General features: G+C 60.3%; 104 protein-coding genes, 2 tRNA genes, 2 rRNA genes, 1 other RNA gene, 3 pseudogenes and 1 riboswitch (2 of these 113 only partly in view). Of the genes and pseudogenes, 50 read left to right on the top strand and 62 right to left on the bottom strand.

The window, feature by feature from the left end:
- From murC to rsmI, 13 genes are all read right to left on the bottom strand, one after another.
- Positions 1–137, bottom strand: the beginning of a protein-coding gene (gene murC, locus JWU58_RS05680; RefSeq protein WP_024014243.1) for a UDP-N-acetylmuramate--L-alanine ligase. It extends 1324 nt beyond the left edge of the window; 137 of the gene's 1461 nt are visible here — the first part of the coding sequence; the start codon lies at positions 135–137; its stop codon lies off the left edge, out of view.
- Positions 130–1200, bottom strand: a complete 1071-nt coding sequence (gene murG, locus JWU58_RS05675; protein WP_016773277.1) for an undecaprenyldiphospho-muramoylpentapeptide beta-N-acetylglucosaminyltransferase — start codon at positions 1198–1200, stop codon at positions 130–132. The genes murC and murG overlap by 8 nt, the downstream gene beginning before the upstream one ends.
- A complete protein-coding gene (gene ftsW, locus JWU58_RS05670) occupies positions 1190–2407 on the bottom strand; it encodes a putative lipid II flippase FtsW (RefSeq protein WP_016773276.1) in 1218 nt (405 codons plus the stop codon). The genes murG and ftsW overlap by 11 nt, the downstream gene beginning before the upstream one ends.
- Entirely contained in the window at positions 2404–3750 is a 1347-nt protein-coding gene (gene murD / locus JWU58_RS05665; RefSeq protein ID WP_206421588.1) for a UDP-N-acetylmuramoyl-L-alanine--D-glutamate ligase, read from the bottom strand. Before murD ends, ftsW begins: the two co-directional genes overlap by 4 nt.
- Before the next feature lie 5 nt (positions 3751–3755).
- Positions 3756–4838 (bottom strand): phospho-N-acetylmuramoyl-pentapeptide-transferase, encoded by a 1083-nt coding sequence (gene mraY, locus JWU58_RS05660; protein ID WP_016773275.1) that lies wholly within the window; start codon positions 4836–4838, stop codon positions 3756–3758.
- A complete protein-coding gene (locus tag JWU58_RS05655; RefSeq protein ID WP_110603062.1) occupies positions 4838–6205 on the bottom strand; it encodes a UDP-N-acetylmuramoyl-tripeptide--D-alanyl-D-alanine ligase in 1368 nt (455 codons plus the stop codon). The genes mraY and JWU58_RS05655 overlap by 1 nt, the downstream gene beginning before the upstream one ends.
- A complete protein-coding gene (locus tag JWU58_RS05650; protein ID WP_206421587.1) occupies positions 6198–7661 on the bottom strand; it encodes a UDP-N-acetylmuramoyl-L-alanyl-D-glutamate--2,6-diaminopimelate ligase in 1464 nt (487 codons plus the stop codon). Before JWU58_RS05650 ends, JWU58_RS05655 begins: the two co-directional genes overlap by 8 nt.
- A complete protein-coding gene (locus tag JWU58_RS05645) occupies positions 7661–9400 on the bottom strand; it encodes a peptidoglycan D,D-transpeptidase FtsI family protein (protein WP_174823877.1) in 1740 nt (579 codons plus the stop codon). The genes JWU58_RS05650 and JWU58_RS05645 overlap by 1 nt, the downstream gene beginning before the upstream one ends.
- A complete protein-coding gene (gene ftsL, locus JWU58_RS05640; RefSeq protein ID WP_016773269.1) occupies positions 9400–9693 on the bottom strand; it encodes a cell division protein FtsL in 294 nt (97 codons plus the stop codon). The genes JWU58_RS05645 and ftsL overlap by 1 nt, the downstream gene beginning before the upstream one ends.
- Complete coding sequence (gene rsmH, locus JWU58_RS05635; protein WP_024014247.1) at positions 9690–10637, bottom strand: 16S rRNA (cytosine(1402)-N(4))-methyltransferase RsmH; 948 nt, start codon at positions 10635–10637, stop codon at positions 9690–9692. Before rsmH ends, ftsL begins: the two co-directional genes overlap by 4 nt.
- The gene (gene mraZ / locus JWU58_RS05630) at positions 10634–11089 is read right to left on the bottom strand and encodes a division/cell wall cluster transcriptional repressor MraZ (RefSeq protein ID WP_007917012.1); all 456 of its coding nucleotides are present in this window, start codon (positions 11087–11089) and stop codon (positions 10634–10636) included. Before mraZ ends, rsmH begins: the two co-directional genes overlap by 4 nt.
- 401 nt (positions 11090–11490) lie before the next feature.
- Positions 11491–11844: RNase P RNA component class A (gene rnpB, locus JWU58_RS05625), an RNA gene on the bottom strand.
- Positions 11845–11917: 73 nt separating this feature from the next.
- The gene (rsmI, locus tag JWU58_RS05620) at positions 11918–12823 is read right to left on the bottom strand and encodes a 16S rRNA (cytidine(1402)-2'-O)-methyltransferase (protein ID WP_016773267.1); all 906 of its coding nucleotides are present in this window, start codon (positions 12821–12823) and stop codon (positions 11918–11920) included.
- A 177-nt stretch (positions 12824–13000) separates the two neighbouring features.
- Between rsmI and JWU58_RS05615 the strand changes: the two genes are divergently transcribed.
- From JWU58_RS05615 to JWU58_RS05600, 4 genes are all read left to right on the top strand, one after another.
- Complete coding sequence (locus JWU58_RS05615; protein ID WP_206421586.1) at positions 13001–14812, top strand: penicillin-binding protein activator; 1812 nt, start codon at positions 13001–13003, stop codon at positions 14810–14812.
- Positions 14812–15174, top strand: coding sequence for a YraN family protein (locus JWU58_RS05610; RefSeq protein ID WP_206421585.1), 363 nt, complete (start codon positions 14812–14814; stop codon positions 15172–15174). The genes JWU58_RS05615 and JWU58_RS05610 overlap by 1 nt, the downstream gene beginning before the upstream one ends.
- A 101-nt stretch (positions 15175–15275) precedes the next feature.
- A complete protein-coding gene (locus JWU58_RS05605; protein ID WP_008082788.1) occupies positions 15276–15869 on the top strand; it encodes a phosphoheptose isomerase in 594 nt (197 codons plus the stop codon).
- Positions 15866–16444 (top strand): BON domain-containing protein, encoded by a 579-nt coding sequence (locus tag JWU58_RS05600; protein ID WP_024014250.1) that lies wholly within the window; start codon positions 15866–15868, stop codon positions 16442–16444. The genes JWU58_RS05605 and JWU58_RS05600 overlap by 4 nt, the downstream gene beginning before the upstream one ends.
- Before the next feature lie 155 nt (positions 16445–16599).
- Here JWU58_RS05600 and JWU58_RS05595 read toward each other — a convergent pair whose 3' ends face one another.
- From JWU58_RS05595 to rplM, 7 genes are all read right to left on the bottom strand, one after another.
- The gene (locus JWU58_RS05595; RefSeq protein ID WP_016773263.1) at positions 16600–17013 is read right to left on the bottom strand and encodes a ClpXP protease specificity-enhancing factor; all 414 of its coding nucleotides are present in this window, start codon (positions 17011–17013) and stop codon (positions 16600–16602) included.
- Between the two features lie 16 nt (positions 17014–17029).
- Positions 17030–17647 carry a glutathione S-transferase N-terminal domain-containing protein gene (locus tag JWU58_RS05590; protein ID WP_007961620.1) on the bottom strand — a complete coding sequence of 206 codons (618 nt, stop codon included), beginning with the start codon at positions 17645–17647 and terminating at the stop codon, positions 17030–17032.
- A gap of 146 nt (positions 17648–17793) precedes the next feature.
- Entirely contained in the window at positions 17794–18576 is a 783-nt protein-coding gene (locus tag JWU58_RS05585; RefSeq protein ID WP_024014251.1) for a cytochrome c1, read from the bottom strand.
- Positions 18576–19787 (bottom strand): cytochrome b, encoded by a 1212-nt coding sequence (locus tag JWU58_RS05580; protein ID WP_024014252.1) that lies wholly within the window; start codon positions 19785–19787, stop codon positions 18576–18578. Before JWU58_RS05580 ends, JWU58_RS05585 begins: the two co-directional genes overlap by 1 nt.
- Complete coding sequence (petA, locus tag JWU58_RS05575; RefSeq protein ID WP_007917031.1) at positions 19787–20380, bottom strand: ubiquinol-cytochrome c reductase iron-sulfur subunit; 594 nt, start codon at positions 20378–20380, stop codon at positions 19787–19789. Before petA ends, JWU58_RS05580 begins: the two co-directional genes overlap by 1 nt.
- Positions 20381–20653: 273 nt before the next feature.
- Positions 20654–21046: a 30S ribosomal protein S9 gene (rpsI, locus tag JWU58_RS05570; protein ID WP_003228056.1), complete on the bottom strand. Its 393-nt coding sequence runs from the start codon at positions 21044–21046 to the stop codon at positions 20654–20656.
- A gap of 14 nt (positions 21047–21060) precedes the next feature.
- Positions 21061–21489, bottom strand: a complete 429-nt coding sequence (gene rplM, locus JWU58_RS05565) for a 50S ribosomal protein L13 (RefSeq protein ID WP_003228062.1) — start codon at positions 21487–21489, stop codon at positions 21061–21063.
- Positions 21490–21733: 244 nt separating this feature from the next.
- On the opposite strand from rplM, the gene JWU58_RS05560 reads away from it, so the two are divergent.
- Complete coding sequence (locus JWU58_RS05560) at positions 21734–22774, top strand: NADP(H)-dependent aldo-keto reductase (RefSeq protein WP_024014253.1); 1041 nt, start codon at positions 21734–21736, stop codon at positions 22772–22774.
- Positions 22775–22930: 156 nt separating this feature from the next.
- Here JWU58_RS05560 and JWU58_RS05555 read toward each other — a convergent pair whose 3' ends face one another.
- Complete coding sequence (locus tag JWU58_RS05555; RefSeq protein ID WP_056790227.1) at positions 22931–24067, bottom strand: acyl-CoA dehydrogenase family protein; 1137 nt, start codon at positions 24065–24067, stop codon at positions 22931–22933.
- A gap of 250 nt (positions 24068–24317) precedes the next feature.
- On the opposite strand from JWU58_RS05555, the gene JWU58_RS05550 reads away from it, so the two are divergent.
- Entirely contained in the window at positions 24318–25214 is an 897-nt protein-coding gene (locus JWU58_RS05550; RefSeq protein ID WP_162999820.1) for a GlxA family transcriptional regulator, read from the top strand.
- 224 nt (positions 25215–25438) lie between these two features.
- Here the strand turns inward: JWU58_RS05550 and zapE are convergent, their stop codons facing one another.
- The 3 genes from zapE to JWU58_RS05535 form a co-directional block, all read right to left on the bottom strand.
- The gene (zapE, locus tag JWU58_RS05545) at positions 25439–26533 is read right to left on the bottom strand and encodes a cell division protein ZapE (protein WP_016773254.1); all 1095 of its coding nucleotides are present in this window, start codon (positions 26531–26533) and stop codon (positions 25439–25441) included.
- A gap of 90 nt (positions 26534–26623) precedes the next feature.
- Complete coding sequence (locus JWU58_RS05540) at positions 26624–27979, bottom strand: tryptophan--tRNA ligase (RefSeq protein WP_206421584.1); 1356 nt, start codon at positions 27977–27979, stop codon at positions 26624–26626.
- Between the two features lie 24 nt (positions 27980–28003).
- Positions 28004–28633, bottom strand: a complete 630-nt coding sequence (locus JWU58_RS05535) for an alpha/beta hydrolase (protein ID WP_206422162.1) — start codon at positions 28631–28633, stop codon at positions 28004–28006.
- 144 nt (positions 28634–28777) lie between these two features.
- On the opposite strand from JWU58_RS05535, the gene JWU58_RS05530 reads away from it, so the two are divergent.
- Positions 28778–29212 carry a Z-ring associated ZapG family protein gene (locus tag JWU58_RS05530; protein ID WP_016773251.1) on the top strand — a complete coding sequence of 145 codons (435 nt, stop codon included), beginning with the start codon at positions 28778–28780 and terminating at the stop codon, positions 29210–29212.
- 226 nt (positions 29213–29438) lie between these two features.
- On the opposite strand, the gene JWU58_RS05525 is transcribed toward JWU58_RS05530, so the two are convergent.
- Positions 29439–30173 (bottom strand): YiaD family glycine zipper/OmpA-like lipoprotein, encoded by a 735-nt coding sequence (locus JWU58_RS05525; protein ID WP_041479972.1) that lies wholly within the window; start codon positions 30171–30173, stop codon positions 29439–29441.
- Positions 30174–30293: 120 nt separating this feature from the next.
- The gene (locus JWU58_RS05520) at positions 30294–30938 is read right to left on the bottom strand and encodes an MBL fold metallo-hydrolase (RefSeq protein WP_123444180.1); all 645 of its coding nucleotides are present in this window, start codon (positions 30936–30938) and stop codon (positions 30294–30296) included.
- 199 nt (positions 30939–31137) lie between these two features.
- Between JWU58_RS05520 and JWU58_RS05515 the strand changes: the two genes are divergently transcribed.
- Positions 31138–35670, top strand: a complete 4533-nt coding sequence (locus JWU58_RS05515) for a M10 family metallopeptidase (RefSeq protein WP_206421583.1) — start codon at positions 31138–31140, stop codon at positions 35668–35670.
- 97 nt (positions 35671–35767) lie between these two features.
- Here the strand turns inward: JWU58_RS05515 and JWU58_RS05510 are convergent, their stop codons facing one another.
- The 5 genes from JWU58_RS05510 to JWU58_RS05490 all read right to left on the bottom strand — a co-directional run bounded on the left by JWU58_RS05510 (position 35768) and on the right by JWU58_RS05490 (position 44876).
- Positions 35768–38503, bottom strand: coding sequence for a winged helix-turn-helix domain-containing protein (locus JWU58_RS05510; RefSeq protein ID WP_206421582.1), 2736 nt, complete (start codon positions 38501–38503; stop codon positions 35768–35770).
- A 175-nt stretch (positions 38504–38678) separates the two neighbouring features.
- The gene (locus JWU58_RS05505; protein ID WP_024014265.1) at positions 38679–40043 is read right to left on the bottom strand and encodes a DUF1329 domain-containing protein; all 1365 of its coding nucleotides are present in this window, start codon (positions 40041–40043) and stop codon (positions 38679–38681) included.
- Positions 40044–40070: 27 nt separating this feature from the next.
- On the bottom strand, positions 40071–41960 hold the full coding sequence (locus tag JWU58_RS05500; RefSeq protein WP_206421581.1) for a DUF1302 domain-containing protein: 1890 nt from the start codon (positions 41958–41960) through the stop codon (positions 40071–40073).
- A gap of 337 nt (positions 41961–42297) precedes the next feature.
- A complete protein-coding gene (locus JWU58_RS05495) occupies positions 42298–43980 on the bottom strand; it encodes a fatty acid--CoA ligase (RefSeq protein WP_076564087.1) in 1683 nt (560 codons plus the stop codon).
- Positions 43981–44246: 266 nt separating this feature from the next.
- Positions 44247–44876: a LysE family translocator gene (locus JWU58_RS05490; protein ID WP_206421580.1), complete on the bottom strand. Its 630-nt coding sequence runs from the start codon at positions 44874–44876 to the stop codon at positions 44247–44249.
- Between the two features lie 285 nt (positions 44877–45161).
- Between JWU58_RS05490 and JWU58_RS05485 the strand changes: the two genes are divergently transcribed.
- From JWU58_RS05485 to JWU58_RS05475, 3 genes are all read left to right on the top strand, one after another.
- A complete protein-coding gene (locus JWU58_RS05485; RefSeq protein WP_206421579.1) occupies positions 45162–46127 on the top strand; it encodes a 2-hydroxyacid dehydrogenase in 966 nt (321 codons plus the stop codon).
- Between the two features lie 32 nt (positions 46128–46159).
- Positions 46160–47158, top strand: coding sequence for a class I SAM-dependent methyltransferase (locus JWU58_RS05480; RefSeq protein WP_123444174.1), 999 nt, complete (start codon positions 46160–46162; stop codon positions 47156–47158).
- 39 nt (positions 47159–47197) lie between these two features.
- A riboswitch (yybP-ykoY riboswitch) is annotated at positions 47198–47322 on the top strand.
- An 88-nt stretch (positions 47323–47410) separates the two neighbouring features.
- Positions 47411–47995, top strand: coding sequence for a TMEM165/GDT1 family protein (locus JWU58_RS05475; protein WP_041479980.1), 585 nt, complete (start codon positions 47411–47413; stop codon positions 47993–47995).
- A gap of 133 nt (positions 47996–48128) precedes the next feature.
- Here the strand turns inward: JWU58_RS05475 and JWU58_RS05470 are convergent, their stop codons facing one another.
- Complete coding sequence (locus JWU58_RS05470) at positions 48129–48947, bottom strand: M48 family metallopeptidase (protein WP_016773242.1); 819 nt, start codon at positions 48945–48947, stop codon at positions 48129–48131.
- Between the two features lie 251 nt (positions 48948–49198).
- On the opposite strand from JWU58_RS05470, the pseudogene JWU58_RS27485 reads away from it, so the two are divergent.
- Positions 49199–50485: pseudogene (locus JWU58_RS27485) on the top strand (methyl-accepting chemotaxis protein); the annotation flags it as partial.
- A gap of 12 nt (positions 50486–50497) precedes the next feature.
- Complete coding sequence (locus JWU58_RS27480) at positions 50498–51340, top strand: methyl-accepting chemotaxis protein (protein WP_370593580.1); 843 nt, start codon at positions 50498–50500, stop codon at positions 51338–51340.
- A 207-nt stretch (positions 51341–51547) separates the two neighbouring features.
- Here JWU58_RS27480 and JWU58_RS05460 read toward each other — a convergent pair whose 3' ends face one another.
- From JWU58_RS05460 to JWU58_RS05450, 3 genes are read right to left on the bottom strand one after another with little or no spacing between them, the layout of a single operon-like run.
- Complete coding sequence (locus JWU58_RS05460; RefSeq protein ID WP_024014271.1) at positions 51548–52171, bottom strand: SOS response-associated peptidase; 624 nt, start codon at positions 52169–52171, stop codon at positions 51548–51550.
- Between the two features lie 35 nt (positions 52172–52206).
- On the bottom strand, positions 52207–52467 hold the full coding sequence (locus tag JWU58_RS05455; RefSeq protein ID WP_024014272.1) for a putative signal transducing protein: 261 nt from the start codon (positions 52465–52467) through the stop codon (positions 52207–52209).
- Positions 52468–52476: 9 nt separating this feature from the next.
- Positions 52477–52659 (bottom strand): CPXCG motif-containing cysteine-rich protein, encoded by a 183-nt coding sequence (locus JWU58_RS05450; protein WP_206421577.1) that lies wholly within the window; start codon positions 52657–52659, stop codon positions 52477–52479.
- Between the two features lie 138 nt (positions 52660–52797).
- Between JWU58_RS05450 and JWU58_RS05445 the strand changes: the two genes are divergently transcribed.
- A complete protein-coding gene (locus tag JWU58_RS05445) occupies positions 52798–53964 on the top strand; it encodes a 1-acyl-sn-glycerol-3-phosphate acyltransferase (RefSeq protein ID WP_041479984.1) in 1167 nt (388 codons plus the stop codon).
- 52 nt (positions 53965–54016) lie between these two features.
- Here JWU58_RS05445 and JWU58_RS05440 read toward each other — a convergent pair whose 3' ends face one another.
- Positions 54017–54295: a hypothetical protein gene (locus JWU58_RS05440; RefSeq protein WP_016770663.1), complete on the bottom strand. Its 279-nt coding sequence runs from the start codon at positions 54293–54295 to the stop codon at positions 54017–54019.
- 193 nt (positions 54296–54488) lie between these two features.
- On the opposite strand from JWU58_RS05440, the gene JWU58_RS05435 reads away from it, so the two are divergent.
- Positions 54489–54695: a hypothetical protein gene (locus JWU58_RS05435; RefSeq protein WP_016770662.1), complete on the top strand. Its 207-nt coding sequence runs from the start codon at positions 54489–54491 to the stop codon at positions 54693–54695.
- A gap of 190 nt (positions 54696–54885) precedes the next feature.
- Here JWU58_RS05435 and JWU58_RS05430 read toward each other — a convergent pair whose 3' ends face one another.
- Entirely contained in the window at positions 54886–55470 is a 585-nt protein-coding gene (locus JWU58_RS05430; RefSeq protein ID WP_024014276.1) for a YajG family lipoprotein, read from the bottom strand.
- Between the two features lie 205 nt (positions 55471–55675).
- Between JWU58_RS05430 and JWU58_RS05425 the strand changes: the two genes are divergently transcribed.
- Both JWU58_RS05425 and mqo read left to right on the top strand, forming a co-directional pair.
- The gene (locus tag JWU58_RS05425; protein ID WP_071173565.1) at positions 55676–55909 is read left to right on the top strand and encodes a hypothetical protein; all 234 of its coding nucleotides are present in this window, start codon (positions 55676–55678) and stop codon (positions 55907–55909) included.
- 703 nt (positions 55910–56612) lie between these two features.
- Positions 56613–58121, top strand: coding sequence for a malate dehydrogenase (quinone) (gene mqo / locus JWU58_RS05420; RefSeq protein ID WP_206421576.1), 1509 nt, complete (start codon positions 56613–56615; stop codon positions 58119–58121).
- 105 nt (positions 58122–58226) lie between these two features.
- Here the strand turns inward: mqo and JWU58_RS05415 are convergent, their stop codons facing one another.
- The 3 genes from JWU58_RS05415 to JWU58_RS05405 all read right to left on the bottom strand — a co-directional run bounded on the left by JWU58_RS05415 (position 58227) and on the right by JWU58_RS05405 (position 59794).
- Positions 58227–58514, bottom strand: coding sequence for a PA4642 family protein (locus JWU58_RS05415; protein WP_123444169.1), 288 nt, complete (start codon positions 58512–58514; stop codon positions 58227–58229).
- 63 nt (positions 58515–58577) lie between these two features.
- The gene (locus tag JWU58_RS05410) at positions 58578–59057 is read right to left on the bottom strand and encodes a hypothetical protein (RefSeq protein ID WP_016773232.1); all 480 of its coding nucleotides are present in this window, start codon (positions 59055–59057) and stop codon (positions 58578–58580) included.
- 179 nt (positions 59058–59236) lie between these two features.
- A complete protein-coding gene (locus tag JWU58_RS05405; RefSeq protein WP_016773231.1) occupies positions 59237–59794 on the bottom strand; it encodes a hypoxanthine-guanine phosphoribosyltransferase in 558 nt (185 codons plus the stop codon).
- Between the two features lie 164 nt (positions 59795–59958).
- On the opposite strand from JWU58_RS05405, the gene upp reads away from it, so the two are divergent.
- The gene (gene upp / locus JWU58_RS05400) at positions 59959–60597 is read left to right on the top strand and encodes a uracil phosphoribosyltransferase (protein ID WP_024014279.1); all 639 of its coding nucleotides are present in this window, start codon (positions 59959–59961) and stop codon (positions 60595–60597) included.
- Positions 60598–60599: 2 nt separating this feature from the next.
- Entirely contained in the window at positions 60600–61874 is a 1275-nt protein-coding gene (locus tag JWU58_RS05395; protein WP_016773229.1) for a uracil-xanthine permease family protein, read from the top strand.
- 134 nt (positions 61875–62008) lie between these two features.
- Here the strand turns inward: JWU58_RS05395 and hemH are convergent, their stop codons facing one another.
- Both hemH and JWU58_RS05385 read right to left on the bottom strand, forming a co-directional pair.
- Complete coding sequence (gene hemH / locus JWU58_RS05390) at positions 62009–63034, bottom strand: ferrochelatase (RefSeq protein ID WP_123444168.1); 1026 nt, start codon at positions 63032–63034, stop codon at positions 62009–62011.
- 13 nt (positions 63035–63047) lie between these two features.
- Positions 63048–63950 (bottom strand): TIGR01777 family oxidoreductase, encoded by a 903-nt coding sequence (locus tag JWU58_RS05385; protein ID WP_016773227.1) that lies wholly within the window; start codon positions 63948–63950, stop codon positions 63048–63050.
- 197 nt (positions 63951–64147) lie between these two features.
- On the opposite strand from JWU58_RS05385, the gene JWU58_RS05380 reads away from it, so the two are divergent.
- From JWU58_RS05380 to JWU58_RS05325, 12 genes are all read left to right on the top strand, one after another.
- The gene (locus tag JWU58_RS05380) at positions 64148–65134 is read left to right on the top strand and encodes an NAD(P)/FAD-dependent oxidoreductase (RefSeq protein ID WP_024014282.1); all 987 of its coding nucleotides are present in this window, start codon (positions 64148–64150) and stop codon (positions 65132–65134) included.
- Entirely contained in the window at positions 65131–65346 is a 216-nt protein-coding gene (locus JWU58_RS05375; protein ID WP_016773224.1) for a TIGR02450 family Trp-rich protein, read from the top strand. Before JWU58_RS05380 ends, JWU58_RS05375 begins: the two co-directional genes overlap by 4 nt.
- 213 nt (positions 65347–65559) lie before the next feature.
- Positions 65560–66522 carry a YbgA family protein gene (locus JWU58_RS05370; RefSeq protein WP_041479992.1) on the top strand — a complete coding sequence of 321 codons (963 nt, stop codon included), beginning with the start codon at positions 65560–65562 and terminating at the stop codon, positions 66520–66522.
- Positions 66522–67463: a MerR family transcriptional regulator gene (locus JWU58_RS05365; protein ID WP_123444167.1), complete on the top strand. Its 942-nt coding sequence runs from the start codon at positions 66522–66524 to the stop codon at positions 67461–67463. The genes JWU58_RS05370 and JWU58_RS05365 overlap by 1 nt, the downstream gene beginning before the upstream one ends.
- Positions 67464–67479: 16 nt before the next feature.
- Positions 67480–68925 (top strand): deoxyribodipyrimidine photo-lyase, encoded by a 1446-nt coding sequence (phrB, locus tag JWU58_RS05360; protein ID WP_123444166.1) that lies wholly within the window; start codon positions 67480–67482, stop codon positions 68923–68925.
- A complete protein-coding gene (locus JWU58_RS05355) occupies positions 68918–69340 on the top strand; it encodes a nuclear transport factor 2 family protein (protein ID WP_123444165.1) in 423 nt (140 codons plus the stop codon). Before phrB ends, JWU58_RS05355 begins: the two co-directional genes overlap by 8 nt.
- The gene (locus tag JWU58_RS05350) at positions 69337–70119 is read left to right on the top strand and encodes an SDR family NAD(P)-dependent oxidoreductase (protein ID WP_016773219.1); all 783 of its coding nucleotides are present in this window, start codon (positions 69337–69339) and stop codon (positions 70117–70119) included. The genes JWU58_RS05355 and JWU58_RS05350 overlap by 4 nt, the downstream gene beginning before the upstream one ends.
- A complete protein-coding gene (locus JWU58_RS05345) occupies positions 70116–71363 on the top strand; it encodes an NAD(P)/FAD-dependent oxidoreductase (protein ID WP_206421575.1) in 1248 nt (415 codons plus the stop codon). Before JWU58_RS05350 ends, JWU58_RS05345 begins: the two co-directional genes overlap by 4 nt.
- Positions 71360–72175, top strand: coding sequence for a DUF1365 domain-containing protein (locus JWU58_RS05340; RefSeq protein ID WP_016773217.1), 816 nt, complete (start codon positions 71360–71362; stop codon positions 72173–72175). The genes JWU58_RS05345 and JWU58_RS05340 overlap by 4 nt, the downstream gene beginning before the upstream one ends.
- Positions 72162–73427 (top strand): SAM-dependent methyltransferase, encoded by a 1266-nt coding sequence (locus JWU58_RS05335; protein ID WP_016773216.1) that lies wholly within the window; start codon positions 72162–72164, stop codon positions 73425–73427. Before JWU58_RS05340 ends, JWU58_RS05335 begins: the two co-directional genes overlap by 14 nt.
- Entirely contained in the window at positions 73420–73911 is a 492-nt protein-coding gene (locus JWU58_RS05330) for a DUF2878 domain-containing protein (protein WP_206421574.1), read from the top strand. Before JWU58_RS05335 ends, JWU58_RS05330 begins: the two co-directional genes overlap by 8 nt.
- Positions 73912–73963: 52 nt before the next feature.
- Positions 73964–74269, top strand: a complete 306-nt coding sequence (locus JWU58_RS05325; RefSeq protein ID WP_024014290.1) for a YkgJ family cysteine cluster protein — start codon at positions 73964–73966, stop codon at positions 74267–74269.
- A gap of 135 nt (positions 74270–74404) precedes the next feature.
- On the opposite strand, the gene JWU58_RS05320 is transcribed toward JWU58_RS05325, so the two are convergent.
- From JWU58_RS05320 to hemA, 6 genes are all read right to left on the bottom strand, one after another.
- On the bottom strand, positions 74405–74923 hold the full coding sequence (locus JWU58_RS05320; protein WP_122507863.1) for an acyloxyacyl hydrolase: 519 nt from the start codon (positions 74921–74923) through the stop codon (positions 74405–74407).
- 111 nt (positions 74924–75034) lie between these two features.
- The gene (murI, locus tag JWU58_RS05315; protein ID WP_024014292.1) at positions 75035–75826 is read right to left on the bottom strand and encodes a glutamate racemase; all 792 of its coding nucleotides are present in this window, start codon (positions 75824–75826) and stop codon (positions 75035–75037) included.
- Positions 75819–76574, bottom strand: coding sequence for a molybdopterin-synthase adenylyltransferase MoeB (locus JWU58_RS05310; protein WP_206421573.1), 756 nt, complete (start codon positions 76572–76574; stop codon positions 75819–75821). Before JWU58_RS05310 ends, murI begins: the two co-directional genes overlap by 8 nt.
- Positions 76568–77398 (bottom strand): peptide chain release factor N(5)-glutamine methyltransferase, encoded by an 831-nt coding sequence (gene prmC / locus JWU58_RS05305; protein ID WP_206421572.1) that lies wholly within the window; start codon positions 77396–77398, stop codon positions 76568–76570. The genes JWU58_RS05310 and prmC overlap by 7 nt, the downstream gene beginning before the upstream one ends.
- On the bottom strand, positions 77399–78481 hold the full coding sequence (prfA, locus tag JWU58_RS05300; RefSeq protein ID WP_016773210.1) for a peptide chain release factor 1: 1083 nt from the start codon (positions 78479–78481) through the stop codon (positions 77399–77401).
- Entirely contained in the window at positions 78478–79764 is a 1287-nt protein-coding gene (hemA, locus tag JWU58_RS05295) for a glutamyl-tRNA reductase (protein WP_016773209.1), read from the bottom strand. Before hemA ends, prfA begins: the two co-directional genes overlap by 4 nt.
- A 182-nt stretch (positions 79765–79946) precedes the next feature.
- Here hemA and JWU58_RS05290 point away from each other — a divergent pair, with 182 nt between their 5' ends.
- From JWU58_RS05290 to ychF, 8 genes are all read left to right on the top strand, one after another.
- Entirely contained in the window at positions 79947–81671 is a 1725-nt protein-coding gene (locus JWU58_RS05290; protein ID WP_206421571.1) for a tetratricopeptide repeat protein, read from the top strand.
- A 3-nt stretch (positions 81672–81674) separates the two neighbouring features.
- On the top strand, positions 81675–82292 hold the full coding sequence (gene lolB, locus JWU58_RS05285) for a lipoprotein insertase outer membrane protein LolB (protein ID WP_016773207.1): 618 nt from the start codon (positions 81675–81677) through the stop codon (positions 82290–82292).
- A 3-nt stretch (positions 82293–82295) separates the two neighbouring features.
- A complete protein-coding gene (gene ispE, locus JWU58_RS05280) occupies positions 82296–83147 on the top strand; it encodes a 4-(cytidine 5'-diphospho)-2-C-methyl-D-erythritol kinase (RefSeq protein ID WP_206421570.1) in 852 nt (283 codons plus the stop codon).
- A gap of 37 nt (positions 83148–83184) precedes the next feature.
- Positions 83185–83259: transfer RNA gene (locus tag JWU58_RS05275), tRNA-Gln, on the top strand.
- Between the two features lie 45 nt (positions 83260–83304).
- A complete protein-coding gene (locus tag JWU58_RS05270; RefSeq protein WP_003171603.1) occupies positions 83305–84246 on the top strand; it encodes a ribose-phosphate pyrophosphokinase in 942 nt (313 codons plus the stop codon).
- A gap of 141 nt (positions 84247–84387) precedes the next feature.
- Positions 84388–84990: a 50S ribosomal protein L25/general stress protein Ctc gene (locus JWU58_RS05265; protein ID WP_016773204.1), complete on the top strand. Its 603-nt coding sequence runs from the start codon at positions 84388–84390 to the stop codon at positions 84988–84990.
- Positions 84991–85161: 171 nt separating this feature from the next.
- Entirely contained in the window at positions 85162–85746 is a 585-nt protein-coding gene (gene pth, locus JWU58_RS05260; protein ID WP_016773203.1) for an aminoacyl-tRNA hydrolase, read from the top strand.
- A 22-nt stretch (positions 85747–85768) separates the two neighbouring features.
- Positions 85769–86869, top strand: a complete 1101-nt coding sequence (ychF, locus tag JWU58_RS05255) for a redox-regulated ATPase YchF (RefSeq protein WP_016773202.1) — start codon at positions 85769–85771, stop codon at positions 86867–86869.
- Positions 86870–87049: 180 nt separating this feature from the next.
- Here the strand turns inward: ychF and JWU58_RS05250 are convergent, their stop codons facing one another.
- Complete coding sequence (locus tag JWU58_RS05250) at positions 87050–88267, bottom strand: MFS transporter (RefSeq protein ID WP_206421569.1); 1218 nt, start codon at positions 88265–88267, stop codon at positions 87050–87052.
- A gap of 332 nt (positions 88268–88599) precedes the next feature.
- Between JWU58_RS05250 and JWU58_RS05245 the strand changes: the two genes are divergently transcribed.
- The gene (locus tag JWU58_RS05245; RefSeq protein WP_206421568.1) at positions 88600–90657 is read left to right on the top strand and encodes a methyl-accepting chemotaxis protein; all 2058 of its coding nucleotides are present in this window, start codon (positions 88600–88602) and stop codon (positions 90655–90657) included.
- Positions 90658–90772: 115 nt separating this feature from the next.
- A tRNA-Met gene (locus tag JWU58_RS05240) sits at positions 90773–90849 on the top strand.
- A gap of 187 nt (positions 90850–91036) precedes the next feature.
- Here JWU58_RS05240 and JWU58_RS05235 read toward each other — a convergent pair.
- A complete protein-coding gene (locus JWU58_RS05235; RefSeq protein ID WP_206421567.1) occupies positions 91037–91375 on the bottom strand; it encodes a helix-turn-helix domain-containing transcriptional regulator in 339 nt (112 codons plus the stop codon).
- 398 nt (positions 91376–91773) lie between these two features.
- On the opposite strand from JWU58_RS05235, the gene JWU58_RS05230 reads away from it, so the two are divergent.
- Both JWU58_RS05230 and ggt read left to right on the top strand, forming a co-directional pair.
- Positions 91774–92229, top strand: coding sequence for a hypothetical protein (locus tag JWU58_RS05230; RefSeq protein ID WP_206421566.1), 456 nt, complete (start codon positions 91774–91776; stop codon positions 92227–92229).
- Positions 92230–92412: 183 nt separating this feature from the next.
- Positions 92413–94245, top strand: coding sequence for a gamma-glutamyltransferase (gene ggt / locus JWU58_RS05225; RefSeq protein ID WP_206421565.1), 1833 nt, complete (start codon positions 92413–92415; stop codon positions 94243–94245).
- 53 nt (positions 94246–94298) lie between these two features.
- Here ggt and JWU58_RS05220 read toward each other — a convergent pair whose 3' ends face one another.
- The 4 genes and pseudogenes from JWU58_RS05220 to JWU58_RS05210 all read right to left on the bottom strand — a co-directional run bounded on the left by JWU58_RS05220 (position 94299) and on the right by JWU58_RS05210 (position 97859).
- Positions 94299–94898 (bottom strand): flavin reductase family protein, encoded by a 600-nt coding sequence (locus tag JWU58_RS05220; protein ID WP_024014305.1) that lies wholly within the window; start codon positions 94896–94898, stop codon positions 94299–94301.
- 216 nt (positions 94899–95114) lie between these two features.
- Positions 95115–95552: pseudogene (locus tag JWU58_RS27475) on the bottom strand (methyl-accepting chemotaxis protein); the annotation flags it as partial.
- Positions 95553–95654: 102 nt separating this feature from the next.
- Positions 95655–96341: pseudogene (locus JWU58_RS27470) on the bottom strand (PAS domain-containing protein); the annotation flags it as partial.
- Between the two features lie 204 nt (positions 96342–96545).
- On the bottom strand, positions 96546–97859 hold the full coding sequence (locus JWU58_RS05210) for an MFS transporter (protein WP_206421563.1): 1314 nt from the start codon (positions 97857–97859) through the stop codon (positions 96546–96548).
- Positions 97860–98201: 342 nt separating this feature from the next.
- Here JWU58_RS05210 and JWU58_RS05205 point away from each other — a divergent pair, with 342 nt between their 5' ends.
- From JWU58_RS05205 to JWU58_RS05195, 3 genes are all read left to right on the top strand, one after another.
- Entirely contained in the window at positions 98202–99620 is a 1419-nt protein-coding gene (locus tag JWU58_RS05205) for a short-chain fatty acid transporter (RefSeq protein ID WP_016773194.1), read from the top strand.
- A gap of 157 nt (positions 99621–99777) precedes the next feature.
- Positions 99778–100950 (top strand): hypothetical protein, encoded by a 1173-nt coding sequence (locus JWU58_RS05200; RefSeq protein ID WP_123444151.1) that lies wholly within the window; start codon positions 99778–99780, stop codon positions 100948–100950.
- Positions 100951–101123: 173 nt separating this feature from the next.
- Entirely contained in the window at positions 101124–101648 is a 525-nt protein-coding gene (locus JWU58_RS05195; protein ID WP_110602981.1) for an SET domain-containing protein-lysine N-methyltransferase, read from the top strand.
- Between the two features lie 9 nt (positions 101649–101657).
- Here JWU58_RS05195 and can read toward each other — a convergent pair whose 3' ends face one another.
- On the bottom strand, positions 101658–102302 hold the full coding sequence (gene can / locus JWU58_RS05190) for a carbonate dehydratase (RefSeq protein WP_039761245.1): 645 nt from the start codon (positions 102300–102302) through the stop codon (positions 101658–101660).
- A 140-nt stretch (positions 102303–102442) separates the two neighbouring features.
- Here can and JWU58_RS05185 point away from each other — a divergent pair, with 140 nt between their 5' ends.
- Entirely contained in the window at positions 102443–102850 is a 408-nt protein-coding gene (locus JWU58_RS05185; protein ID WP_024014311.1) for a hypothetical protein, read from the top strand.
- Between the two features lie 113 nt (positions 102851–102963).
- Here the strand turns inward: JWU58_RS05185 and rimI are convergent, their stop codons facing one another.
- A complete protein-coding gene (rimI, locus tag JWU58_RS05180) occupies positions 102964–103416 on the bottom strand; it encodes a ribosomal protein S18-alanine N-acetyltransferase (RefSeq protein WP_024014312.1) in 453 nt (150 codons plus the stop codon).
- Positions 103409–104155, bottom strand: coding sequence for an energy transducer TonB (locus tag JWU58_RS05175; RefSeq protein ID WP_130926433.1), 747 nt, complete (start codon positions 104153–104155; stop codon positions 103409–103411). Before JWU58_RS05175 ends, rimI begins: the two co-directional genes overlap by 8 nt.
- Positions 104156–104397: 242 nt before the next feature.
- Here JWU58_RS05175 and mksB point away from each other — a divergent pair, with 242 nt between their 5' ends.
- The 3 genes from mksB to mksF are packed head-to-tail and all read left to right on the top strand — an operon-like array spanning position 104398 to position 109206.
- A complete protein-coding gene (gene mksB, locus JWU58_RS05170; RefSeq protein ID WP_160768349.1) occupies positions 104398–105678 on the top strand; it encodes an Mks condensin complex protein MksB in 1281 nt (426 codons plus the stop codon).
- A complete protein-coding gene (gene mksE, locus JWU58_RS05165) occupies positions 105668–106369 on the top strand; it encodes an Mks condensin complex protein MksE (protein WP_016773189.1) in 702 nt (233 codons plus the stop codon). The genes mksB and mksE overlap by 11 nt, the downstream gene beginning before the upstream one ends.
- On the top strand, positions 106366–109206 hold the full coding sequence (gene mksF, locus JWU58_RS05160) for an Mks condensin complex protein MksF (RefSeq protein WP_206421562.1): 2841 nt from the start codon (positions 106366–106368) through the stop codon (positions 109204–109206). The genes mksE and mksF overlap by 4 nt, the downstream gene beginning before the upstream one ends.
- Before the next feature lie 190 nt (positions 109207–109396).
- Here mksF and JWU58_RS05155 read toward each other — a convergent pair whose 3' ends face one another.
- From JWU58_RS05155 to JWU58_RS05135, 5 genes are all read right to left on the bottom strand, one after another.
- Positions 109397–111700, bottom strand: coding sequence for a PqiB family protein (locus tag JWU58_RS05155; protein WP_016773187.1), 2304 nt, complete (start codon positions 111698–111700; stop codon positions 109397–109399).
- Positions 111693–112316, bottom strand: a complete 624-nt coding sequence (locus JWU58_RS05150; protein ID WP_071173597.1) for a paraquat-inducible protein A — start codon at positions 112314–112316, stop codon at positions 111693–111695. Before JWU58_RS05150 ends, JWU58_RS05155 begins: the two co-directional genes overlap by 8 nt.
- Entirely contained in the window at positions 112303–112962 is a 660-nt protein-coding gene (locus JWU58_RS05145; RefSeq protein ID WP_024014315.1) for a paraquat-inducible protein A, read from the bottom strand. Before JWU58_RS05145 ends, JWU58_RS05150 begins: the two co-directional genes overlap by 14 nt.
- A gap of 147 nt (positions 112963–113109) precedes the next feature.
- Positions 113110–113225, bottom strand: a 5S ribosomal RNA gene (gene rrf, locus JWU58_RS05140).
- A gap of 156 nt (positions 113226–113381) precedes the next feature.
- Positions 113382–115343 (bottom strand): 23S ribosomal RNA (locus JWU58_RS05135) (it continues 932 nt past the right edge of the window).

The following is a 115343-nucleotide window of genomic DNA, read 5'->3' as shown; positions in this document are numbered from 1 at the left end:
GAACCGGAGACTTGATAGCCCAGGTTCAACAACACTTCAGCGATACCGCACATGCCCACGCCGCCGATGCCGACGAAGTGGATGCGACGGATGCGGCGCATTTCCGGTTGTGGCATGGCTTTCTGATTCTCAACCATGGGCCACCTCCAGACAGGTATCGACCACGCTACGGGTGGCATCGGGTTTGGCCAGTCGGCGGGCCGCTTGGGCCATTGCTTCGAGTCGTTGCGGTTGCATCAAGACCTCTGTCAGGCGCGCGGCAAGATCCGCGGCACCAGTCGTTCTTTGCGGCATCAGGAAGGCAGCGCCTTCGCGGGCCAAATAATCGGCGTTGCGGGTCTGGTGATCGTCGATCGCGTGGGGCAAAGGCACCAGCATCGAGGGCAGACCGGCGGCCGCCAGCTCACTGATGGTCAACGCGCCAGCGCGGCACACCACCAGGTCAGCCCAGCCATAGGCCTGGGCCATGTCTTTGATGAACGGCTGCACCTGCGCTTCCACACCCACGGCGCGGTAACGCTCGGCAGTCACTTCATCGTGATTTTTGCCGGCCTGATGAAACACTTCCGGGCGCAGGTCGGCAGCGACTTGGGCCAGGGCTTCAGGCAGCAATTTGTTCAACGGTTCTGCGCCCAGGCTGCCGCCAAGGATCAGCAAACGCGCTTTGCGCCCGGCCAGTGCCGGCCGCGATGTATCGAGGAACAGCTCGCTGCGCACCGGATTTCCGGTGGTACGGCGGCTGTCCGACAGAGTAAAGGTGTCGGGGAACGCTTCACACACTCGGGCGGCGAACGGCACCAGCAACCGATTGGCGGTGCCGGCGACAGCGTTCTGCTCGTGAACGATCACCGGCACGCCAGCCAGTTTCGCGGCAAGACCACCAGGGCCGGTCACATATCCGCCAAAGCCAACCACGCACACCGGCTTCAGGCGGCGCATGATCGCCCGCGCCTGCCACACCGATTTCAGCAACATCAGCGGCGCCTTGAGCAGCGACAGCTTGCCCTTGCCGCGCAGACCGCTGGCGTTGATCCGGTGCAGTTCAAGCCCTGCCGCCGGAACCAGTTCGTTTTCGATCCCGCGTGGCGTGCCGAGCCAGTGCACGGTGTAGCCGCGCGCCTGAAACTCGCGGGCACAGGCCAGCGCCGGGAACACGTGGCCGCCGGTACCGCCGGCCATGATCAATACGTTAGCGCCCATGAGTCGGCTCCTCGGCGAAGTCGCTCTCCTGGAATTCCATCTCTTCGCTGCCCAGGTGGGTTCGACTCTCCCACTCGATGCGCAGCAACAGACCCAGACAGGCGCAGCAGATCACCAGCGAGCTGCCGCCGTAACTGAGGAACGGCAAGGTCAGCCCCTTGGTTGGCAGCAGGCCGACGTTCACACCGATGTTGATCAGGAACTGACCAATCCACAGGAACGACAAGCCGTAAGCCACGTAAGCGGCAAAGAACTGCTTGGCCTTCTCCGCCCACAGGCCGATGTACATGCCGCGAATACACACGAACACGAACAGCGCGACGGTGCACAGCGAACCGACCGCACCGAGCTCTTCGGCGAGTACCGAGAACACGAAGTCGGTATGCGCTTCCGGCAGGTAGAACTGCTTCTGCACGCTGTTGCCCAGGCCGACGCCCAGCCACTCGCCGCGACCGAAAGCGATCAAGGCCTGCGACAACTGATAACCGGCGCCGAACTGGTCGGCCCACGGGTCGGCGAAGTTGGTCAGACGCGCCATTCGATAGGGCTGCATCTGGATCAGCAGAACCACCGCGCCAACCGCCAGCACCACCATCAGCGAGAAACGGAACAGCCCGACCCCGCCAAGAAACAGCATCGCTGCCGCCGCGCCCATCATGACTACGGTGGCACCGAAGTCCGGTTCCATCAGCAACAGACCGGCCATCGGCAGCAGGACGATGAACGGCTTGAAGAAGCCCATCCAGCTCTCGCGTACTTCTTTCTGCCGGCGCACCAGATAACCGGCGAGGTAGATCACCACGAACACCTTGGCGATTTCCGACGGCTGCACGTTGAAGAAGCTGAAACCGATCCAGCGCATCGAACCGTTCACTTCGCGACCGATGCCGGGAATGATCACCATCACCAGCAGGCCGAACGCACCGATCAGCATCATCCAGCCGAGGCGCTGCCAGGTGGCGATCGGGATCATCATGGTGACGATGCACGCGCCCAGGCCCAGCACCACATAGATAAGGTGGCGAATCATGTAATACAGCGGACTGCCCGACTGCGCCGCCGCCACTTCGGTGGACGCCGAGGCGATCATGATCAGCCCCAGACCCAGCAGCGCCAGGCAACCGGCGAGCATCGGGAAATCGAGGTCGATGCCACGCCCGGTGATCAGCGGCGACGGGTACGGCTTGATGATGTTTCTCAGGTTCATGCCAGTTCCTCCACAGCCCGGACGAACTGGTGACCACGGTCTTCGTAATTCTTGAACATGTCGAAACTGGCGCAGGCCGGCGACAGCAGCACCACGTCACCCGGTTGGGCAGCGGCGCGGCATTGCGCGACGGCGTCGACCAGCGAGCTCGCGCGAATCAGCGGTACGGCATCGCCAATGGCTGCGCCGATCTTGTCGGAGTCGCGGCCCATCAGCACCACAGCGCGGCAGTTGGCCGCCACCGGATCACGCAGATCGTTGAATTCGGCGCCTTTGCCGTCACCGCCGGCGATCAGAATGACCTTGCCGTCAATGTCTGCGCCCAAACCTTCGATGGCGGCCAGAGCGGCGCCAACGTTGGTGGCTTTGGAATCGTTGTAATAGGCCACGCCGTCGAGATCGCGCACCCATTGGCAGCGATGCTCGAGGCCGGCAAACGTACGCAGTGCAGAGAGCATGGCGTCGAACGGCAGGCCCACCGCGTGACCCAGTGCCAATGCGGCGAGAGCGTTGGACTGGTTGTGCGCGCCGCGAATCTTCAGTTCACGCACCGGCATCAGGTTCTGGAATTCGAAGGCGAGGTACTTCTCGCCGTCTTCTTCGCGAATGCCGAACGCCTTGAAATCCGGTTTGCTCAGGCCAAAGGTCCAGCATGGCTGGCCTTCGCCGATCAATGGACGGCTCAGGGCGTCCTGACGGTTGATCACAAACTGCTTCGCGCCCCGGAAGATCCGGTGCTTGGCCAGGTGATAGGCCGGCAGACCGCTGTAGCGATCCATGTGGTCTTCGCTGATGTTCAGTACGGTGGCGACTTCGGCGTTGAGCTGGTCGGTGGTTTCCAGCTGGAAACTCGACAACTCCATTACGTACAACTCGACATCATCGCTGAGCAGATCCAGCGCCGGCGTGCCGAGGTTGCCGCCAACGGCGACGCGCTTGCCGGCCGCAGCCGCCATCTCGCCGACCAGAGTAGTGACGGTGCTTTTCGCGTTGGAGCCGGTAATGGCCACGATCGGCGCCCGCGCATTACGCGCGAACAGTTCGATGTCGCCGGACATTTTCACGCCACGGGCAGCGGCGGCTTGCAGGGCCGGGGTCGCCAGCGCCAGGCCGGGGCTCACGTAGAGCTCGTCGGCACGGCAGAGGAATTCGACGTCCAGCTCGCCACAACGCACTTCCACGTGCGGATAGTCACGCTTGAGCGTGGCCAGTTCCGGTGGATTTTCCCGCGTGTCGGCCACAGCAAACGACGTGCCCCGGTTCGCCAGGAAGCGAACCAGGGACATGCCGCTCTTGCCGAGGCCGACAACGATGCGGAAGTGGTCAGAAGCGATCAGAGACACTCGTTCTACCTCAGCTTCAGGGTGGCAAGGCCGACCAGTACGAGAATCACGGTGATGATCCAGAAACGGACGATCACGCGCGGCTCGGGCCAGCCCTTGAGTTCAAAGTGGTGGTGTATCGGCGCCATGCGGAACACGCGGCGACCGGTCAGCTTAAAGGAGGCAACCTGAATGACCACTGACAGGGTTTCCATCACGAACACGCCGCCCATGATGAACAGGACGATTTCCTGACGGACGATCACCGCGATGGTGCCCAGTGCCGCGCCGAGTGCCAGGGCACCGACGTCGCCCATGAACACTTGCGCCGGATAAGTGTTGAACCAGAGGAAACCGAGACCGGCACCGATCAGCGCACCGCAGAACACGATCAATTCGCCTGCGCCGGGCACGTAAGGGATCAGCAGGTACTCGGCGAATTTCACGTTACCCGACAGGTAACAGAAAATCCCCAGGCCGCCGCCGACCATCACGGTTGGCATGATCGCCAGGCCGTCGAGGCCGTCAGTCAGGTTGACCGCGTTGCTCGAACCGACAATCACGAAGTAGGTCAGCACGATGAAACCGGCGCCCAGCGGAATGCTGTAGTCCTTGAGCATCGGCAGGATCAGCGTGGTTTCCACCGGCGTCGCGGCAGTCATATAAAGGAAGATCGCTGCGCCGAGGCCGAACACCGACTGCCAGAAATACTTCCAGCGGCTCGGCAAGCCACGGGAGTTCTTCTCGATGACTTTGCGGTAATCGTCGACCCAGCCGATGGCGCCGAACAGCAGGGTCACCAGCAGCACTACCCAGACGTAGCGGTTGCTCAGGTCAGCCCAGAGCAGAGTGCTGACGCCGATCGAAGACAGAATCAGCGCGCCACCCATGGTCGGCGTGCCGGATTTGGACAGGTGCGATTGCGGGCCGTCGTTACGTACCGATTGGCCAATCTGACGGTTCTGCAGAGTACGGATCATCCACGGGCCATAGCACAGCGACAAGACCAGCGCGGTCAGCACACCGAGAATCCCGCGCAGGGTCAGGTACTGGAAGACCGCGAAGCCTTTGTAGAACTGTTGCAGATACTCCGCTAGCAGCAGCAGCATTAATGTTTCTCCAGACTGGACCCGCACAGAGCCGCAACGATGTTTTCCATCGCTGCGCTGCGCGAACCCTTGATCAAAATGGTGGTGTTTGTGTCCTGCTCGGCGGCGAGGGCCTGGATCAGCTCGGCCTGGGTGCCGAAGTGCTGCGCCTGCTCACCGAAAGCGTTTACGGCGTGGACCATGTTCGGCCCGACCGCGTAAAGCGCGGAAACCTTGCCTCGGGCGTACTCGCCCACGTCGCGGTGCCCCTGCTCCGCCCAGTCGCCCAACTCGCCGATATCGCCGAGCACCAGGACGGTGCGGCCGGAAAAGCCGGCGAGTATATCAACGGCCGCGCACATCGAGGTGGGGTTTGCGTTGTAGGTGTCATCGATCACGCGCATGCCGTTTTTCGCCAGTTGCGCGACGGTGCGCCCCTTGACCGGTTGCACCGCGCCGAGGCCGGTGGCGATGCCGAACAGCGAAACACCCAAGGCGTGGGCAGCAGCGGCGGCAGCCAGGGCATTGGCGACGTTATGAGTACCGAGCAGGTTCAGTTGCACGCGCTCGCTACCTTCTGGCGTGTGCAGGTTGAACGCCGGGCAACCACGGGCATCAGTGGCCAGATCGCTGGCGTGGAAATTCGCCTCGCTGTTGCTGAGAGCGAAGGTCAGCACCTGACGACCGGCAGCGCGGGTCTTCCAGATAGCGAAAGCCTTGTCATCGAGGTTGAGCACGGCGATGCCATCGGCGGCCAGGCCTTCGATGATTTCACCTTTGGCTTCGACGATTTTTTCCGGACCGCCGAACTCACCGACGTGAGCGGTGCCGGCGTTGTTCAGGATCGCCACATGCGGCTTGGTCAGGCCGACGGTGTAGGCGATTTCACCGAGACGCGAAGCGCCCAGTTCGATCACGGCGGAGGTGTGTTCCGGCGCCAGTTCGATCAGGGTCAGCGGGACGCCGAGGTCGTTGTTCAGGTTGCCACGGGTCGCCAGCACCGGACCGCGGGTGCGCAGGATGCTCGCGAGCATTTCCTTGACCGTGGTCTTGCCACTGGAACCGGTCACCGCCGCTACTGGCTGGGTGAACGCAGCACGGTTCAACGCGCCGAGTTGGCCGAGGGCCTGACGGGTGTCCTTGACCAGCAATTGCGGCAACGCGCTGTCGGCGACTTCGCGCTCGACCAGTGCCGCCACGGCGCCTTTGCCGGCAACGTCGTTTAGATAATCATGACCGTCGAAACGCGGACCGGTCAGGGCGATGAACAGCTGGCCGGGCTGGATCGCACGGCTGTCGATGCTCACGCCGTCGAAACTCGCGTCGGCGCCGATCAAACGGGCCTCGAGCGCGTTGGTCAATTCGCTGAGTGTCAGGGCCTTAAGCATGGGCCACCTCCCACGCGGTCAGGGCGTGATCAGCCTCGACCAGATCGGAAAACGCATGGCGCACGCCGTTGATTTCCTGATAGTCCTCGTGACCTTTGCCGGCGAGCACAATCACGTCATCAGCGGTTGCGCCAGCAATCAATTGCGCAATGGCCTGGCCGCGACCGGCGACGAAGGTGACTTTATCCACAGCGGTAAAACCGGCACGGATGTCGTCGAAAATCACCGCAGGATCTTCGGTGCGCGGGTTGTCATCGGTGACCAGCACCTGGTCGGCCAGACGTTCGACCACTTCGGCCATCAACGGACGTTTGCCACGATCGCGATCCCCGCCGCAGCCGAACAGGCACAGCAGTTGGCCTTTGACGTGCGGTCGCAGCGCAGTGAGAACCTTTTCCAGCGCATCGGGCGTGTGGGCGTAATCGACCACCACCAACGGCTGCGTGCCACCACCCAGACGCTGCATGCGACCGGCCGGGCCTTCGAGCTTCGGCAGCACTTTGAGAATTTCGTCGAGGGCGTAATCAAGACCGAGCAAGGCACCGACTGCCGCCAGAACGTTGCTCAGGTTGAAACGGCCGAGCAGCATACTGCGCAGATGGTGTTCGCCCTGCGGCGTGACCAGTGTGGCGCGCACGCCGTGGTCGTCGAATTGCGCTTCGCGGCAGAACAGGTACGCGCTGCTGTCGAGCAGGCTGTAGGTGATCAAACGCGACTCACGTTTTTCCGCCGCCAGTTGCCGGCCGAAATCGTCGTCGAGGTTGACCACGCGGCACTTCAGGTCATTCCAGGCGAACAGCTTGGCCTTGGCCTCGGCGTACGCCTGCATGGTGCCGTGATAATCCAGATGGTCACGTGACAGATTGGTCATCACCGCCACGTCGAACGCCAGCGCGGTGACCCGACCCTGATCCAGACCGTGGGACGATACTTCCATGGCCACGGCTTTGGCACCGGCCTTTTTCAGGTCACCCAGTGTCGCTTGCACCGCAATCGGATTCGGCGTGGTGTGCAGGCCGCTTTCCAGCGCGCCATAGAAACCGGAACCGAGGGTGCCGACGATGCCGCAATGCTGGCCGAGCAGATCCAGCGCCTGCGCGACCAGTTGGGTCACGCTGGTCTTGCCATTGGTGCCAGTGACACCGATCAGGTTCAGGTGATGACTCGGCTCACCGTAAAAACGCCCGGCGATGTCCGACAGCTGCGCCGCCAGCCCCTTGACCGGGATCAGCGGTACGTCAGTGATCGGCAGCACAGTGGCGCCTTCGACTTCATAAGCCACGGCAGCGGCGCCGCGCTGCAAGGCATCGGCGATGTGCGCACGGCCATCGAAGCGGCCGCCGGGCACAGCGAGAAACAGATCGCCGGCGCGCACGTTGCGGCTGTCCAGCGCCAGTTCACGGATCAACAGATCGTGGCCGGCGTGGGGAAATATCTTGTTCAGACTTAATGACATCAGCCGCGCCCTCCATTGGCTTTCAGCGGAACGACCGGGGTGGCATTGGCCTGTTGGGTGGTCGGCAGGTTGTCCGGGGTCACGTTCATCAGGCGCAGCGTGCCGGACATCACACGGCTGAACACCGGCGCCGACACCAGACCACCGAAGTAACCGGCCTTGGTCGGTTCATCGATCACCACCACGATGGCGTAACGCGGATCACTCATCGGACCGAAGCCGGCGAACAGCGAGCGGTAGGAATTTTCTGCGTAGCCCTTGGTGCCGACCGAGGTCTTGCGCGCGGTACCCGACTTGCCGCCGACGTGATAAGCCGGCACCTGCGCACGGAACACGCCGCGCGGCGCTTCGATCACTTGCTGCAACATGCCCTGCATGGTTTTCGCCACGGCTTCCGGCAGCACTTGGGTGGTCTGCGGCATCTTGTCGGTTTTGATCAGGGTCAGTGGCGCGAGGCGGCCGTTGTTGGCCAGTGCCGAGAACGCATGCACCAACTGGATCGCGGTCACGGAAATGCCGTAGCCGTAAGACAAGGTTGCAGTTTCAGCCTTGCGCCATTCGCGGTAGTTGGGCAGATTGCCGACACGTTCGCCGGGGAAGCCCAGGCCGGTGTCCTGACCGAGGCCGACTTTCTGTGCGAGACGGAAAATCGTTTCGCCGCCGATATCGAAGGCGACTTTACTCATGCCGACGTTACTCGAATTGATCAGGATGCCGGTCAGATCGAGCACCGGCCCTTCGGTCTTCGACACGTCTTTGATGGTGTATTTGCCGATTTGCAACGAGCCCGGATACACCTCGACGGTGTCGCTCGGTTTCCAGCGGCCGGTTTCAATCGCCGCGCTCATGGAAATGGCTTTCATGGTCGAACCCGGTTCGAACACGTCGATCATGGCGCGGTTGCGCATCATCGCCGGTTGCAGGTTGCGACGGTTGTTCGGGTTGTAGGTCGGCTGGTTGACCATGGCCAGGATCTCGCCGGTCTTCACGTCCATGATCACCAGACTGCCGGCCTTGGCGCCGTTCTCGATGATCGCGTTGCGCAGTTCGCGGTTGGCCAGGTATTGCAGACGCAGATCAATCGACAACGCCAAGGGCTTGCCGGCCTTGGCGTTTTTGGTGACCTGAACATCCTTGATCAGCCGGCCACGGCGATCCTTGATGACTTGTCGTTTGCCCGGCACCCCGGCCAGCCATTCGTCATAGGCCAGCTCGACGCCTTCGCGACCGTGATCGTCGATGTCGGTAAAGCCGACCATGTGCGCGGTGACTTCACCGGCCGGGTAGAAGCGGCGGAATTCTTCGATGCCATAGACGCCCGGCACTTTCAGATCGAGCACAGCCTGGCCCTGCTCGGGGGTCAGCCCGCGCACCAGATAAATGAATTCTTTGTTGGCCTGGGCTTCGAGGCGTTCGCTCAGGGCTTTCGGGTTCTGGCCCAACGCTGCGGCGAGTGCCGGCCACTTCTCTTTGGCCGACTGCATTTCCTTGGCGTTGGCCCACAGCGTGGTCACCGGCGTACTGACCGCCAGAGGCTCGCCGTTACGGTCGGTGATCAGGCCACGGTGCGCCGGAATCGGAATGTGCCGCAGGCTGCGCGCGTCGCCCTGGCCTTTGAGGAAGTCACGGTCGACCACTTGCAGGTCGATGATCCGCCAGCAGATCGCCGCGACCATCAGACCGAGCAGCGCCACCATCAGGCGGAAGCGCCATGGGAACAGTGCGCCTTCGAGTTTCATCATGGCGCCACCATCTTCACGTCAGCCGCGCCAGGGATGTGCATTTTCAGTTGTTCAGTGGCCAGCACTTCGATGCGACTGTGCGCGGTCCAGGTGCTCTGCTCGAGAATCAGCCGCCCCCACTCGGCCTGCGCCTTGTCGCGCACGCTGAGTTCGTTATAAAGGGTGTTGAGCAACTGCCGGTTCCAGTGCGCGCTGTACGACACGGCAATGGCCGAAAACAGCACGCCGATAAACAGCAGCAGCATCAGAAAGCTGCCGCCGGGCAGTGGTTTGGCGAAAAGCTTGCTCACCGCAACTTCTCCGCGACACGCATGACGGCGCTACGGGAACGTGGGTTGGCTTTGAGTTCGGCGTCGGAGGCCGTCTGCGCTTTGCCGTGGATTTTGATTTTCGGTTCGAAGGCGACGTGGCGAACCGGCAGGTTGCGCGGCAGGTTGTCGGCCTCGCCTTTCACCAGCTTGCGCATGAACAGTTTGACGATGCGGTCTTCCAGCGAGTGGAAGCTGATGACCACCAGACGGCCGCCAACTTCCAGCGCTTCCAGCGCGGCGTCGAGGCCGGCTTCCAGATCGCCGAGTTCGTTATTGACGTGAATGCGCAAACCCTGGAATGCGCGGGTGGCCGGGTTCTTGCCCTTTTCCCACGCCGGGTTGGCGACTTTCAGCACTTCGGCCAGATCGGCGGTGCGCTCGAACGGCTTGATGTCACGGCGCTCGGCAACGGCACGGGCCATACGCCCGGAGAAACGTTCTTCGCCGTATTCCTTGAACACCCGGGCGATTTCTTCCACCGGCGCGGTGTTGACGAATTCGGCAGCGCTGATGCCACGGGACGGGTCCATGCGCATGTCCAGCGGCCCGTCATTGAGGAAACTGAAGCCGCGCTCGGCGTCATCGAGCTGCGGCGACGACACGCCGAGGTCGAGCAGAATGCCGCTGACCTTGCCGGTCAGGCCTTGCTCGGCAACCACCGAACCGAGCTCGGCAAAGCTACGCTGCACAACGACAAAGCGGCCGTCTTCGGCCGCTAGCGTTTGCCCGGTGGCAATCGCTTGAGGATCCTTGTCGAATCCGATGAGTCGACCGTCCGGCCCGAGCTGGCTGAGGATCAACCGACTGTGCCCGCCGCGCCCGAACGTGCCATCCAGATAGCAGCCATCAGGACGTACGGCGAGAGCCTCGACGGCTTCGTCAAGCAGTACGGTGATGTGGTTAAAGCCGCTATCAATAGTCACAGGATCAAATCACGCAGTTCATCAGGCATCGCGCCCGGTTGTTGAATAGCAGCAAGGTCAGCGGCAGATACCGCGTTCCATGCATCCTCGTCCCACAATTGGAACTTGTTCAGTTGGCCGACCAGCATCGCGCGCTTATCGAGCTTGGCGTATTCGCGCAAACGCGGCGGAACCAGGAAACGACCACTGCCATCGAGTTCGAGGTCGACGGCATTACCAATCAATAAACGTTGCAGGCGACGGTTCTCTTCGCGAAGCGAAGGGAGTGCGCGCAACTTGGTTTCAATAATTTCCCACTCATCGAGCGGATAGACACACAGGCATGGATCAACGGCATCAATGGTCACGATCAATTGGCCGGAACTGCGCGAATCGAGCTCGTCACGGTACCGGCTCGGCATGGCGAGACGGCCCTTTGCATCGAGACTGATAGCGTTAGCTCCGCGAAACACGTCAGCGTTTCTCCAATTTTTATCGTTTTGAGCTCAAAAAACCCACTTCATGCCACTTTCCGCCACTTGCGCACACTATAGGAATGCGCCCACCACACCGTCAAGGCGCGGATTAAAGGAAAAGCCTTACAGAACGGAGATTTAGCGACGTAAAAGGAGGCGCAACGAGAATCTGACGTGAAGTTTCGACCAATAACTTGATGCAGCACTGAAAGCTGCGCTCGAAAGTTAAAGTAGTTTGTTAAGAGTAAGATTTTTTCGGTATTACAAAGGCGCTTCGGCTGTTGATTGAAGCAGGGTGGGAAAGGCTATTACCGCGTTTGCCGCTGCCGGAGTTTCAGACCAGGCCGGCTGATATTACACAGCCGCGTCTTCTTTGTTTCAAGCAGGGAAAGAAAAAGGTGGAGAGTCGATCTGTAAGCCGGGTTCTGTCTTGAACAGTCATTCGTCTACGATGGCCATCACTGGACATCTTTAGCAACCTACCCGGTCCCAGCGCGGGCCACGCCTTGGGACCCTATTTGGTCTTGCTCCAAGTGGGGTTTACCTAGCCACGAACTGTTGCCAGACGTGCGGTGCGCTCTTACCGCACCTTTTCACCCTTACCGGCGCTTGCGCGCTTAGGCGGTTATTTTCTGTGGCACTTTCCGTAGGCTCACGCCTCCCAGGCATTACCTGGCACTTCGCCCTATGGAGCCCGGACTTTCCTCCCCCCTCTAATTTTCATAGAGGGCAGCGACTGTCCGATCGACTCTCCGCCGCGAAGGTTAACGGCAGAGCGCCGGAAGAACAAGCGCTAAAACCCTCAAGAACGCCATGGGCGACGGCTTACACGCCTTTCTGTTTATCCAGCGCCACCTGATACAGCACGTTTTTGCGCTCGCCAGTGATTTGCGCTGCCAGTGCGGCAGCGCGCTTGAGCGGCATTTCCTCCAGAAGCAGATCGAGGATGCGCATGGCTTCGCTGCTGACCGCGTCCTCCGACTCCGGCGCCGTCCAGCCGGCCACCAGCACTACGCATTCGCCGCGCTGCTGATTGCTGTCGGACTCGACGAACGCACGCAGTTCGCTGAGCGGCAGGCCTTTGAGGGTTTCGAAGGTTTTGGTGATTTCCCGCGCCAGCAGAGCCTGACGCTCGCCGCCAAACACTGCTTCCATATCCTGCAGGCATTCGAGAATGCGATGCGGCGCTTCATAGAAAATCAATGTGCGCGGCTCTTCTTTAACCGCTTCCAGACGCGCCTTGCGTCCGACCGACTTGGCCGGCAGAAAGCCTTCGAAGATAAAACGGTCGGACGGCAATCCCGCCGCCGACAGCGCCGCGATCAACGCGCAGGCACCCGGCACCGGCACCACGTTGATGCCGGCCGCACGGGCCTGACGCACCAGGTGATAACCCGGATCGGAAATCAGCGGCGTGCCGGCATCGGAGATCAGCGCGACGTTGTCGCCCGCCAGCAACCGGGTAATAAAGCGGCTACCCTCATCCCGTTCGTTGTGTTCATGACAGGCGGCCAGCGGCGTGCCGATGCCGAAGTGCTGCATCAGGCGCGCCGAATGCCGGGTATCTTCCGCTGCAATCAGGGCCACTTCACGAAGGATCTTCAAGGCCCGGGCGCTGATGTCGTCCAGGTTGCCGATGGGCGTCGCCACCACATAAAGCGAGCCAGCAGCGGAATTCAAAGGACCTGGAGCAGTCAAAGCGCACACCTCGTGATCGGTAAAAGCGGCCATTGTAGCGCGTCATGAGGCTTGCGATGCGCTCCGGCCGAGTGCGGTTTTTCGCGCGGTTGTGCGCTGCCGCAACATTTACTCCAGCTAAATTTACCGATTCACGCCAGTAACATCGCGCCCCGGCCAGTGCTTGGGTACAATTCCACGCTAATTTGATCGAGTATCAGGAACACTTACATGATCGCTTGCCTGCGGCTGTTCACTGCCCTCTGCCTCGCTGCCTTGTTGGCCGCGTGTGCCAGCTCCCCTTCCTCCAGCCTTGGCGAACTTCCACGGACTCCGGACGCCAGCATCGAGCAACTGCTCGAACAGGCTGCCCAGGCTAAAACCCCGGAACAAGCCGCCCTGCTGCGCCTGAGCGCGGCGGACCAGGCTTACCGCCAAGGCAATGCCGGCCAGTCCGCGCAAATCCTGCAACAAGTGCCGGTGGAGCAACTCAAGCCAGGCCAGCAGATTTTCGCCAATACGCTGTCCGCCGAACTGGCCATGACGCGCAATCAGCCGAAAGCTGCGCTGACCGCCCTGAGCCATCCAAGCTTCCAGAAGCTCGGGGAAATGCCGGAAGAGCAGCAAGTTCGTACCGGCACTGTTCACGCCCGCGCCCTTGAAGCCGATGGCCAGACGCTGGCCGCTGCCCGTGAGCGTGTGTTCATCGCGCCGATGCTGGAAGGCGAAGCGGCGAGCAAGAATCACGAAGCGATCTGGACCCTGATCGCTTCGCTGCCAACCGATCAATTGCAACCGAACAACACCGACGATCTCGGCGGTTGGATGGCACTGGCGCAAGCGGTGAAAACCGCAGGCACGCTGGAACAGCAACAAGCCGCGATCGACAACTGGCGTGCGCAGAATCCAAAACACCCGGCGGCGATCAACCTGCCGCTGCCGCTGACCAAACTCAAGGAACTGGCCAGCCAGCCACTGAGCAAAATCGCCCTGCTGCTGCCACAGGACGGTCAGTTGGCGTCGGTCGGCAAAGCGCTGCGTGAAGGCTTCATGGCCGCGCATTATCAGGCGCAACAGGCCGGCCAGACCCCACCTGCCATCGAGTTCTACGACAGCTCGAAGCTGACCTCGATGGACGAGTTCTATCGCAAGGCCCAGGCTGACGGCGTGCAACTGGTAGTCGGCCCGCTGGAAAAACCACTGGTCAAGCAACTGAGCACTCGCCCGCAACTGCCAATCACCACCCTGGCGCTGAACTACAGCGAAGGCGAACAAGGTCCGGCGCAGTTGTTCCAGTTCGGTCTGGCAGCTGAAGACGAAGCTCGCGAAGTTTCCCGTCGCGCTCGTGCCGACGGCCTGCATCGCGCCGCGATCATGGTGCCGAAGGGCGAATGGGGCGATCGCGTCCTGCGTGCCTTCAGCCAGGACTGGCAAGCCAATGGCGGCAGTATCGTTGCCACCGAGCGTGTCGATCAGCCGGTGCAACTGGCCCAGCAGATCGCCGACATGTTCCAGCTGCGCCAGAGCGAAGCCCGCGCCAAGAGCCTGCAGAATGTTGCCGGCACCAATGTCGCCGCCCAGCCTTCGCGTCGCCAGGACATCGAATTCATCTTCTTGGCCGCCACGCCGCAACAGGCCCAGCAGATCAAGCCGACCCTGAATTTCCAGTACGCCGGTGACGTGCCGGTCTACGCGACCTCCCACGTCTACAGCGCCAGCGGCGACGTCAACCAGTACAACGACATGAACGGCATTCGCTTCTGCGAAACCCCATGGCTGCTGGAAACCAGCGATCCGCTGCGCCAGCAAGTAGCTGCGCAATGGCCGCAAGCCAATGGCAGCCTCGGTCGCCTGTACGCCATGGGCGCCGACGCCTATCGCCTGGCACCGCGCCTTGGCCAACTCAAGGCCCTGCCGGACAGCCGCATCGAAGGTCAGTCGGGCAGCCTCGGCATGACCCAGACCCAGCGCGTAGTGCGCCAGCTGCCGTGGGCACAGTTCGTCAGCGGTCAGGTGCAGCGCCTGCCGGACACACCGCGCTGATGCCCGACAGGTCACGCTCGCAAAGCGGCAAGGATGCCGAGCGCCAGGCGCTCGAACATCTGCAACAACAAGGTCTGCGCCTGCTGGCGCAGAACTGGTTATGCAAACGCGGCGAGCTTGATCTGGTCATGCTTGATGGCGATACAGTAGTATTCGTTGAAGTTCGCTACAGAAAAAACACTCAATGGGGTGGCGCGCTCGCCAGTATCGACGAGCGCAAGCAGCAGAAACTGATCTTTGCAGCACAGTATTTTCTTCAGCGCGAGTCGCGTTGGGCCAATTCCCCCTGCCGCTTCGATGTGGTGGCGATCGACAGCCGCCCGAATCAGCTGAACTGGTTGCAGAATGCTTTCGACAGTTGATCGCCTGCACCCTGCCCTGTTTTCGTCCGACACATTTTGCTCTTTGCTTTGCCGGCTGCACATTCACGTGCCGAACAGCCGCGCCACTTAAGGTCACACAGATGGACATGCAATCCCGAATTCGCCAGCTTTTCCAGGCCAGTATCGACACCAAGCAACAGGCGATGGACGTACTTGCACCGCACATCGAGCAAGCCAGCCAGATCATGGTCAACGCCCTGCTCAACGAAGGCAAAATGCTCTCGTGCGGCAACGGTGGCTCGGCCGGCGATGCCCAGCATTTTTCTTCGGAGCTGCTCAACCGCTTCGAGCGCGAGCGTCCGAGCCTGCCGGCGATTGCGCTGACCACCGACACTTCGACGATCACCTCGATCGCCAACGATTACAGCTACAACGAAGTGTTCTCCAAGCAGATCCGCGCGCTCGGCCAGCCGGGCGATGTGTTGCTGGCGATTTCGACCAGCGGCAACTCGGCGAACATTATTCAAGCGATCCAGGCCGCACATGATCGCGAAATGATTGTCGTAGCTTTGACCGGACGCGATGGCGGCGGCATGGCGTCGCTGCTGTTGCCCGAGGACGTCGAGATTCGCGTACCGGCCAACGTCACTGCACGTATTCAGGAAGTCCACTTGCTGGCGATCCATTGCCTTTGCGATCTGATCGACAGCCAACTGTTCGGGAGTGAAGAATGACCCCTAATCGCCTTGGCCTTCTGGCCTTGACCCTGTGCCTCGGCATCAGCGGCTGCACCTCGGTGGTGAACGCCAGCCGTGAAGCGCCGATCGAAGACGACCGTGGCACGCGTACCTTCGGCAGCAAGATCGACGACTCGCTGATCGAAACCAAAGCAGGCGTGAACATCGCCAAGGCCGATCCGGCACTGGACAACGACTCGCACATCGTCATCACCAGCTTCAACGGCGTCGTCCTGCTCGCCGGCCAGACTCCGCGCGAAGACCTCAAGGCCAAAGCCGAACAGGCCGCAGCCAACGTCCAGCGCGTGAAGAAGGTGCACAACGAACTGCAAGTGCTGCAACCGTCCTCCCTGCTCGCCCGCCAGAACGACGCGTGGCTGACCACCAAGATCAAGACCCAGATGCTCACCGATGCCAGCATTCCTGGCTCGCGCATCAAAGTCGTGACCGAGAACGGCATCGTCTACCTGCTGGGCCTGCTGACCAAACAGGAAGCCACTCAGGCAACCAATCTGGTTCAGGGTGTGTCTGGTGTGCAGAAGATTGTGAAGCTGTTCGAATACATCGACTGACCTGATTTCGCAGGAGCTGTGTAGGAACTGACGAGTGCAACGAGGCTGCGATCTTTTGATCTTGCTTTTAAAAATCAAAAGATCGCAGCCTCCGGCAGCTCCTACACGACCAATGCAGGCACAAAAAAGGCGATCCATCCGGATCGCCTTTTTTTTTATTTCACAACCTTCAAACTTGGCCGGCCACTCGGGCGTGGCGGCTCGCTGCCCGGTGGCGGCGAGTCGTCATCCGGATCGATGTCTTCCTCGTCGTCCATCGGCAACTCGAGGTCAAACACCATGCCCTGGCCGTTCTCCCGGGCGTAAATACCCAGGATCGCGCTGATCGGCACGTAGAGACTATGCGGAACACCGCCGAAGCGGCCTTCGAACGTCACCACGTCGTTATCCATGTGCAGATGACGCACGGCACTCGGCGAGATGTTCAGGACGATCTGGCCGTCACTGGCAAAACCCTGCGGCACCTGCACCGCCGGATACTCGGAGTTGACCAGCATGTGCGGGGTGCAATCGTTATCCACAATCCACTCGTAGAGCGCGCGGACCAGATAAGGTCGACTGGAGTTCATAGCGGCTCCTTAAGCCTTAGCGCATATCGCGTTCGACACCAGACAGACTCGCCTGGAAAGCCTCACGCGCAAACTGGCGCTCCATATAATCAAGCAGCGGCTTGGCCGGCCGCGGCAGTTCAATACCCAGAATCGGCAAACGCCAGAGTATGGGTAATAGGCAGCAATCCACCAGACTTTGTTCCTCACTGAGGAAGAACGGCTTGTCGGCGAACAGCGGCGAAACGCCGGTCAGGCTTTCGCGCAGTTCCTTGCGCGCCACGACCCGTGCAGCCTCTTTGCTCTTGGGATCCAGAATCAGATCCACCAGCCCGCACCAGTCACGCTGAATCCTGTGGATCAGCAGACGGCTGTTGGCCCGCGCCACCGGATAAACCGGCATCAGCGGCGGGTGCGGGTAACGCTCATCCAGATACTCCATCACCACGGTCGACTCCCACAACGCCAGGTCACGATCGACCAGCGTCGGCAGACTGCCGTAAGGGTTCACCTCAATCAGTTTAGGCGGCTGGCGGCCCGCTTCCACGTAAATGATTTCGGCGCTGACACCCTTCTCTGCAAGCACGATGCGCACTCGGTGGGAATAGTGGTCGGCGGGGTCGGAGTAACAGGCCAACCGATTGGTCACGCCCATGGCGATCCTCCTCGCTTGTTGAATTTGTCGGAACCGGAAAAACGCGCGCGCCCAGAGGGCACCTCCCGCAGGGTCTGACTGAGCAGATCCTGCTTTAGCGGAGGCGCCCTTGGGCGCGCGCGATTAACAGCAATGCTTGAAGCGTATCAGTGCACGTCTTTCCAGTATTCACGCTTGAGCAGGTAGGCGAACACAAAGAAGAACGCCAGGTACAGCAAGACATAAGTACCGATGCGCTGATGTTGCAGCTTAACCGGGTTAGCCGAGTAAGCCAGGAAGGTTACCAGATTCTTGACCTTCTCATCGAACTGCTCTTCGTTCAGAGCACCGGACTTCGGCACGATGGTCAACTGATCGCACGCTTCATGGGTCAGCGGCGTGCCGGTCAGCGGATCGTATTGCTTCTTGCCGTCCTCGACGATCTGCACCTGTTTGCAGCCGACAACCTGACGACCTTGCAGGCCGACCAGCACGTTAGGCATGCCGACGTTCGGGAAGACCTTGTTGTTCACGCCCCATGGACGCGCCGGATCTTCGTAAAACGACTTCAGGTAACCGTAGAGCCAGTCGGTGCCGCGTACTCGCGCTACCAGAGTCAGGTCCGGCGGCGCTGCGCCGAACCAGGTCTTGGCGTCGGCCGGCTGCATGCCGATGTTCATATGGTCGCCAATCTTGGCACCGGTGAACACCAGCTTCTCCAGCATCAACTCGTGCGGGATGCCGAGGTCATCGGCGACGCGCTCGTAACGCTGGAACTTGGCACTGTGGCAACCCATGCAATAGTTGGCAAAGGTCCGCGCACCATCCTGCAGGGCGGCTTTGTCGGAGACGTCGATATCGACACTTTCCAGTTCCGGACCATGACCCTCGGCAGCAAAAACCAGGGAAGGCAGCGCAGCAAAAATCAGAGCAAGAAATAACTTTTTCATCAGCCAGTCACCCTTTCCGGAACCGGTTTGGTCTTCTCGAGCCGGGTGTAGAACGGCATCAGAATGAAGTAGGCGAAATACAGGAAGGTGCAGACCTGCGACAGCAACGTGCGCCCCGGCGTCGGCGCCAGAACGCCAAGGATGCCAAGAATCACGAAGGAGATGCAGAACACCACCAGCCAGATTTTGCTCAGCCAGCCCTTGTAGCGCATCGATCTCACCGGACTGCGATCCAGCCAAGGCAGCACGAACAGCACCGCAATCGCCGCACCCATGGCGATAACGCCCAGGAGTTTGTCCGGCACCGCACGCAGGATTGCGTAGAACGGAGTGAAGTACCAGACCGGGGCAATATGCTCAGGCGTCTTGAACGGGTTAGCCGGCTCGAAGTTTGGTTTTTCGAGGAAGTAGCCGCCCATTTCCGGGAAGAAGAACACAATGAAGCAGAAGATGAACAGGAACACCACAACGCCGACAATGTCCTTCACCGTGTAGTACGGGTGGAACGCAATGCCGTCCAGCGGGATGCCGTTTTCGTCCTTGTGCTTCTTGATATCAACGCCGTCAGGGTTGTTCGAACCGACTTCGTGCAGCGCCAGAATGTGCAAGACCACCAGACCGAGAATCACGATCGGCAGCGCGACCACGTGCAAGGCGAAGAAGCGGTTCAGGGTAATTCCGGAGATCAGGTAGTCACCACGAATCCACTGGGTCAGGTCATCGCCGATCAGCGGAATCGCACCGAACAGCGAGATGATCACCTGGGCGCCCCAGTACGACATCTGGCCCCACGGCAGCAGATAGCCCATGAACGCTTCGGCCATCAGCGCCAGGTAGATCAGCATGCCGAACACCCAGACCAGTTCGCGCGGTTTCTGGTACGAGCCGTAGAGCAGACCGCGGAACATGTGCAGATAGACGACGATGAAAAACGCCGAGGCGCCGGTCGAGTGCAGCAGACGCAGGATCGAGCCGTACTCGACGTCGCGCATGATGTATTCAACGGAAGCAAAGGCCTCTTCTGCCGACGGCGTGTAACTCATCGTCAGCCAGACGCCGGTGACGATCTGGTTGACCAGCACCAGCAGCGCCAGCGAGCCGAAGAAATAGAAGAAGTTGAAGTTTTTTGGTGCGTAATATTTGCTGAGATGGTCTTCCCACATCTTGGTCGCGGGAAAGCGCGCATCAACCCAATCCATGAACTTGCTCATCACGCTTTCTCCGTATCGACGCCAATGACAATCAGGTCATCGGTCTCATAGGAATGCGGGGGAACTGGCAGGTTCAAAGGCGCAGGTTGCGACTTGTAGACGCGGCCAGCCAGATCGTAGTGGGAACCGTGGCACGGGCAGAAATAGCCACCTACCCAGTCTTTGCCCAGATCCGCAGGTGCCACTTCGGGACGGAAGGTCGGTGAGCAACCCAGGTGCGTACAGATCCCGATCAGCAGGAGAATCTCCGGCTTGATCGAGCGTACTTCAGGGTCGACATAAGTGGGTTGCGTGGAGTTTTTGGAGGTCGGATCGGAGAGCTGACCCTCGATCTTCTTGAGATTCCCCAGGATTTCCTCGGTACGGCGGACAATGAACACCGGCTGGCCGCGCCATTCAGCAATCATCTGCTGGCCTGGCTCGATTTTGCTGACATTCACTTTCACCGGTGCACCGGCAGCTTTCGCCTTGGCACTGGGAAACCATGACCCCACGAACGGGACCGCAGCCCCCACCGCTCCTGCAGCACCCACCACGGATGTGGCTGCCACCAGGAAGCGACGCCGGCCTGCATTCACGCCGTCATTGCTCATTCAGTCCTCTCCCATCAGCTTTTTTGGCCTGTTAAATCAGGCGTCTACTAAATAAATCAAATGTTACTTATAAAAATTTTGCCCGAATGGTAATGAAAACCCCCAATTCTGACAAGGTTAATTCCCCGGGGCTCAGCCCCTTAAGCCTTGGAGTATAGGGGGTCTACGGCTGTGGCAAGTTGTCACAACGCAATTCTTTGATAAATCGCAGGCATAAAAAAACGCCCGCTTCCGTGAGGAGGCGGGCGTTCTTTTTTGAACGTGGAAGCGGAATTAACGCTTCGAGTACTGCGGACGCTTACGCGCTTTACGCAGACCAACTTTCTTACGCTCAACTTCACGGGCGTCGCGGGTAACGAAGCCAGCTTTGCGCAGAGCGCTACGCAGGGTTTCGTCGTAGTCCATCAGAGCGCGAGTGATGCCGTGGCGGATTGCGCCAGCCTGACCACTTACACCACCGCCGATCACGGTGACGTAGATGTCGAACTTCTCGACAGTCTCGGTCAGCTCCAGCGGCTGACGAACTACCATGCGGGCAGTTTCGCGGCCGAAGAAGTTATCCAGCGAACGGTTGTTGATGGAGATGTTACCAGTACCCGGACGCAGGAAAACGCGTGCGGTTGCGGTCTTGCGACGGCCAGTGCCGTAATTTTGAGTCGCCGACATAATGAACTATTCCGTTAAATCTTCAGTTCTTGGGGCTGCTGAGCAGTATGAGGGTGTGCAGCGCCCGCATAGACTTTCAGCTTACGGTACATGTCGCGACCCAGTGGGTTTTTAGGCAGCATGCCTTTAACCGCGGTCTCGATCACGCGCTCAGGGGCTTTGGCGATCAGCTTTTCAAAGTTGATCGACTTGATGCCGCCCGGGAAACCGGAGTGGGAGTAGTACATTTTGTCAGTGGTTTTAGCGCCGGTAACACGGATCTGCTCGGCGTTGATGACGACGATGTAGTCGCCGGTGTCAACGTGAGGAGTGTACTCAGGCTTGTGCTTGCCACGCAGACGGCTCGCGATTTCGGTGGCCAGACGACCCAGGGTCTGACCAGCAGCGTCGACGACAAACCAGTCGCGCTTTACTGTTTCCGGTTTAGCAGTAAAAGTTTTCATTCTTTATAGCCTCAGGGGCCGCCTGTAAATAAGACGGCGGATCTTACTGAATAGTGCGTACTTTGACAAGTCAAAGGCAGCCGGATACAGACGCTTTCGGGGGCTCGGGTCGGCGCGTCCGTTCAACGGCAAGATTCTTCGGCGGCGGCGCATCACTTCCACTGCAGAAAGAGGTCGGCAATTATGCAGATTGCGAAAAATTTTTCAACCTGCTTTTATGATTGTTTTGCCCAAGGAGCACCCGATGGACTATCGCCAGCTAGGCCGTACCGACCTGAACGTGAGTGCAATCTGCCTCGGCACCATGACCTGGGGCGAGCAAAACACTGAGGCTGAAGCCTTCGCCCAGATTGAACGGGCCAAAGAGGCGGGGATCAATTTCCTCGACACCGCCGAAATGTATCCGGTGCCGCCCAAAGCCGAAACCTACGCCACCACCGAGCGCTACATCGGCAATTACTTCAAGAGTCGCGGTGACCGTTCCGACTGGATCCTCGCCAGCAAGATCGCCGGCCCCGGCAACACCATCGACTACATCCGCGACAAGAACCTGCGCCACAACCGCCAGCACATCACCGAAGCACTGGACGGCAGCCTCAAGCGCCTGCAGACCGATTACATCGATCTGTATCAATTGCACTGGCCGGAACGCAGCACCAACTTTTTCGGACAGCTGGGCTACAAGCACAAGATCGAAGCCAACCTGACGCCGCTGGAAGACACCCTCGAAGCCCTCGACGAACAGGTGAAGGCCGGCAAGATCCGCCACATCGGTCTGTCCAACGAGACGCCGTGGGGCACCATGCGCTTTCTGGCTCTGGCCGAAGCCCGTGGCTGGCCGCGTGCGGTGTCGATCCAGAACCCGTACAACCTGCTCAACCGCAGCTTCGAAGTCGGCCTGGCCGAGATCGCCATCCGTGAACAGTGCGGCCTGCTCGCCTACTCGCCACTGGCGTTCGGCTTCCTCTCCGGCAAGTACGAAGGCGGCGCCCGACCACCGAAAGGCCGCCTGAGCCTCTACAGCCGCTTCAGCCGCTATTTCAACCCGCAATCGGAGGCGGCGTGCAGCCGTTACGTAGCCCTGGCCCGTGAACACGGTCTGGACCCGGCACAAATGGCCCTGGCCTTCGTGACCCAGCAACCGTTCGTCACCAGCAACATCATTGGCGCGACGACGCTTGAGCAACTGGACAGCAACATTGCCAGTTTTGATCTGAAACTGTCCGATGAAGTGCTGGCCGGGATTGAGGCGATTCACAAGGATCATCCGAATCCCGCGCCGTAACTGACCGCCAAAAGCTTCGCGAGCAGGCTCGCTCCCACAGGTACGGTGATCCCCTGTGGGAACGAGCCTGCTCGCGAAGAGGCCAGTCGGATTACCTCAACAGCGGAACGCGGAGCGTCCCCGGCGGCATTCCCACGCAGAGCGTGGGAACGATCATCAAAGCGACCGCGCAATAATCTCCTTCATGATTTCATTGGTGCCGGCATAAATCCGCTGCACCCGCGCATCCGCCCACGCCCGGGCCACCGGGTATTCCCACATGAAGCCGTAGCCGCCATGCAGTTGCACGCACTCGTCGAGCACTTTGCATTGCAGGTCAGTGCCCCAGTATTTGGCCATCGCCGCCGTCGGCACATCGAGTTTGCCTTGCAGGTGCAGCTCCAGGCAGCGGTCAACGAAGACCCGGCCGATCTGGATCTCTGTAGCCATTTCGGCCAGTTTGAAGCGGGTGTTCTGAAAGTCGGCAATCGCCTTGCCGAACGCCTTGCGATCGCGGGTGTAATCCAGCGTCCATTGCAGCGCTGCCTCGGCCGAGGCCAGGCCGCCGATAGCCACGGTCAGACGTTCCTGCGGCAACTCCTGCATCAGATAGGCAAACCCGGCACCCGCTTGGCCGAGAAGGTTTTCCTTCGGCACGCGCACGTCCTGGAAGAACAGTTCCGAGGTGTCCTGCGCCTTCATGCCGACCTTCTCCAAGCGCTTGCCCTTCTCGAAGCCCGGCGTATTCGCCTCCACCAGAAACAGACTGGTGCCCTTGGCGCCAGCCTTGGGATCGGTCTTGGCCACCACGATGACCAGATCAGCCAGAAAGCCGTTGGTGATAAAGGTTTTCGAACCGTTGATCACATATTCGTCACCGTCGAGCACCGCCGTGGTTTTCACCCCTTGCAGGTCGGAACCGGCGCCAGGCTCGGTCATGGCAATCGCCGTGACCATTTCGCCCGAGACCAGTTTCGGCAGGTATTTGTGTTTCAGCGCCTCGCTGCCGTAATGCAGGATGTACGGCGCGACGATGTCGGAGTGCAGGGAAAAGCCGATACCGGTCAGACCCAGACGCCCGACTTCTTCAATCACCACGGTGCTGTAGAGGAAATCCGCGCCGAGCCCGCCGTACTCTTCCGGCAGATGCGAACAGAGCATCCCCGCCTCCCCCGCCTTGTTCCACAGTGCGCGATCGATGTGCCCCTGCTTCTCCCACTGCGCGTGATACGGCACGGCCTCTTTCTCGAGGAAAGTTCGCACACTGTCGCGGAACAATTCGTGTTCGGGGCTGAACAGGGTTCTGGGGATCATGCGGCACCTTTCTTTGTTGTTGGAGGGATACGGCTCTCAGAGACTAAGCCCGACTCCTGCTACGGGACACTGGACACATCCGACAAAAAATAAGACGATCCAGCCGTCTGGTGACCACTTTCCCTTATAAAAACAAAACAAAAGTTGAATTATGTCTAAGCACGTCTCCCCGCCCTTGCGGCGCGTCAGCATCCTGGCCATCGACCGGGTTTTCGCTTACACCCTCATGCAGGCCAAGGATTTTTTCCATGTGGCCAGCCTGCGTTACGGCAAACAACTGGGCCACGGCCTGACACCAGCGTTCGAAACGCGCCTGGTCAGCCCCGATGGCAAACCGGTAAAAAGCTTCAGCGACGTGGTCATGCCGGTCGACGGTGGCCTGGAAAACGCCGACGTAATCATCCTCCCGGCGTTCTGGGACGATTTCGACACGCTGTGCAGCCGTTACCCGCAAATCCTGCCGTGGCTGCGCGAACAGCATGCGCGCGGCGCGGTGTTATGCGGCGAAGCCACCGGGGTGTTCTGGCTCGCCGAAGCCGGGCTGCTCAACGGCAAGGAAGCGACCACCTACTGGCGCTTCTTCAATGCCTTCGCCGAACGCTTTCCCAAGGTCTACCTCAATCAGGACAAGCACCTGACCGACGCCGACAATCTCTATTGCGCCGGCGGCACGACCTCGGCCTGCGATCTCTATATCTATCTGATCGAACGCTTCTGCGGCGCGAACGTGGCGCAAGCCGTGGCCCGCGACATCCTCTACGAAGTGCAGCGCAGCTATTCGCCGGGACGTATCGGTTTTGGTGGGCAGAAGCTGCATCAGGACGTGATCATCCTGCAGATCCAGCAATGGCTCGAAGAACATTTCGCCGACAAATTCCGCTTCGAAGACGTCGCCCGCGAGCACGGCATGAGCATTCGCAACTTCATGCGCCGCTTCCAGACCGCCACCGGCGACAAACCGCTGCACTACTTGCAGCGCCTGCGCATCGAGACGGCCAAGGGCCTGCTTTCGGGCACGCGCAAGAGCATCAAGACCATCAGTTATGAGGTCGGTTACGACGATGCGAGCTTCTTCGCGCGACTGTTCCGCCAGCACACCGAGCTGTCGCCGAATCAGTATCGGCAGCAGTTTCAGCAGGCTGCGTAACCCGGCCTGATGATCGTTCCCACGCTCTGCGTGGGAATGCCGCCACTGGACGCTCTGCGTCCGGCTCGCAAGTGACGCGGAGCGTCACGGGATGCATTCCCGCGCGGAGCGTGGGAACGATCAGTTACTGCGCTTTCGCGAGCAGGCTCGCTCCCACAGGGAAAAACTTCAGCGCATAAAAAAGGCCTGCAATCGCAGGCCTTTTTCGTTGCCGAAACTCCGTTTTAAGGCTTGTGCGCCCGCGACAGGAATTCGTGAGATTGCATTTCCAGCAGTCGGCTCAGCGTACGCTGGAACTCGAAGGTCAGGCGTCCGCCGGTGTACAGATCCTTCAACTCGACTTCGGCAGAAATGATCAGTTTGACGTTGCGGTCGTAGAACTCGTCGACCATGTTGATGAAGCGACGGGCGATGTCGTCGGTGGTGACGCTCATCTGCTCGACGCCGCTAAGCAGCACGGCATGGAAAATCTTGCCCAGTTCGATGTAGTCGTTCTGGCTGCGCGGGCCGTCGCACAGTTCGCGGAAGTCGAACCAGGCCACGTCGTCGCAGGTGCGCAGAGCGCGGATTTCGCGGTTCTCGATGATCAGCACATCGTTTTCCACCGCCGCCGTGCACTCCGGTGTCAGTGCCTTGAAGCTCTTGCGCAGGCTTTCGTGGGCGGCTTCGTCGAGCGGATAGTGGAACAGCTCGGCTTGCTCGAGGTGACGCAGACGATAGTCAACACCGCTGTCGACGTTGACGATCTCGGTGTTCTGCTTGATCAACGCGATCGCCGGGAGGAAGCGCGCACGTTGCAGGCCATCCTTGTACAGGCCGTCCGGAACGATGTTCGACGTCGCGACGAGGGTCACGCCGTTCTTGAACAGCTCTTCCATCAGCGTGCCGAGGATCATCGCGTCGGTGATGTCGGAGACGAAGAATTCATCGAAGCAGATCACCCGCGACTCGGCCGCGAAGCGCTTGGCGATGATGGTCAGCGGGTTCTTCTCGCCGCCCAGGGTTTTCATTTCTTCGTGCACACGCTTCATGAAGCGGTGGAAGTGCGTGCGGGTCTTTTCCTTGAACGGCAGCGCTTCGAAGAAGGTGTCGACCAGGTAAGTCTTGCCGCGACCGACGCCGCCCCAGAAATACAGGCCCTTGACCGGTGCCTGATCCTTTTTGCCAAACAGCTTGCCGAGCAAACCCGGCTTGTTCTGGTCGGCGGCGATCAAGTCGTCGTACAGACGCTGCAAGTGACGCACAGCAGTTTCCTGTGCGGCGTCATGGAAGAAGTCCGGGCGTTTCAGATCAGCTTGATATCGTTCTAGGGGCGTCATAATTCGTTAGCAAGGCAACAAAAACGGGCCGTCACTGTAGCGACGGCCTGTGGGAATGGCAATCGGCCCTTGGTCGGGTCGTGCCGCCGATCAGTCTTGAGCTGGAGTCAGTGCGACGCGCAACGCCTCGATGGCGGCTTCTCGCGCGGCAGCGTCGGCGAAGGCCGGGCTGTCGCCGACGCACTCACCGGCCAGCCAGACGCTGAAGCTCAATTCTTCAGTACGCACGTCCAGCGGCTCGCCGGACTGCAACTGTTTGGTCACCTGGCCGGCAGTTTTGCCGTCGGCGAAGTTGCGCGACAGCAGCAATTGCTCGCCATCGGCCGCCAGCAGACGGAATCGGAAGCTGCCGTCGTCCTCGCGGAAGCTGACGAAACGCGCGGTTTTCGCGGCTTTTTTCTTGGTAGTCGCGGCGACCTGAACCTGATTGACGAAGGAACGCAGGCCAACGGCTTCGCGCAATTCGTTGAGGAACGGCGTGGCCACGGCGCGGGCCTTCTTCGCACCGATCTGCAGGATGTCTTCCAGGTCCGCAGGACGCTCGATCAACTGGTGATACTTCTCGCGCGCTTCGCCGAGATCGTTGTCGAGCAACTGGAACAGGCGATTCTTCGCCTCACCCCAGCCCAGACCACCGAGCAGCTCACCGCGGAATTCATCGGCCTGCGCCGGTGTGGCGAAGGCCTGGAACAGAGTGAACAGGTGCGAATTATCGGGATCTTTCGCTTCGCCCGGCGCCTTGGAGTCGGTGACGATCCGCGAGATCGCGTCCTTCATTTCCTTGGCGCTGGAGAACAGCGGAATGGTGTTGTCGTAGCTCTTCGACATCTTGCGACCGTCGAGGCCCGGCAAGGTGGCCACGCTTTCTTCGATCAGCGCTTCGGGCATGGTGAAGAACTCTTTGCCCTGGCCGAACAGATGGTTGAAACGCTGGCCGATATCGCGAGCCATTTCCACGTGCTGAATCTGATCGCGACCGACCGGCACCTTGTGCGCGTTGAACATCAGAATGTCCGCCGCCATCAGCACCGGATAGCTGTACAGGCCCATGGTGATGCCGGCATCCGGGTCTTCACCGGTTTCAACGTTCTTGTCCACCGAGGCCTTGTACGCGTGCGCACGGTTGAGCAGGCCCTTGGCGGCGACGCAAGTCAGCAGCCAGGTCAGCTCGGGGATTTCCGGGATGTCGGATTGGCGGTAGAAGGTTACGCGGTCGACATCGAGGCCACCGGCCAGCCAGGTCGCGGCAATTTCCAGACGCGAGCGCTGGATGCGCAGCGGGTCATCGCATTTGATCAGGGCGTGGTAGTCGGCCAGGAAATAGAACGAATCGGCCTGGCTGTCGCGGCTGGCGAGGATTGCCGGGCGAATCGCGCCGGCGTAGTTGCCCAGGTGCGGCGTGCCGGTGGTGGTGATGCCGGTGAGAATGCGGGTACGGTTGGTCATGGGTAATCGCTTGTCAGACTGCAATCAATTCGAGAGACGCGGCAGCAGCAGATCCTTGAGATCGGTCAGCTTGCCGTGAAAAAAGTGTCCGCATTCTGCCACTTTCAGCAGCTCATGGGGGCGCCGGAGTTGTTCCGACCATTGGTAGACCAGTTGCGGATCGATGACTTCATCGGTTTCCGGCTGGATCACGGTCAACCCGCCGTGTTGTGGCAGTTGATCCTGCTCGCCTAGACGCATCACCGCCGGGGCAACCATGAACAGGTGTGCAAGCTGCACGCCTTGGGCTTCGAGACGGCCGCCGAGACTTGCTGCAACAAATCCGCCGAAGGAGAAACCGAACAGGGTCAGCGGCAGATCCGGGTATTTTTCCCGCAGCCATGTAGCTGCGGCCTGAGCGTCGTCGACTTCGCCGGTGCCCATGTCGTGGGTGCCCTGGCTGGCGCCGACGCCGCGATAGTTGAAACGCAAGGTGATCATGCCTGCGTCGCGCGCGGTGCGCTGCAGGGTCGAGACGACCTTGTTGAGCATGGTGCCGCCCTGTACCGGGTTCGGATGGCAGATCAGCGCGATGCCGCGCGGCTGCTCGTTATCCAGATACAAAGCCTCAATTTGGCCGACAGGGCCGTCAATCACTACAGGGGTTTCACGCATCAGCAAGGGAGGAACTCCGTGACCTCGAATCGGGTCGACTCGTCTAGCAAATTGTCTGTGCCAATCTATTGCGAGTGAATCGCGGTATACAGCGCAGGTTCGAGCCGTTAACGTAAAGCAAAGCCGTTTATAGAGGAAGGACTCGTGGAACACTCGCTCTTAGTTTGGTTGTTACCGACTCTTGCCCTGGTTGTGGGTGTCGCCATTGGATTCCTGATCGCGCGCGTTGCGCCGAACGCCGCACCGAGCCGCACGCAGCGTCAACTGGATGATATCCAGGAGCGTTTCGACAGTTATCAGAACGAAGTGGTCACCCACTTCAACAGCACCGCGATGCTGGTCAAGAAGCTGACCCAGAGCTATCAGGAAGTGCAGGATCACCTCGCCGAGGGCGCCAATCGTCTGGCCCTGGACGAGCAGACCCGCCAGCGCCTGATCGCCGCCCTGCACGCCGACGCAGCGCAGGCACCACGTGAACGCCTGACGCCACCGCGCGATCAGGAACCACCGCGTGACTATGCGCCGAAATCGCCAAATTCCCCTGGCATGCTCGATGAGCATTATGGTCTGAAGAAGTAATCGGGTTTCGCGCCCAACAAAAAGCCCCCGGACAGTGATGTGTCCGGGGGCTTTTTTGTATCTGCAATTTTCGCTGCGCTTGCCGGCCTCTTCGCGAGCAGGCTCGCTCCCACAGGGGGAATGCATTTCAAATGTGGGAGCGGGCTTGCCCGCGAAAGGGCCGGCACAGATGACACAAAAAAATGCCCGATCACAAGACCGGGCATTTCTTCATCCAGGCAATCGCTTATGGATACTGCTGCACCGTGCCCGGCTGCTGTTGCTGACCACCATACTGCTGACCCGGAATAGCCTTCAGGTTGACTTCAACCCGGCGGTTCTGTGCGCGGCCGTTGACGTCACCGTTACTGGCAATCGGGTTATCCGGGCCGGCGCCACGGGCCGACAGGTTGGCACCGCTGACGCCTTGCGAGGTCAGGTAGGTCGCGACGCTCTGCGCACGACGCTGGGACAGGTCCATGTTGTGCTGGCGGCTGCCGGTGCTGTCGGTGTAACCGACGATTTCGATCTGGTTCTGGTTGAACTCTTTCAGCGAGTTGGCCAGGTTGTTCAGAGGCTGGTAGAAGCTCGGTGCGATGTTCGCCGAATCGGTGGCGAAGGTGATGTTGCCCGGCATGATCAGCTTGATCTGATCGCCCTGACGCTGCACTTCAACGCCAGTGTTGGCCATGCTCGCGCGCAGTTTCTTTTCCTGCTGGTCGGCGTAGTAGCCGTAGCCTGCTGCGGAAGCACCGACGACAGCAGCGCCGATCAAAGCGCCCTTGCCACGGTTGTCGTGACCGATGGCGGCACCGGCGAGTGCGCCGGCTAGTGCACCGAGGCCACCGTATTTGGCGGTTTTGCTCATGCCTTGCGAGCCACCGTCGGCCTGACCCTGATTGTCATACGGATTAGGCGAGGCGCAGCCGGACAGCACGGCCACGGCAGTAGCGACAATAATCAAACGACGCGTGGTGAACATGGAGAGCTCCTGGTTTTTTGCATTCTGTGGTGCAGCGGCCACTGATCAATCAATGGACCTGCGCGGGCGTTGGATCATGACAATGCCAAAAAATTCCGCCCGCTGCCCGTGACAAAAAATTCAGGCACGCACAAACGGGTTCTCGCGCATCTCATCACCCAGACGCGTATCCGGACCGTGCCCGGTAACCACCGTCGCGTCCTCGTCCAGCGTATACAGCCGCTGCTTGATCGAACGCACGATGGTCGCCTGATCGCCACCCCACAAATCCGTGCGCCCTACACCGCGACGAAACAGCGTGTCGCCGGCTATCAACAGCTTAGCCTCGGAAAACCAAAAGCTCATGGAACCGGGTGTATGTCCCGGCGTGTGCAGTGCCACGCCGCAACCGCAGGCCAGTTCTTCGTCATCGCTCAACCAGCGATCCGGCGACGGCACCGGGGTGTAAGGCACGCCGAACATCTGGCATTGCATCTCGAGGTTGTCCCAGAGGAACTGGTCGTCCTTGTGCAGATGCAGGGTCGCGCCGGTTTTTTCTTTCATCTGCCCGGACGCGAGGAAGTGATCGAGATGGGCGTGGGTGTGGATGATGCTGACGACCTTCAGGCCATGCGCATCGAGGCGCGCCATGATCAGGTCAGGGTTGCCGCCGGGATCGACGACGATGGCTTTTTTTGTGATCGGGTCGCCGATGATCGTGCAGTTGCACTGGAGCGGGCCGACGGGGAAGGTTTCGCGGATGAGTTCGGGTCTTGGAATGGACATTGAAGTCTCGACGTGCGGCTGAACAAGTTGTTCAGCATTCTACTTTACCAGCCGATACAAACGGTTCCAGCCAGAAATCTGGCGTCATACATCAGAAAGTAGTGGCGCAATGATGTCAAACAGCAAATTCTGGTGCAAAATCGATTTCTTTTTGTAGCGGTCGCATTCAGGAAGGGCCGCATAGTCATCAGGAACCTACATGCCTACGCCCAAGACTTATTCCTTCAGTTTGCCATCCACGTTGACCGGCAATGCCATCGTCGACAGCCTCATTTCAGGTACCTATTGGCTGGGCGCCAACTGGACCCCAACCGGACCGACCAACCTCAGTTACAGCTTCATGGCGCCGGGCACGTCTTATTTTGTTATCGACTATAGCCCTGACAACGAATACAACGCTTTGTATGAGCTCACGACGGGGCAAAAAAATGCTGTCACCAGCGCCCTCGGAGCGTGGAGCGCTGTTGCCAATCTGAATTTCACCCTGACCACCGACACTATCAGCAACGTGGGTGACATGCGGTTTGGCGGCTATCGACTGATGGACGACAAGACCGCTGCGTGGGCTTATTTTCCGTCAAACACACCGGTAGCCGGCGATGTCTGGATCGGTCCGCAAACCAACGATGCGAATCCGGGCAAGGGAAGTTACGACTACCTGACATTTGTTCATGAGATCGGCCACGCGCTGGGCCTCAAACATCCTTTCGATACCAGTTCAACCAACAACACTCTGCTGGACCCGACGCTGGACGATGTTCACTTCACCGTGATGAGTTACAACAGCAACTATTCGTACCAGCCTACCACACCGATGGTGCTGGACATCATTGCGATCCAGAGTCTGTATGGCGCCAACATGGCCTGGCAGGCCGGCGACACCGTTTACAAGTGGGCTGCCAACCAGTCGATTTTCGAAACCATCTGGGACGGCGGTGGCAACGACACCATCGACGGCAGCAATCAGCTCGCCGCCGTCAGCATCAACCTGAATGAAGGCGCCTACAGCCAGATCGGCAAGGCATTCGTCGATTACAACAACCTGACGGCCATCAATGACGGGCTGGCGATTGCCTACGGTGCCAAGATCGAGAACGCCGTCGGTTCCGAGTTCAACGACATCCTGACCGGCAACGCACTGAACAATACGCTGAATGGCTATATCGGCGCTGACACCATGAGCGGCGGCGACGGCATCGACACCTACTACGTCGACAACATCGGCGATGTCGTCATCGAGACCGATACTTCACTGACCGCAATCGATCAGGTGTATTCCTCCATCGACTACACCCTGGGGGCCAACGTCGAGCAACTTATCCTGATCGGCACGGCCGTCAACGGCACCGGCAACTGGACGAACAACACCCTCATCGGCAATGCCAGCGATAACGTGCTGGACGGCCGGCTCGGTGGCGATACCATGATCGGTGGTCTGGGCAACGACACTTACATCGTCGACAACGCCTACGACAGCACGATTGAAACCAGCACCCTGGCGGGCGAAATCGACACCGTACGCGCCTCGATTGACTGGACTCTGGGCGCCAACCTGGAAAACCTCATACTGACCGGCAATGCCAACCTCAACGGCACAGGCAACGCGGTGAACAACGGCATCATCGGCAATGACGGCGATAACGTCCTCGACGGTGGCCTGGGTGCCGACGTACTGGTCGGCGGTCTGGGCAACGACACCTACATCGTTGACAACGTCAACGAAAGCGTGAGGGAAAACAGCACACTGGTCAGTGAAATCGACACCGTGCGCTCTTCGGTGGACTGGACCCTGGGCGCCAACCTGGAAAACCTGGTGCTGACCGGCACGGCCATCAACGGCAACGGCAATGCACTGGACAACACGCTGACCGGCAACGCCGCTGCCAATACGCTCAACGGCAGCCTCGGCGCTGACACCATGATCGGCGGCGACGGAATCGACACCTACTACGTCGACAACATCGGCGATGTTGTCATCGAGACCGACACTTCGCTGACCGCAATCGATCAGGTGTACTCCTCCATCGACTACACCCTGGGGGCCAACGTCGAGCAACTGGTCCTGATCGGCAACGCCATCAACGGCACCGGCAACTGGACCAACAACACCCTCATCGGTAACGGTGGCGATAACGTGCTGGACGGCCGGCTCGGTGGCGACACCATGATCGGTGGTCTGGGCAACGACACCTACATCGTCGACAACGTCTACGACAGCACGATTGAAACCAGCACCCTGGCGGGCGAAATCGACACTGTGCGTTCCTCGGTCAACTGGGCTTTGGGCGCCAATCTGGAAAATCTGGTGCTGACCGGCAATGCCAACCTCAACGGCACGGGCAACTCGACGAACAACGACATCATCGGCAATGACGGCGATAACGTTCTCGATGGTGGCCTGGGTGCCGACGTACTGGTCGGCGGTCTGGGCAACGACACCTACATCGTCGACAACGTCGCCGACAGCGTGAGAGAAAACAGCACCGTCATCAGCGAAATCGACACCGTGCGCTCTTCGGTGGACTGGACCCTGGGCGCCAACCTGGAAAACCTCGTACTCACCGGCACGGCCATCAACGGCAACGGCAATGCACTGAACAACACGCTGACCGGCAACGCCGCTGCCAATACGCTCAACGGCAGCCTCGGCGCTGACACCATGATCGGCGGGGACGGCATCGACACCTACTACGTCGACAACATCGGCGATGTCGTCATCGAGACCGATACTTCACTGACCGCAATCGACCAAGTGTATTCCTCCATCGACTACACCCTGGGGGCCAATGTCGAGCAACTGGTCCTGATCGGCAACGCCATCAACGGCACCGGCAACTGGACCAACAACACCCTCATCGGTAACGGTGGCGATAACGTGCTGGACGGCCGGCTCGGTGGCGACACCATGATCGGTGGTCTGGGCAACGACACCTACATCGTCGACAACGTCTACGACAGCACGATTGAAACCAGCACCCTGGTCAATGAAATCGATACTGTGCGCTCTTCGGTGAACTGGACCCTAGGCGCCAACCTTGAAAACCTCGTACTCACCGGCACGGCCATCAACGGCAACGGCAATGCACTGAACAACACGCTGACCGGCAACGCCGCCGCCAACACGCTCAACGGCAGCTTCGGTGCTGACACCATGATCGGCGGCGACGGCATCGACACCTACTACGTCGACAACATCGGCGATCTCGTCATCGAGACCGATACTTCACTGACCGCAATCGACCAAGTGTATTCCTCCATCGACTACACCCTGGGGGCCAATGTCGAGCAACTGGTCCTGATCGGCAACGCCATCAACGGCACCGGCAACTGGACCAACAACACCCTCATCGGTAACAGCAGCGATAACGTGCTGGACGGCCGGCTCGGTGGCGATACCATGATCGGTGGTCTGGGCAACGACACCTACATCGTCGACAACGCCTACGACAGCACGATTGAAACCAGCACCCTGGCGGGCGAAATCGACACCGTACGCGCCTCGATTGACTGGACTCTGGGCGCCAACCTGGAAAACCTCATACTGACCGGCAATGCCAACCTCAACGGCACAGGCAACGCGGTGAACAACGGAATCATCGGCAATGACGGCGATAACGTCCTCGACGGTGGCCTGGGTGCCGACGTACTGGTCGGCGGTCTGGGCAACGACACCTACATCGTTGACAACGTCAACGAAAGCGTGAGGGAAAACAGCACACTGGTCAGTGAAATCGACACCGTGCGCTCTTCGGTGGACTGGACCCTGGGCGCCAACCTGGAAAACCTGGTGCTGACCGGCACGGCCATCAACGGCAACGGCAATGCACTGGACAACACGCTGACCGGCAACGCCGCTGCCAATACGCTCAACGGCAGCCTCGGCGCTGACACCATGATCGGCGGGGACGGCATCGACACCTACTACGTCGACAACATCGGCGATGTCGTCATCGAGACCGATACTTCACTGACCGCAATCGACCAAGTGTATTCCTCCATCGACTACACCCTGGGGGCCAATGTCGAGCAACTGGTCCTGATCGGCAACGCCATCAACGGCACCGGCAACTGGACCAACAACACCCTCATCGGTAACGGTGGCGATAACGTGCTGGACGGCCGGCTCGGTGGCGACACCATGATCGGTGGTCTGGGCAACGACACCTACATCGTCGACAACGTCTACGACAGCACGATTGAAACCAGCACCCTGGCGGGCGAAATCGATACTGTGCGCGCCTCCATCGACTGGACCCTGGGCGCCAACCTGGAAAACCTCGTACTCACCGGCAGTACCCACATCAATGGCTCGGGTAACGCATTGAACAACAGCCTGACCGGCAACGACGGTAACAACTCGCTGAACGCCGGTGCTGGCAATGACCTGCTCATCGGTGGACTCGGGACAGACTCGCTGACCGGCGGCATCGGTGCGGACGTGTTTGTGTTCAATGCCTGGAACGAGAGCGGCCTTGGCAACCTGCGCGACGTCATCACTGACTTCAGCAGTGCCCAAGGTGACAAGATCGATCTGACCCACTTCGACGCCAACCTGCTGAGCGCAGGCTTCAATGGTTTCGCTTTCATTGGCGCCGACGACTTCACAGGCGCAGGCCAATTGCGCTTCGTCGACCATGTGTTGTCGGGCAATGTCAGCGGTAACGCCGGTGCGGATTTTGAAATCCAGCTGGTCGGTGTCAACAACTTCAACGCCACTGATCTGGTGGCGTGATCTTCGTCGCGCTTGTACCACGCGGTCTGTAGAACAGACCGCAGCCACAGAAACGCCCCGACTGGTTCGGGGCGTTTTTTATTGACTGGTACGGCGGCTAATCAAGAACACCCAGCGCCTTGGCCCGCGCGACCGCTTGAGTTCGACGCTCCACCCCCAACTTGCTGTTGATGTGACTGGCATGGGTTTTCACCGTATGCAGCGAAATGAACAACTGCTCGCTGATTTCCTGATTGGAACAGCCCTGAGCGATCAGGCGTAGCACGGCCAGCTCACGGCTGCTGAGTTGTTCAGTAGTTGAGTTTTCTACGCTCGGTCGTGGCGCGGCTGTTGGAAAATGCGTGAGCAATTGCTGGCCGACCGCGCTGCAAGTGAGCGCCTGCAATTGCCCGCGCAACCAGTCGGCATGGTTTTTCAGCAGCGCATCAAAAGGTTGGTAAACGCCGCCGGCCGCAGCTTCCAGCGCCTGACTCAACACCTTGCGCGCATCGGGCTCGCGTCCACTGCACAGCAACAGCGCCACCTTCTGCGTCAACGCCATCACACTGAGCAACTGCCGGCCGGTCCGCTGGCCGTTTTCATGCAACACGTTCAGCCGCCCTTCGGCGAGCATCGGTTGCCCCTGAATCACATCGAGCAGCGCCTGTTGCAGTTCCACATGCAGCGGCAGCTGTGGATGAAACTCCGGCGGTGCCGCAGCGTTTTCGCCGGTGTAGGTCTGGCCCAATCGTGCGAGCCACGCCTCGGCAAGATCAATACGCCCTTGGGCCAGCCACAGTTCGCATTTGACCAGGGTGATCATCGCCAGATAGTAGATCGGCGGTACGTCCCAGATGTGCATCAGGCGTTCGGCTTCGGCGAGTTCGGCGAAGGCCTTGGCGAATTCGTGACTGGCGCCGTCGAGGCGGGCAATCACGCAGTGGCCGATCAGCACGCTGATGTCGCGACAAGCCCGCGCCTCGCCAATCCCGGCCAGCAGACGCACGCGTGCGGCTTGCGGCTGCAAACGCATCGCCAGCAGGAAACCTTCGTACAACGTCAGCCGCGCGCGTACGGCGTACAGCCGTTGCGGCGACAGACCGCGCAAGCGTTCCAGGCCCTGATGCACTTCATCCAGCGCACGCAGAATCTCGCCCCGTGATTGCAGAACCCGCGCCCTGTCGTAATGCGCCAGCGCTTCGAATAATGGATTGCCGACCCGTTGCGCCAGTTCAAGCGATTCGCGGTTCAGGCCACGGGCGCGCCACAGATCGCCGTCGGCGATCGCCAGATTGGACAAGGTCGACAGGCACATCAGCCGCTGGCCATAACGCTTGGCCGGCAGGCTTTCCAGCGCCTCGCTGCAATAGCGCAAGGTCAGCTCGCGATGGCCGCGTCCGCGAGCGATGATCCCGCTCAGCGCCAGCCATTGCGCCAGCATGGATTTCTGCGCAGTGGCCGAAGGCGCTGGCAGGAAACGGCTCAAATGGCTGGCCAGCTCTTCAGCGGCGTCGAGCTGACAGGCCAGCCCCAGCGCCCAGCTGTAGAGCACGATCAGCCGTGGCGTGCTGATCAGCAGGCTGTCGGGCAAGTCCATTTTCCAGCGCAGCAGCATGCCGACGTTCTGCTCGGCGAGCAGCTGTTCTTCGGACAGGTTCTGTACGAGATTTGCCGCGACATCGAGATGCCCGGCACGCAAGGCCTGCTCCACCGCTTCGTCGAGCAGGCCCTGTGCGTTGAACCAGCGGCAGGCGCGCAAATGCAGGGTGGCGTTGGGCACCATCGCCTGGGCGATCGGCCGGCTGCGCAACAAGTCAGAGAACAAATGGTGATAGCGATACCAGTGACCGTGCTCGTCCAGCGGCACCAGAAACACCTGATGGGCGAGCAGAAAGCGCAGGATCTCGGCGCTGTCATGGGCTTCGCGGACGGCGTCGCACAGTTCGCTGCAAAAGCGTTCCTGCGGAGCTGTTTCGTAGAGAAACGATTGCACTTCGGCCGGCAGGCAATCGATGACTTCTTCGAGCAGATAGTCGCGTATCAGCCCTTCGCCGCCGTTCAGTGCTTGCGGCAGCGCGGCATCGTTGCCCGCCTCGGCCACCGCCAGCAGCCAGAAGCGCAGGCCGGCGACCCAGCCTTCGCTGCGCCGGATCAGGCTTTCCAGTGCTTCGCCGCGCAGTGAGCTGCTGTGGCGGTCGAGCAAGGTCAGGGCCTCGTCGTGGGTCAGGCGCAAGTCCTGTTCGTGCAGCTCGAGCAACTGCCGCGACAGGCGCAGACGCGCCAGATGCCAGTCCGGGCGCTGACGGCTGGTGACCATCACCAGCAAGCCATCGGGCAGATGATTGAGGAAAAATTGCAGGCAACGATCCAGCACCGGCCCTTGGGCGAGGTGGTAGTCGTCGAGCACCAGCAGCAGCGGTGCAGCAGGATCGAGATGCAGCGCCAGCTCATCGAGCAGACCGTCGAGCCACTCTTCGAACGCAAACGGCTGATGGCGCTGACGCATTTTCAACAGACCGAGAGCGCCAGCGCCCAAGGCCGGAAAATAGTCCTGCAGACCTTCGAGCAAGCGCTCGAGAAAACGCCCGGGATCACTGTCTCGTGGGCTCAAGCCCAGCCAGAGACTTTGCCAATGCGCCGGCAGGCTTTGACAGAACTCCACCGCCAGCGAGCTTTTGCCGAACCCGGCCGGGGCGCTGACCAGCAGCAACCGACCTCCGAGCCCTGCCTGCAGACGCTGGCAAAGGCGCGGCCGCAAGACATAGCCATCAGGCAGCGGCGGGCGGAAAAAACGCCCGTCCAGTGCTGCGACGGTGATGCTTGCGGGACCCGGAAGTGGGGACAGATCAGTCATGGCCGGCTCTTGTTCGAAGGCGATTGGCGGCGGTGCAGATGTCCGCAGCCTAGCCTTAAACGAAGAGGTAATGAAGGTCACTGCTACAAATGGCTACAAAAAGGCTACAGACACAAAAACGCCCCGAACCGGTCGGGGCGTTTTCACGAGGATGCGGCCTCGGGTTTACGCAGGTTTAGCGAACACCATCCTGACGCAGAGCGGCCGGGGTGAAGTCGCTGGTGGTGGCGGTGAAGCCGAAGTCATACGCCTGCTTCTCTTCGTTCTTCATGCCCAGTGCCAGATAACGGCCGGACTGCAGGTCGTAGAGGGTTTCGAGGGCGTACCACGGCACTTGCTTGTCGTAGTAGTTCTCGGCATGTGCCTCGGCTACACGCCACAGTTGGCCGCGACCGTCATAGTGGTCGATGACCGCTGCCTGCCAGGTGTCCTCGTCGATGTAGAAGTCACGCTTGGCGTAGATGTGGCGCTGGCCTTCCTTCAGGGTCGCGACCACGTGCCAGACGCGGCGCAGCTCATAGCGTGCCAGGTCCTGATTGATGTGGCCGGCCTTGATGATGTCCGAGTACTTCAGTTTCGGATCGTCGAGCTTGTAGCTGTCGGAGGCGATGTACATCTCTTTCTTGCCTTCGAGCTTCCAGTCGTAACGATCCGGCGCACCGTTGTACATGTCGAGGTTGTCGGAAGTACGCAGGCCGTCGGCGGCGGTACCCGGGCCGTCGTACGACACTTGTGGTGCACGGCGCACACGACGCTGACCGGCGTTGTAGACCCACGCCGAACGCGGCTCCTTGACCTGATCGAGCGTCTCGTGCACCAGCAGTACGCCACCGGCCAGACGCGCCGGCGCGGTTACTTTCTGCTTGAAGTAGAACAGGATGTTGCCCGGGTTCGCCGGATCGTAGTCCTTCATCTTGTCGCGGAATACGAACTGATCCTGGAAGTACACCAGGCTGTACGAGCCGTTCGGTTGCGGCGTGGCCTGGGTCACCAGACGGGTCACGCTGCCGCCGCGATAGCGGGTGATGTGGTTCCAGATCACTTCCACGCCGGTTTTCGGGATCGGGAACGGCACGGCGGTATCGAAGTTTTCCAGACCGTTGCCGCCGGACACCAGGTTGGTGCTGGTGGCGTTCTTCTTGATCGCGGCGAACACGTCATCCGGCACGGTGGCGCCGCGATGGGACGGGTAGACCGGCATCTTGAAGGTTTCCGGGTAGCGCTTGAACATCGCGTACTGGCCCGGGGCAAGCTTGTCCTTGTACTTGTCGACATCCTTGGCAGTGATGGTGAACAGCGGCTGCTCACTGGCGTAAGGGTTGGACAGGAAGCCTTTGCTGTCGACGCTGCCGGCATTTTTCGGCAGCGGTTTCCAGGCCGGGATCGAACCGTCGGCATTACCGGCCATTTCCGCGCCCATCGGCGTCAGGCTCTTGCCCAGTTTATCCGCTTCGGCAGCAGGCACCGCCGCCATGACACTGGTCGCCAGCAGCGACAGGCCCAGAACACCGGCGTGGAACAGACTCTTTGTTATTTTCATAAATTCGTTCGTCCTGAAATGCAGTGCTTAGAAGTTCACGCCGAAGCTGAGCGCCACGAAGTCGCGGTCATCCACGGTGGTGTACTTGCCGTCGAAGAAATTGGTGTAAGCCAGGCTCGCGGTGTAGGTGTTCTGGTACTCGGCATCGACGCCCAGGCTGACCGCTTTGCGACCTTCCTCGAAGTTGCCGCCAGGGCCTGGCGAGTAACCGCTGACGTCGTGGGACCAGGCCACGTTCGGCTTCAGGTTCACACCGGCAAACACGTCGTTGTATTCCCAGATCGCCCGACCACGGTAGCCCCACGACATCGACGTGGTGAAACCGTCGTTTTCGCAATTGCGGCTGCGGTTGTTCTGCGGCGAACCCGGGCCTGCGCCGTTGATGGTGCTGTTGTTGAGGATGTTGGCGCAGGTATCGATACTGCCAGTGGCCGGCAACTCACCCGGACCGTAGACCGGATCGCGGCCATAACGCTTGTCGGAACGGCTTTCCAGGCCACCGACGTAGGTCGCGCCGACTTCACCAACGAGGGTCAGACGGCTGGCGCCCATGACCTGATCGAAGAAGTGCGTGAACGTCGTCTGGATCTGGGTAATCTCCTTGCGCTCATAGCCATGCAGATCCTGACCCGGCACGCCGGTCAGCAGCGAAGCGTTGGTCAGCGCGCCGCCCAGTGGACGCACACCGGCAAACAGGATGTCGGTGGAGTTCAGTTGTACCGGCGCGTTCGGACGGTAGCTGATCTCACCGCTCCACGCCGTACCGGTAGGCAGGGTGGTGGAGAAGCTCAGACCGTAGAGACGAATGTCTTCCGGGTATTCGATGAAGTAATTGGAGTTGCCCGCAACCAGCAGCGGTGCGAGCGCGGCAAACGGCCCCGGCAGCGCGGCGGCGGTGTTGTAGACCGATTGCGGTGCGCCGGTGGCGCTGAAAATCGGCGCACGGCTGTGGTAGTTCATGAAGTAGGCGCCGAACTCGGTGTCGAGTGGCTCGAACATGTATTTGAGGGACGCGCCCCACTGACCGCTATCGCGCGCGTCACGGTCCGGCCCACGGCGCACCAGCACGCCTTCTTGGTCGACGTTCACACCGTTGGCGGCCAACGGCCCCAAAGCGATCGCCGGAATCTGCGAACGCTTGTTCAGTACGCGCAAATTGTTGTCGCAACCGTCGGCAACGATGTCTGGCTGGGAGAAGAAGGTGCCGCAGTTGTCGACGACGGTCTGATCCCATTCCAGTTGGTAGAACGCTTCGGCCGAGAGGTTATCGGTGAGGCTCTGCGACACGTAGAACATGTTGACCGGAATCAGGCCTTCCTTGATCTCGGCGCCCGGACGACGGAACGCGGAGACGTCGATCGGGTTGATCGAGTTGATGCCGCCGCCGATGAAGGTACTTTCACCCCAGCTCACTACCTGCTTGCCCAGACGCACGGAACCCGGCTGATCGGCGATCGCGTAGTTGTGGTAGACGAAGGCGTCGAGGATCTGCCCGCCGGAGGACTTGGCGCCCTCTTTGCGGTTGCTGTCGCTGATGTCCTTGAATTCGCGGCTCTCGTCCTTCAGTTCGAAGTCGTACCAGTACTTGCCACGGACGAACACGCCGGTGTCGCCGTATTTCAATTCAAGGTCATGGATGCCCTTGAAGATCTTCGAGAAGGTTTCGCCGCTCTTGAAGTTGGCGTGACCGTCATCAGAGGTCTGCGACAGGCCGCGGCCGCCGTTGTTGACGCCGATGAGGTTCTTGTTCGGGCTCTGAGTAGACCAACTGGCACCGATCGACAGGGACGAGTCGAACTGGCCTTCGATTTCACCGACGTTGAAACTGACGCCGAATGCAGGCCCGGCGAGCGAGGAGGCAAGACTGACCGCCAGAGGCAGTTTCGCCCGGCGCCAGAACTGGTTTACTGAGGTCATCGACGCTACTCCATGTGCATTATTGTTATGGCAGTGAGTACTTTTAAAAACGCTGTGGAGGACCGGGCGCCAGGGCTGCCCGAAATCGTTCCAGAGTTGCTCGCCCCGTTCAGTGCGTGTGCTCCGTTTTCAAAAAGTCCTTGAGCGGACTATAGCCAGCGGGTGGTAGTGCTTGATCCCTCTAAAGTGTGATTTGCAGCCGCCAACCACTCTGGAACAGTCCTTTCGCCAGTCCGACACACGTCGGCACGGCAAGGATGGCTGATTTTTTCGATTTCACAAGCCAAGCGCTTGCTTGGTGGGTCTGGCGCGCCGGTTTCGGCGCGCCAGCAGGCACTTAAAGTGTCGAAAGGAAGGTGCTGTTGTTGGCCTGCCATTCGGTGATGTCGAGGCGGATGCGCTTCTTGTCGAGCTTGCCGACACTGGTCTTGGGAATTTCGGTAACAAGGGCGATCTGACTGGGGATCGCCCACTTGCTCAAGTGCCCCAGCTCGACGAACGGCTTGAGGTGTTCCTTCAGTTCCCGTGCACCGATCACCTGCCCTTCACGGACCACCAGCAAGGCAAACGGGCGCTCGCCCCACTGCGGATCGGCGATGCCCACCACTGCTACTTCGCGTACCGCCGCATGCCGGCTGATGAGGTCTTCGAGGTCGAGGGAGGAGATCCACTCGCCGCCGGTCTTGATCACGTCCTTGATGCGATCACGAATATCGATCACGCCCATGCTGTCGAGCGTGGCGACGTCACCGGTGTGCAACCAGCCACCGGCCCAGAGCTCGGCGCCCTTCTGCGGCTCGTTGAAATAACCTTCGGTCAGCCATGGCGCGCGCAGCACCAGTTCGCCCTGGGTTTCGCCGTCGGCCGGAAGGAAATTGCCCTCGCCGTCGACAATCGCCGCTTCGACCAGTGGCCCCGGCACGCCGGCCTTGATCCGGTAAGTGGTGCGCTCGTCTTCGCTGCCGGCCATCAATTCGTCGTTGAGGTGCGCGCAGGACACCAGCGGCCCGGTTTCCGACATGCCGTACGCGGCCGTCAGTTGAATGCCTCGGGCCTTGGCGTTTTCATAGAGGCTGCGATTGAGCGCGCTGCCGCCGATGACGATTTTCCAGCCGCCAAAATCGGCACCCTGCGCGGCCTTGGCGTTGAGCAGCATCTGCAGGATGGTCGGCACGCAATGGGAAAAGGTGACTTTCTCCTTGCGCCACAACTCCACCAGATACTCCGGATCGTAACGCCCCGGATAAACCTGCTTGAGCCCGAGCATGGTCGCCACGTAAGGCAGACCCCAGGCGTGAACGTGGAACATCGGCGTGATCGGCATGTACACATCGTTGGTGCCGAGCAGGCGTACGCTGTCGATCGAACCCATGATCGTCGCCACGCCGATGGTGTGCAGCACCAGTTGCCGGTGGGTGAAATACACGCCTTTCGGATTGCCCGTGGTGCCGGTTGTGTAGAACGTGGTGGCCACCGAGTTTTCGTCGAAGTCCTGGAAATCGTATTGCGCACTCGCAGCGGCCAGCAGTTGCTCATATTCGCCGACGAGGTTCGGCAGCTCTGCGGTTTTCTCGGGCAGATCGCTCAGCAGCAGGGTTTTCTCCACCGTGGTCAGCTGCGGCGCGATGGCCTGATACAGCCCGACGAACTCGCTGTTGACCAGCACGAAGCGGTCCTCGGCGTGGTTCATGGTGTAGAGGATCTGCTCGGGTGACAGGCGCACATTGATGGTGTGGATCACCGCGCCGATCATCGGAATGGCGAACATGCATTCCAGGTAACGGTGGCTGTCCCAGTCCATCACCGCCACGGTGTCACCGGCCTTGACCCCGGCAGCCGTGAGCACGTTGGCCAGCCGCGCAACCCGCTCGATCAGGGTCGGATAGCTGTAGCGCAACTGGTCGCGGTAGATGATTTCGCGGGTTTTCTCGTAACGGGCGCCGGACATCAGCAGCCGTTTGATCAGCAATGGATACTGGTAGGCCCCATCGGCCGGCGGAATGACCCGAGTCTGCAACATAAGAATCCCTTTTCTGACTGCACGGTGTTGGCGGAGAGATTCGTACTCTAGTGCGCCTGCATGACAGTCAAATCAGCCAAAGGAATGATTTGCAGAGCCGTACAAATGCTAGCTTTGCGCCAGCATTTCGGGCCAAAGTTGAAGAAAACACGACCTGTGGGAGCGAGCCTGCTCGCGAAGGCGTCGGGTCAGTCGACATTTTTGGTGACTGGACTGGCGCTTTCGCGAGCAGGCTCGCTCCCACAGGGATTGATGTGTTCCAGTTCTCAATGCATCTCGGTGAACGAGATTTTCACGCCGAGAGCAATCAGCACGGCGCCCATGGTGCGGTCGAACCAGTGGCCCATGCGGGCGAAGCCGGCGCGCACGCGTTGCTGGCTGAACAGCATCGCCACCAGGCAGAACCAGATCGCCGTCGCCACCGCCAGGTAAACGCCGTAACCGGCCTGCACCGCCAGCGGTGTGTGCGGGTTGATCACCACGGTGAACAGCGAGAGGAAAAACAGCGTGGCTTTCGGGTTCAGACCGTTGGTGACGAAGCCCGAGGTAAACGCGCCCCGCGCGGTACGTACGCCGGTTTCCCGGTGCAAGTCATCGGTGACGGTTTTCGCCGGTTGTGCGCGCAACGCCTTGAAGCCGATGTAAAGCAGATACGCGGCGGCGGCCCACTTCAGCGCGTTGAACAGCACGATCGATTGCGACACGATCAGACCGATGCCGAGCAACGAATAGCCGACATGCAGGAAAATCGCCGAGCCCACGCCCAGCGCGGTCCAGGTGCCGGCGCGGCGCCCATGGGTCACGCTCTCGCGCACGACCACGGCAAAGTCCGGTCCGGGGCTGGCCACGGCGAGCAGATGAATCAGGGCAACGGTCAAGAACTCGGTCCAGTACATGGGGGCTCCTTTGGGGCAGCTTGGTCAATAAAACATCTGTAAAGAACACAGTCCTGTGGCGAGGGGATTTATCCCCGTTGGGTTGCGAAGCAGCCCCAAAAACTTCTGTCTGGCCCGCAGGCAATGATTTTGCGACTGCTGCGCAGCCAATCGGGGCGGTGCGACGTTTCGCTAAATCCCCTCGCCACAGGGTTAGGTGTCCGCGGCGGGGTCAGCGTAACGATTGTTTCATCTGGTAGGCTCGGCAGAGTACGCCTTCCGCTCACAGCACAAAAGGTACAGTTGATGACGAACACGCGCCGCGCGGTATTCCTTGATCACCCTTCGCTGGATCTCGGCGATCTGGACCTCGGTCCGTTGCACGAATGCTTCAGCGACTTGCAGCTGTTCGCCCAGACTCTGCCGGAACAGGTCAGCGAACGCCTGCACGGCGCCAGTGTGGCGATCACCAACAAAGTCGTGATCGACGCGGCCGCCATGGCTGCCAACCCGCAACTGAAACTGATTCTGATCAGCGCCACCGGCACCAACAATGTTGACCTCACTGCCGCCCCCGCCCACGGCATCACCGTGTGCAATTGCCAGGCTTACGGCACGCCGTCGGTGGCGCAACACACGATCATGCTGTTGCTCAACCTCGCTACGCGCCTGGCCGACTATCAGCAAGCAGTGGGCGAAGGCCGCTGGCAACAGGCGAAACAGTTCTGTCTGCTCGACTACCCGATCGTCGAACTGCAAGGCAAAACCCTCGGCCTGCTCGGCCATGGCGAACTCGGTGGCGCCGTGGCGCGACTGGCCGAAGCGTTTGGCATGCGCGTGTTGCTCGGGCAGATTCCGGGGCGCCCTGCTCGACCGGATCGCTTGCCGCTGGAAGAACTGCTGCCGCAGATCGACGCCCTCACCCTGCACTGCCCGCTCAACGAGCACACCCGGAACTTCATCGGCGCCGGCGAACTGGCCGCGATGAAGCCCGGCGCATTCGTGGTCAATACCGCTCGTGGCGGCTTGATCGACGAGCAAGCGCTGGCCGACGCTTTGCGTAGCGGCCACCTCGGCGGTGCGGCGACCGATGTGTTGAGTGTCGAGCCACCGACCCAGGGCAATCCGCTGCTCGCCGCCGATATCCCGCGCCTGATCGTCACCCCGCATAACGCTTGGGGCAGTCGCGAGGCGCGCCAGCGTATCGTCGGGCAACTGAGCGAAAACGCCCAGGCGTTCTTCAGCGGTGAGGCGCTGCGGGTCGTCAGTTGATAAACTGCGGCACTTTTTTTCAAGGAGCAGTTATGGATCCGCGCAGTGAAGTACTGCTTCGTCAGGCCGAGTTATTCCAGGGTTCGCTGCTGTTGGCCGGCCTGCCCGCCGATGATTTGCTCGGGCGCTTGCCCAACGCGTTCGGCTGGTGCTGGCACGCTGGCGATCAAGCCGCACTGGACGCACGTTTCGAAGGCCGCAGCCATTTCGGCGTAAACGTGCCCGAGCGCGAATTCGACAGCGCTGTGGTGTTCCTGCCCAAATCCAAGGACCTGACCGATTACATCCTCAACGCCGTGGCGTCGCGTCTGGCCGGGCGCGAGGTGTTTCTGGTCGGGGAAAAACGCAGCGGCATCGAAGGCGCGTCCAAGCAGCTCAATCCGTTTGGCAAGCCGCGCAAACTCGACAGCGCCCGGCACTGCCAGCTCTGGCAAGTCACCGTGGCCAATGCGCCTGAAGCGAAACCGCTGGAAAGCCTGGCGCAGACTTACGAACTGCCGCTGGCCGAAGGGCCGTTGAAAGTCATCAGCTTGCCGGGCGTGTTCAGCCACGGTCGACTGGATCGCGGCAGCGCCCTGCTGCTGGAGCATCTGGACAAACTGCCGAGCGGCCATCTGCTCGATTTCGGTTGCGGCGCCGGCGTGCTGGGGGCTGCGGTGAAACGTCGCTATCCGCACAATCAGGTGACGTTGCTGGATGTCGACGCGTTCGCCGCCGCCAGCAGCCGTCTGACCCTCGCCGCCAATGGCCTGGAAGCCGAAGTGCTGACAGGCGACGGCATCGACGCCGCGCCGATGGGTTTGAGCGCGATTCTGAGCAATCCGCCATTCCATGTCGGCGTGCACACCGATTATTTCGCAACGGAGAACCTGCTGCGAAAAGCGGCGAAACATCTGAAAAACGGTGGCGAACTGCGCCTTGTGGCGAACAGCTTCCTCAAGTATCAGCCGTTGATCGAGGAGCACCTGGGCGTGTGTGCAATCAAGGCTGAAGGCAATGGTTTCCGGATCTACCGGGCCAAGCGCGGTTGAAAATTTGTTCTTGCCCAATCGGATTTGCCTAGGCAGAATCCGCTCCGTCCTAGGGGAGTAGTCTCCCACGAGCGCCATGCTCGTCCGGCATACGTCAACATACTTGATCCTCAGATCATGGCGTATGCGACCCAAGCGTCCGCACCAGACGGATCGCAGGGTTTGACAAGACCTATGACACGCACACCTTACCCGGGGCGGGAAGGCTGTACGTGTCATAGCCGTGTCGACCCGCCCCTTAGGAAATCCCTGATGCTGGACTCGCTACTCGTTCCCACCGCTATCGTTGCCTTGGCCGAAATCGGCGACAAGACGCAACTGCTCGCGCTGATTCTCGCCGCTCGCTTTCGCAAACCCTGGCCGATCATTGCCGGGATTGTCGCCGCGACTTTGGCCAACCACGCAGCAGCCGGTGCGGTAGGTGCCTGGGTCGGCAGTTTCTTCTCCGACGCCGTCCTGCACTGGATCCTCGCCGCCAGCTTCGCCGCCACGGCACTGTGGACCCTGGTCCCGGACAAAATGGATGACGACGAAGCCAGCACGGCGCGCAAGTTCGGGCCGTTCCTGACCACGCTGATCGCGTTCTTCCTCGCGGAAATCGGCGACAAGACGCAGATCGCCACGGTGATGCTCGCCGCGCAATATCCGGAACTGTGGCTGGTGATTATCGGCACCACCGTGGGCATGCTGATTGCCAACGTGCCGGTGGTCCTGGCGGGTAACTTTGCCGCAGAGAAACTGCCGCTGACCCTGATCCGCCGCCTCGCGGCTTCGGCGTTCATGATTCTGGCGATTGTTGCGGTTTATAAAGCGATGCAGAGCAGCGGCTGGGTTTAACCCCGAGAGAAGGATCGTTCCCACGCTCCGCGTGGGAATGCAGCCGGGGACGCTCTGCGTCCCGCTTGGAACGCGGAGCGTCCCTTGCGGCATTCCCACGCAGAGCGTGGGAACGATCATGACCCCGTCAATCTCAGGACTTCGGGGCTTTTTCGTACAACGGCATCACTTTCGGAATGGCTGCCTGCAACGCAGCAATGCGGCTGCTCGATGCCGGGTGAGTGCTCATGAATTCCGGTGGCGCGCCTTCGGAAGCCTTGCTCATCTTGTCCCACAGGGTGATCGCCGCGTTCGGGTTGTAACCGGCGCGGGCGGCCAGTTCCAGGCCGATCAGGTCGGCTTCGTTTTCGTTGGCGCGGCTGTTGGGCAAGGTCATGCCGTAGTTGGCCACGGTGTCGGCCAGCGCCAGGCTGTCCTGGCCCAGACCGAACAGGGCACCGGCGCCCTGCTTGGCCATTTCCATGCCATAGGCTTTGGACATCGCTTCACGACCGTGCTCGCGCAGTGCGTGGGCGATTTCATGGCCCATGACCGCAGCGATTTCATCGTCGGTGAGTTTCAGACTGTCGATCAGCCCGGTGTAGAAGATGATCTTGCCGCCGGGACCGCAGTTGGCGTTGAGCTCATCGCTCTTGATCAGATTGACTTCCCATTGCCACTGCGCCGCGTCCGGGCGGAAGGTCGGCGCCTGGGCGATCAAGCGGTTGGCGATGGTCTGCACGCGCTTGGCTTCAGGGCTGGTCTTGTCCAGCACACCTTTGCTCGACGCCTCGCCGACAGTCTTCTGATACGACTGCGCGTACATCTGATCGACCTCTTGCGAGGACAGCATGCTGAACATGTACTGCTTGCGCTCCACGCCGACGGCACCGCCGCTGGTGGTGTTGACCGACTGACAACCGGCCAGCAACAGCGCTGCGCTCAAAGCACTTACCACTAATGTCTTGTTCATTCAAAAGCTCCCTGAAAACCTGAGGCGTATCCTAGGCGGCTAATTGTATCGGCGCCAGATACAACGGACGCATTGCGCGTACATCCACCTAAGGCCGCAAGTCTGGCTGGAAATTCCTCAACGCGCATTGAATCCGCCGTGCACCGATCCATCAGCGACATCGCGCGGCGATTCCGACCAACGTCTCTCATGGCCCTGCACACCCCGCCGATAAATCCCTCGCAGATTGTCCTCTTGCGTGCGGAGCTACCATGAAGTTCAAGTCGATCCAGTTTTCCGTCGCCGCCCTGGCCGGCGCCATCGTTCTCAGCGTGGTCGCGGCGCTGGTGCTGTACGCGCTGTTCTCCGGCGCTCGCACGCAAGAAATGGTGCAACAGCGCACCCAGGCGCAGTTCGAGCAAGTCATCGAACAGCGCCTGACCTCACTGGCGCAGACCCAGGTCAGCCAGATCCAGCGCGAACTGGAAGCGCCGCTGCTGATTGCCGGCGGTCTGGTACGGGTCAACGCCCTGCTCGGCACAACCGCCGCCGATGGCCAGCCGCGCCTGAGCGTCAGCCGCGAACAACTGATCAGCCTGATCAAGGAAAACGTCGAAAAGAACCCGAAGATTCTCGGCACCTACATCGGCTGGGAAAAAAACGCACTGGACCACAATGACGCGGCCTACATCGGCAGCGCCGTGGTCGGTATCGACCCGGCCACCGGGCGCTTTTTGCCGTGGTGGTTCCGCAATACCGACGGCAGCCTGGGCGTGGACAAACTGGCCGATGTCGACGACCAGAAAACCTTGTCCACCGGCATACGCGCCAGCGAGTATTACCTGTGCTCGAAAGAGACAAAGAAACCCTGCGTGATCGACCCGGCACCGTACAAGGTCGGTGACAAGATCGTCATGCTCGCCTCGTTCATCGAACCGATCATGGTCAACGGCGCGTTCCAGGGCATCGTCGGCGCCGACCTCTCGGTGAACTTCATTCAGGACATGCTGCTCGCCGCCAACCAGAAGCTTTACAGCGGCGCCGGTGAAATGGCCCTGGTCGGCGGCAACGGGCGGATCGTTGCCTACACCAAGGACTCGAGCAAATTCGGTGAAAAAGTCAGCGACATCCTCGACGCCGAACAGGCCGGCAACCTAGCCAGTCTCAAGCGCGACGAGGTCACCTATGCGGTGAATCAGGCCAAGGGTCGTATCGAGCTGTACCTGCCGTTCGGCATCGGCCAGACCGACGCGCGCTGGACGCTGATGCTGCAACTGCCGCTCAACGCGGTCATGGCCGATCTGCAAAACCTCCAGGCTGATCTTGATGCCCAACGCAAATCCGACACCTTCGGCATGGCCATGGTCGGCCTGATCATCGCCGGCATCGGCCTGCTGGTGATCTGGCTGGTGGGTCACGGCATTGCGCGGCCACTCAAGCAAATGGTCGCCATGCTTGATGACATCGCTCAGGGCGAAGGCGATCTGACCCGGCGTTTGAGCAGCGACCGCAGCGATGAACTGGGCTCGATTGCCAAAGGCTTCAACACCTTCCTCGCCAAATTGCAGGCGATGATTACGCAAGTGGTGACCTCGGTGCAGAGCGTCAGTGATTCTTCGGAACACACCGCCGACATCGCCATTCGCACCAACATCGGCGTGCAGAAACAAATGGCCGAAATCGATCAGGTGGCGACTGCGGTGCAGGAAATGACCGCCACCGCCCAAGACGTGGCGCGCAACGCCACCCAGGCCGCACAAGCGGCAAGCCATGCCGACCAGGCCGCCAGCCAGGGCATGCAGATCGTCCGCGACACCTCGAATTCGATTGGCGTACTGGCGGTGGAAATCGGCAAGGCTGTCGAGGTGGTGCAGACGCTGGCCAAGGACAGCGAAAACATCAACGCCATCCTCACCGCCATTCGCGGCATCGCCGAACAGACCAACCTGCTGGCACTGAACGCGGCGATTGAGGCCGCGCGAGCCGGCGAGCAGGGTCGCGGTTTTGCCGTGGTCGCGGATGAGGTGCGCAATCTGGCGCAGAAAACCCAGAAGGCCACCGAAGAAATCCAGAGCATGATCCAGCAGTTGCAACAGGGCACGCGCGATGTGGTGCGCGTCATGGAAGACAGCCAGAACCGCACCGACGAAAGCGTGCAACACGCGGCGAAAGCGGCCGAAGCGCTGGAGACGATCACCCAGGCCGTGTCGGTGATCAACGACATGAATACGCAGATTGCCAGTGCGGCGGAAGAGCAAAGTGCAGTGGCCGACGACATCAACCGCAATGTGATCAACATCGGTCAGGTGGCGAATGAAGTGGCCGGCGGTGCGGATGAATCGAGCTCGGCGAGCGCCGGGTTGACCAAACTGGCGGAGCAGCAGCGGCGGTTGATCAATCAGTTCAAGGTTTGAAAGATCAAGAGCCCCTCACCCTAGCCCTCTCCCTCCGGGAGAGGGGTCCGACCGCGATGTCTTGCGCTCTACATCGACCTGGAAAAAAACAGTCGATTATGGATTCACAACAGATCGTTCAGGTCGGTGTACCTCTGAAGCATCCCCCATTCGGCTCCCTCTCCCTCCGGGAGAGGGCTGGGGTGAGGGGCTTTTGATCCACGCAAATCAAGCCGGGGTCAAACACTCCGGCCCGTTCAACTTCGGATCATTCACCAGATTCGCCAGCACCCGCTCACGCAGCGCCGCCGGTTCACTGGCGAGCAATCCCTGCAAGACATGCAGCGGCGTTTCAGGATCAAGCCAGGCAGCCTGCCCCGCTTCATCAAGAATCAACGGCCGCCGCTGGCTCGCCGCCGACTGAGTAATCACCGCCGTGCTCAGCCAGACCTGTTCCTGCACCGGATACGCTTCCCAGATCGCCGCGAAAAACAACGACGAGCCCTCCCCCGGCGTCAACCAGTAAGGCCGCTTGCGCTGGGTGCCACGCCATTCGTAGAAACCGTTGGCCGGCAGCAGGCAGCGACGCAAGCGCAAGGCCTCACGAAACATCGGCTGTTCTGCGACGGTTTCAGCGCGGGCATGGGCCGGGGTCTTCGACAGATCGGTCAGCCACGGCGGCGTCAGCCCCCAGCGCGCACGGGCCAGCGTGCGCTGGCCGTCTTCTTCGGCACGCAGCATCAACACCGAATCATTCGGGGAAATGTTCCACTGCGCCTGCTGATCGGCGGGAAAACCTGGCAGGGCCGCGAACTCACGGTTCCAGCGAAACAGGGCATAACGTCCACACATGGGGCAACACGACTCTGAATAAAACGAAGGCCAGCCTAACAGACCAGCGTGCCGGGAAAGCTTTCCGGTTCGTCGCCGGGCAACGGCAGCGCGGCATTGTACGCGGTGATCAACTCGCGGGCGTATTCGGCCTGATCGTTATCCACCGACAGCCAGAGCAGGCCGAAGATCGGCAATTCACCCGCACCGCCCACCAGATCACGACCGATCAGATGCGCCTCGATCCCCTCACTGGCAAGCATGCCCTTGAGCATTTCGCCTTCCATCAGGTTTGCCGGTTCGTAGATGCGCTGCATACGCGGCCCTCACTCGTTTTCGCTGAAGACTTCCAGATGCCACTCTTCTTCATGTACCTGCAGGACAAAGGTGATCGGACGACAGCACACCTTGCAGTCTTCGATATACGTCTGATCCCCAGCGGACAAATCCAGAGTGGTCTCGACTTCCTCACCGCAATACGGACATTCATACAGTGCATTTTCCAGCATCGCGGTCTCCCCAGTGACTTGTGCGTATAATCGCCGGTCTATTTGCAGGGCTATTTTTGTCTGGCTACTTTTCAGACCGTGCCCCGCGGGTTTTCGATCAAACCCTTTACTTACCCTAGCCGTTTCCAACAAGAGAGCATGATGGGCGAATTCGATGCCATCCGACCTTACGACGACAGCGAAGTACCTGCGGTACTGGCAAGGCTGCTCGGCGACAAGGCGTTTCTAGATATCCTCACCCACTTCCGCTTCCCGCGTTTTGCCGGTGCCTTCGGCTGGATGCTCAAACCTCTTATAGCCCATCGGCTGCGTCGTGAGTTTGCCGACGTGAATTCCGTGGCTACCTTACAGGACAAAGTCGAGTTCTACGTCGACCACACCATCGAGCGCGCCACCGACGGCGTGACGTATACCGGTGTCGAGCAATTCAAGTCCGGCAGCGCCTACCTGTTCATCGCCAACCACCGCGATATCGTCATGGACCCGGCCTTCGTCAACTACGCCGTGTACCACGCCGGCCTGCCGACGCCGCGCATCGCGATTGGCGACAACCTGCTGCAAAAGCCGTTTGTCAGTGACCTGATGCGCTTGAACAAGAGCTTTATCGTCCACCGTTCGATCACCGGCCGTCGCGAGAAAATGGCTGCGTATCAATTGCTGTCGGCGTACATCAATCACTCGATCCGCAACGATTGCGCGTCGATCTGGATTGCTCAGGCTGAAGGTCGGGCGAAGGACGGCGACGACCGCACCGAGTCGGCGATCCTCAAGATGTTCCACATGAGCCGCAAGGACGAGCCGTTCGGCGAAGTGATCCGCTCGCTCAACGTGACGCCGGTGTCGATCAGCTATGAGTACGACCCGTGCGATCAGGCCAAGGCCCGCGAGCTGTACATCCGCGCCACCACCGGCACCTACGCCAAGGCGCCGGGCGAGGATGACGTGAGCATCGCCAAGGGCATCACCGGCTACAAGGGCCGGGTACACGTGAACTTTGCCGCGCCGATCACCGAGGTGTTCGAAGACACCAAGCAATTGGCGATCGAAATGGACAAGCAGATTCTCGGCGGCTACCGGTTGTTCCCGGTGCATTACCTGGCGTACGCGCAGTGGGCGGATGCCGATCCGCAACTGAATGTGCCGACGGCGGCCGAGGTGTTCCCGGCTGACGAACTGGCCAAGGCGCAGGATGAATGGCAAAGCCGTCTGGACGCCTGCCCCGCTGAGCATCGGCCGTACCTGGTGCTGCAATATGCGACGCCGGTGCGCAATCAATACCGGGTCAAGGCTGGATTGCCGCTGTAGGCAACAGCTGTGGCGAGGGGATTTATCCCCTCGCCACAGGTTTGCTATTGCTTCAGAAGCGGGTGCTGATCCAGGAGACGATCAAAGCAAGCCCCAGGCAAGCAAAACCAAAACGATAGAAAAATCGGTTCATGCGCAGCGTCGCCCAATCGAGCATCGGCTCGGCATTCGGCTGCGCCTGGCGCTGGGCGGCGAGGCTGGCCTGGGCGCGTTGCTCACGGCGGCGGGTCGCGTGCAGCAGCCAGCTGCCCGGAAAGGCCAGGAGCAAGGCCAGCAGGTTGATCAACTTGGCGGGATGGGCGGTAAACAGCGTCATCAAGTGCAGCGACATCACAGACCTCGAACTTAACCGGTGTGGCAGACGCCAGACCGACGACCGCGGCGCGGATTCTACCCAAACCCTGACGCCCTGCCCCAGCCTTTGCGACAAATAACCTGACAATCGACCGATGGCTGTCCTGTGTCATGGCATCGTCACGTGGATGCTTCACCCTGCGCGCCTCGAAACCCGAATGGAATGCGACATGCTGCACGCGGAAAACCAGGATCGCCTGTACCTCATCACTCCTTACGACGACCAGCAAAGCCTGGTCGGCAGCCTCGCCTTCAACGTGCAGGACCGGCACTGGCTGGTGTATTGCGCGCTGGGCGGGCATCAGCATGCGGACTTGCCCGAAACCGATTTGCTGACCGGCGTGAGCGTGCTCGATTTTTATTCTCAGGCTGCTTGAAGCACCGCAAATCCCCCTGTGGGAGCGAGCCTGCTCGCGAATGCATTGGGTCAGTCAACATTGCTTCGACTGAGCCAGCGCTTTCGCGAGCAGGCTCGCTCCCACAGGTTTATGCGGTATTCAAAACATGCGGCCACAAAAAAGCCCGGAACCATCACTGGCCCCGGGCTTTTTCACATTCGCCGCAAACTTACTCGGCGAGCACCTGACCCACGGTCGGGTCCTTGAACAGACGCGTCAGCGCATCACTCAATACATCGCTGACCAGTTTGGTATTGGTCTCCTGATTCGGCGCCATGCCGAAGCGCTGGTCCAGCGACGCACCGTAACGGCCGCTGTAACGGCGGTTGGCGTTCTGGACGTCGGAGCGGAAGGTCGCGCCGATGGTGGCTTCGGTCACGTACATGCCTTCTTTCGGCGACTGGTATTTCAGCTCGGCCAGGGTCACGGTCAGCTGTGGCGCGTTGGGTGCGTTGGTGGTCGGGGTGAAGCCGAGCAGGCGTACGGCGGCTTCGGCCTGGGCCTGCAGCTTGGGCAGGATCTGCTCGCGCTGTACGGTGATGGCGCTGGTTTCCGGGTACAGACCGCCACGGGTGCCGAGGGTTGGCGACGGACGACCGTCGACCACACGCACGATGACAGGCTGGCCGCGACCGACCGCTGGCAGTTGCGTGGTCAGCTTCGGCTCCGGATTCAGTTGTTGCGGGCTGTGGGCGCAGCCGGCGAGGGTCAAACCGGCGACAGTGATCAAACCGAACAACAGGCGTTGCAACATGCTCTTCTCTCCAGAATCAGGCACAAACAGGCCGGCAGTATAGCGGTGGGCCACTGCGCGTAACCAGCGCCGCACAGTGAATACTGAAATGTCAGACAAACCCCGCCGAAAGCGGTTCCTGTCACACATTCTTCACCGTCCATACACCCTGGCGTCATGGCTTGCCGACAAGCTTCAAAGCAGTCCTCCTTCAAGGAACTCTGCCATGCGTTATCTGATCTCGCTGTTCGCCCCACGCCCGCTGCATCGCAGCTTCGCCCTGCTCGACCGCAACGGCCGTTGCCAGGCTTTCAAGCAGTGCAGCCTGCAACCGATGGGCGACGGCTGGGTGGAAATCGAAGAAATCCGCCTGACCTGGCTGAACCAGCCGCTGCCCGCCAGCGCCCGGGTCATACCGCGACAAATGCGCGCACGGGGTCAGGTGCAGTTGAGCATCTGACCGGATGCCTAATAAAAGTCATTAAACACGAGCAACTGCGCGCATTTCTTCGCTACAATCTCCCCCCGATTATAAGGACGTCTCCTGATCGGGCCCCGCAACAGCGTCAATGCGCATGCATCGACATCAAAATCGCCCACAGAGAGCCGCCCACACAGATCGAGTGAAGTTGGCGCGCTTGCCTGTTCTTCCGGCAAAAACCCGCTTTTCGCGAATCTGCAGAGCTGTCATTCGCTCGGCCACCGCGTTGTTTTGCCCTAGCGGGCAGGTGCCAGGCCAAGGCAGCCCTTTTTGAGGTTCACGTCTTCAAAAGAGCGTGAAAAAAACGGGTTTTCACAACTTCACAAGAGTGTGGCGAGCAAATGAATAGTTTTGCGTCTGAACATGCACCATTAGCGTCTGAAACAGCCCAACGACACAGGACCGGGTATACCTCGAACATCGGAGCCTGAAGCCTGTCCGCTACGGATTTGGTTGCACGAAAACGGATGACTCGACCATAAGTCGAATTGCCAGCCCTGCGTCAAAATGCGTTCATGGAACGCTTGAAACCAGGCCGCACGCATCCGTCGAAGTTGCGAAAAATTGCGAAGATTCGGACATGGCCCACCTGACCACGGATAGCCCGGGCCCACTGACCTGCCCTGGAACGCCTGGCAGCCATGCCGACAATTTGGTGCTGCAGATTTGGGAGACGCGTTAAATGGCGCATAACGAAGCAGTCGACGTAGTTCTGGTAGGGGCCGGCATCATGAGTGCCACCCTGGCCGTACTGCTCAAAGAGCTCGACCCCGCGATCAAGCTGGAAGTCGTCGAGCTGATGGATTCCGGCGCCGCCGAGAGTTCCAATCCGTGGAACAACGCCGGTACCGGTCACGCCGGCCTGTGCGAGCTGAACTACACCCCGCAGGCTGCCGATGGCAGTGTCGACATCAAGAAAGCCGTGCACATCAACACCCAGTTCGAGGTGTCGAAGCAGTTCTGGTCGTACCTGACCAAGAAGGGCACGTTCGGCTCGTGCAAATCCTTCATCAGCCCGGTACCGCACCTGAGTTTCGTTCAGGGCGAAAGCGGTGTGTCGTTCCTCAAGGAGCGCTTCAACGTGTTGAGCAAGCACCACGCGTTTGCCGACATGGAGTACACCGAAGACAAAGGCAAGATGGCCGAGTGGATGCCGCTGATGATGCCGGGCCGCTCGCCGGACGAAGTCCTCGCCGCCACCCGCGTAATGAACGGCACCGACGTCAACTTCGGCGCCCTGACCAATCAGTTGCTCAAGCACCTGAGCAGTGCTCCGGACACCCAGGTCAAATACTGCAAGCGCGTGACCGGCCTCAAGCGTAACGGCGCGAGCTGGACCGTCAGCATCAAGGACGTCAACAACGGCAACACCCGCGAAGTCGACGCAAAGTTTGTCTTCCTCGGTGCCGGTGGCGCGGCCCTGCCGTTGCTCCAGGCTTCGGGCATCGAAGAAAGCAAAGGCTTCGGTGGCTTCCCGATCAGCGGCCAGTGGCTGCGTTGCGACAACCCGGAAGTGGTCAAGCACCACCAGGCAAAGGTCTACAGCCAGGCGGCCGTGGGTTCGCCGCCGATGTCGGTGCCGCACCTCGACACTCGCGTCGTCGACGGCAAGAAATCCCTGCTGTTCGGGCCATACGCCGGTTTCACCACCAAGTTCCTCAAGCATGGCTCCTTCATGGACCTGCCGATGTCGGTGCGCGCTGGCAACATCGGGCCGATGCTGGCGGTGGCGAAAAACAACATGGACCTGACCAAGTACCTGGTCAGCGAAGTGATGCAGTCGATGGAACAGCGTCTGGAATCCCTGCGCCGTTTCTACCCGCAGGCGAAAGCCGAAGACTGGCGCCTGGAAGTGGCCGGCCAACGGGTGCAGATCATCAAGAAGGATCCGAAAAAGGGCGGCATCCTGCAGTTCGGTACCGAACTGGTCGCCGCGAAAGACGGCTCCCTCGCTGCCCTGCTCGGCGCTTCGCCAGGTGCGTCGGTGACCGTTTCGATCATGCTCGAACTGATCGAAAAATGCTTCCCGGCCAAGGCGTCCGGCGAGTGGGCAAGCAAACTGGCGGAGATCTTCCCGGCCCGTGAAAAGGTTCTGGAAACCGATGCTGCGCTGTATCGCAAGATCAACACGCAGAACAACATCGCCCTGGAACTGGTTGAAGAAAGCAGCGAGACACCAAGCTTCGCTTGATCTTGCGGCATAAAAAACGCCCCGTACTCCTTGAGTGCGGGGCGTTTTTTATGGCCAGGCAAGAACCAATAATCCTGGCTTACAAACCTTTGTAGTGAGGTGGCCTCAGGTGCGAGCCTTCTTGATCAATTCGATGTAGTCGCCAGCGTTGCGATGATCCTTGATCAATTTGACGAAAGTGTTGCCCTGCTCATCCTCGCCATCGACGTCATAACCCGCCGCAACAAAGAAGCCCAGAAAGCGCTCGAAGTCATCGATGCGCAAACCGCGGTAGGCCTTGATCAGTTTGTGCAGCGACGGCGAAGTGGCGTCGACCGGCTCAAAATCGAGGAACAGCTTGATCTGCTCATCGCCGATCTCGTCACCAATCACTTGTTTCTTATCTTTACGCATTGCCGACTCCAGCTCGCAGACATGACACGGGGCGGGCAGTTTACCCCTGCCCGACCGCCCGGCTCAACGCGGACGAATCGCCCCGGTGTGCAAATCGGCCCAGATATGGCCATTGGCATAACTGAGGAACTGTACATACACCGTGTCGTTGCGCAGCAGATCCATCACCACGCGGTACTGAGCGAGCGGATAGAACAGCGTCAGGGTTTTGCTTTTGTCATCGTAGGCCGGCTTTTTCAGGCTTTTGCTCTCGCCGTCGAAACTCACCAGCACCTGAGAAATGCTCGCGCCCTTGTTCAGCGATTTGCCTTTGAGGCGGATCAACAAGGATGAGGTGACCGGAATCGGCTGCTGATTGGACTGGCGCTGCGCACCGACCACCACCGAATACTCGCTGACCTGCAGCAGTTGCTGTTGCTCGGGTTCAGCGTCGCGCAGGGTCAGATCGTCCGGCGGCAGGAACTGGCTGTGCATCGGCGCGGCGGACAGCGGCAGGCTGAGAGACAGCAACAGGGCGGCGAGACTGCAGATCAAGAGGCGCATGACAGGCTCCGGAGGCGGGGCCGAGCACTCTAGCATGGGTAACGCGGATGGATCAGCACACACAAAAACAACTGTGGGAGCGAGCCTGCTCGCGAAAGCGGTGTGTCAGTTTTCAATGATGCTGACTGACACGACGCCTTCGCGAGCAGGCTCGCTCCCACAGGGGGCAATGCAGGTTCTTACATGCCTTTAACGGCGTAAATCCCGTTGGCGTTGCGCCAGTAGCCTTTGTAGTCCATGCCATAACCGAAGATGTAGCGGTCGATGCATGGCAGGCCGACGAAATCGGCCTTCAGGTCAGGACGTGCCTTGCGGTCGTGGTCCTTGTCGATCAGCACGGCGGTGTGCACTTTGCGTGCGCCGGCGTGTTTGCAGAAGTCGATGATCGCGCCCAAGGTGTGACCTTCATCGAGGATGTCGTCGATGATCAGCACGTCGCGGTCGATGAACGAGACTTCCGGCTTGGCTTTCCAGAACAGGTCGCCGCCGCTGGTTTCGTTGCGATAACGGGTCGCGTGCAGGTAGGACGCTTCCAGCGGGAATTGCAGATGCGTCAGCAGTTTGCCGGAGAAGATCAGGCCGCCGTTCATCACGCAGAACACCACCGGGTTGCTGTCAGCCAGTTGTTCGTTGATTTGTGCACCGACGCGGGCGATGGCCGCCTCGACTTCAGACTCGGTGTACAGGCAGTCAGCCTCTCGCATGATTTGACGGATATGCTCGAGATCAGCGGACATGGCGCTCTCCAGGGGTTGGCGGAATTGGAAAAGCGGGCAAAGGTACGCATCCCGCGAGGTCGAATCAAGCTCTTATGGACTAACGTACAGAATGTCCTATAGGACATCACCCTCGGATAGATTAATCTAGGCCGGTTTTTTTGCCCGCCGCCGGAGCCTTTCCCATGCCCATCCTCGAGATCCGCCATCCGCTGATCCGTCATAAACTCGGCCTGATGCGCCGCGCTGACATCAGCACCAAGAATTTCCGCGAGCTCGCTCAGGAAGTCGGCGCCCTGTTGACCTATGAAGCTACAAAAGATCTGCCGCTCGAATCCTACGACATTGCCGGCTGGTGCGGCACCGTGTCGGTGGAGAAGATCGCCGGCAAGAAGATCACCGTCGTACCGATCCTGCGTGCCGGCATCGGCATGCTCGAAGGCGTGCTCAGCCTGATCCCGGGCGCCAAGGTCTCCGCTGTGGGCGTTGCCCGCAACGAAGAAACCCTGCAAGCGCACACCTATCTGGAAAAACTGGTACCGGAAATCGACGAGCGCCTGGCGATGATCATCGACCCGATGCTCGCCACCGGCAGCTCCATGGTTGCCACCATCGACCTGCTGAAAAAGGCCGGTTGCCGCGACATCCGTGCCATGGTCCTGGTGGCCGCGCCGGAAGGCATTGCTGCCGTCGAACAAGCGCACCCGGACGTGACCATCTACACCGCGTCCATCGATGAACGTTTGAACGAGCACGGCTACATCATTCCTGGGCTTGGCGATGCTGGTGACAAGATCTTCGGCACCAAGCAGAAGGACGCGTAACCATGCAGCAAGAGTTCAACGATCCGCTCTGGCGCACGGTGCTGTCCGGCGCGCAGATGCTGTTCGTGGCCTTCGGCGCCCTGGTGCTGATGCCGCTGATCACCGGCCTGGACCCCAACGTGGCACTGTTCACCGCGGGTCTGGGGACGATCCTGTTCCAGATCGTCACCGGGCGACAGGTGCCGGTGTTCCTCGCGTCGAGCTTCGCTTTCATCACGCCGATCATTCTCGCCAAGGGCCAGTTCGGTCTTGCCGCGACCATGGGCGGGGTGATGGCGGCCGGTTTCGTCTACACCTTCCTCGGCCTCGCCGTGAAGATCAAAGGCACCGGCTTCATTGACCGTCTGCTGCCACCGGTGGTGATTGGTCCGGTGATCATTTCCATCGGCCTGGCCATGGCGCCGATTGCCGCGAACATGGCGATGGGCAAGGCCGGCGACGGCACCGAGCTGATTCACTATCAGACGGCGATGATGATTTCCATGCCGGCGCTGCTGACCACGCTGATCGTGGCGGTCTTCGGCAAGGGCATCTTCCGTCTGGTGCCGATTATTTCCGGCGTGCTGGTGGGCTTTGCCATGTCGTTCTATTTCGGCGTGGTCGACACAGCGAAAATTGCTGCAGCGCCATGGTTCGCTCTGCCGCACTTCACCGCGCCGGAGTTCAACTGGCAGGCGATTCTGTTCATTGTTCCAGTAGCACTGGCCCCGGCGATCGAACACATCGGCGGCGTGATTGCCGTCGGTAGCGTGACCGGTCGCGATTACCTGAAGAAGCCAGGCCTGCATCGCACCCTGCTCGGTGACGGCATCGCCACCACCGCCGCCGGCCTGTTCGGCGGCCCGCCCAACACCACTTACGCCGAAGTGACCGGCGCGGTGATGCTGACCAAGAACTACAACCCGAAAATCATGACCTGGGCGGCGATCTTCGCCATCACCCTGGCGTTCATCGGCAAGTTCGGCGCGCTGCTGCAGAGCATTCCGGTGCCGGTGATGGGCGGGATTCTGTGCTTGCTGTTCGGTTCGATCGCAGCGGTGGGCATGAACACCCTGATCCGCCACAAGATCGACCTGGGCGAAGCGCGCAACCTGGTGATTGTTTCGGTGACGCTGGTGTTCGGTATCGGCGGCGTGCTGGTCGGCACCGGCACCGGTCCTGATGACTTCGGCCTCAAAGGCATCGCGCTGTGCGCGGTGGTGGCGATTGCGCTGAACCTGATCCTGCCGGGCAATGACGGCTGGAAGCAGAAGAAGGCGGATGAGCCACTGATTTAACCCCCCGCAATGATCGTTCCCACGCTCCGCGTGGGGATGCCTCAAGGTGACGCTCCGGTGTCCAGTGACGCGGAGCGTCACGGGCTGCATTCCCACGCAGAGCGTGGGAACGATCACTGTGTGAGCGGGCTTGCTCAGAGGGCCAGCGGCGCTCTTTCGCAGAGGGTCGCCAACGCCTTGGCCCATTGCGGGTCGTCGTTCAGGCACGGCACCAGCACCAATTCCTCGCCCCCCGCTTCGCGGAACTGTTCCTTGCCGCGATCGCCGATCTCTTCCAGTGTCTCGATGCAATCGGCGACGAACGCCGGGCACATCACCAGAATCTTTTTCACCCCGCTTTTGGCCAGTTCATCCAGCCGCGCTTCGGTGTACGGCTCGATCCATTTCGCTCGGCCCAGGCGTGACTGAAACGACACCGACCATTTACCGTCCGGCAGGCCCATGCTTTTGGCGAAGGCGGCGGCGGTGCGGAAACACTGCGCACGATAACAGGTCGCCAATACCGCCGGCGAGGCGGTCTGGCAGCAATCGGCGCCTTTGAGGCAGTGGTTGCCCGTCGGATCGAGCTTGCTCAGATGCCGCTCCGGCAAGCCGTGAAAGCTCAGCAGCAGATGATCGTAATCCTGCTGCAGATGCGGACGCGCACTGGCGGCCAGTGCTTCGATGTATTCCGGCTGATCGTAGAACGGTTGCAGGATCGACAACTGCACATCGAGCTTCTTCTCGCGTAGCACGCGTCGGGCTTCTTCGATCACGGTGGTCGTGGTGCTGTCGGCGAATTGCGGATACAACGGCGCCAGCGTGATCTTCTTATGTCCCGCTTTGACCAGACGCAGCAGACAGGTTTCGATCGACGGCTCGCCATAACGCATCGCCAGATCCACCGGGCCGTGTTTCCACGTCCGGGTCATCTGCTCCTGCAAGCGGCGGCTGAGCACCACCAGCGGCGAGCCCTCTTCCCACCAGATCGAGGCATAGGCGTGTGCCGATTGTTCGGGACGCTTGATCAGGATCAGCGACACCAGCAACCGCCGCAGCGGCCATGGCAGGTCGATCACGTAGGGGTCCATCAGAAATTGATTGAGGTAGCTGCGCACATCGGCCACCGAGGTGGAGGCCGGAGAGCCCAGGTTGACCAGAAGCAAAGCGTGATCGGTCATGCAACGTCCTATTTCAGAGGCGGCTGGAGAGATCATCCAGAGCCGCGCGTAAATCCGTAAAGCGGAAGCTGAACCCCGCTTCCACCAGGCGTGCCGGCGTCGCACGCTGGCCGCCGAGCAATAACAGTGACAGCTCGCCGAGCATGACTTTCAGCGCCAGGGTCGGCATCGGCATGAACGCCGGGCGGTGCAACACACTGCCCAGGGTCTTGGCAAATTCGCGGTTGCGCACAGGTTTCGGCGCGCAGGCATTATAAGGACCGCTCGCCTGATTCCGGTGCAGAAGAAAATCAATCAGGGCGATTTGATCGTCGATGTGAATCCACGGCATCCACTGTCGACCATTGCCCAAAGGCCCGCCCAGCCCGAGTTTGAACGGCAGCAACAGCCGCGACAAAAAGCCGCCCTCGGCCGACAGCACCAGACCGGTTCGCACCAGCACCACGCGGATGCCGAGGTTCTCGGCACGCAGCGCGGTCTCTTCCCAAGCGATACACAACTGACTGGCGAAGTCGTCGATGCCGGGAGGTGATTCTTCAGTCAACTCGCGTTCGCCACCGTCGCCGTACCAGCCGATCGCCGAGCCGGAAATCAGCAGCGCCGGTTTCTGCGCGCGAGTTTCCAGCCACGCCAGTAGCGTTTCCGTCAGGGTGATGCGGCTACTCCACAGCAACGCCTTGCGTCGATGGGTCCAGGGGCGGTCGGCAATCGGCGCGCCGGCGAGATTGACGATCGCATCCAGCGGCTCTTCGCCGAGGTCCTCCAGACGCGAAATTCCGCGCACTTGCGCGCCGCAGATCTGCGCGACTTTTTCCGCGCGGCGACTCCACACCGTCAGCCGATGGCCCTGCTCCAGCCAGTGCCGGCAGAGCTGACGTCCGATCAAACCAGTACCGCCGGTCAGCAATATGTGCATGACATCTTCCTCGCGTGGCGTTTAACCCGGATCACTAGTCTATTTTTATAGGCAGGGATCTTTTCGATCGGGCAGGCTCTATGGTTTAACAATAGGCCAAGCTGTCAGAACGAGAACGCTAGAAGTTATACCAAAAAACAGAATTGTACAGGTTTGATCGACGGCGTAGTCTGTACAGAAAGGTAAACGAGGCCCCTATGACTGTACCTATCGCAATCATCGGCACCGGCATCGCCGGGCTCTCCGCCGCTCAGGCTCTGACAGAGACCGGGCATACCGTTCAACTGTTCGATAAAAGCCGCGGCAGCGGCGGGCGCATGTCGAGCAAGCGCAGCGACGCCGGCTCGCTGGACTTGGGCGCTCAATACTTCACCGCGCGTGACCGGCGCTTCGTCACCGAAGTGCAGCGCTGGCAGAGCCAGGGCTGGGCCGCCGAGTGGGCGCCGCAGCTGTACACCTTCCAGGGCGGCCAACTGAACATGTCGCCGGACGAGCAGACCCGCTGGGTCGGCACGCCGCGCATGAGCGCCATCACCCGCGGCCTGCTCGATGGCCTGGACGTGCAGTTTGCCTGCCGCATCACCGAGGTCTATCGCGGCGAAGAGCACTGGCATCTGCAGGACGCCGACGGTTGCACCCACGGCCCCTTCAGCCATGTGGTGATCGCCACACCGGCACCGCAAGCCACCGCGTTGCTGGCCGCCGCGCCGAAACTTGCCGGCGTCGCTGCCGGGGTGAAAATGGAGCCGACCTGGGCCGTCGCTCTCGCCTTCGAAACCCCGCTGGATACGCCAATCGAAGGCTGCTTCGTGCAGGACAGCCCGCTCGACTGGCTGGCGCGCAACCGCAGCAAACCCGGGCGCGACAGCACTCTCGACACGTGGGTGCTGCATGCAACCAGCGCCTGGAGCCGGCAACACATCGACCTCTCCAAGGAGGCGGTGATCGAGCATCTGCACGGTGCTTTCGCCGAACTGCTGCACAGCGCCATGCCTGCGCCGACGTTCAGCCTCGCCCACCGCTGGCTCTACGCCCGCCCCGCCACTGGCCATGAATGGACCACACTGGCCGATGTCGATCTGGGCTTGTACGCCTGTGGCGACTGGTGCCTGTCGGGCCGCGTTGAAGGCGCCTGGCTCAGTGGTCAGGAGGCTGCACGTCGCTTGCACGAACACCTGCAATGAATCGCATCAATCCGCGCAAATTGCTGCTGTCGAAGTGGACAGCAGCCCACCCGCAAAATCGCGAAAAACATTTTCTGGTCACCGAACTGATCCGCGACGAGGAAGGTACGGTGCTGGAAGTTGAATTGCAGGCGGTGCTGACCCAGCGTAGCGAGCGACTCGATTGGCAAGTGCTGAAAGACAGCAAGCTCTGGTTACTCGGCTGGAAATAGATTTCCCTTGTGGTGGCAAGCCTGCTCGCGAAAGCGCTGTATCAGATTCGAATTCGTCGACTGCCCCACTGCTTTCGCGAGCAGGCTCGCTCCCACAGATCAACGCCGCACAAAAATCTTATACAAATCATTTGACTTGTACATCCATCGATCTATGCTGAGGAAAAGTTGTACAGAGATAACTCTCTGTACAGGTATAGATTCGAGGTGCTCATGTCTACTGCTTCCCTGTCCAAGCCGAAGATCGCCATCAGCGCCTGTCTGTTGGGCGAAGAAGTGCGCTACAACGGTGGGCACAAGGAATCGCGGCTATGCAGCCGTACCCTCACCGAATATTTCGATTTCGTCCCGCTGTGCCCGGAAGTCGCCATCGGCATGGGCATTCCCCGTGAGCCGATTCGGCTGGTCGGCGACCCTGAACAACCCGAGGCCGTCGGCACCGTCGACCGGACCATCAACGTCACCAGGCCGCTGGCCGAATACGGCGAGAAAATGGCCGCCGAGTTGCAGGACCTGTCCGGCTACATCTTCATGCAGCAGTCGCCATCCTGCGGGCTGGAACGGGTCAAGGTCTATCACGACAACGGCGCGCCAGTGAACGGTGGCGGACGTGGCATCTATGCGCAGGCATTCTGTGCCCAACATCCGGATCTACCGGTGGAAGAAGCCGGGCGCCTCAACGATCCGGTGCTGCGGGAAAACTTCATCACCCGCGTCCTGGCCTACAGCGCCTGGCAACAAGTGCTCGCCGAAGGCCTGAGCCGCCGCGCCCTCACCGAATTCCATTCGCGCTATAAGTACCTGCTGATGGCGCACAACCCGCTGCAATACAAAAACCTCGGCAAGATGCTCGGCAATATGGCTGACAGCGATCCCGCCGAGCTCGGCCCGCGCTACTTCAGCGAGCTGATGGCCGCGCTGAAGAAATGCGCCACGCGCGGCACCCATTGCAACGTGCTGCTGCACCTCAGCGGTTATTTGAAACAATCGCTGAGCGCCGAAGACAAACAGGAAATGCAGCAGATCATCGGCCAGTACCGCCAAGGCATCGTGCCGCTGGTGGTGCCGTTGACGCTGCTCAAACACCACTTTCGACTCCATCCGGACCCGTACATCGCGCAGCAGGTTTACCTGCAGCCGCATCCGGAAAACCTCAGTCTGCGAAACGCGATCTAATGAACGATAAAACCGACAGCAGCGCCCGGGAAGACCTCGGCGCCGACTTCAAGAAAGCCCTCGACGAGGGCTGGTTGCCCATTCGCGAAGTCGCGCGGCAGACCGGCGTCAACGCCATCACCCTGCGCGCGTGGGAACGTCGCTACGGCCTGGTGGTGCCCCAGCGCACGCCCAAGGGCCATCGACTGTATAGCGTTGAACATGTGCAGCGAATCATGGCCATCCTCACCTGGCTCAACCGTGGCGTTGCGGTCAGCCAGGTCAAGCCACTGCTCGATGCGCCGCAGGCCTTCACGGAAACCGTGGAAAACGATTGGCAGCGTCTGCATCAGACCTTGCTGTCGGCGGTCACCGCGCTTAATGAGCGGGCGCTGGATGACAGCGTCAATCAGGCCATCGCCTTGTATCCGCCACGGACGTTGTGCGAGCAATTGCTGATGCCGCTGCTGGCCGAGCTCGAACAGCGCTGGCAGGGCCAGTTCGGCGCACAGATGGAACGGACGTTTTTCTTTTCCTGGTTGCGCAGCAAATTCGGTGCGCGCATCTACCATAACAACCGTCAGCTGCATTCGGCGCCGCTGCTGTTGATCAATCATTCCGACCTGCCGCTGGAGCCACATCTGTGGCTGTGCGCATGGCTGATCAGCAGTGCCGATTGCCCGGTGCAAGTGTTCGACTGGCCACTGCCGGCCGGTGAACTGGCGCTGACCGTCGAGCATCTGCAAGCCCGTGGCGTGCTGCTGTATTCGAGCAAAGCCATGCAACTGGCGCAGCTGCCCAAGCTGTTGGCGAACGTCAATTGCCCGACCTTGATTGCTGGCCCCACGGTGCACATTCACCACACCGAGTTGTCCGCACGCACCGCCCAGACTGCCGATCTGTTCCTGGCTGAAGATCCGCTTGCCGCACACCAGGCGCTGCTCGAGCGCGGATTGATTTGATGATGGGTTTAATCACATGCAACTGATCTGGCTGCGCAGCGACTTGCGCCAACATGACAACACCGCCCTCGCGGCCGCCGCAGCGCGCGGCCCGACCGTGGCGGTGTATCTGTTGAGTCCGCAGCAATGGCTGGAGCACGACGATGCGCCGTGCAAAGTGGATTTCTGGCTGCGCAATTTGCGCGAATTGAGCCAGAGCCTCGGCGCGCTGAACATCCCGTTGTTGATTCGCAGCGCACCGCACTGGGATCAGGCACCGGCAGAATTGCTCAAACTCTGCCGGCAATTGAAGATCGAGGCGGTGCACGTCAACGAGGAATACGGCGTTCACGAAAGCCGCCGCGATGAAGCCGTGGCCGAAACGTTGCAGGCCGAGGGCATCGAATTCCACAGTTACCTGGATCAGTTGCTGTTCAAACCCGGCACGATCCTGACCAAGACCGGCACCTATTTCCAGGTGTTCAGTCAGTTCCGCAAGGTCTGCTACGAACGCCTGCACCGCTCGATGCCGGCATTGATCAAAGCACCGGGCAAACAGGCCGCGCTGGATATCGAAAGTGACGCAATTCCCGAGGCGATCAAAGGCTTCGCCACGCCGAGCGAATCCCTGCGCGCCCTGTGGCCGGCCAGCGAGCAAGAGGCGCGGCGCCGCCTCGACACCTTCACCGACGCGCAGATCGACTACTACCGCAGCGAACGCGATTTCCCGGCCAAACCCGGCACCAGCCAATTGTCGGCGTACCTCGCCGCCGGAGTGATCTCGCCACGCCAGTGCCTGCACGCTGCACTGCAAAGCAATCAGGGCGAGTTCGAAAGCGGCAAGGTCGGCGCAGTGACCTGGATCAACGAGCTGCTGTGGCGCGAGTTCTATAAACACATTCTGGTCGGCTATCCACGCGTCTCGCGGCATCGCGCCTTCCGCCCGGAAACCGAGGCGCTGGCCTGGCGCGATGCGCCGGAAGAACTCAAGGCCTGGCAAGAGGCACGCACCGGTCTGCCGATCATCGACGCGGCGATGCGCCAACTGCTGGAAACCGGCTGGATGCACAATCGCCTGCGCATGGTCGTGGCGATGTTCCTGACCAAAAACCTGCTGATCGACTGGCGCGAGGGCGAACGCTTTTTCATGCGCCACCTGATCGACGGCGACCTGGCGGCCAACAACGGTGGCTGGCAGTGGAGCTCGTCGACCGGCACCGACTCGGCGCCGTACTTCCGTATCTTCAACCCGCTGAGCCAGTCGGAAAAATTCGATGCCGAAGGCGTGTTCATCAAGCACTGGTTGCCGGAACTGGCCGGGCTCAACAAGAAGGAAGTGCACAATCCGGCGGCAGCAGGAGGACTGTTCGGCGTGGCCGATTATCCGGCCCCGATCGTCAACCTCAGCGCCTCACGCGAGCGTGCGCTGACGGCGTTCAAGAACCTGCCGTCGCGCCAGCCAGTGGGCGGCAGCGATGAGTGAATTCCTGCGCAGTTTCGCCCGCGAGTTTTCCGGGTTGAACAAAGACAACCTGTATCGCCTCGGCGAGCTGTACAGCGACGACATTCATTTCACCGATCCGCTGCACGAAGTTCAGGGCCTGGCACAACTGCAGGATTACTTCAGCGAGCTGTACGCCAACGTCAGCGATCTGCGTTTCGATTTTCATGGTTTCGACCAGATCCGCGAAGGTGAGGGTTACCTGCGCTGGGTCATGAGTTATCGCCATCCGCGCCTGGCCAACGGGCGGGAAATCAGAGTCGGTGGCTGTTCGCACCTGCTCTGGCGCGACAAGGTTTATCGCCATCGGGATTATTTCGATGCCGGGGCGCTGCTGTATGAACACTTGCCAATATTGGGCCGGGTGATTGCCTGGCTGAAAAGGAGAATGGGATGAGTCGTACACCTCCACGGCGGTATTGGTTGACCGGCGCCAGCAGTGGCATCGGTGCAGCCTTGTGTGAGGACATTCTGAAAAGCGGCGCGCACCTGGCGGTCAGCTCGCGCTCGGCCGCGCCGCTCAAGGTTTTGTCCCAGCGTTATCCGGGCCAGGTGCTGGTGGTGCCCGGCGATCTGACCAACAGTCAGACCGTGCGTGAAATCGGTGAGCAGATCGCCGAGGCCTGGGGTTCGCTGGACAGCGTGATTCTCAACGCCGGCACCTGTGAATATGTCGACGCGCGCCAGTTCGATTCCTCGATCATCGAGCACGTGGTGCGCACCAATCTGCTCGCCAGCAGCTATTGCATCGAAGCCGCCCTGCCGCTGTTGCGCAAAGGCACCGCGCCGCATCTGGTCGGCATGGCCAGCTCGGTGACTTACCTGCCGCTGCCACGGGCCGAAGCCTACGGCGCATCGAAGGCCGGGCTGCGTTACCTATTCGAATCGCTGCGCATCGATCTGGCGGATGAAGGCATTGAAGTCACCATCATCAGCCCGGGTTTTGTCGAAACGCCGCTGACCGAGAGGAACGATTTCCCGATGCCGCTGAGCTGGCCTGCGGATAAAGCGGCGCGGCACATCTTCGCCAAACTCAAGGACCGTCCGCTGGAAATTGCCTTTCCGGGACTGTTCATGGCCGCGCTGTGGCCGCTGTCGAAACTGCCCGCCCGCGCTCAATTGGCGATCGGCAAACGCATGGTGCGCAAGAACCCACCGCAGCGGGACCCGATATGAAAATCGCCGTAATTGGCAGCGGTATCGCCGGGCTCACCTGCGCCTACCTGCTGAACCGCCGCCACGACATCACCGTGTTCGAAGCGAGTGACTGGGTCGGCGGCCATACCCACACCGTACCGGTCAGCGTGGCCGGGCAATCGTTCGCCATCGATACCGGTTTCATCGTGTTCAACGATTGGACCTACCCGAACTTCATTCGCTTGCTCAACCAGCTCGGCGTGGCGTTCAAGCCGACCGAAATGAGCTTTTCGGTAACCGACCCGGACACTGGCGTGGAGTACAACGGCAACAACCTCAACAGCCTGTTCGCACAGCGCAGCAATCTGTTGTCGCCGGGGTTCTGGGGCATGCTGCGCGACATTCTGCGCTTCAACAAAGAAGCCCAGCGCGACCTGATCGAACTGCGCATCGCCGCCGACACCACCCTCGATGATTACCTCAAGGCTGGCGGCTACGGCGAGCGTTTCATCCTGCATTACATCGTGCCGATGGGCGCGGCGATCTGGTCGATGCCGATGGCGGAAATGCTCAATTTCCCGCTGCAATTCTTCCTGCGCTTCTTCAAGAATCATGGCCTGCTCTCAGTCAGCGATCGTCCGCAGTGGCAGGTCATCGAAGGCGGTTCCAGTGCCTATGTGACGCCGCTGACCGCTTCATTCAGTGACAGGATTCGTCTGAACTGCCCAGTCAAGCGCGTCGAGCGCAACCAGCACGGCGTGGTTATCCACAGCCCGGCCGGCCTCGAACATTTCGACAAAGTGGTGTTCGCCTGTCACAGCGATCAGGCGCTGAACCTGCTGGCCAACCCGAGCGACGCCGAGCGTTCGATTCTCGGTGCCCTGCTCTACGCCGACAACGACGTCGTGCTGCACACCGACACGCGCCTGCTGCCGACGCGCAAACTGGCCTGGGCCAGCTGGAACTATCGCCTCGGCGGCGCCGGCCACACGCGCGCGGCGGTCACCTACAACATGAACATCCTGCAGGGCATCGAAAGCGACACCACGTTCTGCGTCAGCCTCAACCAGACTGCCGGCATCAGCCCGGATAAAGTGCTGGCCCGCTATACCTACGCCCACCCGCAATACACCCTCGCCGCAGCGGCCGCGCAAAACCGTTGGGGCGAACTCGACGGCGAGCAGCACACGCATTATTGCGGCGCCTACTGGGCCAACGGCTTTCATGAAGATGGCGTGGTCAGCGGGCTGCGCGTAGCCGCCGCGCTCGGTGAAACCCTGTGAACAGCGCTCTGTACAACGGCGTCATCGGCCACCGACGTTTTTCGCCGCGCCGCCACGAATTCCGCTATCGCATCGGTTTGCTCTATCTCGACCTGAGCGAACAGGACGCCGTGCTGGCGCTGTCGCCACTGGCCGGGCGCAGCCGCTTTGCGCCGTTCTCGTTTCGCGAAACCGATTACCTGAAAGCCTTCACCGGCAAGGGCATGCGCCTGATCGACGCGGTGCGCCAGCAGGTCGGCGCAGCCATCGGTCATGAGCCACAAGGCGCGGTTTGCCTGCTGACCCAGCCGCGCAGTTGGGGCCTGTCGTTCAATCCGGTGAGTTTCTTCTATTGCCATGAAGCCGACGGGCAACTGGCGGCGATCGTTTGTGAAGTGACCAACACGCCGTGGCGCGAGCGTTATCACTATGTGCTGCCGGCGCAGACGCCGACCAGCCTGGTGGATTTCCATCAGCATTTCGCTGTGGCCAAGGCGTTTCACGTCTCGCCGTTTCTGCCCCGCGACCTCGAATACCGCATGAGCTTCAGCCCCGCTGCGCAAAGCCTTGGCGTGCACATGGCCGATTGGCAGGGCAACGAGAAACTGTTCGACGCCACGCTCAATCTGCGCCGTGAACCGCTCGATCGTCGCAGCCTGCATCGCTACCTGCGGCGCTTTCCGTGGATGACCGCAAAAACCGCTCTGGCGATTTATTGGCAAGCACTGCGACTGCTGCTCAAGCGCGCGCCGATCTTCCCTCACCAGGCTGCCGACGGCAGCTTTAAAACCGCCACTGTGCCTCCGAAGGAGCCGCACCATGAAATCCTCTAGCCTGCCGCTCGGTCGCTTCAGCACCAACGGTTTGACCGGCTCGCTGCTGCGCCGTGGCGTGTTGCGCCAATTGGCCCAGCTCAAACACGGACAATTGATGGTCGTCGAGGATGGCGAACAAATGCTTTTCGGCACCCCGGGCAGTGCTCTGCTCGGCGAAGTCCATGTACTCGACCCGGCCCTGTGGGGCATGGTCGCCAGTAGCGGCTCGATCGGCGCCGGCGAAGCATTCATCCACGGCTATTGGAGTTCGCCGGACCTGACTGCTGTGGTGCGCGTATTCGTCAGCAATCTCGATGTACTCGATGCCATGGAAGGTGGCCTGGCGCGTCTGGGCCGGCCCTTCGTACAAGGGCTGCACTGGCTCAATCGCAACACGCGCAAGGGTTCGCAGAAAAACATCGCCGCGCACTACGACCTCGGCAATGAACTGTTCGAACAGTTTCTCGACCCGACCATGATGTATTCCGCCGCCCAGTTCCTTTCGCCGAGCGACACCCTGGAACAGGCGCAATTGAACAAACTTGAACGCATCTGCCAGAAACTCGCGCTCAAGCCCAGCGACCACCTGCTGGAAATCGGCACCGGTTGGGGCAGCATGGCCCTGTACGCAGCGCAGCATTACGGTTGCCGCGTGACCACTACGACGCTGTCGAAAGAGCAGTTCGCGTTCACTGCCAAGCGTATCGAACAACTCGGCTTGCAGGATCGCGTCACCCTGCTGCTCAAGGACTACCGCGACCTCAGCGGCGAGTACGACAAACTGGTGTCGATCGAGATGATCGAAGCGGTCGGCCATCGGTTTCTGCCGACCTACTTCAAGCAATGCGCGCAGTTGCTCAAGAGCAACGGCCTGATGCTGCTCCAGGCGATCACCATTCGCGAACAACGCTACGAACAGGCCAAGCGCAGCGTCGACTTTATCCAGCGCTACATCTTCCCCGGCGGCGCCCTGCCCTCGGTGCACAAGATGCTCGATGTGGTCAGCCGCGAAACCGACATGAACCTGCTGCACATGGAGGATTTCGGCCTGCATTACGCCAAGACACTGCGCCTGTGGCACGAGAATTTTCGCCTCGCCCATGGTCGCCTGAGCGAACTGGGCTACGACGATTATTTCCTGCGTTTGTGGGAGTTCTATCTGTGCTACTGCGAGGGCGGATTCCTCGAACGCACCATCGGCACCGCGCAATTGCTGCTGGCCAAACCGGCGGCGATGACCGCACCGTTGCTCGGTCGCTTCGATGCGTGAGCGAATCGCCAATGCCGTGCTGTTTCAGCTCGGCTGGCTGGCCTGCGTGCTCGGCGGCAACAGTTTGTGGCTGTTGCTGGCGGTGGCGGCACTGGTGATTCATCTGCGCTGGATCAGCAGTTGGGCGGCAGAAGGTCGTTTGATTCTGTGCGTGGTGATTGTCGGCACGGCGGTGGACAGCGTCTTGCGTTACCTCGACGTGTTCCGCTTTGCAGACGCCTCACCGCTGATTCCGCTGTGGCTGATGCTGCTCTGGGCGCTGCTCGCCACCACGTTGCGCCATTGCCTGGCCTGGAGCGCGCGGCCATGGTGGCTGGCCAGCGCACTTGGCGCGGTGGGCGGCGCATTGTCGTACTACGCTGGCGGACGGCTGGCCGGCGTGCAATTTCCCTACGGCGATATCCCCACGCTGATTTTGATCGGGCTGCTCTGGGCCGTGCTGTTTCCGTTGTTGCACTTGATGGCGCGGCGTCTGGCGCCGTGAGCGTCCGTCAGCGCTTTCACACCCACAGCGATCACTGCCTTACACTGCCACGATGAAAACCATCCCCCACACCCAAATTGCCGAACCGGCGGTCACCTGCTCGACCTGTGCGGCGTGCTGCTGCCAGCTCGAAGTGATGCTGATCACCGACACCGGCGTGCCTGATCGCTTTATCGATACCGATGAATGGGGCGGCGAAGTGATGCTGCGTCTGGACGACGGCTGGTGCGCGGCGCTGGATCGCGACAGCATGATGTGCACGATCTATGAACGACGCCCGCTGATTTGCCGCGAGTTTGAAATGGGCGCGCCGGAGTGCATCGAAGAGCGCCGGGGTATTGCGACAGCCTACCGCTGATTTGTTTGACGGCGCGGAAACAACTGTGGGAGCGAGTCTGCTCGCGAAGGCGGTGTGTCAGCCACCATTTGAATTGACTGACACTCAGCTTTCGCAAGCAGGCTCGCTCCCACGTTGGTTCCGCGTAGCGGCGTGTTACAGCGGCATTGTGTAATGCAGCGCGTAGCTTTCTACACCATCGTTGTCGCTGGACAGGCCGGCGTTGGAATAGTGCGTGGCGCGGATGCCGACTTCGTGGCCGCCGTTGAAACGCAGGCCGACACCGATGCGGTCTTCAAACTGGAAGGACCCGCCCAGCTTGTTGCTCTCATATTCGGTGTTGGAGAAGAACGCCGCGCCGATACCCGCTTCAACGTACGGTTTGACCGACTGACCGGCAAACTCGTAAACGAATACAGGCGAGAACGACAGGCTGTTGTTGCTGGAAGTCTTGTCACCTTCCCAATACGTGTACGCACCGCTCCAGTAGCCGGTCAGGCGACCAACGTCGCTCTGCAGCCAGCTCTTGTCCCAGTCGAAATTCATGCCTAAGCGATACGTCATTGTCGAATCGCTGGTACCGCCGACGGCGAATTCAACGCCAGCGGCTTGTGCAGAAATGCTTTGCCCCATCAGTGCGGCCGCAATCGCGGCCAAGCAGAATAGTCGCTTCACTTTGAAACTTCCTTTTCCGGAACGATCGTTTGGTTTTTAGTTGCTGCTGTCGCTATAGAAATCCGCGCTTGGTCAGAAGTTCAGCGTTTTTTAAGTTATTTCACATTTTTTTTACAAGTCGAAGTTTTGCACATTCGACGCAGTTTGGCCCAGCAACGGTAGGATTTTTCTGAGGGATTGCGGATCGCCGCTGGTCCAGAACTTCACAGGCTGGCTCGGACGTTGCGCCAGCAGATCACGCTCGGCGAGCAAGCGCTGCAACTGCCGGGCCACGGCAGCTCCGGTATCGATCAGGCTGACATCGTCGGCGATCATCGACCTGAGTAACGGCTTGAGGAAGGGATAATGGGTGCAGCCAAGAATGATTGTGTCGCAGTTTTGCGCCAGCAATGGAGCGACGTAACCTTGCAATAAAGTGCGTAATTCGGCGCTGTGCAGATCACCCGTTTCGATCAGTTCGACCAGTCCCGGACAGGGCTGGGTGATGACTTTTATGTCAGCCGCGAAACGATCGAGCAACGCGGCAAACTTTGCGCTCTGCAACGTGCCGGTCGTGGCCAGAACGCCAACCACGCCGCTTCGCGTGGCCGCTGCGGCCGGTTTGACCGCCGGTTCCATGCCGACAATCGGCCAGTCCGGGAAATCACGACGCAGATCGGCCACACCGGCCACGGTCGCTGTGTTGCAGGCCAGCACCAAAGCCTTGGCACCCTGCTCGCGAAAAAATCCTGCCATCGCACTGCAACGCTGGCGGATGAATTCCGGGGTTTTCTCGCCGTAAGGAATGTGCCCGCAATCGGCGACGTAAAGCAGCGATTCGTTGGGCAGCAAGCGCTGAATTTCGCCGAGGACCGACAAGCCGCCGACCCCGGAATCGAACACGCCGATCGGCGCTTCACGCATGGCGGACGCCACAGACGCTGCAACCCGGATCACGCTTGACCCGTAATTCACGGAAGCGCGAGCCCAAGGCGTCGATCAACAACAGTCGCCCCACCAAGGGTTCGCCAAAGCCGACCAGTACTTTCAACGCTTCCAGCGCCTGCAAGCTGCCGACCAGACCGACCAATGGCCCGACCACGCCGGCCTCGCTGCAGGTCAGTTCGGCTTCGCTGCCGTGTCCGTACAGGCAGTGGTAGCAAGGGCTTTCGGCACGCCGTGGATCGAACACTGACAGCTGCCCTTCCAGACGAATCGCCGCGCCACTGACCAGTGGCTTGCACGCGGCAACACAAGCGGCGTTAACCGCCTCGCGCGTGGAAAAGTTGTCCGAGCAATCGAGCACCAGATCCACCGCCGCCACCGCTGCGGCGAGGGAATCGGCGTCCAGCGCCTGACGATGGGCGACCAGTTGAATCTCGGGATTGATCGCGCCCAGGCGCTTGAGCGCCGAGTCGACCTTGGACATGCCGACACTGTCGGTGTCGTGAATGATCTGCCGTTGCAGGTTGGTCAGATCGACCGTGTCGAAATCCGCCAGATGCAACTCGCCGACGCCCGCTGCCGCCAGATACAACGCCACCGGCGCGCCGAGACCGCCAAGGCCGACGATCAGCACGCGGCTGGCCTTGAGCTTCAGTTGCCCGTCGATGTCGACGTGTTGCAGCAGAATCTGCCGGCTGTAGCGCAGCAATTCCTGATCATTCAGCACGGCAGGCGCCCCAGACTGATGCGTTGATGGCCGCCCAGATCGGTGCGGCTGTGGACTTCTTCAAAGCCACGAGTGAGCAGCAGGTCACGCACGGCTTCGGCCTGATCATAGCCGTGTTCGAGCATCAGCCAGCCGCCGGCTTCAAGATGATCCGGCGCCTGCGCAACAATCAGGCGCAAATCGTCGAGGCCATCTTCACCGGCGACCAGCGCACTGGCCGGTTCGAAACGCACATCGCCCTCGACCAAATGCGGATCGGCGGCGGCAATGTACGGCGGGTTGCTGATGATCAGATTGAAGCGCTGGCCTTCAAGGGCGCTGAACCAATGGCTGCTCAGCACCGTAGCGTTGTTCAGGTGCAGACGCTGGCGGTTGCGTTCGGCCAGGGCCACGGCTTCAAGCACACGATCCACGGCGGTGACTTTCCACGCCGGGCGTTCGCTCGCCAAAGCCAAAGCAATCGCACCACTGCCGGTGCCCAGATCGAGGACCTTGGCCGGGGTTGCCGGCAGCAGCTCAAGAGCTGCCTCCACCAGCAATTCGGTGTCCGGGCGCGGAATCAGCGTATGCGGCGCGACTTCCAGATCCAGCTTCCAGAAGCCCTGCTGGCCGAGAATGTAGGCCACCGGTTCACCGCTACGCCGCCGTTGCAAATACTCGGCAAAGGTCAGCGCAGCCTCGCTCGGCACGATGCGCTCGGGCCAGGTGTGCAGGAAGCTGCGCGACTTGCCCAATGCGGCGGCCAGGAGCAATTCAGCGTCCAGACGCGCAGTCGGCGAGTCCGGCAACTCGGCAGCGCGCAACAGGCTGGCGATGATGGTCATTTATTCACCTATCGCTGCGAGCTGGTCAGCCTGATATTCGGCCAGCAGCGGCTCGATCACAGCTTCGACGCCACCGGCGAGAATTTCATCCAGGGAATACAGGGTCAGGTTGACGCGATGGTCAGTGACCCGGCCCTGGGCGTAGTTGTAGGTGCGGATACGCTCGGAACGATCACCGGAGCCGACCAACAACTTGCGCTCACTGGCAATCGCGTTGGCCGCCGCAGCGTTTTGCTGATCGTTGAGCTTGGCCGACAGCCACGCCATCGCCCGGGCACGGTTCTTGTGCTGGGAACGTTCTTCCTGACACTCGACGACGGTGCCGGTCGGGATGTGGGTGATGCGGATCGCCGAATCGGTGGTGTTGACGTGCTGACCACCAGCGCCGGAGGAACGGTAAGTGTCGACACGCAGATCCGCCGGGTTGATCTCGATGGCTTCGCGCTCGTCCGGCTCGGGCAATACCGCCACGGTGCAGGCCGAGGTGTGGATCCGGCCCTGGGATTCGGTGGCGGGGACACGCTGGACGCGGTGTGCGCCGGACTCGAATTTCAACTTGCCGTAAACGTTGTCGCCCTCAATGCGCGCAATGACTTCTTTATAGCCACCGTGTTCGCCTTCGTTTTCCGAGAGGATCTCTACCCGCCAGCCACGCCGCTCGGCATAACGCGAGTACATGCGGAACAGGTCGCCGGAGAAGATCGCCGCCTCGTCGCCACCGGTGCCGGCGCGAATTTCGAGGAAGACGTTGCGCCCGTCATTCGGATCTTTAGGCAGCAACATGCGCTGCAGATCGGATTCCAGCGTGACCAGCAACTCCTTGGCTTCGCGAACTTCTTCCACGGCCATTTCGCGCATGTCCGGGTCGTTGTCCTTGAGCAGCGCCTGCGCGCCTTCAAGATCGCTTTGCACGCCGAGCAGCTTTTTATAGGCGGCCACTACCGGCTCGAGTTCGGCGTATTCCTTGGAATAGGCGCGGAACTTGGCCTGATCGGCAATGACTTCACCGTCGCCGAGCAGCGCGGTCAGTTCCTCGAAACGGTCCTGGAGAATGTCCAGCTTGTTGAGCAGTGACGCTTTCATTGCGGTTTTTTATCCGAAAAACTATCCGGTGAGCCCTCAAGGGCAAAGAGTTCCTGGGCCATGGCCAGCGCATCGAGGCGGCCTTCGGCAGACAGCTTTTTCAACTGCACGCTGGGCGCATGCAAGAGTTTGTTGGTCAGGCCACGGGCCAGTTGCCCGAGCACGTCTTCGGCGTTGCCGCCGTTGGCCAGCAGACGCAGGGCCTTCTGCAATTCCTCGTCCCGCAGGCGTTCGCTCTGTTGACGATAGGCCTTGAGCACATCGACTGCCGCCAGTTCGCGCAGGCGCACCATGAAATCGTCGGCGCCGACCGAGACCATTTCCTCCGCCGCTTGCGCAGCGCCCTGACGGCTCTTGAGGTTCTCGGCGACCACTTCGTGGAGATCGTCGACGCTGTACAGGTAAACGTCGTCGAGTTCGCCGACTTCCGGCTCGATATCGCGCGGTACGGCAATGTCGACCATGAAGATCGGCTTGTGCTTGCGCAGCTTCAGCGCACTTTCCACTGCACCCTTGCCGAGGATTGGCAACTGGCTGGCGGTCGAACTGATGACGATATCACTGCGCACCAGCTCCGCCGGAATGTCCGAGAGCAGCACCGCGTGAGCCCCAAATTGCTCGGCCAACTGACTGGCGCGCTCCAGCGTGCGGTTGGCAACGACGATGCGCTTGACCCCCAGCTCATGCAAATGGCGCGCGACCAGCGTAATCGTCTCACCGGCACCGATCAGCAGCGCCTGGCTGCGTTGCAGATCGCTGAAAATCTGTTTCGCCAGGCTCACCGCAGCAAACGCCACCGACACCGGGTTCTCGCCGATCGCAGTATCGGTACGCACCTGCTTGGCGGCATTGAACGTCGCCTGAAACAGCCGCCCCAGCAGCGGACCGATGGTGCCGGCCTCGCGGGCCACGGCGTAGGCCGATTTCATCTGACCGAGAATCTGCGGTTCGCCCAACACCAGCGAATCGAGCCCGGAGGCGACGCGCATCATGTGACGAACAGCCGCATCGTCTTCATGCACATAGGCACTGGCGCGCAGTTCGTCGAGGCTCAGATGGTGATAATCGGCCAGCCAGCGCAGCACGACATCGGCCGACAGCTGATCCTGTTCTATATAAAGCTCACTGCGATTGCAGGTGGAGAGGATCGCAGCTTCGCGGCTGTCGGTCAGTCGGCAGAGCTGCTGCAAGGCCTCCACCAGCTGCTCAGGGGTAAAGGCCACGCGCTCGCGGACGTCTACTGAAGCAGTCTTGTGGTTAATACCGAGTGCAAGGAAGGCCATTCAAGGTCGCTGATGGTGACGTGAAGCCGGCAATTGTCCTACTTCGAAAGATTCAGAACAACTACCGCTGACTATTGTCCCAATCGTCAGCCCCTATAATGGCCACAATTGAGTCTCGGTTATGTTTGGCCGAAGGCTTGTGTCATGATGATCCGACCGCAGGTTAGTCGTCCTCTTCCTATATGAATAGATCTTCCGCGTTGCTCCTCGCTTTTGTCTTCCTCAGCGGCTGCCAGGCCATGGCGCCCGTTGCGCCGGACGGCACCCCGCCGGTCGAAGACACCACGCCCGCACCTGAAAAGCCCAAGGTTTACGGCTCATTCAGCGAGGAAACCGTGTTCAGTCTGCTGAGCGCCGAACTCGCCGGCCAGCGCAATCGTTTCGACATTGCCCTGGACAATTACGTGACCCAGGCCATCAACACCCAGGATCCGGGCGTCTCCGAGCGGGCTTTCCGCATCGCCGAATATCTGGGCGCCGATCAACCGGCCCTCGACACCGCGCTGATCTGGGCGCGCAACGCGCCGGATGATCTCGAAGCGCAACGCGCCGCTGCCGTGCAACTGGCCCGCGCCGGGCGCTACGACGACTCCATGGTCTACATGGAGAAAGTCCTGCAGGGCAAGGGCGACACCCATTTCGATTTCCTCGCGCTGTCGGCGGCCGACACCGATCAGGAAACCCGCAACGGCCTGATGAAAAGCTTCGACCGTTTGCTTGAGCGCCACCCGAACAACAATCAGCTGATTTTCGGCAAGGCTCTGCTGTTGCAGCAGGACGGCGACAATCAAGGTGCGCTGACTCTACTCGAAGACAATCCGCCGGAAGATGGCGAGATCGCACCGATCCTGCTGCGTGCGCGCCTGCTTCAATTGCTCAACCGTGGCGACGAAGCGCTGCCGCTGTTACAGAAAAGCATCAGGAAATACCCGGAAGACAAGCGCCTGCGCCTGACTTACGCGCGCATGCTCGTCGAACAGGACCGCATGGACGACGCCAAGGCCGAATTCTCCACCCTCGTTCAGCAATACCCGGAAGACGATGAACTGCGTTATTCGCTGGCGCTGGTGTGCCTGGAAGCCAAGGCGTGGGATGAGGCCAAGGGTTATCTGGAAGACCTGATCGCTCGCGAAAGCCACGTCGATTCGGCGCACCTGAACCTCGGCCGAATTGCCGAAGAGCGCAATGACCCACAAGGCGCGCTCATCGAATACGCCCAGGTCGGCCCGGGCAATGACTATCTGCCGGCACAGCTGCGTCAGTCCGATATCCTGATGAGCAACGGCAAGACCGCTGAAGCGCAGAGCAAACTGGCGGCCGAGCGTGACGAGCAACCGGATTACGCGATCCAGCTGTATCTGATCGAATCGGAAAGCCTGTCGGCCAACAAACAGGACGACAAGGCCTGGAAGGTTCTGCAACAAGCGCTGCAGAAATACCCGGACGATCTCAATCTGCTTTACACCCGCGCCATGCTCGCGGAGAAACGCAATGATCTGGCGCAAATGGAGAAAGACCTGCGCCTGATCATCAAGCGCGACCCGGACAACGCCATGGCGCTCAATGCGCTGGGCTACACCTTGTCCGATCGCACCACCCGCTACGCTGAAGCGAAAACGCTGATCGAGCAGGCGCACCAGATCAATCCGGAAGACCCGGCGGTACTCGACAGCCTCGGCTGGGTGAACTATCGCCTGGGCAATCTGGACGATGCGGAGAAATACCTGCGCCAGGCGCTCGAGCGCTTCCCCGACCACGAAGTCGCCGCGCACCTGGGCGAAGTCCTCTGGGCCAAGGGCAATCAACGCGAAGCCAAACAAGTGTGGGGCAAGTTCCTCAAGGATCAGCCCGACAGCACCATTCTGCGCAGCACCATCAAGCGCCTGACCGGATCCGAGAATCTTTAAACCATGCTTTTGCGCCACGTTATTGTTTTCAGCTTCATCGCCCTGCTCGCCGGCTGCTCGGGTTTCGGCACTCGCGAATCGGTCGAGGGCCACGGCAGCCCGGCCCAGTGGGCGGCAAACAAACAGCAACTGACCGGCCTCGACGGCTGGCAGATCGACGGCAAGATCGGCATCCGCGCGCCGAAGGATTCCGGCAGCGGCACACTGTTCTGGCTGCAGCGTCAGGACTACTACGACATTCGCCTGTCCGGCCCGCTGGGTCGTGGCGCGGCACGCTTGACCGGGCGTCCGGGCAAGGTGTCGCTGGAAGTCGCCAATCAGGGCCGCTACGAATCGCAATCTCCTGAAGCCCTGCTCGAAGAACAGCTGGGCTGGAAATTGCCGGTATCCAATCTGGCCTGGTGGGTTCGTGGCCTGCCCGCGCCGGAAAGCAAGAGTCGCTTGAACCTGGACGCCGACAGTCGTCTGGCCAGCCTTGAGCAGGACGGCTGGAAAGTCGAATACACCGCCTACACCGAACAGAATGGTTACTGGCTGCCCGAGCGCATCAAGCTGCACGGCACCGACCTCGACGTGACGCTGGTGATCAAGACCTGGCAACCGCGCAAGTTGGGGCAATAACGCATGACCGCTGCACGCCTGACCCTGCCCTCGCCCGCCAAACTCAACTTGATGCTGCACATTCTCGGTCGCCGTGAAGACGGTTATCACGAATTGCAGACGCTGTTTCAATTCCTCGATTACGGCGATGAAATCACTTTCGCCGTGCGCGATGACGGCGTGATTCAACTGCACACCGAGTTCGCCGGTGTGCCCCACGACAGCAACCTGATCGTGCGCGCAGCGAAGATGTTGCAGCAACAATCCGCCTGCGCGCTCGGCATCGACATCTGGATCGACAAAGTCCTGCCCATGGGCGGCGGCATTGGCGGCGGCAGCTCGAATGCGGCGACGACCCTGCTCGGGCTAAACCATTTGTGGCAACTGGGCTGGAATGAAGATCGCCTGGCGGAACTGGGGCTGTCACTCGGTGCCGACGTACCGGTGTTCGTCCGTGGCCATGCAGCATTTGCCGAGGGCGTCGGCGAGAAACTGACCCCGGTCGAACCCGAAGAACCGTGGTATCTGGTGCTCGTGCCGCAAGTCGCTGTTAGTACGGCAGAAATTTTTTCCGATCCTTTGTTGACACGTAACACACCGCCCATTAAAGTGCGCCCCGTTCCCGAGGGAAACAGTCGAAATGACTGCTTGCCGGTGGTAGCAAGGCGTTATCCAGAGGTACGTAACGCATTGAATTTGTTAGGTAAATTTACCGAAGCAAAGCTCACCGGAACTGGAAGTTGTGTGTTTGGGGGCTTCCCAAGCAAAGCTGAAGCTGATAAAGTCTCGGCCCTTCTGACAGAGACCCTTACAGGGTTTGTAGCGAAAGGAAGCAACGTTTCGATGTTGCATCGCAAGCTGCAAAGTCTGCTCTAAAGGAATCAAGTGCCCGGCACTTGAAAGCAACAGATACAGGGGCGTCGCCAAGCGGTAAGGCAGCAGGTTTTGATCCTGCCATGCGTTGGTTCGAATCCAGCCGCCCCTGCCATTTTCTCTACTCATCCAGGTTACCCTCAGCCTCTAGGTACTGCGCGTGTCCAAGATGATGGTCTTTACGGGGAATGCCAACCCCGATCTGGCTCGGCGTGTCGTACGTCAGCTGCATATCCCTCTCGGTGACATCTCTGTCGGCAAGTTTTCCGACGGCGAAATCACAGCCGAGATCAATGAAAACGTTCGCGGTAAAGACGTCTTCATTATTCAGCCGACCTGCGCTCCGACCAACGATAACCTGATGGAACTGGTAGTGATGGCTGACGCCTTCCGCCGCTCCTCGGCTACTCGTATCACTGCTGTTATTCCTTATTTTGGTTATGCCCGTCAGGATCGCCGTCCGCGTTCCGCACGTGTGGCTATCAGCGCGAAAGTCGTTGCTGACATGCTTACCGTAGTCGGCATCGACCGTGTTCTCACGGTTGATCTGCATGCTGACCAGATTCAGGGCTTCTTCGATATTCCGGTAGATAACATCTACGGCTCCCCGGTTCTGGTGGATGACATCGAAGATCAGCGCTTCGAAAACCTGATGATCGTGTCTCCGGACATTGGTGGCGTCGTGCGTGCACGGGCTGTTGCCAAGTCGCTGGGCGTCGATCTCGGGATCATCGACAAACGCCGTGAGAAAGCCAATCACTCTGAAGTGATGCATATCATCGGTGATGTCGAAGGGCGTACCTGTATTCTCGTCGATGACATGGTCGATACCGCCGGCACCCTGTGCCACGCGGCCAAGGCCCTGAAAGAGCATGGCGCAGCCAAGGTCTTTGCCTACTGCACACACCCTGTGCTGTCGGGCCGGGCCATCGAGAATATCGAAAATTCCGTGCTGGACGAGCTGGTGGTGACCAACACCATCCCGCTGTCCGCTGCAGCACAAGCCTGTGCACGTATCCGTCAACTGGATATCGCACCGGTTGTTGCCGAAGCGGTTCGCCGCATCAGCAATGAAGAATCGATCAGCGCGATGTTCCGTTAAGGGCCCTGCCCTTCGCGAAATGTCTCGTTGACGAAAAGCGCCCCGCCCCGGCATTCCTGTCGGGGCGGGGCTTTTTTGCCCATACCGTGTTCGGCGCTGGTCGCAAACGCCACTCGGTCATGGCTATTTTGGAGATACAAAATGAACGATTTTACTCTGAATGCTGAAGTGCGTTCCGACCTGGGGAAAGGTGCGAGCCGCCGCCTGCGTCGTCTCGCCGCTCTGGTTCCAGCTGTTGTTTACGGTGGCGACAAAGCCCCTGAATCCATCAGCATGCTGGCCAAAGAAGTTGCCAAACTGCTCGAAAACGAAGCGGCTTACAGCCACATCATCGAGCTGAACGTTGGTGGCACCAAGCAGAACGTCATCATCAAGGCTCTGCAGCGTCACCCGGCCAAAGGCCACGTGATGCACGCTGACTTCGTACGCGTTGTTGCCGGCCAGAAACTGACCGCCATCGTGCCTGTACACTTTGTTGGCGAAGAAGCTCCAGTGAAGAAAGGCGGCGAAGTTTCGCACGTTGTTGCTGAAATCGAAGTGACCTGCCTGCCAAAAGATCTGCCTGAGTTCATCGAAGTCGATCTGTCGAAAGCAGAAATCGGCACCATCATTCACCTGTCGGACCTCAAAGCTCCTAAAGGTGTTGAGTTCGTTGCTCTGGCACACGGCGATGACAAGGCTGTTGCCAACGTCCACGCTCCACGTGTTGCTGCAGAACCTACCGAAGAAGGCGCAGCAGAGTAATTCACTCTGTCATGCCGGAGTGAGCAAGTAACATCGCGGACTGGAACGTAGCGAGAAAGCGGGCGAGAACGCGGAGTTTACATCCATGGTAAATGAGCATTTTTCGTCCACTTTCGCCGCTTTCCCCGATCGCGGCGATGTTATCCACCACTCCAAGGAAGGGCCCCTATCGTGACTGCCATCAAACTGATCGTTGGCCTGGGAAATCCAGGCGCTGAATACGAACAGACCCGGCATAACGCAGGGGCCCTTTTTGTTGAGCGCATCGCCCACGCACAGAATGTGAATCTTGTGGCCGATCGCAAATATTTCGGCCTGACCGGGCGCTACTCGCATCAGGGTCAGGATGTTCGTCTGCTGATTCCCACCACTTACATGAACCGCAGCGGCCAGGCCGTGGCGGCACTCGCCGGTTTCTTCCGCATCAAGCCTGAAGAAATCCTCGTGGCGCATGACGAACTCGACTTGCCTCCGGGCGTTGCCAAGCTCAAGCAGGGCGGCGGCCATGGCGGTCACAACGGGTTGCGCGACATCATTGCGCAACTGGGCAATCAGAATACGTTCTACCGCCTGCGGCTTGGCATCGGCCACCCGGGCGTTGCCAGTATGGTTTCAAATTTCGTCCTGGGTCGTGCGCCACGCGCCGAACAGGAAAAACTCGATGCCAGCATCGACTTTGCCCTCGGCGTGCTGCCGGATATCCTCGCCGGGGAATGGAACCGCGCGATGAAAAACCTGCACAGCCAGAAGGCCTGACTTTTACCCGAGGGGAAACACCATGGGATTCAATTGCGGCATCGTCGGCCTGCCTAACGTCGGCAAGTCCACCCTGTTCAACGCCCTGACCAAATCCGGTATCGCGGCCGAGAACTTCCCCTTCTGCACCATCGAGCCGAACAGCGGCATCGTGCCGATGCCTGATCCACGTCTGGAAGCGCTGGCGGCCATCGTCAATCCCAAGCGCATCCTGCCGACCACCATGGAATTCGTCGACATCGCCGGCCTCGTCGCCGGCGCCTCGAAAGGTGAAGGCCTGGGCAACAAGTTCCTGGCCAACATCCGCGAAACCGACGCTATCGCTCACGTCGTGCGCTGCTTCGAAGACGACAACGTGATCCACGTGTCCAACAGCGTTGACCCGAAGCGCGACATCGAAATCATCGACCTAGAACTGATCTTTGCCGACCTCGACAGCTGCGAGAAGCAACTGCAGAAAGTCGCGCGCAACGCCAAGGGCGGTGACAAGGACGCCGTGGTTCAGAAGGCTCTGCTTGAGCAACTGATCGCGCACTTCACCGAAGCCAAGCCGGCACGCAGCCTGATGAAAAACATGAGCGCGGATGAGAAAGCCGTGATCAAGGGCTTCCACCTGCTGACCACCAAACCGGTCATGTACATCGCCAACGTGGCTGAAGACGGCTTCGAGAACAATCCGCACCTGGACGTGGTCAAGGCCATCGCCGAAGAAGAAGGCGCCATGGTCGTTCCGGTGTGCAACAAGATCGAAGCGGAAATCGCCGAGCTCGACGACGGCGAAGAGAAGGACATGTTCCTCGAGGCCTTGGGCCTGGAAGAGCCTGGCCTGAACCGCGTGATCCGCGCCGGCTACGAAATGCTCCACCTGCAGACCTACTTCACCGCTGGTGTCGAAGAAGTCCGCGCCTGGACCGTCAAGGTCGGTGCCACCGCACCACAGGCCGCCGGCGTGATCCACACCGACTTCGAAAAAGGCTTCATCCGTGCCGAAGTCATCGCCTACAACGACTTCATCCAGTACAAGGGCGAAGCCGGCGCCAAAGAAGCCGGCAAATGGCGTCTGGAAGGCAAGGATTACATCGTCAAGGACGGCGACGTGATGCACTTCCGTTTCAACGTCTAAGCAAAAGCTGCACAAAAAAGCCGCGTTTAATACGCGGCTTTTTTGTGCCTGAAATTCAGTGACTGAGTACATTTCCCTGTGGGAGCGAGCTTGCTCGCGAACGCGGCGTGTCAGCTAAGCACTCGTCAACTGACACACCCATTCGCGAGCAGGCTTGCCCCCACAGTTCGATTCGTCTGTTCAGACCTTTCTGGTACGCGGTAAAAAGATCGCCAACACACCAAACAACGGCAGAAACGAGCACAGGAAGTACACGTACTCAATCCCGTGCACATCCGCCAGATGCCCGAGCAGCGCCGCGCCAATCCCGCCGAAACCGAACATCAGGCCGAAGAAGATCCCGGCAATCATCCCGACATTACCCGGCACCAGTTCCTGCGCGTACACCACGATCGCCGAGAATGCCGACGCCAGAATGAAGCCGATCACCACGCTGAGAATGCTGGTCCAGAACAGATCGACATGCGGCAGGATCAGGGTGAATGGCGCGACGCCGAGGATGGAAAACCAGATCACTGCCTTACGCCCGATCTTGTCGCCGATCGGCCCGCCGAAGAACGTCCCCGCCGCCACTGCGCCCAGGAAAAGGAACAAGTGCAGCTGCGAGCTGGCAACCGACAGGTCGAACTTCTCGATCAGGTAGAAGGTGAAGTAACTGGTGAAACTGGCCATGTAGAAATACTTGGAGAACACCAGCAGCCCGAGCACCACCAGCGCACTGGTCACCCTGCCCTTCGACAAGCCGTGCGTCGCCGCCTGGCCGGCCTTGAGCTTGAACAAGTTGAGGTGATTGGCGTACCAGCGGCTGATGCGGTACAGCACAAACAGCGCACAAACCGCGAACAGGCCAAACCACGCCACATTGCCTTGGCCGAAGGGAATGATGATCGCTGCCGCCAGCAACGGACCGAACGCGGAGCCGGCATTGCCGCCGACCTGAAAGGTCGATTGCGCCAGACCAAACCGGCCGCCCGAGGCCAGTCGCGCAACACGCGAGGCTTCCGGGTGAAAGGTCGATGAGCCGATACCAATCAGCGCCGCCGCCAGCAGAATCAATGGGAAGCTGCCGACCACCGACATCATCAGAATGCCGATCAAGGTACACACCGTGCCCGCCGGCAACAGCCACGGTTTGGGGTGGCGATCAGTGTGGTAACCGACCCACGGCTGCAACAGCGACGCGGTCAACTGGAAGGTCAAGGTGATCAGGCCGACCTGGGTGAAGGTCAGGCCATAGTTGGCCTTGAGCATCGGGTAGATCGACGGCAGCACCGACTGGATCAGGTCATTGATCAGATGCGCCAGCGCCACCGCGCCGATGATGCGCATCACCAAGGGGCTGCTTTGCGGAGCAGCGGTCGCCGAGGCAGCGGCGGTCTGAACGTTGCTGATAGCCATGGAAAATTCCGGACAGCAGATGGGGGCCCGCAGGCAGGTGCGCCAATGTGCCATTTTTCGGTGCGCTCACGCTATCCCCTTAGGCAGCTAACTAACTGACTGGTCGTCGAGCAAACGGTGATAGCGCAACGCCATGGTCTGAATCTTGCCTTGCTTCTGCCCTTGAACACGATCGCCTTACAAAGGCGCTCGACAATGGGAAGTTTCGCTACAGAGCCGGCCTACAGAGCGGGCATGGGTGAACTTTCGAGGCCTTTTAGAGGGCACAGGTCGCAGCCGAAAGGTTCGCGATGCACGCCAATGGTGCGTGGTGTCCAGAGGAGTCATGAGGCATGCAGGCTTTCCTTTCACCGGGGATCAAATTGCTGGGGCGGTTTGGCTTCGCAGGTAAATTCCAATTGTTGTTTCTGCTGTTCATTCTGCCGCTGGCCGGCAGCCTGTTGATGATCGGCCATGACTATCGCGAGAAGCTCAATCTGATCGCCGGCGAACGTGCCGGCGTGCGTCAGCTGCTCGCGCTGGATGCGCTGGACAACCTGCTCGCCGCTCAACGCGACCGCGCCGCCCGCTGGCGCGCCACCGAGACCAATCGTCAGCCGACACCGGCCACCCTCGCCGCCATGGCTGCCTTCGACGGCGTGCAACCGGCGGTGCTGCAAGCCACCACCGAGCTGGGCAATGCTCTAAACCAGCAAGGCGCCGACGGCGCAATCCTCGAACGCTTTCAGGCGCTGCAAACCGCACTCAATGGCCTTGATTCGAAAAGCCTCAGCAGTGTCGGCTGGTGGCCGGACGGTTATGACCGCTTCACCAATGCCCTGGGCGCGCTGCAAGCCTTGCGCGAGCAGATCGTCATGGACAATCGCCTGACCCTCGCGCCGTGGCTGGAAACCTACCTGCTGACGCAAATATCCACACAACATGCGCCGGACCTGATCGAGCGAGTCGGCCGTCTCGCCGCGGTCGGCCAGGCTTCGGTCGTCTCCGGGCAGTTCACCCTGCAGAGCCGCCTGCAGTTGCGCGACCTGCGCAGTCGCATCGGGGACGCCCGCGAGCAACTGGTGAAAACCGCCGGCCTGCTGGAGGCGCGTCTGCCAGCCGAGCTGCAAGCCTGGGCTGGCCAGTATCACGACAGCCTGAAACACCTCGACAGCGGCCTGAAAGTCCTCGACGACGGTGTGTTTGGCGGCAGCATCAACCTCAAGCCAGAGGACTTCGAACGCAGCCTCGACGCGCTGCTCACCGACCTCGCTTCCCTGCGCCAGCAATCCTTGGTCGCGCTGGATCAGCGGCTCAATGCTTATTACAGCTCGGCGATCCGCCAGTTCATTGTTGTCGCCGCAATCTTCGGTTGCCTGCTGCTGGCCGCGTTGTACCTGTTCGTCTGCCTGCAAGCCTCGATCCGCCGCAGTGCCAGCGGCATCACCTTGCTCGCTGAGGCCTTGCGCGACGGCAACCTGAGCCTGCAAGTACCGGTGGTGGGGCGCGATGAGCTGGCAGCGATCAGCACCGCGCTCAACGTCGCCGTGGTGCAACTGCGCAGCAGCATGCTCGGCGTCGACCACGAGACCTCGCAGTTGAGCAACGCGGTACGCAGCCTCAACCAACACTCCAGCGGCGCCCTCGGTGAAGTTGAGGCGCAGCAGTTGCAGATCAGCCAGATCGCAGCTGCCGCCACGCAATTGGCCGCGACCTCGCAAGGCGTCGCGCAGAGTTGCGAACAGGCCTCCGGCAGCGCCCAGCACACTCGGCGCATCGCCGCCGACAGCAGCCGCGACAGCCAGCGCACCACGGCCAGCATTCAGCAGCTCAATCAGCGCCTGAACGACACCGCCGCCGCGCTTGGCCGGGTCAGCGAGCAAGGCCAGCAGATTCAACTGGTCGTGGACACCATTCGCGGCGTCGCCGAGCAGACCAACCTGCTCGCGCTCAACGCCGCCATCGAAGCCGCCCGCGCCGGCGAACAGGGTCGCGGCTTTGCCGTGGTCGCCGACGAGGTGCGCAGCCTCTCGCAACGCACGCAATCGTCCACCGCGCAGATCGCCGGCACCGTCGACAGCCTTCGCGCTACGGTCAACGAAGCGGTGAGCCTGATGGAAGCCGCGTGCGGGCAGGCGCAGTCGGATGCCGAAGCGGTCACCGGCCTCGGGGAACGTCTGGGTGAAATCGCCAGCGCCGTGCAGAGCGTCACCGACACCCTCGCGCAGATCGCCACGGCGGTTGAAGAGCAGGCGAGCACCGCCGATGAAGTCAGCGGCAATATCCAACAGGTCGATCAGGCCGCCGTGCGTTTGCTTGAAGGTGCACGGGCCGTAAACCTCGCGGCGGACACCTTGAGCCAGGGCAGCGAAGCCCTGAGCGCAAATACCGCCAGATTCCAACTGCGCTGACGCCCTCCCCGGCCCCGATTTTCGGGGCTGGAGGATAAGCGGTTGAAAACAGGAAGAAATATTTTCGATTTACGCTTGACGCTTTGCCATTTCAGGGGAATAATGCGCGCCACTTGGCTACATAGCTCAGTTGGTTAGAGCATAGCATTCATAATGCTGGGGTCCGGGGTTCAAGTCCCTGTGTAGCCACCAAGTACTAAAAACGGCTTACCGAAAGGTAGGCCGTTTTTTTATGCCTTGAGAAAAGTTGCGCTCTGCTTCACTCGCAACCTACCGCTTAATGTCAGCGGTTCAATTCCACGTGCCCCATCAGAGAAATGCCGCAGGGAAAAAATCAGAAAGCCCGACATCGAGCCGGGCTTCTTATTACCACGGTGGATCACGCTGCTGTGTGTTCCTGATCATCCTGACTGTGAGCGACCACCTTCGACAAACCGAGCCCCACAGCAGACAGCACCTTCAGTAGCGTAGAAAGGCCTGGGTTTCCATCTGCTGAAAATTGGCGGTAAAGATTGCCTCTATTGAGTCCGGTTGCGTTGGAGACAGCGGCAAAACCGCCTCTCGCTTCCACCACACGTCGCACCGCGGTGAGAAACACAGACTCACCGCCCTCTTCATCAATTTCTTCCAATGCTGCAACGAGATATTCGAGAGCGAAATTCTCGTCCGTGCGCAGCATTTCGAGAACACTGTCCTCGTGATTGCTTACGCTTTTCATTGAGCTACCTCTTCAGCGCCTTCCAGATTTCTTTTGATTGATCGAAGTCGTGTTGCTGCCTTTGTTTTGTTCCACCGCCCAGCAAAAGTGAAGCCCCTCCTGGCAACCGTACAGAAACCATCCTCAGGCAACGCCGTGTAGGCTGTCGACCTGAATAATCTGTAAGAGAAATCCGGCGTAGTCAGCGATTCAAAGGAAAAGACTACAGGCGCGACCGACAATGGTTTTGCCTGAATCAGGCGCAAAACCGCTGGACTGAGATAGCCCTGTAGGAAGCAGGCTTTGCTCACGTAAGAACTGTATTTTTCATCACTTCAAGCATTCGCCCCTCTCTCCCCGAATTGCCCTTCGACCGACAAGCTCCCCTGGCTCGATTCAGCGCCATGCAGGGAGTTGGCATGCCTCAATACAAATACCTTGTCGACGATGACTGGTTATTAAATCCGTATAGCGGTGGCAGGGCCTGGTTTACTTTGCTTCCACCGAAAGCGCCGGAGCCGGTGTACATCGAGAAGGATGAGTGGCCTGCGCCCAAGCCACGCGAAGACAGGGTATTTGCCAAGTCCTGCACGCCGGACAACTGGTGTCGCACGGACGCTGGCACTGCCGAGGAGCCAGCCAGCAACTTCGGCAAGATCATGGTCGCCGGCGCCATGCTCATGCCCTCCGCCAGTACCGCTGTCGCGACGGCAATTGGCGCCGACCTGGCTTTGGGGCGTCTGGCCGGCGGCGGGATTTTGCAACAGCGCCTGAACTGGGCCATCCGTGGCGCCGGCGGGCCGGCCAGCGTGTTTGTGCTGGGAATGCTGCCGAGCAAAATGGCCGACGGCACGCTTCACACGACTAAGAACTAAGAAAATAGCACCGCCTGAGCTACCGCTTTCGCGAGCAGGCTCGCTCCCACAAGGGCATCGTTTTCGGCCAATCGATTGGCGCGGCCGCTGAGCGGGAGGGCTGTAATCCTCACGCAGTTTGCACCCCGCCCGCCCGCTCGATAAAGTCCCCGAAGACTTTTACCCCACGGACGGAGAGCCCGCGTGTTTCCAGCCCAGCCCTTGAAGCGCTTTCGCCTGCCAGCCCTGACACTGCTTGTCAGCGCTCTGACCCTCACCGCATGCAACGCCCCGCCCTCTTCTTCGTTGCCGCTGGCACCGGAAGCCGCTTCCGGTTACCGCACTGATCTGCAAACCCGTCACGCCAATAAACACATGGCCGCTGCTGCCAATCCACTCGCGGCCGAAGCCGGGCGGGAGATGTTGCGTCAGGGTGGTTCGGCGATTGATGCGGCGATTGCGATGCAGGCGGTGTTGACGCTGGTTGAGCCGCAGTCTTCCGGGATCGGTGGCGGGGCGATGATTGTGTTGTGGGATGGCAAGCAGGTGCGCACCTATGACGGCCGCGAAACGGCCCCGGCCGGGGCCACCGAGAAGCTGTTCCTGAAGGCTGACGGTAAACCGATGGCCTTTACGCAAGCGCAGATCGGCGGGCGCTCGGTCGGTACGCCCGGGGTATTGCGCGCGCTGGAGCTGGCGCATCGGCAGCACGGTCGCTTGCCTTGGGCGAAGCTGTTTGAGCCAGCGATCAAACTGGCCGAGCAAGGCTTTGCGATTTCCCCGCGCCTGCATTCGCTGCTGACTGCCGATCCACTGATACGCCAGTCGCCAGACATGGCTGCGTACTTCCTGAATGACGATGGCAGCGTCAAAGCTGTCGGCACGCGCCTGCACAACCCGAAGTTGGCCGCCGTGTTCAAACGCATCGCCAGCGAAGGTGCCGATGCGCTGTACAAAGGTCCGATCGCCGAAGAGATCGTCGCCAAGGTTCAACAGCACGCCAACCCCGGCAGCCTGTCGCTGAACGATTTGCAGCGTTATCAGGCCAGGGAGCGCGCGCCGCTGTGTATCGACTACAAGCGCTGGCAGGTCTGCGGCATGCCGCCACCGTCGTCAGGCGGGATCGCCGTGGCGCAGATCCTCGGCACGTTGCAGGCGCTGGAGACTCGCGACCCACGCCTGTCGCTGACGCCGCTCAAACCAGTGAACAGCAATAGGCCGGCCGGCATGGAACCGGCGCCGCAAGCGGTGCATCTGATCGCCGAGGCTGAACGTCTGGCCTATGCCGACCGTGCGCAATACGTGGCCGACACCGACTTCGTCCCGGTGCCGGTCAAAGGTCTGCTCAATCCTGCCTATCTGGCCAGCCGCGCCAGCCTGATCGGCGAGCGCAGCATGGGCAGCGCCAAACCGGGCACACCGCCGGGCGTACAGGTGGCCTATGCACCGGACCGCTCGCCGTTGCGCATCTCGACCTCGCAAGTGGTCGCGGTGGATGATCTCGGCGGCGCCGTGTCGATGACCACCACCATCGAAGCCGCGTTCGGCTCGCACCTGATGGTCCAGGGTTTTCTGCTGAACAACCAGATGACCGACTTCTCGTTCATCCCCGAAGAGAACGGGCAGAAAGTCGCGAACCGCGTCGAACCGGGCAAACGCCCACGCTCGTCGATGGCGCCGACGCTGATCTTTGATCGCAACACTGGTGAATTTGTCGCCACGGTCGGCTCACCGGGCGGCTCGCAGATCATCGAATACGTGGCGAAAACCACCATAGGCCTGCTCGACTGGAACCTCGATGCACAAAGTGCGATCAACCTGCCCAACTTCGGCAGCCGCAATGGCCCCACCGAACTGGAACAGGGACAGTTCAGCCCAGCGCTGATCCAGGCACTCAAGGACAAGGGCCACACGCTCAGCGAAATCGACATGACCAGCGGCACCCAAGCGATCGTGCGGGTGAAAAATGCGCAGGGCAAAGCGACATTGACGGGGGGTGCCGATCCTCGGCGTGAGGGAGAGGCGTTGGGGGACTGAAACACTGCATTGAAAAAGGCCTGCCGAGCAGCAGGCCTTCTCCCGGGAGTAAATCAGACCGCCAACGTCTTGCCATCCACCCCATCCCCAATCTTCAGGAAATGCCCGCCCGCAACGTGATGCAGCGTGCGCAATCCATCCTGCCCTTCGAAATGCCAGCGCCCATCGCTGAACACACGCTCATCGGCCTGGGCAGCAATGACTTCGGCAAGGAACAGGTCGTATTGCTCGTGATTGCGCGGCTCCGGCAGCAGGCGGCATTCGAGCCAGGCGACACAGCCCTCAAGCAGCGGCGCTTCAATCTGTTCGCCAGCGAAGGTGTGTAGGCCGTACGCCTGAAACTTGTCCTGACCTTGGTTGCGGGTGATTTCCAGGCCGGAGGTGTTGCCGACGGTTTGCACGATATCGGCCTGATTGACGCAAGGCACGTTCAGCACAAAGGTGCCGGAGGCTTCGAGCAACTGGCGGGTCCAGGTGGATTTGTCGAGGACGACGGCGACTTTCGGTGGTTCGAAATCCAGCGGCATGGCCCAGGCGGCGGCCATGATGTTGCGCTGGCCGTCGTGAGCGGCGCTGACCAGCACGGTCGGCCCGTGGTTGAGCAGGCGGTAGGCTTTGTTCAGGGGCACCGGACGGCGGTGGGAGACGCTCATGGGATTTGCTCCGGAGGAAAAGGAGCCGATTGTAGCGCTGTCACTGGAGAATCGCAGAACCTGTGGGAGTGAGCAGATGCGGCGCTGCCCCTCGGTGATCGTTCCCACGCTCTGCGCGGGAATGCATCCTGTGACGCTCTGCGTCACGCCAGCGAAGGAACGCGGAGCGTCCCGGGCGGCATTCCCACGCAGAGCGTGGGAACGATCAGTGCGGTGTCAGTGAGAGAGCTGATTGGCAAACTGCCCCACCGCATCCACCACTTTCTGCGCACCGTCCTGAATCTCGACGATCACCGTGCCCGCCTCCGCCGCCAGCGCCAGGCCCTGTTCAGCCTGAAGCTTGCCGTCGGTCATCAGCGCCACGGCATTGCGCGCCATTTCCTGGTTCTGCCGTACCACGCCGACGATTTCGTCCGTCGCCTGGCTGGTGCGCGAGGCCAGTTGCCGGACCTCGTCCGCGACCACGGCAAAACCACGGCCCTGCTCGCCGGCCCGGGCGGCTTCGATCGCGGCGTTGAGCGCAAGCAGGTTGGTCTGTTCGGCAATGCCGCTGATGGTTTTGACGATCGTGCCGATCACCAGCGACTGCTCGTTGAGCGCCTCGATACCTTCGCCGGCGGCTTGCATGTGCCGCGACAAATCACGCATCACGTTCACCGCTTCGGTGACGACCGTGGTGCCCCGTTGCGCGGTGCTGTCGGTCTGTTGCGAGGTGCTGTAAGCGATGCTGGCCGCGTCGGCAACCGCCTGCTCGCGGTTGACCTGATCGGTGATCACCGTGGCGAATTTCACCACTTTGTACAGTTTGTCGTTGGCATCGACCACCGGGTTGTAGGACGCTTCCAGCCACACCGTACGACCATGGCTGTCGATACGCTTGAAGCGGCCTGCGACGAATTCGCCGCTGTTCAAGCGCCGCCAGAAGTTCTGGTACTCGGCGCTGTTGTACTCATCCGGGGCACAGAACGTGCGGTGATGTTTGCCTTTGATCTGCGCCAGGCTGTAACCCATGCCGCTGAGGAAGCGATCATTGGCGCAGAGCACATTGCCGTTGAGGTCGAACTCGATCACGGCGGTGGAGCGCACCAGCGCGCCGATCAGGTTCTCATGCTCGCGGGAGGCTTCGATGGTGCGGGTCAGGTCACTGGCGTAGAAGGAAATGTGTCTGATCCGGCCATCGGACGAGCGCACCGGTTGCACGATGGAACGCAGCCACGCCTCGTCGCCATTGCCGCGCAACAGGCGCACGGCGCCGGCGAAGTGCTCGCCACGGCTCATCGAGTTTTTGAAGCGCTGATGGAATTCGTCGGTTTTGACGTGGGCCGGCACGATGTCTTCAATTGCCCGGCCGACCAGGTCCTGGCTCTTGTAGAGCATTTCATCGAGAAAATTCTGGTTGACCGAACGAATCCGCCCGTCGGGCTCAAGGGTCAGCGCGAGCATTTCGCTTTCCAGGCTTTCCTTCACTTGTACAAGGCTGGAGAGTTCTTCGCGCAGAGCGGCCAGCTCTTGTTTCAAGCGTTTATTGAACATGGGAAAGCACCGATGGCAGGGTAGTTAGCGGATACAACCTAGCCATCGGCCTTGCGCAGCTTTTCTGAAGCCAGCTCCAGACCCGTCAGTCGAAAATAATCCGGCGCTTGCGGTTCAGGCAGCGCCGGCAGCCTGACACGGTCCGGTAAGTGGCATGCGCGCACCGAAATACGCCGCTGTCAGAACTCCCACCGCGCCCATCACTGCACAGAAGATTACGCAGACCCACTGGCTCCACGGCATCAGACCAATCAGCAACAGCGGCGTGATACTTGCCCACGCCGCGTAGGCAATGTTGTAGGTGAAGGAAATGCCCGACACGCGAATCCGCGCCGGGAACAACCCGACCATCACCGAAGGCACCGCACCCACTACCCCACAAGCGAGACCGGCGACCGCATAGGCCATGCCGATCCAATGCCCGCCCATGATCAGACAGCCATACAACACGCCAATGCCCAATGGCAGCAACAGGCTGTAGAGCATGACCGTGCGCCAGGCGCCGATGCGGTCGACCAGCAGACCGGCGATCACGCAGCCGATATTGAGGAAGACGATGCCCAATGCACTGAGGCCGAATGTGTGGCTGGCAGTCATGCCGAAGGTTTTCTGCATCATGGTCGGGGTGATGACGACGAACACCACCACTGCCGAGGTCAGTACGCAGGTGAGCAACATGGCCGGCAGCATGGCCAGACGATGTTCACGCAGCACCGTGCGCAGCGGCAGCTCGACCCGCGCCTCGCGCTGCGCTTCCATGGCCATGAACACCGGGGTTTCGCTGAGCCATCGGCGCAGATAAACGCCCACCACGCCGAACACGCCGCCGAGCAGAAACGGATAGCGCCAGGCGTAATCGAGAATTTCGGCAGGCGTGAAAACCTGCGCCAGGAAGGTCGCGGTGAGTGCGCCGATCAAGTAACCGAAGGTCAGGCCGGCCTGCAAAAATCCGAGGGCGTAACCGCGATGGCCGACAGGCGCATGCTCGGCGACGAACACCCAGGCACTCGGCACTTCACCACCCACCGCAGCGCCTTGCAGGATGCGCAGCGCCAGCAACAGCAAGGGCGCGAAATAGCCGATCTGCGCGTAGGTCGGCATGATCCCGATCAGCAGGCACGGCAGGGCCATCATCAGGATGCTCAGGCTGAACACCTTTTTGCGGCCCAGACGGTCGGCGAAATGCGCCATCAGAATCCCGCCCAGAGGCCGCGCCAGATAACCGGTGACGAAGATGCCGAAACTCTGCAGCAAACGAAGCCACTCGGGCATTTCCGGGGGGAAGAACAACTGACTCAGGGTCAGTGCGAAGAATACGAAGATGATGAAATCGTAGATTTCCAGCGCCCCGCCGAGCGCGGCAAGGCCGAGGGTCTTGTAATCGGCACGGCTGAACGGCGCCGGTCGGGCTGGAGAATTGGCAGTCATGACAAAGAACTCAGGCATCGGCAAAAAACAAGGCGCTCATGGTCTACGCAAAAGCGCGGATCGACAACCCGTCAGACCATAGTCTCGGTTTGCGAAAACCTGCTCAACAAAAGGGCGGCGCTTGATTTACTGTTAGTGCCTGTCCAAGGGACCACGCCAACACCGACCAGCCGCCCATTTGGGAGCGAGCCTGCTCGCGAAACGTCAGTTCAGACAATCTGATGCTGAATGTGCCGACGTCTTCGCGAGCAGGCTCGCTCCCACAGGGGATCTCTGTGGCTGTCGAGCCGGGCGACTGCTCCCGCGGATCAAAATAACCATAAAAAATCCGAGGTACTTCCCGTGGCCGTTGATATCGAAGATAGCCGCTCCGCGCGCTTTGCCCTGCGCTGTTCCAGTTTTGCCGAACGCTGGTTTCCCGACTCCTGGGTGTTCGCCGCGTTGGCCGTGATCATCGTTGCGCTGGCCACTCTGGCCATGGGCGCCAAACCCACCGCTGCAGCGATGGCCTTCGGCGACGGCTTCTGGAGCCTGATCCCGTTCACCATGCAGATGGCCTTCGTGGTGATCGGCGGTTACGTCGTCGCCAGCTCTCCGCCCGCAGTCAAGCTGATCGACAAACTGGCACGCATCCCGAAGAACGGCCGCTCCGCCGTGGCCTGGGTAGCGTTGATCTCAATGGTCGCCTCGCTGCTCAATTGGGGTCTGTCGCTGGTATTCGGCGGGCTGCTGGTACGCGCCCTCGCCCGCCGCACCGATCTGAAAATGGATTACCGCGCCGCAGGTGCTGCGGCATACCTGGGACTTGGCGCGGTGTGGGCGCTGGGCTTGTCATCGTCGGCCGCACAGTTGCAGGCCAACCCGGGCAGCCTGCCGCCGTCGATCCTGTCGATCACTGGCGTGATCCCGTTCACCGAAACCATTTTCCTCTGGCAGTCCGGGGTCATGCTGCTGGCACTGATCGTGATTTCGATCATCATCGCCTACGCCACCGCGCCCGGGCCGAATTCGGCACGCGACGCCAAGGCCTGCGGCATCGACCCGGCGTTCAACCTGCCGCCGCTGCAACCGCGCACGCGCCCCGGCGAATGGCTGGAACACAGCCCTTTGCTGATCATCGTGTTGGTGCTGCTGGCGGCGGGATGGCTGTTCCACGAGTTTTCGACCAAACCGGCGATTACCGCGATTTCCGGCCTGAACACCTATAACTTTCTGTTCATCATGCTCGGCGCGCTGCTGCACTGGCGCCCGCGCAGCTTCCTCGATGCGGTGGCCCGTGCGGTGCCGACCACCACTGGCGTGTTGATCCAGTTTCCGTTGTACGGCTCGATCGCCGCGCTGATGACCACCGTCAAAGGCGCCGACGCGCAAACCCTCGCGCATCACATCTCGACCTTCTTCGTCAGCATCGCCTCCCACGACACCTATGCGCTGCTGATGGGCGTCTATTCGGCGATTCTCGGTTTCTTCATCCCGTCCGGCGGCGGCAAATGGATCATCGAAGCGCCCTACGTGATGCAAGTCGCCAATGACCTGCAATACCACCTCGGCTGGGCAGTGCAGATCTACAACGCCGCCGAAGCCTTGCCGAACCTGATCAACCCGTTCTATATGCTCCCGCTGCTGGGCGTGCTCGGGTTGAAGGCGCGGGATCTGATCGGCTTCTCGTTTGTGCAACTGCTGGTGCACACGCCACTGGTGCTGCTGCTGTTGTGGGCGTTGGGGACGACATTGGCGTATACGCCGCCGGTGATGCCGTAGCAAAAACGAGCCAGGCCTGTGGGAGCGAGCGCTCGCTTGCACAGGTCTGGCGTGGAAATCATGAAATCCATACTCAACCGCTTTTCTGTCAAACACCACTGATCCACTATGAAGCGCCCCCAAATCGAGGGGAACCCACGCTGAAAAGGATCTGAGCATGTTCAAACTCGCAGGACTTACCCTCGTTGCACTGACGCTAAGCGCCGCCGCTCACGCCGATGTCGACGTGAAACTGGGCAGCACCGAGCGCGTCACCCGGCTCTTCGCCTACCCCAACAATTGCAGTGTGATCTGCTTTCGCAACTGGACGCTGGAGCAGACCGTTGCTCACTATCTGAGTCAGAGCGTCCAGCGCGACGGTTACGCCGATGCCAAGGTGCTGGTGAAGACCGACAACGATCAGCTCTATGCCGAGATCACCGGAGTGCCGGACGGCTATGACAAGCCGCTGTCGGCGTTGCTCGACGCCGGCGATCTGGCTTATGCCGGCGCCAGCAAGCTGAATGCCGATGGCAAATGGGCCTATAGCTGGTATCTGTTCCTGCCGTTGGGCATGGCTCTGGAGAATCGCAAGAGCGTCGAGTTGCTGCACTTCCCGCCTGACTACTCGCTGACCCAGGCGCAGGACTACCTGCGCTCGAACACCACCGATCGCTGGGCGACGTTGCTGACCGATAACGGCATCCCCGCCGGGCAGACGCCGGCTTACCAGACCATCATCGACATCGCGCCGATCGCCGCGCCGTCCAATGCCGGCGGGGATCTGGAGGACGTCTACGACTACTTCAAGGATTACCAGACCACGCTGGTCAAGCAGTTTAGCCAGACCGCCAGCGGCACGACGCTGCCGATGGTTGCGTTCGGGGCGCCGGTGCGCAACTGGATCAAGGAACAGTATGGGCCGACGGTGGGCGTCTTGGGTCTGGCAAGCATCAGTCCAAGCGAAGGGGTGAATGTGCCGGTGCTCGGCTCGAATCATCCGAGCTATATCTGGTACGCCGCCGATCCGAAGAGCTATACCGGCGACGATGCCCAGGCCAAGGCTGACGCGGCGGGCCTGAAAGTCATGGGCCAGGATTTGAGCGCGGCTTGCTGGCAGGCCGGGATGGGCAGCAAGCCGGGCAGCGATGCGCAGGCCACGCTGAACAGTTGCACGCAAACATGGCAAGTGACGCAAAAGGTCAAAACCTGCGAGTTGTTCTACACCTCGATCCGCAACCTCAGCGTCGAAGAAGCGACTGCCAAGTGCGCCACGCCACCGGTCAAGACGCAACTGCAACAGCTGAAAGCGCCCTTGCCTGCGGCCGCCGTGCCCGCACCCGCTCTGTAATCGCTGCCGGAGCCCCCGTGTCAGCCAATGCTGACGCGGGCCAGCGGTGATCGCGCCTGTCAGGTTTGACAGTAGACCGGTACCTTCAATTGCGCGACGCTTGGATCCAATCATGCTTCGCCTGGCGAGGCATGGGCACAACCCGGAGGCAACACTCAACAACAAGGATCGTTATGAACAATCAAGCCGTGGGCCGGCACCTGCCGCGCGACACAGAAGGCATCTATCCGTTCGCCGGACTTCCGGTGCGGCTGGGTTTTCCATCCTGCGACGACTTCCAGATCATCCACAACGAACGAGGCGTCGCCACGGCAGTGGTCGCGCGCCGTGAGTTTCTGCGCATCAGCCGAATGTGCCGGGTTTCGGGGCAATTGCTGCCCTATCGCTGTCGACAGACACGCCAGTTGCAAACCGGCATCCACGTTTACGATCCGCGCTTTTGCGGGGTGCTGGAACACGCCTGCGACCCGAATGTATTTCTCGACATGAGTGAGTTGTGGCTGTGGGCCTTGAAAGATATCCATAGCGGCGAACATCTGAGCATCGATTACGCATCGACCGAAGACAAACTGCTACGCCAGTTCGCCTGCGATTGCGGTTCGTCGCGCTGCCGTGGCTGGATCACCGGTTACGACGAACCACCCACGCCTGAAGGCCAGCGCTTTTTACAGCGCTGGCGGCATCCAGGCCGAAGCTGAAAGCTGCGGTTACGGCGCGCCGACCGGACGCAAACGGTATTGCGGCGGCAACTGTTCGAAACCACTGATGGTGGTATTGAGACTTTTCCAGCGGCCATCCTTGATGCCGTAGATGCAGCCGTGGATCGACAGCGGCTGCCCGCGATGCCAAGCGTTCTGAATGATGCTGGTGTGCGCGACGTTGGCCACTTGCTGGATCACGTTGAGTTCGCACATGCGATCGACCTGCTCTTCTTCGGTCGCCAGCTTGGCCAGTTCTTCGCGTTTCTCGTAGTACAGATCGCGGATCGACCGCAGCCAGCCGTCGATCAGGCCGAACTGGCGATCCTGCATCGACGCGCGCACACCGCCGCAGCCGTAGTGGCCGGTGACGAGGATGTGTTTGACCTTGAGCACATCAACCGCGTACTGGATCACGGACAGGCAGTTGAGGTCGGTGTGCAGCACGACGTTGGCGACGTTGCGGTGCACGAACAGATCGCCCGGCAGCATGCCGACGATTTCATTGGCCGGTACGCGTGCGTCGGAGCAGCCGATCCATAGATATTCCGGAGTCTGCTGGCGCGCCAGTTTGGCGAAGAAATCCGGGTCTTCCTTGGTGATCGCGTCAGCCCAACGCTCGTTGTTATCAATCAGGTCTTGTAGATCGTGCATGGATAAGGCCTCAAGAAAGATGCGCAGGTTTGATAGACGACCCCCCGTCGAAGTCACGCCGCCAGCGCAAAGTGTTTTCGTTGGAATTCTCGCGCGCCCGGTGAGTCCACTCAGTAAGGCCCACACTATGAGGAATTGCCATGACTGATTCACGACGCCCTTATGATGCGGTGCAACCGGAACCCATCGATGATAACGAAGACCGCATGGGCTCGGTGCACGAGCTGGATTTCGACGATGAAGAGCCCAGCGCGAAGATCGGCGATGAGCTGCCCGAGCGTGAACGTGAACAATTGATGCCGGCTGAGCGAGTGCGTGAGGCGGGTATGACCGGGGCCTCGGTGGACGATCACCAGCCGACTGACGATGACCTGAGCCCGGAAACGTTGATTCGCGAGGATGGTGCGCGCGATGCCGAGGAAGTCGGCGAGGGCAATCAGGCGGATTGGGATCTGAGCGTGGTCGATGAAAATGACATCGGCGGCGGTGACGGGCTGGATGAAGCGGAACTGGCGGATCTGGATCCGCTGGATGGCAAGCGGAGATAAAAAGAGGCGCCTGATCTGACGCGTTCGCGAGCAGGCTCGCTCCCACAGGGTTCAGGGATGGTTACAAAATTCCAATGTGGGGGCGAGCCTGCTCGCGAAGCTTTCAAGGTCGATCAGTCAACCAGGGTACAGACCATCACCACCGCATCCTCACGCCCACCCACCGCCGGATAATAATCGCGACGCCGGCCGATCTCGTTGAAGCCATACCGCTCATACAACCTGAACGCAGCAGTATTGCTGTCGCGCACTTCGAGAAAGCATTCCCGAGCCTCGGCCGCATACGCCCGCGACATCAAATGCTCAAGCAACGTCAGCCCCAACCCGCGCCCCTGATTTTCCGGCTTGACGGTGATATTGAGCAGGTGCGCCTCATCAAGAATGATCTGCACCACACCGTGGCCCACCTGCTGCTGCCCTTCGAACATCAGCCAGATCTGGTATTTGCCCAGGCCATCGAGAAAAATCCCCCGGGTCCACGGATGGCTGTACGCGGCGTATTCGATCTTCAACACAGCGTCCAGGTCCGCCTCGGTCATCGGGCGAAAGGTTACAGCCTCACTCATCGGATTGTTTCCAGCGCGCCATCAGCCGACGCATGGCTTGCCACACAGCGGCCTTGCGCTGTGGCTCTTCCATTAACAGTTCCAGACCGGGAATCGCCCAGGCCAGGCCCAGACCTTCGATCTGCAATTCGCTATTGAACGCTTCGGCGTCCGCTTCCCCGGCAAATTTCACCGCCGGCAGGCCGATCAGCCACAGACAGGCGCAGGGCGCCGCTTCCATCTGCACCGAGAGGAAACCCTGCACGAAGTCGCGCGCCGCTTCCGGGCCTTGATCCAGCGTGCCGCGATTGAGCCACGGCCAGCGCACAGGTTCGCCGACGATTTGCGGCGCATCCGGCAGACCGGCGGCGCGCAGCATGTCCTTGAGCAGCAGGTAGGCCGGATCGCGACTCTGAAACGCTTCGCCTGTGGGTAACTCGACCAGCAGCAGGCAGCGCCCGGCGCGCAGCAGTTGCAGGGCGAAACGCGGTGGCGGCACTGGCGCTGGCTTGACCACCACCGGCGTGTCGTCGACTTCTTCCACCGGTTTCGCGCCGTTGCGGGTACTGGCCAGCGACGGACGCGGCACCTCGATTTTCGGCCGCTCGACCTGACGCGCGGCAGGCTGCGCCGGTGCTTCGGCCTGAGGCGCCGGAGCAACCGGCACCTCAAGCTCAGGCTCGGGCATCTCCAGCAGCTCGGGCCGCGACGGTGCGGCGAAAGGCAGTTCGGTGCGCGGCAGCCAGTTGACCACCTGCATGGCGTTCAAATAGGCGCGGCGGCGGGACTCGATAAGCAAAGGTCGGCCACTTGTGGATAACGGAAAGTGCGCTGATTCTACCGCCCTTCGCACAAGATCGCTCGCTGTTGATCGATACCCCGCGCTGCGCTGCGCCGCTGCCCTTTGGGCAAAGAATGCGACAGCCCGTCCCGAGAGTGAATCGCCGCGCCTGTGATGCAGTACAATCGCCGCTTTTAATCGCCAACCAGCCGGCCATTCCGATGATCGAACCCAAGCGCGTCTTGCGCGCCCTCGCTGAACACTGGGCACTTCTGGAGCCACTGTGCGAGCACTTCGACCAAGGCACCCTGAGCCTCAACGAACTGCGCACGCAACTGGCCGCCCAACAACTCGACAGCACGCCGCAGGACATCACCAGCCTGCTCGACGTGTGGATTCGCCTCGATATTCTGGTTCCGGTGGCGAAAAGCCCGAACCGTTTCGAGCTCAACGCGCAGATCCACGACTTCCTCGCCTACCTGCGCCGCGAACACCGCCTCGGTCTGTGCCTGGAAATCGAAGCCTATTTGCGTCACCTGGAGCGTCTGGCCGGTTATATCCAGGACGCTTTCGACGTTCGTGACGGCAACGATCTGGCGCGCCAGCTGCGCTTGCTCGACATGCGCGTGCGCGACGTACTGAAGAAACTCGACAACGATGAACAGGCCCTGGTGGCAGTCGCCGAACGGGCGAAGACCAGCGACCGGCAGATTCCGCTGCGTCAGCGTTACGCCGAAGTACTGGCGACGTGGGACGAATACGTCGAGCCGATGATCGATCTGGTCAACGCCGACGGCGCCTTCGAACAAGGCGTGCGCAAGGTCGAAACGGTGCTACTGAAGATGCTCAGCGAACAGCAGCGCCTCGGCCATCTGGTCGATGACGACATGCTCCTGCGCACCCACGCGCGCATCCTCGAAATGCAGACCAGCGCGCAACTGACCCTGCGCCATGCCCGCGAACTGCTGCTGCCGTTGCGTGAAGAAGCGCGTCGGCATAACGCCGTGACCCGTGGCGCCGCACTGGCGCTGGCGGCGATCCGGCGTAAAGGCATCGACGCCGTGCCGCAAGCGGCGATGCCGCTGTTCACCCGCCCACAGAGCACTTTCCTGGGCAGCGCCAGTCAGGTCGAAGCCTACGTTTATGCGCTGGCGCGTTTCGAGCCGAAACCGGCGCGCTTCCCCAAGGCGCACAAAACCCAGAAGGCGGGCGACGCTCCACGTGCACCGCGCACCGTGCGCGAGATGGTCGATCGTTGCGAAGAATCGCTGCCGATGCCGGATCTGATGACCTGGCTGCTGGAGCAGGAACCGGACGGCGCCACCGACGAGTTGCTTTACTGGTTCTCGCGCCTGTCGCGGGAAAAACGCTTCAAGCGCGAGCGTCTGGAACGCCGCGAATACCATACTCACGAGCACCAGGTCAGCCTGCGCTCCTTCGCCCTGCTCTCGGCCAGCGACACCGCCGCCGAGGATTCTGCGAGCATCCCAAATGCATCTTGATCTTTCCGAACTGTCGCAACTGGCGCCGATCTTCCGCGAGTTGTTCAAGGGTTACCACGTCAGCCGCCGTGATCCCGAGCTGTACGCACAACTGTCGAATTTCCAGGACCAGTACCGCACGCTGTTCAAGGCGCTGGGCTTTGAACTGGTCTGCGACACCCGTGGTTTCTACTACTTCGTGCCGGACATGGCCGCAGCAGCGGTGAACAAGACCGCCCAGCGTCTGGCGCTGTTCACCTTCATCCTCGTCGAGCACCTGGCCGATCAGGGCCGCGACCCGATCGCCGTGCTCGACGGCGGCAGCCTCGGCCGCGAAGAATTGCCGTCGCTGCTGGACAAGTACCGCGACCTGTTCATCCAGGCCGAAGTGCAGACCGTCGAAGAACTCGAGGAAAAAATCATGCGCCGCATGACCCAGCTTGGTTTTGCCGGCGAAGAAAACGGCGTCTACCGCTTCCTGCCGCCGATGCACCGTTTCCTCGACGTGTGCCTGTCGGTACAACAGGACCGCGACCTCGCAGCCAGCGTCCACAGCGTTCTGCCGCTGCCGGCGCCGGTGCTGATCGACGAAGAAGCCGAAGCGAAATTCCTCGAAACCGACGATCCGCTCGATCTTTCCGAATTTGAAGAAGAAAGCGAAGAAGACGCACTGGCCCGCGCCATTGCCGAAGAACAGGAGTCCGATGCATGAGCCAGGAACGCTACGGCATCCGCCGCTTTGCCCTTTTGAACACCGCCGGTTACAGCCTCGGTCTGTTCCCGCTGGAAGAACCGTTGTCGGTTTACGGCGCAAACAACCTCGGTAAATCAGCGTCGATCAACGCCTTGCAGTTCCCGATTCTGGCGCGCATGTCGGACATGAGCTTCGGCAAGTACAGCCTGGAACAATCGCGGCGCTTCTACTTCGCCTCCGACACCAGTTACATCCTCGTCGAAGTCAACCTGCCCCACGGCCCCCACGTGATCGGCGTGGTCGGTCGCGGCCCGGGCGGTGGTTTCGGGCACCAGTTCTTCGCCTACGCCGGCAAGCTCGATCTGGCGCATTACCAGAAAAACGACACTTGCCTGCGCCAGAAAGAACTGTTCAGCAATCTCGAAAAAGAAGGCCTGAAGGCTTACGAACTCAAGCCGGATGAGCTGCGCCGCTTGCTGGTTGGCGGCCACACGTCAATCCCGCTCGACCTGACCCTTATCCCGCTGCGCTCCACCAGCGAGCAGAGCCTGAAGACATTCCGCGCGTTGTTCATCAACCTGCTGCACATGCGCGAAATCACCGCGGCCAAGCTCAAGCAACTGTTCCTCGATGCTTTCGAGCACAGCCTGCGTTCGGGCAGCGTCGATTACATCGCCGCGTGCGAAGAAGCCTTCCGCGACGTGCGGCGCATGGAGCAGGACTACAACTCGCTGGTCGCCGCCGGTCCATTGGTTGAAGCGCTGGCCAACGGCGTGAAACAGCGCGATGTGCTGCGCGGCAAACTGCATCGCCTGTCGCCGCTGCTCGATTCCTTGCTCGGCACCTGGTCGGATTACGCCACGGCGCGCAAGGAAGAGCTGACCATCCAGGCCGAGCACTACCGCCGCGAGCAGGACGATCTGCAAAACGATCAGCGCGGCGGCACCCAGGAACTGATGCGTCTGGAGCGGGAAATTTCCGGCATCCAGCGCTGGCTCGGTGAGCTGTCGGTATTGAAGAACCGCTTCGCCCTGGTCGATGACGTCAAAGTGCTCGAGCAACAATTGCTCGCCGCCAAGGATGCCCACGATGAATTGGCCGGTGCCTTGGCGCAGTCGCGTCAGTTCAGCGCCGAAGACCTCGAAGAGCGTCTGCGCGATCTGGAAAAACGCCTGAAGTCGGTGAAGCAACAACTTGATCACGCCGACAACAACAGCTATGCCCGCCTGCGCGAAGAGTTCTCGCAACAGGACGTCGAGCGCCTGATGCGTCTGTTCAATAGCGCGTTGTTCAGCCTGCCGCTGGGCGAACATGGCATCACCCTCGACGAGAATGGCGAGTGGGTCAAATCGGTCGAGCTGATTCTTGATGGCTTCAAGGGCGAGCGCTTCGAAGTGCCGGGCCTGTCGATCGACATCTCGCACATTGAGCCGCCTGCCTTGCAGGCTCTGGCTGACCGCGCCGCGTTGCGCGATCAGAGGGAGCGTCTGGAAAAAGAGCTCAAGCAACTGAAAACCCAGCAAGCCGTGGCCGCCGACCGCGCCGCGAGCAAGACCCAGACCGAGGCGCTCTATCAGCAGGTGCTGGACGCGCAGAAGGCGCTGGAAGATTTCCGTCGCACCCAGACCCTGAGCGCCGAAGAAAACGACAAACTCGAACAACTGGCGCAGATGGAAGCCGCGCAGGACGAACTCAAGCGCTCCAGCGATGCCTTCACCGAGCGCGTCCAGCAACTGTCGGCCAAGCTGCAACTGGTCGGCCGGCAGATCGCCGACATGGAAGCCAAGCAACGCACCCTCGACGATGCCTTGCGTCGTCGTCAGTTGCTGCCAGCGGACCTGCCGTTCGGAACGCCGTTCATGGATCCGGTCGATGATTCGATGGACAACCTGCTGCCGCTGCTCAACGACTATCAGGACAGCTGGCAGGGTCTGCTGCGTGCCGATGGGCAGATTGAGGCGCTGTATGCGCAAGTCCGTCTCAAAGGCGTGGCCAAGTTCGACAGCGAAGACGACATGGAGCGGCGTCTGTCGCTGCTGATCAACGCTTACGCGCACCGCACCGATGAGGCCCTGACCCTCGGCAAGGCGCGGCGCGCGGCGGTCACCGATATCGCCCGCACCCTGCGCAACATCCGCAGCGACTACGACAGCCTTGAGCATCAACTGGCGTTGTTCAACCGTGAGATCAACAAGCGTCAGGTCTCCAACCTGCAGAGCTTCCGCATCGTCCTCGCGCCGAACAAGGAAGCGCTCAAGCACATCGACCAGATCATCCACAGCGCCGGCCAGTATGAGGAAGGCGAAACACTGTCGGTGTTTGACCTCAGCCAGAGCGCCGAGCAGGACAACAAGAACGAAGAGGCCAAGGAATACCTCGCGCGGCTGGTGGCGGCGAACCACAACCAGCTCGGCCTCAAGGATTTGTTCGAACTGGCTTTCGAGATCACCAAGGTCAACGGCCAACCGGTGATCCACACCGACATCGACGGCGCGGCGTCCAACGGCACGACCATGACCATCAAGGCGCTGACCAACATGTACTTGTTGCTGCACTTGATGGATCGCGACCTGGCCGGCCGCGTGCGTCTGCCGTACTACCTCGACGAGGCGGCGGACATCGACGAGAAGAACCAGGCGGCGCTGCTGGAAACCAGTCTGCAACTGGGCTTCGTGCCGATTCTGGCGAGTGTGAAGCCGCAGGTCTGCGCCAGTGTCGCGATCGATCTGGAAGGCGGCAGCGGCCCGGCAGGCATCTACATTGATGAGGCGGACTGGAAGTACATCCGTCGCCATGATGTGGTCAAGGCCACGCTGAATGTGCAGGCCGATGAGCCGGAGCTGGATGCGGTTTGATCGGCTTTAGCTGAAGGCAAAAAAAGGGCCGCGATCTGATGGGATCGCGGCCCTTTTTTATCGCCTGGGATTTGGGTTGAATCAGAGGGCCTCTTCGCGAGCAAGCTCGCTCCCACATAGAAACGCATACAAAATGTGGGAGCGAGCTTGCTCGCGAAGGCGTCTTGATAGACGCCCCATAAACTTCAGGTTACTTACCGAGCTGAATCTTCGGCGCCCAGGTCAGCCATTCATCCTCGAACTTGTCGAACAACGGGAACGTCTGCTCGGCCCGAGCCGGATTGCCCATGCGTTCACCGTCCGGGGTGGCGAAGGCAATCCCACCTTGAATCAGTGTCTCCAGCGACTCGGTGCGCACCGTCACGCCTTTGAACAACCCATAATCGAAGCCCACGCCGCTGGTGTTCCAGAAGCGGCTGCCGCTGCGCACCAGCGGCGCATACTTCGGCTCGATCAGGATGTGCACCAACACACGGTCAGCGGTCTGGCCCAATTCATAACCGGTCACCTTTCCGACGGTGATTTCACGGTAGGTCACTGGTACGCCAGGCTTAAGCGAACCGCGACGGGCAGCGCTCAACACCAGACTCAGACCCGCTTCTTGCTTGGTGACTTCCGGCGCCTCGGCCAAGGCAACGAAGTTCTTCTGCGGGCCGAGATTCTTCGCCGCCGGCTGGACTTCGATGTATTTACCGGTGACCAGCGTTTCCAGATTCTGCGTCTTGATCAGGCCCAGCTCCGGCTTGACCACCCAGAACTGACTGCCGACTCGCGCAATCTTTTCCGGTACTTCGGTGATGCGTGCGGTGAGGATTACCGACTGCATGTCATCGGTCAGATCGACGCTTTCAATCTTGCCGACATCCAGCCCCTTGAAACGTACCGGCGTACCGCTGCTCAAGCCGTCAGCGCGATCAACCTTGATCGTCACTACCGCGCCTTTCTTGTTTGCCTCATCGTGGTCGGCGAACAGACGGAAGCGCGGTATGCGTTTCTTCAACGGCGCATTGGCTTGCGGCGTTTCAAAGGCGATACCGCCGGCCATCAGGGTTTGCAAAGATTCACTCTTGACCTGAATGCCGCCGGTCAAGCCACCGGTGAGGGTGATGCCGCTGACGTTCCAGAAGCGCGTCGAGGCGTTGACCAGGTTTTCGTATTCCTTCTCGATGTGCACGCCGATAACCAGCTGCTTCTTGGTTCGGGAGAACTGGTAGCTCTGCACCGAACCGACCTTGACCTGCTTGTACAGAATCGGACTGCCGACATCGATCGAACCCAGCGAATCGGTAAACAACACCAGATGCAGGCCCGGCGAACGCAGATCCAGCGGCGGAGCTTTCGGTCGCGCTTCGAACTCGCGTTTCGGCGCAGCGCCTTTGTCGCCCGGACGCACGGCGATGTAGTTACCTTTCACCAGCGCTTCCAGGCCGGTAATACCCGCCAGGGAAATCGAAGGCTTGACCACCCAGAACTGCGTGCCCTCAACCAGATAGTCTTCGGCCAACGGATCAAGGGTCAGCTCGGCTGTTGCACTGTTCAGGTCCGGATCGACTTTGAGCGCTTTCAGGTTGCCGACCTGAATGCCTTTGTACATCACCGGTGTGCGACCCGCCTGCAGGCCCTCGAAATCACTGAGTTTGACCTTCACGCGAATCCCGGCAGCGGCGGCGTCGAAGTCTTCATAGAGACGGAATGGCAGGCTGGGATCGGTCGCAGGGCTGTCCTTGCGATTCTCCGGCGTCGCGAACGCGATACCACCGGCGACGATGCTGGCCAAGGACTCGCTACGGACTTTCACACCGGACAGGTTGGCGTCGATGCTGATGCCGCTGGCGTTCCAGAAACGTGTGTGTTTGCGCACCAGTTTGGCGTAGGTCGGCTCGATGAACACCTTCAGTTCAACGGTGCTCTGATCCTCGGAAAGCACGTAGCTTTTGACCTGACCGACCTTGATCTGCTTGTAGAACACCGGGCTGCCGCGATTCAACGAACCGAGGCGATCGGCCTTGATGGTCAGGTGCAGACCGGGCTTGGCGTCAGACAGTGGCGGCTCTTCGGCCAAAGCCTTGAACTTGCGAACCGGCTCGCCTTCACCGGGACTGATCGCAACATAGTTACCCGAGACCAGCGTTTCCAGACCAGTGATACCGGCCAGGGTCACGCTCGGTTTGACCAGCCAGAACCGTGTGCTGGTCTTCAGGTACTGTTCCACGTCCTTATTCATTTCGATGGTGGCGATCACCCCTTTGGAGTTGCCTTCATCGTCGAGCTTGAGCGTCTTGACCTTGCCGACCGGCATGCCTTTGTAGACCACTTCGGTCTTGTTGGCCTGGATCCCTTCGCCGCTTTCGAAGCGCACCTGAATTTCGATACCGGTCTCGGAATAAGCACGCCAGCCGAGCCAGCCGCCGATGATCAAAGCGATCAGAGGCAGCACCCAAATGGCCGACCAGTTCGAAGCCGGTCGGGTTTTCGCTACAGGCAAATCAGTCATGGTCGTCGTCCGACTCCGTGTTATCCCAAATCAGTCGGGGATCGAAAGTTACTGCGGCGAGCATCGTCAGAATCACCACAGAGGCGAAGGCGACGGCGCCCAAATTGGCTTCGACACTGGCTATACGGCCGAAGTTAACGACCGCCACGAGAATGGCGATCACAAAAATATCGAGCATCGACCAGCGGCCGATGAACTCGATGAATCGGTACATCCAGATGCGCTGACGGGCCGACAAAGGCTGCCGACGCTGCACGGAAAACAGCAACAACGCGATGCCGACCAGTTTGAACGTGGGCACCAGAATACTGGCGATGAACACCACGCTTGCGATCGGAATCATGCCGTGCTGCACCAGTTCAATCACGCCGGACATGATGGTGCTCGGCTCACCCTGGCCCAGGGAGCTGACCGTCATGATCGGCAAGACGTTGGCCGGAATATAGATAATGGCTGCCGTGATCAACAGCGCCCAGGTACGGGTCAGGCTGTTGGGGCGGCGAGCGTGAACCTGCGCGCCGCAGCGGGTACAGCTTTGCTCATCGACGTCAGCTTCCTGCTTGTTCAGTTCGTGGCATTCGGTGCACACCAGAATGCCCGCATCAATCGCCCGCATGGGCATCCTCTCCTGATAATGCCTGCCAGATCTGATGCGGTGACATCACCACCTCCAGCCAGACTTGTACCAACAACAAGCCAATGAAACATGCCAGCCCGAGGCCGACGGTAATTGCTGCCATATCCGCCAGCTTCACGATCGCGACGAGGACGCCCATGAGGTAGACCTCGAGCATGCCCCAGTCTCGGAGGTGGTGGTAAATACGATAGAGCAACAAGCCATAACTACGGCCGACATTGAAGCGGATCGTCAGTAGGACAAACAGCTGGCACAACAACTTGAGTAACGGTATGGCCATGCTGCAAAGGAAGACGACAATCGACACTCCTTGCATATCGGTGCTGAATAGACCGACCACGCCGCTCCAGACCGTATCCTGCGAAGATTGCCCGAGGATATTGAGTTGCATGATGGGTAAAAAGTTTGCCGGTACGTAAAGTAATAACGCGGCGATTACCAGGGCGAGGCTACGCTGCACCACGTTATGGCGGTGGGCGTACAACTCATAACCACAACGCGGGCATAGGGCCTTTTCACCATGGGCAAGTGTCGGCTTGCGCATCAGCAAGTCGCACTCGTGGCAGGCTATCAAGTCTTCCAGCGGTAAATCTGACAGCCCGGGGGCGTCAACCGATTCTGACATACAGGCTCTGACTCCGATAAAGATGGGGCTATTCTAGTGTTCTGCTTCGAAAATAACTGTGCAATTTTGTTCGCCACAGCGCTGAAAACTTTCTCGCAGGCAAAACAAAACCCCAACTGCTTTCGCAATTGGGGTTTCGGAATTTAATCTTGACGATGACCTACTCTCACATGGGGAAACCCCACACTACCATCGGCGATGCATCGTTTCACTGCTGAGTTCGGGATGGGATCAGGTGGTTCCAACGCTCTATGGTCGTCAAGAAATTCGGGTACTGACTCGTGACCAGACGGCCTCGCTTCAGCAAATTGGGTATGTGACAGCTTTCGGTGTTTGTGCGTTTCGAACTTTCGGTTCGTTTCGTCTTCACACACCGCAATCTGGTGCCTTTTCAGGTCAGCAAATTGCTTGGGTGTTATATGGTCAAGCCTCACGGGCAATTAGTATTGGTTAGCTCAACGCCTCACAGCGCTTACACACCCAACCTATCAACGTCGTAGTCTTCGACGGCCCTTCAGGGAACTCAAGGTTCCAGTGAGATCTCATCTTGAGGCAAGTTTCCCGCTTAGATGCTTTCAGCGGTTATCTTTCCCGAACATAGCTACCCGGCAATGCCACTGGCGTGACAACCGGAACACCAGAGGTTCGTCCACTCCGGTCCTCTCGTACTAGGAGCAGCCCCTCTCAAATCTCAAACGTCCACGGCAGATAGGGACCGAACTGTCTCACGACGTTCTAAACCCAGCTCGCGTACCACTTTAAATGGCGAACAGCCATACCCTTGGGACCGGCTTCAGCCCCAGGATGTGATGAGCCGACATCGAGGTGCCAAACACCGCCGTCGATATGAACTCTTGGGCGGTATCAGCCTGTTATCCCCGGAGTACCTTTTATCCGTTGAGCGATGGCCCTTCCATACAGAACCACCGGATCACTAAGACCTACTTTCGTACCTGCTCGACGTGTCTGTCTCGCAGTCAAGCGCGCTTTTGCCTTTATACTCTACGACCGATTTCCGACCGGTCTGAGCGCACCTTCGTACTCCTCCGTTACTCTTTAGGAGGAGACCGCCCCAGTCAAACTACCCACCATACACTGTCCTCGATCCGGATAACGGACCTGAGTTAGAACCTCAAAGTTGCCAGGGTGGTATTTCAAGGATGGCTCCACGCGAACTGGCGTCCACGCTTCAAAGCCTCCCACCTATCCTACACAAGCAAATTCAAAGTCCAGTGCAAAGCTATAGTAAAGGTTCACGGGGTCTTTCCGTCTAGCCGCGGATACACTGCATCTTCACAGCGATTTCAATTTCACTGAGTCTCGGGTGGAGACAGCGCCGCCATCGTTACGCCATTCGTGCAGGTCGGAACTTACCCGACAAGGAATTTCGCTACCTTAGGACCGTTATAGTTACGGCCGCCGTTTACCGGGGCTTCGATCAAGAGCTTCGCGTTAGCTAACCCCATCAATTAACCTTCCGGCACCGGGCAGGCGTCACACCCTATACGTCCACTTTCGTGTTTGCAGAGTGCTGTGTTTTTAATAAACAGTCGCAGCGGCCTGGTATCTTCGACCGGCATGAGCTTACGGAGCAAGTCCTTCACCCTCACCGGCGCACCTTCTCCCGAAGTTACGGTGCCATTTTGCCTAGTTCCTTCACCCGAGTTCTCTCAAGCGCCTTGGTATTCTCTACCCAACCACCTGTGTCGGTTTGGGGTACGGTTCCTGGTTACCTGAAGCTTAGAAGCTTTTCTTGGAAGCATGGCATCAACCACTTCGTCACCCAAAGGGTAACTCGTCATCAGCTCTCGGCCTTAAGATCCCGGATTTACCTAAGATCTCAGCCTACCACCTTAAACTTGGACAACCAACGCCAAGCTGGCCTAGCCTTCTCCGTCCCTCCATCGCAATAACCAGAAGTACAGGAATATTAACCTGTTTTCCATCGACTACGCTTTTCAGCCTCGCCTTAGGGACCGACTAACCCTGCGTCGATTAACGTTGCGCAGGAAACCTTGGTCTTTCGGCGTGGGTGTTTTTCACACCCATTGTCGTTACTCATGTCAGCATTCGCACTTCTGATACCTCCAGCAAGCTTCTCAACTCACCTTCACAGGCTTACAGAACGCTCCTCTACCGCATCATCCGAAGATGATACCCGTAGCTTCGGTGTATGGTTTGAGCCCCGTTACATCTTCCGCGCAGGCCGACTCGACTAGTGAGCTATTACGCTTTCTTTAAAGGGTGGCTGCTTCTAAGCCAACCTCCTAGCTGTCTAAGCCTTCCCACATCGTTTCCCACTTAACCATAACTTTGGGACCTTAGCTGACGGTCTGGGTTGTTTCCCTTTTCACGACGGACGTTAGCACCCGCCGTGTGTC

The sequence above is a fragment of the Pseudomonas atacamensis genome, from assembly GCF_017167965.1.
Lineage (GTDB): Bacteria > Pseudomonadota > Gammaproteobacteria > Pseudomonadales > Pseudomonadaceae > Aquipseudomonas > Aquipseudomonas atacamensis.
This window is presented reverse-complemented; position numbering and strand designations above follow the sequence as displayed.

What these genes read in the sequence shown, in the direction of transcription:
- JWU58_RS05430 (WP_024014276.1), bottom strand. Translation starts at nt 55,470, where the DNA reads ATGTTGCAACGCCTGTTGTTCGGTTTGATCACTGTCGCCGGTTTGACC.
- ispE (WP_206421570.1), top strand. Translation starts at nt 82,296, where the DNA reads ATGACCGCTGCACGCCTGACCCTGCCCTCGCCCGCCAAACTCAACTTG.
- JWU58_RS05510 (WP_206421582.1), bottom strand. Translation starts at nt 38,503, where the DNA reads ATGACTGATCTGTCCCCACTTCCGGGTCCCGCAAGCATCACCGTCGCA.
- JWU58_RS05175 (WP_130926433.1), bottom strand. Translation starts at nt 104,155, where the DNA reads ATGCAGGTGGTCAACTGGCTGCCGCGCACCGAACTGCCTTTCGCCGCA.
- JWU58_RS05350 (WP_016773219.1), top strand. Translation starts at nt 69,337, where the DNA reads ATGAGTCGTACACCTCCACGGCGGTATTGGTTGACCGGCGCCAGCAGT.
- JWU58_RS05595 (WP_016773263.1), bottom strand. Translation starts at nt 17,013, where the DNA reads ATGAACTCCAGTCGACCTTATCTGGTCCGCGCGCTCTACGAGTGGATT.
- rplM (WP_003228062.1), bottom strand. Translation starts at nt 21,489, where the DNA reads ATGAAAACTTTTACTGCTAAACCGGAAACAGTAAAGCGCGACTGGTTT.
- JWU58_RS05500 (WP_206421581.1), bottom strand. Translation starts at nt 41,960, where the DNA reads ATGACCTCAGTAAACCAGTTCTGGCGCCGGGCGAAACTGCCTCTGGCG.
- JWU58_RS05425 (WP_071173565.1), top strand. Translation starts at nt 55,676, where the DNA reads ATGCGTTATCTGATCTCGCTGTTCGCCCCACGCCCGCTGCATCGCAGC.
- JWU58_RS05290 (WP_206421571.1), top strand. Translation starts at nt 79,947, where the DNA reads ATGAATAGATCTTCCGCGTTGCTCCTCGCTTTTGTCTTCCTCAGCGGC.
- JWU58_RS05375 (WP_016773224.1), top strand. Translation starts at nt 65,131, where the DNA reads ATGAATCGCATCAATCCGCGCAAATTGCTGCTGTCGAAGTGGACAGCA.
- JWU58_RS27480 (WP_370593580.1), top strand. Translation starts at nt 50,498, where the DNA reads ATGATTACGCAAGTGGTGACCTCGGTGCAGAGCGTCAGTGATTCTTCG.
- mksF (WP_206421562.1), top strand. Translation starts at nt 106,366, where the DNA reads ATGAGCCAGGAACGCTACGGCATCCGCCGCTTTGCCCTTTTGAACACC.
- lolB (WP_016773207.1), top strand. Translation starts at nt 81,675, where the DNA reads ATGCTTTTGCGCCACGTTATTGTTTTCAGCTTCATCGCCCTGCTCGCC.
- upp (WP_024014279.1), top strand. Translation starts at nt 59,959, where the DNA reads ATGCCCATCCTCGAGATCCGCCATCCGCTGATCCGTCATAAACTCGGC.
- rpsI (WP_003228056.1), bottom strand. Translation starts at nt 21,046, where the DNA reads ATGTCGGCGACTCAAAATTACGGCACTGGCCGTCGCAAGACCGCAACC.
- JWU58_RS05450 (WP_206421577.1), bottom strand. Translation starts at nt 52,659, where the DNA reads ATGCTGGAAAATGCACTGTATGAATGTCCGTATTGCGGTGAGGAAGTC.
- JWU58_RS05535 (WP_206422162.1), bottom strand. Translation starts at nt 28,633, where the DNA reads ATGCGTGAAACCCCTGTAGTGATTGACGGCCCTGTCGGCCAAATTGAG.
- JWU58_RS05415 (WP_123444169.1), bottom strand. Translation starts at nt 58,514, where the DNA reads ATGCGTAAAGATAAGAAACAAGTGATTGGTGACGAGATCGGCGATGAG.
- mksE (WP_016773189.1), top strand. Translation starts at nt 105,668, where the DNA reads ATGCATCTTGATCTTTCCGAACTGTCGCAACTGGCGCCGATCTTCCGC.
- JWU58_RS05505 (WP_024014265.1), bottom strand. Translation starts at nt 40,043, where the DNA reads ATGAAAATAACAAAGAGTCTGTTCCACGCCGGTGTTCTGGGCCTGTCG.
- mqo (WP_206421576.1), top strand. Translation starts at nt 56,613, where the DNA reads ATGGCGCATAACGAAGCAGTCGACGTAGTTCTGGTAGGGGCCGGCATC.
- mksB (WP_160768349.1), top strand. Translation starts at nt 104,398, where the DNA reads ATGATCGAACCCAAGCGCGTCTTGCGCGCCCTCGCTGAACACTGGGCA.
- JWU58_RS05520 (WP_123444180.1), bottom strand. Translation starts at nt 30,938, where the DNA reads ATGTCCATTCCAAGACCCGAACTCATCCGCGAAACCTTCCCCGTCGGC.
- JWU58_RS05365 (WP_123444167.1), top strand. Translation starts at nt 66,522, where the DNA reads ATGAACGATAAAACCGACAGCAGCGCCCGGGAAGACCTCGGCGCCGAC.
- JWU58_RS05495 (WP_076564087.1), bottom strand. Translation starts at nt 43,980, where the DNA reads ATGTTGCAGACTCGGGTCATTCCGCCGGCCGATGGGGCCTACCAGTAT.
- JWU58_RS05245 (WP_206421568.1), top strand. Translation starts at nt 88,600, where the DNA reads ATGCAGGCTTTCCTTTCACCGGGGATCAAATTGCTGGGGCGGTTTGGC.
- JWU58_RS05515 (WP_206421583.1), top strand. Translation starts at nt 31,138, where the DNA reads ATGCCTACGCCCAAGACTTATTCCTTCAGTTTGCCATCCACGTTGACC.
- JWU58_RS05200 (WP_123444151.1), top strand. Translation starts at nt 99,778, where the DNA reads ATGTTCAAACTCGCAGGACTTACCCTCGTTGCACTGACGCTAAGCGCC.
- JWU58_RS05485 (WP_206421579.1), top strand. Translation starts at nt 45,162, where the DNA reads ATGACGAACACGCGCCGCGCGGTATTCCTTGATCACCCTTCGCTGGAT.
- phrB (WP_123444166.1), top strand. Translation starts at nt 67,480, where the DNA reads ATGCAACTGATCTGGCTGCGCAGCGACTTGCGCCAACATGACAACACC.
- JWU58_RS05615 (WP_206421586.1), top strand. Translation starts at nt 13,001, where the DNA reads ATGATCGCTTGCCTGCGGCTGTTCACTGCCCTCTGCCTCGCTGCCTTG.
- JWU58_RS05355 (WP_123444165.1), top strand. Translation starts at nt 68,918, where the DNA reads ATGAGTGAATTCCTGCGCAGTTTCGCCCGCGAGTTTTCCGGGTTGAAC.
- JWU58_RS05195 (WP_110602981.1), top strand. Translation starts at nt 101,124, where the DNA reads ATGAACAATCAAGCCGTGGGCCGGCACCTGCCGCGCGACACAGAAGGC.
- JWU58_RS05345 (WP_206421575.1), top strand. Translation starts at nt 70,116, where the DNA reads ATGAAAATCGCCGTAATTGGCAGCGGTATCGCCGGGCTCACCTGCGCC.
- JWU58_RS05155 (WP_016773187.1), bottom strand. Translation starts at nt 111,700, where the DNA reads ATGACTGATTTGCCTGTAGCGAAAACCCGACCGGCTTCGAACTGGTCG.
- JWU58_RS05445 (WP_041479984.1), top strand. Translation starts at nt 52,798, where the DNA reads ATGATGGGCGAATTCGATGCCATCCGACCTTACGACGACAGCGAAGTA.
- hemH (WP_123444168.1), bottom strand. Translation starts at nt 63,034, where the DNA reads ATGACCGATCACGCTTTGCTTCTGGTCAACCTGGGCTCTCCGGCCTCC.
- JWU58_RS05585 (WP_024014251.1), bottom strand. Translation starts at nt 18,576, where the DNA reads ATGAAAAAGTTATTTCTTGCTCTGATTTTTGCTGCGCTGCCTTCCCTG.
- mraY (WP_016773275.1), bottom strand. Translation starts at nt 4,838, where the DNA reads ATGCTGCTGCTGCTAGCGGAGTATCTGCAACAGTTCTACAAAGGCTTC.
- JWU58_RS05210 (WP_206421563.1), bottom strand. Translation starts at nt 97,859, where the DNA reads ATGACTGCCAATTCTCCAGCCCGACCGGCGCCGTTCAGCCGTGCCGAT.
- JWU58_RS05185 (WP_024014311.1), top strand. Translation starts at nt 102,443, where the DNA reads ATGACTGATTCACGACGCCCTTATGATGCGGTGCAACCGGAACCCATC.
- murI (WP_024014292.1), bottom strand. Translation starts at nt 75,826, where the DNA reads ATGCGTGAAGCGCCGATCGGCGTGTTCGATTCCGGGGTCGGCGGCTTG.
- JWU58_RS05605 (WP_008082788.1), top strand. Translation starts at nt 15,276, where the DNA reads ATGGACATGCAATCCCGAATTCGCCAGCTTTTCCAGGCCAGTATCGAC.
- JWU58_RS05610 (WP_206421585.1), top strand. Translation starts at nt 14,812, where the DNA reads ATGCCCGACAGGTCACGCTCGCAAAGCGGCAAGGATGCCGAGCGCCAG.
- JWU58_RS05230 (WP_206421566.1), top strand. Translation starts at nt 91,774, where the DNA reads ATGCCTCAATACAAATACCTTGTCGACGATGACTGGTTATTAAATCCG.
- JWU58_RS05645 (WP_174823877.1), bottom strand. Translation starts at nt 9,400, where the DNA reads ATGAAACTCGAAGGCGCACTGTTCCCATGGCGCTTCCGCCTGATGGTG.
- JWU58_RS05405 (WP_016773231.1), bottom strand. Translation starts at nt 59,794, where the DNA reads ATGTCCGCTGATCTCGAGCATATCCGTCAAATCATGCGAGAGGCTGAC.
- JWU58_RS05590 (WP_007961620.1), bottom strand. Translation starts at nt 17,647, where the DNA reads ATGGGCGTGACCAATCGGTTGGCCTGTTACTCCGACCCCGCCGACCAC.
- prfA (WP_016773210.1), bottom strand. Translation starts at nt 78,481, where the DNA reads ATGAAAGCGTCACTGCTCAACAAGCTGGACATTCTCCAGGACCGTTTC.
- JWU58_RS05560 (WP_024014253.1), top strand. Translation starts at nt 21,734, where the DNA reads ATGGACTATCGCCAGCTAGGCCGTACCGACCTGAACGTGAGTGCAATC.
- can (WP_039761245.1), bottom strand. Translation starts at nt 102,302, where the DNA reads ATGCACGATCTACAAGACCTGATTGATAACAACGAGCGTTGGGCTGAC.
- JWU58_RS05435 (WP_016770662.1), top strand. Translation starts at nt 54,489, where the DNA reads ATGCTGCACGCGGAAAACCAGGATCGCCTGTACCTCATCACTCCTTAC.
- JWU58_RS05250 (WP_206421569.1), bottom strand. Translation starts at nt 88,267, where the DNA reads ATGGCTATCAGCAACGTTCAGACCGCCGCTGCCTCGGCGACCGCTGCT.
- prmC (WP_206421572.1), bottom strand. Translation starts at nt 77,398, where the DNA reads ATGACCATCATCGCCAGCCTGTTGCGCGCTGCCGAGTTGCCGGACTCG.
- JWU58_RS05385 (WP_016773227.1), bottom strand. Translation starts at nt 63,950, where the DNA reads ATGCACATATTGCTGACCGGCGGTACTGGTTTGATCGGACGTCAGCTC.
- JWU58_RS05410 (WP_016773232.1), bottom strand. Translation starts at nt 59,057, where the DNA reads ATGCGCCTCTTGATCTGCAGTCTCGCCGCCCTGTTGCTGTCTCTCAGC.
- JWU58_RS05265 (WP_016773204.1), top strand. Translation starts at nt 84,388, where the DNA reads ATGAACGATTTTACTCTGAATGCTGAAGTGCGTTCCGACCTGGGGAAA.
- JWU58_RS05555 (WP_056790227.1), bottom strand. Translation starts at nt 24,067, where the DNA reads ATGATCCCCAGAACCCTGTTCAGCCCCGAACACGAATTGTTCCGCGAC.
- JWU58_RS05525 (WP_041479972.1), bottom strand. Translation starts at nt 30,173, where the DNA reads ATGTTCACCACGCGTCGTTTGATTATTGTCGCTACTGCCGTGGCCGTG.
- JWU58_RS05145 (WP_024014315.1), bottom strand. Translation starts at nt 112,962, where the DNA reads ATGTCAGAATCGGTTGACGCCCCCGGGCTGTCAGATTTACCGCTGGAA.
- ychF (WP_016773202.1), top strand. Translation starts at nt 85,769, where the DNA reads ATGGGATTCAATTGCGGCATCGTCGGCCTGCCTAACGTCGGCAAGTCC.
- zapE (WP_016773254.1), bottom strand. Translation starts at nt 26,533, where the DNA reads ATGACGCCCCTAGAACGATATCAAGCTGATCTGAAACGCCCGGACTTC.
- JWU58_RS05330 (WP_206421574.1), top strand. Translation starts at nt 73,420, where the DNA reads ATGCGTGAGCGAATCGCCAATGCCGTGCTGTTTCAGCTCGGCTGGCTG.
- JWU58_RS05235 (WP_206421567.1), bottom strand. Translation starts at nt 91,375, where the DNA reads ATGAAAAGCGTAAGCAATCACGAGGACAGTGTTCTCGAAATGCTGCGC.
- JWU58_RS05395 (WP_016773229.1), top strand. Translation starts at nt 60,600, where the DNA reads ATGCAGCAAGAGTTCAACGATCCGCTCTGGCGCACGGTGCTGTCCGGC.
- rsmI (WP_016773267.1), bottom strand. Translation starts at nt 12,823, where the DNA reads ATGGCCGCTTTTACCGATCACGAGGTGTGCGCTTTGACTGCTCCAGGT.
- petA (WP_007917031.1), bottom strand. Translation starts at nt 20,380, where the DNA reads ATGAGCAATGACGGCGTGAATGCAGGCCGGCGTCGCTTCCTGGTGGCA.
- JWU58_RS05580 (WP_024014252.1), bottom strand. Translation starts at nt 19,787, where the DNA reads ATGAGCAAGTTCATGGATTGGGTTGATGCGCGCTTTCCCGCGACCAAG.
- JWU58_RS05335 (WP_016773216.1), top strand. Translation starts at nt 72,162, where the DNA reads ATGAAATCCTCTAGCCTGCCGCTCGGTCGCTTCAGCACCAACGGTTTG.
- JWU58_RS05490 (WP_206421580.1), bottom strand. Translation starts at nt 44,876, where the DNA reads ATGTACTGGACCGAGTTCTTGACCGTTGCCCTGATTCATCTGCTCGCC.
- JWU58_RS05540 (WP_206421584.1), bottom strand. Translation starts at nt 27,979, where the DNA reads ATGACCAACCGTACCCGCATTCTCACCGGCATCACCACCACCGGCACG.
- JWU58_RS05470 (WP_016773242.1), bottom strand. Translation starts at nt 48,947, where the DNA reads ATGAACAAGACATTAGTGGTAAGTGCTTTGAGCGCAGCGCTGTTGCTG.
- rimI (WP_024014312.1), bottom strand. Translation starts at nt 103,416, where the DNA reads ATGAGTGAGGCTGTAACCTTTCGCCCGATGACCGAGGCGGACCTGGAC.
- JWU58_RS05475 (WP_041479980.1), top strand. Translation starts at nt 47,411, where the DNA reads ATGCTGGACTCGCTACTCGTTCCCACCGCTATCGTTGCCTTGGCCGAA.
- JWU58_RS05480 (WP_123444174.1), top strand. Translation starts at nt 46,160, where the DNA reads ATGGATCCGCGCAGTGAAGTACTGCTTCGTCAGGCCGAGTTATTCCAG.
- JWU58_RS05370 (WP_041479992.1), top strand. Translation starts at nt 65,560, where the DNA reads ATGTCTACTGCTTCCCTGTCCAAGCCGAAGATCGCCATCAGCGCCTGT.
- hemA (WP_016773209.1), bottom strand. Translation starts at nt 79,764, where the DNA reads ATGGCCTTCCTTGCACTCGGTATTAACCACAAGACTGCTTCAGTAGAC.
- JWU58_RS05655 (WP_110603062.1), bottom strand. Translation starts at nt 6,205, where the DNA reads ATGCTTAAGGCCCTGACACTCAGCGAATTGACCAACGCGCTCGAGGCC.
- JWU58_RS05325 (WP_024014290.1), top strand. Translation starts at nt 73,964, where the DNA reads ATGAAAACCATCCCCCACACCCAAATTGCCGAACCGGCGGTCACCTGC.
- JWU58_RS05380 (WP_024014282.1), top strand. Translation starts at nt 64,148, where the DNA reads ATGACTGTACCTATCGCAATCATCGGCACCGGCATCGCCGGGCTCTCC.
- JWU58_RS05220 (WP_024014305.1), bottom strand. Translation starts at nt 94,898, where the DNA reads ATGAGCGTCTCCCACCGCCGTCCGGTGCCCCTGAACAAAGCCTACCGC.
- JWU58_RS05455 (WP_024014272.1), bottom strand. Translation starts at nt 52,467, where the DNA reads ATGCAGCGCATCTACGAACCGGCAAACCTGATGGAAGGCGAAATGCTC.
- JWU58_RS05650 (WP_206421587.1), bottom strand. Translation starts at nt 7,661, where the DNA reads ATGTCATTAAGTCTGAACAAGATATTTCCCCACGCCGGCCACGATCTG.
- murG (WP_016773277.1), bottom strand. Translation starts at nt 1,200, where the DNA reads ATGGGCGCTAACGTATTGATCATGGCCGGCGGTACCGGCGGCCACGTG.
- JWU58_RS05150 (WP_071173597.1), bottom strand. Translation starts at nt 112,316, where the DNA reads ATGCGGGCGATTGATGCGGGCATTCTGGTGTGCACCGAATGCCACGAA.
- JWU58_RS05440 (WP_016770663.1), bottom strand. Translation starts at nt 54,295, where the DNA reads ATGTCGCTGCACTTGATGACGCTGTTTACCGCCCATCCCGCCAAGTTG.
- JWU58_RS05600 (WP_024014250.1), top strand. Translation starts at nt 15,866, where the DNA reads ATGACCCCTAATCGCCTTGGCCTTCTGGCCTTGACCCTGTGCCTCGGC.
- ftsW (WP_016773276.1), bottom strand. Translation starts at nt 2,407, where the DNA reads ATGAACCTGAGAAACATCATCAAGCCGTACCCGTCGCCGCTGATCACC.
- JWU58_RS05460 (WP_024014271.1), bottom strand. Translation starts at nt 52,171, where the DNA reads ATGTGTGGACGTTATGCCCTGTTTCGCTGGAACCGTGAGTTCGCGGCC.